Raw genomic sequence first — 112,050 nt, forward strand, 5'->3', positions numbered from 1 at the left:
AGTGCGGCCACGGACTCCTCGACGCCCATCTCGCGGGCGGTGCGGCGCAGCTCGCGCACGCCCAGCCCGCCGGAGCGCAGCACCGGCGGCGGGGTGCGGCCCCAGAAGTCGATGAGGAGGTCGATCTGGCGCAGCACCTCCAGGACCGCGCCGCCCGCGGTGCGGTCGACGACCTCCACGGACTGCTCGCGCTCGTCCAGCGGCGGCGGGGTGACGTCGAGGTTGCCCATCGGCCGGTCGCCGCGCAGGGCGAGCCCGACCTGGCGGGGCAGCTCCACCGTCTCGTCGTCGATGCGCAGCAGCAGGCCCTTGTCGACGAGCCGGGCGACGGGACCCTCCTTGCCGGCGCGGGAACGGCCGACGGGCGGCCCGGCGGCGAGCGCATCGAGCACGCGGCGCTCCTCGTCGTCGACGGCGGCGAGCAGCTCGGGCAGCTCCGGGGACGCGGCAGGTCCCTTCGCGACCCGGCCGAGCCCGCCGGGATGGCGCGGCACGACGTCCCGCGCGGAGGGCACGAGCTGCAGCTCGCTCTCCGGGCCCCACACCAGCAGCCGGTCCCGCAGGGCCGACAGCGCAGCCGTGAGCACGTCATCGGGCACGTCCGGGCCCAGGAGACGGGCGATCTCGCTCCGCGCCACGGGCGTCCGGTCGGCGTCGGCGAGGACCATAGCCTCGAGCACGGCCAGCGCCACCCGGTCAAGATCGTCGCAGGCGCGATGCACCGAAGCCCGCACGGCGGCCCGCGTGGCCAGCACGGTGAGGTCGGCGGGCGGCGGCACGCTCAGGTCGGGGCGCAGCCGCAGGACGGCGGCGAGCAGCTCGTCGTCCTGGGCACGAAGCCAGTCGACCAGGGTGGTGGGCATCGCCTCCACGGTAGCCGCTGCCGTAGGCGATACTTCTCGGTAGATCCGCAAGAGCAGGAGGACGTCGTGGCCAAGCACGTGAAGTCGGAGCGCATCGACCCGACCTGGCCGGTGCCGCCGGATGAGGGGCACGCCGTCACGGAGCTCGCCGCTTCGATGCAGGGGTCGCTGTCGCCGTTCGGCGACGTCCAGTTCCCGGTGGATGAGGTGCCGTACGAGCACCCCGTCACGGAGCTGAACCAGTAAGCGCGGGGCTGCTGCTCGCGGCGGGCGCGGGGCGGCGGATGGGCCGCCCCAAGGCGCTCGTCGAGCTCTCCGGCGAGCCGCTCGTCGTCCGTGCGGTGCGGGTGCTCGCCGACGGTGGAGCCGCGCCGATCCTCGTCGTGGTCGGCGCGGCCGCCGATGAGGTCCGTGCGGTGCTGCCGCCGGACGTGCACGTGGTGGAGGCCGCCGACTGGGCGGCCGGGATGGGTGCGTCGCTCAAGGCCGGGTTGGCCGCGCTCGAGGCGCTGGAGCCCGTGCCGGACGCGGTCGTGGTGCACCTGGTCGATCTGCCGGGCATGACGGCCGCTGCCGTGGCGCGGCTCGCCGACGGCGCAGGACCGGCGAGCCTGCGCCGGGCCGCCTACGCGGGACGCCCGGCGCACCCGGTCGTGCTGGGCCGGGAGCACTGGGCGGGCGTGGCGGCCCGGGCGCACGGTGACTCGGGGGCACGCGGCTACCTGGCCGGGCACCCGGCGCTGGAACTGGTGGAGTGCGGTGACGTCGCCGCACCGGACGACGTGGACACCCCCGAACAGCTCGAGCGCGTGCTCAGAGGGTGATGCGCATCCCCGGGAAGATTCGGTCCGGGGCGCCGGCGAGCGCGGGGTTCTTCGCCACGATCGCCTTCCAGCCTCCCTTGATCCCCTTGGCAGCGGCGATCTTGGCGAGGGTGTCACCCGGCTGCACGACGTAGTTGCCGGACGTGGGCGCGGCCGGGGCGGCCGAGATGTTCTTGGCGACGACCCGCTTGTTCGGTTCGGCCACACCCGAGGCGCCGATCTTCTTCGAGCAGGACGGCCAGGCCTTCCAGCCCTGGACCGCCAGCACCCGCTCAGCGACGGCGATCTGCTGCTCCCGGCTGGCCTGGTGCGGCATACCGGTGCCGCCGAAGGCCCGCCACGTGCTCAGGCTGAACTGGAGCCCGCCGTAGTACCCGTTACCGGTGTTGATGTTCCACCGACCGCCGCTCTCGCACTGGGCCAGACGGTCCCAGACCGAGTCGGGGGCGGCGAAGGCCGGGGTCGACATGCCGATGAACGGGGCACCGGCAACGGCGCCGGCCAGGGCGGTGCGGGCGATGGTGCGTCCGGTCGTGCTGGGTGCGCGATGACGTCCGCGGTACCGAGCCATCAGATGGACTCCGGGCGCTGCGCGTCGATCTCCCGACCGGCTCGTGCCGGTCATCGGCGGCCGGGGAGCGCCGCCTCGATCGCCCTGTCCCGCGCGAGGTTCGTGAGGCTACGGGGGTCCGCCGACCGCCGGACAGGGGAGCGCTGCGGTCGCCGGGGCACCACCGGTCCGGGGAGCTGACCGGGTGGCCGCGGAGCACGCTACGTCGATCCGGCCGACGCGTAAACACGGCGTGTCGTGATCACGGCCAGATCACGAATTCGTCCGAACAGCCCAATCGGGTGACGTCGTCGCTGGCAGTAGCGGTTGGGCCGACCGCCGCGAGCGACCGATCGGCGTTGCTCGATAGTGACGCAGATCACTCGCAGATCGTGACATCGGCCACGGGAACCCGGACATACGGCGCACCACGGCGGCCACGCGCCGCCTGAGCGCACACGGCGCGCCCGGCGGGCACTATGGTCCGGCGCGTGGAACTGACCCACGTCGATGCCGCGGGCGCCGCCCGGATGGTGGACGTGTCCGGCAAGGACGCCACCGTCCGCACGGCGGTCGCGACCGGCACGCTGCGCACGACCCCCGAGGTGATCGCGCTGCTGCGCCGCGACGGTCTGCCGAAGGGCGACGCGCTGGCCACGGCCCGCATCGCCGGGATCATGGGCGCGAAGCGCACCCCCGACCTCGTCCCGCTCTGCCACCCGATCGCGATCACCGGAGTGACCGTGGACCTGGAGCCGGGAGAGGCCGAGGTGCGGATCACCGCGACGGTCCGCACGACCGGCCCGACCGGCGTGGAGATGGAGGCACTGACCGCCGTCGCGGTGACCGGGCTCACGCTGCACGACATGGTGAAGGCCGTCGACCCGGCCGCCGTCCTCGATCACGTGCGGCTGGAGCGCAAGGAGGGCGGCAAGACCGGGGTGTGGACGCGACCGGAGGACCGGTCGTGAGGTCCGCAGCAGTGATCACGGCGTCCAACCGCGCCGCCGCCGGGGTGTACCCGGACCGCAGCGGCCCGGTGATCGTGGCGTGGCTGCGCGAGCGCGGCTTCGACTGCGCGGACCCGACCGTCGTGCCCGACGGCGATCCGGTCGGCGAGGCGATCCGGGCCGCGGTGGCCGCCGGCGCCGACCTGGTGATCACCACCGGCGGTACGGGGATCTCGCCGACGGACCGGACGCCCGAGGTGACCAAGGCCCTGCTCGACTACGAGGTGCCCGGCCTGGCCGACGCGATCCGCGCGGCCGGGGCGCCGATGGTGCCGACAGCGGTGCTCTCCCGCGGCGTGGCCGGGGTGATCGGCCGCACACTGGTGGTGAACCTGCCCGGTTCCACCGGCGGTGTCCGGGACGGGCTCGGCGTGCTCGACGGGGTGCTCGACCACGCCATCGACCAGCTGCGCGGAGGAGATCACCGATGACCGCCGAAGTCCTGCGGGCCACCGTCGTCGAGGAACCGCTCGACGTCGAGGAGCACGCCCGACTGGTCGACCACCCGGCCGCCGGCGCAGTCGTGACGTTCTCCGGCGTGGTGCGTGACCACGACGGCGGCAAGGCCGTGCGCGGGCTCAACTACAGCGCGCACCCGACTGCGGCGAAGGTCGTCGCGGAGATCGCGGCGGAGATCGCCGCGTCCGCGGAGGGGGTGCGAGCGATCGCGGTGAGCCACCGAGTGGGTGACCTCGCGATCGGCGACGTGGCGCTGGCCTGCGCGGTCGCCGCGGATCACCGCGCCGAGGCGTTCGCCACCTGCTCGCTGCTGGTGGAGGAGGTCAAGAAGCGGCTGCCGGTCTGGAAGCACCAGCTGTTCGCCGACGGCACCGACGAGTGGGTGAACTCGGCCTGACCCGGAACGCCCGGCAGCCGCCCGCACAGGAGTGCGAGCGGCTGCCGGGTCTTCGGAGGGGACGAAGCGAGGCCTGCCTACGGCGACCGTGCGAGCAGGGTCAACCACCGCGCTCGCGCAGCGCCGGAGGAACGACCATCGATCAGCGCAGGTCCAGCTGCTGACCCACCTTCAGCAGGTGCGGGCTCGAGAGCACGTCGCGGTTGCGCTCCCAGATGGCTTTCCAGCCACCGGGGACGTTCTGCTCGACCGCGATCTTGCTGAGGGTGTCGCCGGGGCGGACGATGTAGTCGGCTCCGTTCTTGGCCACCGGCTTGGCGGCAGCGGGCTTGGCGGCGGGCTTGGCGGCAGCGGGCTGGGTCGTCTTGGCGACCACGCGCTTGTTCGGCTCGGCGGCGCCCGAAGCGCCGATCTTCTTCGAGCAGGACGGCCAAGCCTTCCAGCCCTGGACCGCCAGCACCCGCTCAGCGACGGCGATCTGCTGCTCCCGGCTGGCCTGGTGCGGCATGCCGGAGCCGCCGAAGGCCCGCCACGTGCTCAGGCTGAACTGCAGGCCACCGTAGTAGCCGTTACCGGTGTTGATGTTCCACCGGCCGCCGCTCTCGCACTGGGCCAGACGGTCCCAGACCGAGTCGGGGGCGGCGTCGGCGGTACCCGCGAGAGCAACCGGAGTCCCGACCACCACCGCACCTGCGATTGCGAGCTGCAGCAGTTTCCGGCCGGCGTTTCCAGGTCGACGCGTCATGAGTGACTTCTCCAAACGCACCTGACGAGGAGGACTCGCACGTCGGGGCGGGGGTCATAGCCCACGTGCGATCCCGGTCGCCGCCGCGCGGCCGGGGTCCGGCCGGCGGCTGTATGCGCCTCGTGTCCTGCCCCGTCTTCTGGCTCGACGGACCGGAGCCGCGGGGCAGGACCACGGCGCGACGGCTCCGGATGGCATTTCCGACCGCTCGGGGGAACGGCCGACCGAGAACGCTACGGGCGGGTCCCCGCATTTCGTCAATCGCCGGCCAGGTGAGCGCGATCACGATTACGGAAGAATTACATCGTTGTTCTTAGCGTTTCTCCAGGTCATAAGGCTGAGATCACGACAAGATAACGTTCCGATAAACTACCTCCAACCCGGAAGTATTTCGGGATGGAGGCTTGTCTTGCCGCCCCGCCACCGCGTCACGTACGGTCCGACCTGACCGAGTGGCTCACACGAGGTGGCCGCCGGTCTGTGCGTCCGTCATGCTGGACTGGTGCAGGATCCGACCTCGTCCCCCACCGCGCTGGCCGCCGCACTGCGCGAGACCGGCTACCTCGCCGACGACGGCCTCGCGACCGCGGCGTTCCTCGCCATGCGGATGAACCGGCCGCTCTTCTGCGAGGGCGAGCCCGGCACCGGCAAGACCGCGCTCGCCCAGGCGCTGGCGCAGGTGCTGGGCGCTGAGCTCATCCGCCTGCAGTGCCACGAGGGCATCGACGCGTCCCAGGCCCTCTACGACTGGGACTTCCCCCGCCAGCTGCTCCACCTGCGGTCGCTGGAGGCCAGTGCGGCCGCGTCCGGGGAGAAGCTGGACGCCGAGGCGGTCGAGGCGTCCCTGTACGACCAGCGCTTCCTGCTCGCCCGGCCGATCCTGCGCGCCCTGCGGACGAGCCCGTCCGTCCTGCTGGTCGACGAGATCGACCGCGCCGACGACGAGTTCGAGGCGTTCCTGCTGGAGGTGCTCACCGAGCACGCTGTGACGATCCCCGAGCTCGGCGAGGTCAAGGCCGAGACGCCGCCCGTGGTCGTCCTCACCTCCAACCGCACCCGCGAGGTGCACGACGCGCTGAAGCGGCGCTGCCTCTACCTGTGGCTCGACCACCCGGACCTGGCCCGCGAGATCGAGATCCTCCGCTCGCGGATCCCGGGCATCCCGGAGCGGCTGGCCACCGAGGTCGCCACGGCCGTGCGCAAGATCCGCCAGACGGAGCTGCTCAAGCCGCCGGGTGTCGCAGAGTCCTTGGACTGGGCCCGCGCGCTGCAGCTCGTCGGTGCCCGCCACCTCGACATCGAGAGCGCTGCCGCCACCCTCGGGGCGGTCCTCAAGTACCGCGAGGACGCCGACCGGGTGCGCGCGCAGCTCGACACCCTCCTGGCCTCCTGAACCGTGCCCGCGCCGGTCACCGTCGACGAGGACCCGATCGCCGCGCTGGTCGGGTTCACCGTCGTGCTGCGCCACGCCGGGTTGAACATCACGACCGACCGGGTCACCGCGTTCCTGTCGGCCGTGGACCAGCTCGACGTGACCAGCCGAGTGCAGACGTACTGGGCCGGACGGCTCACGCTGTGCAGCGATCCGGACGACCTGCCGCGGTACGACCGGGCGTTCGCCGACTGGTTCACCCCACCCCGCGAGGGCAGCGGCGGCACCGAGCTGATCGACCAGCGCAAGCCGCCGCCGCCCAAACTGGCCGCGCTGACCTCACCGAACGGCCAGGGTGAATCGGACGACTCCGAGGGCGATGAGGAGGAGCAGTTCCTGGCCCGCGCATCGGGCAACGAGGTGCTGCGCCACCGCGATCTCGCCGAGCTCTCCCCCGCCGAGCGCGAACACCTGCGCAGGCTCCTGGCACTGCTGAAGCCCGACCCGCCGCAGCGGCCGTCGCGGCGGCTGCACCCGGCACGGCGCGGGTTCTCCGACGCGCACCGTACGCTGCGGGCCGCGCTGCGCAACGGCGGCGAGATCCGCGAGCTGCGCAAGCGCGACCACTCCGTCCGCCCGCGCAAGGTCGTGCTGCTCATCGACGTGTCCGGCTCGATGGAGCCGTACGCCGACGCGCTGCTGCGGTTCGCCCACGTCGTGGTGCGGCGCGCCCCCGCGTCGACGGAGGTGTTCACGATCGGCACCCGGCTCACCCGGGTCACCCGCGAGCTGCGGATGCGCGACCCCGAACGGGCGCTGGCGGCCACCGGCCGCGCCATCCCTGACTGGTCCGGCGGCACCCGCCTCGGCGAGGTGCTGCGCGCGTTCATCGATCGCTGGGGCCAGCGCGGTGCCGCGCGGCGGGCCGTGGTCGTCGTCTTCTCCGACGGCTGGGAGCGCGGTGACACCGAACTGCTCGGTTCGCAGTGCGCACGGCTGGCCCGGCTCGCCCACAAGGTCGTGTGGGTCAACCCGCACGCCGGCAAGGACGGCTACGCGCCGATCCAAGGGGGAATCGTCGCGGCGCTGCCACACTTGAACCAGTTACTGGCGGGCCACAGCTTGGCCACGCTGGAGAAGCTGCTCGAGGTGATGGCCTCGAGCGACGGAGGCCGAGTGACGAGGCGGTGACAGGGAATGCGTGACGTGCTCCCGAAGCTCGAGGAGTGGTGGTCCAAAGGTGAACCCGTCGCGCTCGCCACGGTCGTCGGCACCTATTCGTCGGCTCCTCGCCAACCCGGCGCGTCGATGCTCGTCGGCGCCAACGGCGAAGCCGTCGGTTCGGTGTCGGGCGGCTGCGTCGAGGGTGCGGTCTACGAGCTCGGCCAGCAGGTGCTCGCCGACGACCGGCCCGTGCTGCAGCGCTACGGCGTGTCCGACGACGACGCGTTCTCGGTCGGGCTGACCTGCGGCGGGATCATCGACATCTTCGTCGAGAAGGTCACGCCCGAGGCGTTCCCCGAGCTGGGCACCGTGGCCGAGGCCGTGCGCAACGAGGAGCCGATCGCGGTCGCCACCGTGACCTCCGGGCCGGCGGAGCGGCTCGGCAAGCGGCTGATCGTGCGTCCCGACTCGGTGCTGGGCAGCACCGGCTCGCCGCGGCTCGACGACGCGCTGCGCGACGACGTGCGCGGCCTGCTCGACGCCGGCCGCAACGCCACCCTCTCCTACGGGGTCGACGGGCAGCGTCGCGGCGAGGGCCTGACGGTGTTCGTCGAGTCGTTCGCCCCGCCGCCGCGCATGATCGTGTTCGGCGCGATCGACTTCGCCGCAGCCGTCGCGAAGATCGGCAACTTCCTCGGCTACCGGGTGACGGTCTGCGACGCCCGGCCCGTGTTCGCCACCGCGTCCCGGTTCCCGGGCGCCAACGAGGTCGTCGTCGAGTGGCCGCACCGGTACCTGAAGGCGGAGGCCGAGGCCGGACGGATCGACGGGCGCACCGCGCTGTGCGTGCTCACCCACGATCCGAAGTTCGACGTGCCGCTGCTGGAGGTCGCGCTGCGACTGCCCGAGGTCGGCTACATCGGGGCCATGGGCTCCCGCCGAACCCACAACGACCGCATCCAGCGGCTCAAGGAGCGCGGCATCACCGACGAGGAGATCGCCCGCATGTCCAGCCCGATCGGGCTGGACCTCGGAGCCCGCACGCCCGAGGAGACCGCGGTGTCGATCGCGGCCGAGATGATCGCCAAGCACTGGGGCGGCGCCGGGATCCGGCTCGCCGAGCGGGACGGCCCGATCCACGCCGCTCCCTGACCGGGGCGTGCGCAGACGGTCACTCCGCGTACTGTAGACACCCGCCATGCGCATCTACGCGGAGCGACCGTTTCGCATCCTCCGGCAGTTCCTGTCCGACGTGCTGGCCATCGGCTGGGTCGTCGTGGTGGTCCTCGCCGCGCTGGCCGTGCGCGAGGTGATCCTGCGCCTGCAGGGCCCGGCGACCGCGCTGGCCGACGCGGGCGAGTCGATACGGAACGTGTTCGACGGGGCGGCCCGCACCGCGGGCGGCGTGCCGTTCGTCGGCGGTGAACTGTCGTCGGCGCTGGGCGCCGGGGCCGGGGCCGGGGACCGCATCGCCGAGGCCGGGCGCGAGCAGGCCGAGACGATCGCGGCCGTGGCCACCGGCACCGCCGTGCTGGTGATCGTGATCGGGATCCTGCCGGTGCTGTTCGTGTGGCTGCCGCTGCGGGTCCGCTACGCCCGGCTGGCCAGCGCCGCGGTCGCCGTCCGCGGGCTCGACGACGACCTGCTGGCGCTGCGCGCGATCACCCGTCAGCCCGTGCGGCGGCTGCTCAAGGTGTCGGCCGATCCGGCAGCGGCGTGGCGCAAGGGCGATCCCGAGGTGGTGGCGGGCCTGGCGACGCTGGAGCTGCGCCGGCTCGGGCTGCGCAAGCCGTGACCTACTCGTCGAACGGCGGGGTCTTCGGCGGCGGAGCGGGCTCCTTCACCACCGGCCGCGGGACGCGCGGCAACTCCTCGTCGCACCCGCCGCTCCCGCCTACCCGGATGAACGCCGCGATCACCAGGCTGATCAACAGGGAGCCGAGGAGCACGGCGAGTACCCAGAAGATCACCCACAGCGCCGTGCTCACCGGTCCTGCCGCCCTTTCAGTCAGGCGAGCCTAACCCAGGATCAGCCGTCGCGGTGAGAGGTTTGGGGGATGCCGCTCTTCTCGTTCGAGGGCCGCGCGCCCACCGTGCACCCGTCGGCGTTCATCGCTCCGACGGCCACCCTCGTCGGCGACGTCCGGGTCGAGGCCGACGCGTCCATCTGGTACAACGCCGTGCTCCGCGCGGACTTCGGGCCGATCATCGTGCGAGCGGGCGCCAACGTGCAGGACGGCAGCGTGCTGCACGGCGGCGACGATCCGGTCACCGAGATCGGGCCCGGCGCCACCGTCGGCCACCTGTGCGTGGTCCACGGCTGCGTGGTCGGCGCCGAGGCGCTGATCGGCAACGGCGTCACCGTGCAGGACGGCGCGCGGATCGGCGCCCGCGCCCTCGTCGGTGCCGGCGCGACCGTCCCTCCCGGCACGGTCGTCCCCGACGGACAGCTCTACCTCGGCGGCCCCGGGCAGGTGAAGGGGCCGCTCACCCCGGGTGCGCGGTGGTGGGTCGACACCAACCCGGCGACCTACCGGGAGCTCGCGAGGCGGCACCGCGACGGCGTGCAGCCGGTGTGATGTCGCTGGTGTGATGTCGCTGGTGTGATGTCGAAGAGCGCGGGCCGGCTCCGACCGGAGGGTGCACACCTCAGGAAGGAGCATTCGATGACCCGCGTGACCTGTGACCTGGCCGTCTCCCTGGACGGGATCGTGGCGGGCCCGAACCAGCGCGCCGACGCCCCGTTCGGCGACGGGCTCGGCGCCGACGGGCACGACATGCACCGCTGGATGCTCGACGAGGCCGAGGAGCACGCCGCGGAGCTGGCCGCGATCACCGAGGCCGGCGCGTACATCATGGGCCGCAACATGTTCGGCCCCGGCCGCGGCGAGTGGGACCTGTCGTGGACCGGGTGGTGGGGCCCCAACCCGCCCTACCACGCCCCGGTGTTCGTGCTCACCCACTACGAGCGCGCGCCACTGGTGATGGAGGGCGGCACGACGTTCCACTTCGTCACCGAGGGACCGCAGGCCGCGCTGAAGCTCGCCCGCGAGGCGGCGGGCGAGCGCACCGTCGCGATCGCCGGCGGCGCTTCCACGGTGAACCAGTACCTGTCGATCGGTGCGATCGACGAGCTGCGCCTGCACGTCGTGCCGCTCGTCGTCGGGCAGGGGGAACGGTTGTTCGCCGGGGTCGGGCGGGTGCAGCTGCGGCTGGCGTCGGCCCGCTGCACGCCCTCGGTGAACCACCTCACCTACGAGCGCGTATGACCGCTACTCGTCCCGCTCCGGCGACGATGCCTGCGCCCAGTACCGCCGCGGGATGCGTCCCGCGTGGCGCGCCGCGTACCCCGCCTCGACAGCCAGCCGCATGGCGTGCGCCATCCGCTCCGGGTCCGCCGCGCGCGTGACCGCGGTGGCGAGCAGCACCGCGTCGCAGCCGAGCTCCATCGCCTGCGCGGCCTCCGAGGCGGTGCCGATGCCCGCGTCGAGCACCACCGGGACCCCGGCCTCAGCGACGATCATCTCGATGTTGTGCGGGTTGCGGACGCCCAGGCCGGTGCCGATCGGCGCACCCAGCGGCATCACCGCGGCACAGCCGACCTGCTCCAGCTTGCGGGCCAGCACCGGGTCGTCGTTGGTGTAGGGCAGCACGGTGAAGCCGTCGTCGACGAGCTGCTCGGCGGCGTCGAGCAGCTCGACCGGGTCGGGCAGCAGCGTGCGCTCGTCGGCGACGACCTCCAGCTTGACCAGGTCGGTCTCCAGCGCCTCACGGGCGAGCCGGGCCGTGAGCACCGCCTCGGCCGCGGTCCGGCAGCCCGCGGTGTTGGGCAGCACGGCGATCCCGAGCCTGCGCAGCAGATCGAGCACGCCGGTGCCGGTGGTGGCGTCGATGCGGCGCATCGCGACGGTCGTGAGCGTGGTGCCGGACGCGACCAGGGCGCGTTCGAGTATCTCCAGGTTCGCCGCCCCGCCGGTGCCCATGATCAGCCGCGAGCCGATCTTGTGGCCGCCGATGACGAGGTCCGTGCCGTACTCGTCCGCCATGTCAGCCCCCCTGCACCGCGGTGAGGACCTCGATCACCGCACCGTCGCCCAGCTTCGCCACCGCCCAGTCGACCCGCGGCACGACCTCTCCGTCGACCGCGACGGCCACGCCGGAGCGGGGCGCGCCGATGGCCGAGAGGGCGTCGTCGACGGTCGCGCCGGGCGCCAGCTCGTGGCGCTCGCCGTTGATCGTCACGTGCATTCGGACCTCCGGAATCGTCGGGGATCGGTGGGGGCTGGGACCGATCCGCCGCGTAGCACCTCGAGCACGGCGGCGGCGGTGACCGGGGCGAGGAGGATGCCGTTGCGGTGGTGCCCGGTGGCCACGAGCAGCCCCTCCGGCCCGATGGGGCCGATCAGGGGCAGGTTGTCGGGGCTGCCCGGACGCAGCCCGGCGGCCGTCTCCAGCAGCGCGTACTCGGCGATGCCGGGCAGGATCCGCTCGGCGTCGCGGAGCAGGTCGCGCACGCCGGCGACGGTGACCTCGGTGTCGAACCCGGCCTCGTACTGGGTCGCGCCGACCACGAGTCCGCCGTCGCGCGGCACGAGGTAGACCGGGCGGCCGTCGACGAGCGCCCGCACCGTGCGGGCAGGCGGCGGCAGCGCACCGGTCCGGTGGCCCAGCCGGACGATCTCGCCCTTGACCGGGCGGATCAGGCCGGCCAGCGCCGGGTGCAGCCCGGCGGAGTGCGCCCCCGCGCAGACGAGCACCTGCTCCGCACGCAGCTCGCCCTGATCGGTGCGCACCCCGGTCACGCGGGTGCCGTCGTCGAGGACTCCGCGGACGGTGGCGCCCACGAACGTCACCCCGGCCCGGCGCGCGGCGTGCTGCAGCGCGTTGAGCAGCGCCCGGTTGTCGACGGCGAGATCGCCCGGCACCGACAGCCCACCGCGCACGGCCGGGCCCAGGCCGGGCTCCAGGCGGCGCAGCTCGCGACCGGACAGCCGCTGCACCGTGCGGCCGAGCCGCGCCAGGTGCTCGGCGAGCGCATCCAGCTCGGCGCGGTCACCGGTGCCGGTAGCGGCCACCACCGTGCCCTCGGTGCGCAACCCGGCCGGCCGGTCCGCCGCCGCGGTCAGCTCCTCGGCGAACGACGGCCAGACCGCCACCGCCGACAGACCCAGCTCGAGCAGCGTCTCCTCCCCCGGCCAGGCCTCCGTGACGGGGGCGAGCATGCCGCCCGCCACCCACGAGGACCCGGACGCGGGGGCCGGATCCACCAGCGTGACGTCGAAGCCCTCGGCGGCCACCCGCCACGCGCACGTCAGGCCGATCACCCCGGCCCCGACGACCATCACTCGCACACTCAACTCCATCCGCTCCCTGCGCCGGCATGACCCGGATCAGGTTCGACGGTCGGGACCGGTCGGTCCCCTCTCAGCCCGCGCGCCGGGCTCCCGTGCGTCACCCGGCACCGAGCGTACGCTTCGACGGCGTGCCCGGATTCGACGCCGTCTCCCGACGCGAACGCCTCGCCGCCGCCCGCCTCTACCTCTGCACCGACGCCCGGCGGGACAGGGGCGATCTTGCCGAGTTCGTCGACGCCGCCCTCGCCGGCGGGGTCGACATCGTCCAGCTGCGGGACAAGGGCCCGGACGGACCGCTGGAGGCCAAGCACGAGCTGGCCGCGCTGGAGATCCTCGCCGAGGCGTGCGCCCGGCACGGGGCGCTGCTGGCCGTGAACGACCGGGCCGACGTGGCGCTCGCCGCCGAGGCCGACGTGCTGCACCTCGGCCAGGAGGACCTGCCCGTCGCCGTCGCACGGCGGATCGTCGGGGACGACGTGGTGATCGGGCGTTCGGCGCACTCGGCGGACGAGACCGCCGCGGCCGCCGTCGAGCCCGGCGTGGACTACTTCTGCGCAGGCCCGTGCTGGCCCACCCCGACCAAGCCGGGCCGCCCGGCGCCGGGCCTGGACCTCGTCCGCACCGTGGCCGAGCGCAGGCCGGCCCGCCCGTGGTTCGCGATCGGCGGCATCGACCAGCAGCGGCTGCCCGAGGTGCTGGCGGCCGGTGCGGAGCGGATCGTGGTCGTGCGGGCGATCACCGAGGCCGAGGACCCGAAGGCCGCGGCCCAGGCCCTGCGCGCCGCCCTCCCCGGCTGACGGTCCCCAGCCGCGCGAGTTTCCCCGTCCGACACCGCGAGTTGCCCCGCACAGCACCGCGAGTTGCCCCGCACAGCACCGCGAGTTGCCCCGTTCGACACCGCGAGTTGGCCGGACCGGACGTTCCGACCGCCCCGAACCGGACACCTCGCGCTTACCGACCGGGCAACTCGCCCCACCGCTGGGGGACAACTCGCACCACCGCTGAGGGCAACTCGCCCCACCGCTGAGGGCAACTCGCACCACCGCTGAGGGCAACTCGCACCACCGCTGAGGGCAACTCGCCCCACCGCTGAGGGCAACTCGCACCACCGCTGAGGGCAACTCGCGCCACCGCTGAGGGCAACTCGCGGTCAGTTGGTCACGTGCACGATGCCCGGCCACAGCTCGGCCCACGACGCGCGCGGGCCGCGGCAGACGTGCACGCGCTTGCCGTGCTCCTCGTCCGCGACGCCGTAGGGGTTGTCGAGCACCGCGACCTGCTCGCACCGGGTGAACGTCCGGGCGAGGACCGGATCGGGCATCCCGACGGCCAGGACCTCCTCCGTCCCGGCGGGCGGCGGCCCCCAGGTGCCGTACGCGTTGTGCCCGCTGTACGCCGGGATGCCGCTCAGCTCCACCGCGGCGGCCTCGCCGTAGTTGCCGGCGAGCACGGGTGCCCCTGCCGGCCGCACGGCCATGATCTGGACCAGGTGATCCGGCCAGCCGATCGGGTCGGACAGCACCGGGTTGATCGCCGCGAAGGGCAGGTGCCGGTGCGCCTCGATCGGCAGGACGGGCAGCGCGCTCGGCACGATCACGGCGGCCGCGGCGGTCAGCGCGGCCGCGATCGCGATCGGCCGGTCCCGCCACCGCTCCAGGACGATCCCGCCCGCGGCGAACAGCGGCAGGTACGCCGGCAGCAGGTAGTACGACCGGCCGCCGACGAGCGCGAGCAGCACCAGCAGCACCACCCAGATCATCGCCAGCGGGCGGTACGCGCGGGAGCGCCACAGCCACCACAGCCCGGCGATCCAGATCGGCGCGAGCAGCGGGTTCATCGTCAGCACCTGCATCGGCAGGAACGCGAGCGCCGCCGAGATCCCGCCGGTCTCCTCGCTGATCGAGCCGGCGACGCCCACCATCGGCCAGCCGTGTGCGGTCTGCCACACCAGGTACGGGCTCGCGATCACCAGCGCGAGCAGCGCCGCCGCCCACAGGTGCTTCGAGCGCAGCCGTGGAGCGAACGGGAGCACGCCGAGGACGCCGATCGCGAGCAGGGCGAGCGTGTTCTTGTTCAGCAGGCCGATCCCGGCGATCGCGCCGAACGCGTACCACCACCGCGGATCGGCGCCGCCCAGCAGCTTCACCAGCACCAGTAGGCAGCCGGCCCACGCGACCTGGTCGAACGCCGACGGTCCGAACAGGTGGAACAGCGACAGCGCGACGGTGGCGGTGCTCGTCGTGATCGCCGCGACGAGCTGGGCGCTCCCCCCACCGCCCAGCTCCCGCGCGACCAGCGACGCGAGCACCGCCACCGCTGCTCCGGCCAGCGCCGGCCACACCCGCAGCCCGACGAGCGTGGCCCCGAACAACTGGTCGGAGAGCCACGCGAGCGCCGGGGTGAACGGGGGCTCGCTCACGAACCCCCAGTCCATCCGCCGCGACTCGGCGTAGAAGTACATCTCGTCGCGGTGCCACCCGTACCCGGCGGCCACGGCGAGGTGCAGCAGCACCGTCGCCGCTGCGGCCAGCAGGACCGGCCGCGCGTGCCATACCCGGACCGGGGCGGGAGCGGCGATGACCATGCAGGCGATCCTCGGCTCCCGAGGGGTCCGCGCACATCGGTCCACGGGCGGGACCGCGCGCTCCTCCCGTGGGATGAGCTACACGAGCCCGTGGTCGTGGGCCATCACGATCGCGGCCGCCCGGTCTCGCGCGCCCAGCTTGGTGAAGATGCTCCTGACGTGCGACTTCACCGTCGCCTCCGACAGCACGAGCGCGGCGGCGATCTCGCCGTTGGTCGCACCCCGGGCCATCCGTGCGAGCACGTCGCGCTCGCGCTCGGTGAGCTCGGCGATCCGCCCCGCCGCCCGCCGGGCCGGAGCCTGGCGGCGGTAGGCGGCCAGCACCCGCGGGGCGACGGCCGGGTCGAACCACGCTCCTCCGGCGGCGACCGCGCGCGCGGCCGCGATGAGGTCGGCGGCGGAGGCGTCCTTGAGCACGAACCCGGAGACGCCGGCCCCCAACGCGCCCCACAGCACGTCGTCGTCGTCGAACGTGGTGAGCACGAGCACCGGCGGGGCGCTCGGGCGGGCCCGCAGCGCGCGGGTGGCCTCGATGCCGTTCATCTGCGGCATCCGCACGTCCATGAGCACGACGTCGGCGTCGAACTCGGCTGCGGCGACCTGGGCGCCGTCGGCGAACTCGGCGACCACCTCGAACCCGTCGGCGGGCGAGAGGATGCGGGCGATGCCGGTCCGCACGAGCGTCTGGTCATCGACCAGCACCACTCGGACCGTCATCGCGCACCTCCGCACGGCAGCTCGGCCCGCACCCGCCAGCCCTCGGGGCTCGGCCCGGCCTCCACGGTGCCGCCGACGATCTCGGCGCGCTCCCGCATGCCGACCAGACCGTAGCGGGGGCGGTCGTCGTCTGCGGGCGCGGTGGCACCGAGGCTGGTCACGTCGACGGTGACGAGCGCGTCGGTCACCGCGAGCCGCACGTGGGTGCGGGCCTGCGGGGCGTGCCGGCGGGCGTTGGTGAGCGCTTCGGCGACGATCCGGTATGCGACCAGGCCGACGGCCGGCTCCGGCCGGTCGACGTCGCCCTCGACCACCAGCTGCGCGCCGGAGCGTTCGGCGAGCGGGGCGACGTCGGCGAGGCCGGGCAGCGGGGCGTCGGTGCCGGAGTCGTCGCCGCCGCGCAGCAGCGCCATCACCGACCGCAGCTCGGCCATGCTGCGCCGGCCCGCGGTCTCCGCCTCGGCGAGCGCGGCGTCGGCGGCGTCGGGATCGCGGCGCAGCACGTGCCGCGCCCCGGTGAGGTGCAGCAGCACGGCGGCCAGGCCGTGCCCGACGAGGTCGTGGACGTCGCGGGCGATCCGCCGCCGTTCCTCGGCGATGGCGACGGCCGCCAGTTCCCGCTGCGCCTCCTGCAGCCGCTCGGACAGCTCCAGTTGGCGGCGCACCAGCCGGCCGGACACGACGGCGAACGCGACCCCGAGCACCCAGCTGAGCGCGCCGAAGTGCTCCCCGGGCGGCAGCAGCGCGTACGCGACCACCGGCGCGGCCACGCAGACCAGCCCGGCCGTGATCGCGCGCAGCTGCGCCGTCTCGAACCAGGCCACGACGAGCCCCAGCAGGGCGCACAGGAACAGCACCTGCTCCAGCTGCCCGCTGCGCGCGACGAGCACCACGGGCGCGGCGACCGCGAGGGCCAGCACCGGGGAGGGCAGCCACGGCACCCACACGCCGGCGGCCAGCACCACGACCGCCAGGGTCAGCCACCCGAGCTCAGCAGGCCGGCCGGGGTCGACGAGCGCGGTGAGCACCCCGACCACGGCCGCAGATGCCCCCAGGCCCACCCGTAGCCCGACCGGCTCCACGCGCATCACGGGAGCAGTGTGCCGCTCAGCTACCCGGCCGTGCTCCGCGACGCGGCTGCGGCGTCGTCCTGGCCGCCGTTGTTCGGGCCGCCGTTCGTGCCCCCGCCGCCGATCAGGTCGGGCAGGACCCCGCCGCTCGGCTGCGGCTCGGGCGTGGGGGTCGGCTGCGGCGTCGGCCGGGTGGTCGGTTCGGTCGCGTCATCGCTCGGCGGAACGTCCCAGTTGCGGTCGTGCTGCGTGCGGCGGGAGTCGCCGTCGTCCTGGTCGTCGTCGCTGGAGTCCGTGGAGTCCGCGTCGGACGGGTCGGCGGTGGGGGTGGCCGACTCCGGCGAGCCGCCCTGCAGCACCCGGCCGACCGAGGGCTCGCCGCCCCACAGCGTCGAGCCCTTCAGCGCCTCGACGCCGGTCACCGCGGCGAGTGCGAGGGCGAACCCGAGCACGGTGGCCACGAAGTAGCCGGCGGTCCGGCGCCGGGAAGTGCGCGGGACGTCGGCCGGAGCGATCAGCTCGGTCGCCTGGTCACCGGGCGGAGCGGGCGCAGCCATGACGACGGTGTCGAGCTCGTCGGGATCGCCGGGGCTCTGCGGGCGCAGCCGGGCGGTGACGACGCTGCGGGCCCGGTCGATGGAGCGCTGGTAGATCGAGGTCGCGACGGTGGTCGCCACGGCGCCGATCGCCGCGCCGAGCACCGTTCCCGCCACCCCGAACCACGAGCCGAGGAAGGCGCTGGTGGCGCCGGCTCCGGCGACCGCGAGAACCTTGCTGATCGTGAGGTCCGTCTTGGCGGGCGCCTGCGTCGGGGTCTCCGACGGCTGGGGCGCACGCTGATCGTGGTGGCGTGGCGGCATGACGGTGGTGGGTCCCATGGCTCCAGGTGGTCGATCGCAGGTCGTGCGTCACCATGTTCAGCGCTCGGGACGGCTTGATCGTTGCAGAACGATCACCGATGGTGAGGACTCTCACCCCGTCCCGCGGACCACTCCCGGGTCGACGGGATGGCGGATGCCGGGATGGCCGGGCGGCAGCGCCGAGCGCAGCAGCGGCCACGACACCGCGATGCAGACGGCGATCAGCGGCCAGGTCAGCGCGATCCGCGTGATCGCCAGCACGACGTCGGCGCCGAGGAGGTAGAGGGGGATGAACACGACGAGGCGCAGCAGGTACTGCCCGACCCACGCCCAGCTCGCCCGCTGGTAGCCGAGCAGCAGGTGGGGGTCCCGCCGCCAGCGGGTGCGCTGGCCGAGGATCCCGCCGACGATCAGGCCGAGGAACGGCCAGCGGATCACGATCGACACCGCCCAGGCCAGCGCACTGCCCGCGTTGAGGATGAGCTGGGGAAGGAAGAAGTCGACCGCCCGGCCGGTGTAGAAGGCGACGGCGGCGCCGACCGCCACGCCGAGCAGCCCCAGCAGCACCGAGCGCGGCTTGCGGCCCTGCGCCAGCCGTACCGCTGCGACGGCCGCGGCGACGACGAGGGCGACGCCGCCCGCCCAGTACACGGGCCCGGGCTGGGGCACGTCGACGAGCTGGGTGACGACGAGGGCGATCGCGAACGCCGCCACCGGCAGCGTGGCGTCGATCGCACCGCGCCGGCCGCCGAGGATCACGCGCAGCGACTCCGGCTCGGCGGGACGGGACTCCGGCATAAGGCAAGGGTGCCCTATCCAAACCCTGAGGGGCACGTCCCCTGGCGCGAATCCCCGGCTCTGAGTGATATTGGTGGAACCCAGGGGACAACGATGTGCAGCTAGTGAACGGAAAGGTGCGCGGAGTGGTTGGCCGGGCTGAGACACGGGGGGGCCAGCGTCGCTGGAACAGTTTCGTGGCGCTCGGAGACAGCTTCACCGAGGGCCTCGACGACTACTTGCCCGACGGCACACCGCGAGGCTGGGCGGACCGGGTCGCCGAACACCTCGCCATCGACAACCCCGAGCTCCGGTACGCCAACCTCGCGGTGCGCGGCAAACTCCTCGACGAGATCGTCGAGGAGCAGATACCGGTGGCCGAGCAGACGCGCCCCGACCTGATCACGTTCTGCGGCGGCGGCAACGACATCCTCCGTCCGACCTGCGACACGGACGACCTCGCCGCCCGGTTCGACGCGGCGCTTGCGCGGGTCTGCGCGACCGGCGCGACGGTGCTCACGTTCACCGGGTTCGACCTGGCCAGGATGCACCCGCTGCTGCGCAGGCTGCGCGGCCGCGTCGCCTGCTACAACGAGATGATCCGGGCCAGCGCCGAGCGGCACGGCGCGCTCGTCGTCGACCTGTGGGGCATGGCCCCGCTCGGCGACCCGCGCACGTGGGGTCCGGACCGCGTGCACCTGCGCGCCGACGGGCACCGCCGCGTCGCGCTGCGGGTGCTGGAGACCCTCGGCGAGCCGATCAACGACGACTGGCGCACGCCGCTGCCGGCCCCGGAGCCGGTGCCGTGGCTCGCCCGTCAGCAGGAGGACCTGCGCTGGCTCAAGGAGTCGGTGCTGCCGTTCATCAAGCGCCACCTGCTCGGGCTCGGCGGCCCGCGCAAGCACGTGGCGCCGAAGCGGCCCGAGCTGGCCCCGGTGAACCCGCTGGACCCGCTGCCGCACTGACCCTGCCGCTCCGGCCCTGCCGCACTGGCCCCGGAAAGCCACGAACGGCACTTCCGTCAGCAACGTCGCTGACGAAAGCGCCGTTCGTCTGCCGGGCCGATGCGGAAGCGGCTCCGCCGTACCGCGTCCGGCCGGACCCGGCCCACCCGAGCCCGGACCCCCACCGGGCCGGGTCGTCAGATCGGGTCGAAGGTGCGCGCGGCGATGTACTCCGGCCGCCGCCCAGGCGCCGCGAACGGCTCCACCAGCGCGTTCTCCACGCTGTTGAACACCAGGAAGATGTTCGACCGGGGATAGGGCGAGATGTTGTTCGGCGAGCCGTGCATGCAGTTGGAGTCGAAGAAGACCGCGGTGCCCGCCTCGCCGGTGAGCACGGCGATGCCGTGCCGGTCGGCGAGCGTGGTGAGGCTGTCCGGGTCGGGTGTGCCGATCTCCTGCTCGCGCAGCGACTGCCGGTAGTGTTCGGCCGGGGTCTCGCCCACGCACGAGACGAACGTGCGGTGCGACCCGGGCATGATCATCAGCGGGCCGTTGTGGGCGTGGTTGTCGGTCAGCAGGATCGAGCAGCTGACCGCGCGCGGGACCGGCATGCCGTCCTCGGCGTGCCACGTCTCGAAGTCGGAGTGCCAGTAGAACCCGCCGCCCCCGAAGCCGGGCTTGTAGTTGATCCGGCTCTGGTGCACGTACACGTCGGAGCCGAGGATCTGCCGGGCCCGCCCGCCGACGCGCTCGTCGGCGACCAGCGCCGCGATCAGCTCGCTGAGCTTGTGCACCTCGAAGACGGAGCGCACCTGCTGCGAGCTCTTCTCGACGATCGTGCGCTCGTCGGCCGTGACCGCCTCGTCGGTGGCCAGCCGGTCGAGCTCCGCCCGGTAGGCGGCGACCTCCTCGGGCGTGAGCAGCCCGGGCACCGTGTGGAACCCGTCGCGGTCGTGCGCGGCGAGCTCATCGGGCGTCGCCGGGCCGGGGATCGACGATGCCCAGACCGTCGGCTCGGCGCGCTCGATCAGCGCGGGCCGGTCGGCCACCCGGGTCGGGTAGGCGTCGGCGGTCCGGGCGTCCACGACTGTCATGAGGCCTCCTTCTCCGGCCCGGCCTCGGCCTCGAGGGTGATCAGCGGGTACACGCCGTTCTCGTCGTGCACCTCGCGCCCGGTGACGGGCGGGTTGAACACGCACACCGTCCGCATGCGGGTTCGCGGGCGCAGCTGGTGGCGCTCGTGGCCGTTCAGGACGTAGATCGATCCGGGGCCGAGCCGGTAGGTGCGGTCGTTGTCCTTGTCGTACAGCTCGCCCTCGCCCTCGACGACGAAGACGGCCTCGATGTGGTTGGCGTACCAGAAGTCGTTGACCGTGCCGGCGGCCAGCACGGTCTCGTGCAGGGAGAACCCGACGCCGTCGCCGGCGAGCACGATGCGCTTGCTGCGCCAGTTCGGGGTCTCGACGTCGCGCTCGGTGCCGGTGACCTCCTCCAGCGTGCGGACGATCATCGGCCGACCCCCTCCGTGACCGCGCGGACGGAGTCCGCCACGATCGCGAGCCCCTCGTCGAGCTCGGCGTCGGTCACGGTGAGCGGCGGCATGATCTTCATGACCTCGTCGGACGGGCCGGAGGTCTCCATCAGCAGGCCGCGCTCGAACGCCGCGGCGCACACCTTCGCGGCCAGCTCGGGCTGGCCGAACTGCAGCCCGCGGGCCAGCCCGCGGCCCTTCGGGGTCAGCTCGACGGCCGAGGAGGCCGCAGCCAGCTCGGTGAGCGCGGCCTCGACCTTCTCGCCCTTGGCGATCGTGGCGCGCTCGAGGGCGTCGTCGCGCCAGTACTCGTTCAGCGCGGCCGTCGCCGTCACGAACGCCGGGTTGTTGCCGCGGAACGTGCCGTTGTGCTCGCCGGGACCCCACTGGTCGTACTCCGGCTTGATCAGCGTCAGCGCCATGGGCAGGCCGTAGCCGGAGATCGACTTCGACAGGCAGACGATGTCCGGCTGGATGCCGGCGATCTCGAACGAGAAGAAGGGGCCGGTGCGCCCGACGCCCATCTGGACGTCGTCGACGATGAGCAGGATCTCGTGGCGGCGGCACAGGTCGGCCAGCGCCTGCAGCCACTCGACGCGGGCGGGGTTGATGCCGCCCTCCCCCTGCACGGTCTCGACGATGATCCCGGCCGGCTCGTTCAGACCGCTGCCGGAGTCGGCGAGCAGCTTCTCCAGCAGCAGGAAGTCCGGGACGGTTCCGTCGAAGTAGTTGTCGTACGGCATGGGCGTCGCGTGCACGAGGGGGACGCCGGCGCCACCGCGCTTCATCGAGTTGCCGGTGACCGACAGCGCGCCCAGCGTCATGCCGTGGAACGCGTTCGTGAAGTTGATCATCGCCTCGCGGCCGCTGATCTTGCGCGCCAGCTTGAGCGCAGCCTCCACGGTGTTGGCGCCGGTCGGGCCGGGGAACTGGACCTTGTAGTCCAGCCCGCGGGGCTCCAGCACGACCTCTCGGAAGGTGCGCAGGAACTCCTCCTTGGCGCTGGTGAACATGTCCAGGCCGTGCGTGATCCCGTCCCGGGCCAAGTACTCGATCAACGGTTTCTTCAGCGCGGGCGGGTTGTGCCCGTAGTTGAGGGCCCCCGCACCGGCGAAGAAGTCCAAGTAGGACTTTCCGTCGACATCGGTGATGCGGGAACCACGCGCGGTGTCGAAGACCACCGGCCAGGAGCGGCAGTAGCTGCGGACCTGGGATTCGACGTCTTCGAACACGGTCATTTCTGCATCATTCCTCGGTCGATCGGGGAGATCCGGTGGAGGATCTCGGACTCGTGTCGGGCGCCGAGCACGTCGGTGCCGAACAGCTCCGTGCGCTCGAGCCGGGCCCCGTGCCGGGCGGCGAACGCCGCGAACAGGGCGCGGGAGGCCGTGTTGCCGTCGGTGACCGTGGTCTCCAGGGCCGTGATGCCCGGGACGCGCGCGACCAGGGCGTCGAGCATGCGGCCGGCGATCCCGCGCCCCCGCGCAGCGGCGGCGACGGCCACCTGCCACACGAAGAGCACATGGGGGGCGTCCGGCCGGCGGTAACCGGTCACGAAGCCGACGACGGCCCCGTCGCTGCGCGCGACCACCGAGGTACCGGCGAAGTCGCGGCACCACAGCACGTACGCGTAGCGGGTGTTGACGTCCAGCACACCGGTTTCCGCCGCGATTCGGTGCAGCTCCACCCCGTCGGGGATGTCGGGGTGCGCGATCTCGACCGCCAGCTTCTCGGGTGCCGTCACGAGGCGACAACGTAACAAGAACATTGCGGGCCCGCCGGATGGAACGCGCATTCCCCGAGCCTCTCGGAGAAATACTGTGACTGCTATCACAGATGCGTTTGATCGGCGCCGGAAATGGTTACCGCCGCTTCGGCGCAGGTGAGGCGGCGATCACCCGGCCGGATGCACCGGGTCCGCCGGACCTGATCGTACGGCTGCGCGAGGCGGCTCACAGTACAGCGCCGCCGGGCTGGACAGGCTCCTCCGACACGGGCGAGGCTGGGCAGATCATGACCGAACCGACCGCCCGCGAACTGCTCGCCGATCTCACCGCCCACCGGGTCTCCGCCCGTGAGCTGCTCGACGCCGCCGTCGCCCGCGCCGAAGCCACCGAGGAGCTGACCGCGGTGGTCGCCACCGATCTCGACCGCGCCCGCGCGGCGGCGGCCGCCGTCGACGAGGCCCGCGCCGCCGGCGCCGAGGTCGGCAGGCTCGCCGGGCTGCCGATGACGATCAAGGATGGGTTCGACGTCACCGGGATGCCCGCGGTGTGCGGCAGCCCGTCGCTCGTCGGTCGCGACCCCGACGTGCCCGACGCCGACGTCGTCGCGATCGCGCGGGCCGCGGGGGCGGTGCTGTGGGGCAAGACGAACGTGCCGCTGATGCTCGGCGACGTCCAGACCTACAACGCCGTCTACGGCACCACCCGCAACCCGTACGACCCCGAGCGCACGTCCGGCGGCTCGTCGGGCGGGGCTGCGGTGGCGCTGGCCACCGGCGTGACCAGCCTGGAGATCGGCTCCGACCTGGGTGGCTCACTGCGGATCCCGGCCGGCTTCTGCGGAGTGCACGCGCTGAAGCCGACGTGGGGCCGGCTGCCGGGGCGAGGTCAGGTGCCACCGCTGCCCGGCACCCCGTACGTCGAGCAGGACCTGGGGGTCGTCGGGCCGATGGCGCGCACGGCCGGAGACCTGCGGTTGCTCTGGGAGGTGCTGGCCGGCCGCAGCACCACGCCCACCCCGGCATCCGGGCTGCGGGTGGCGCTGTGGCTGGACGCGCCGCTGCCGCTGGCGGGCGAGGTGCGCTCGATCGTCGAGAGCGCGGCGGAAGGGCTGCGCGCGCAGGGCGTGGCGGTGGAGCTCGCCGCCCCGCCGGTGGACGTCGACGAGCTGATCGAGACCTACTTCGGCCTGCTGTTCCCGGTGATCGCCGCCGGGCTGCCCGCGAAGGTGCTCGACCGCCTGCGCGCGCAGCGACCCGAGGCGGTGGCCGCCGTCGCCGCGGGCGCGTCGCGCTACCGGGAACAGGCCAACATCGCGTTCCTGACCGCCGACGACGACGCGATCCTCGCCGCGCGGGGACGGCGGGCGCGGATGCAGCGGGCCGTCGCGGCGTGGTTCGAGAGCTACGACGCGATCCTCGCCCCGGTCACCGCGGTGCCCGCGTTCCCGCACGACCACTCCGGCAGCCTGGCCGCGCGCGACGTCGAGGTGGACGGCGAGGCGGTGCCGTACCTGCACCTGTTCGACTGGATCGCGCTGGCGTCGGCGCTGCACCTGCCGGCGGTCTCCGCGCCAGCCGGGCGGACCGCCGCCGGGCTGCCGGTGGGGGTGCAGCTCATCGCCCCGCTGGACCGGGAGGACCGGCTGCTGGACCTGGCCGAGGCGCTGGAGCTGGCGGACGTCGGGGCGGCGCAGCGGTAGCGCACGCCTGTCGCGGTGCCCGCGAACGGCGCTCCGGAGCGCGCGAGCCGCGATCCGGCGACGAAGGAGCCGGGCGTAACCACCATTGACATGCAGCCGACAGGTTGCCTAATGTCTCGACATGCAGCCATTCGGTTGCATGACGTGGAGGGTGCCGTGGACGCCGTCTTCCGAGCCCTCGCCGATCCCGGCCGCCGCCGACTGCTCGACAGCCTGAACGCCCGCGGCGGCCAGACGCTGAGCGAGCTCTGCGGACAGCTGGACATGACCCGCCAGGCGGTGAGCAAGCACCTGGCGGTGCTGGAGGCCGCTCAGCTCGTCGTCTCCGTGCGCCGTGGCCGGGAGAAGCTGCACTACCTCAACGCCGCCCCGATCAACGCCGTCGCCGACCGGTGGATCGCCCGCTACCACCGGCGCCGCGCGCAGGCCCTCGCCGATCTCGCGACCGCCCTGGAGGCCACCGTGACCACCGATGCGACCACCGACGCGACCACCGACTTCGTCTACGTCAGCTACATCGCGACCACGCCCGAGGCGCTGTTCCGGGCGCTCGTGGAGCCGGAGTTCACCCGGCAGTACTGGGGCATCGCCCTGGAGTCGGAGTGGTCGGTCGGCGCGCCGGTCACCTGGGTCGAGGGCGAGGTCCGCATCGAGCACCCCGACCAGCGCGTGGTGGCCTACGACCCGCCGCGCCGACTGGCCTACACCTGGCACACGTTCACCCCCGAGTGGGGCGCCGCGACGGGGATGGGCACGGAGTTCGCCGAGCGCGCCGCAGCCGAACCGCGCACCACCGCCACGTTCGAGATCGAGGACGCCGGCGACGGCACCGTCAAGCTGACGGTGACCCACACGGGCTTCCCCGCGGGAAGCATCGTCCGCGAGGCGTGCAGCCAGGGCTGGCCGCACCTGGTGTCGGGCCTCAAGACCCTCCTGGAGACCGGCCGGACGCTGACGCCCGCCTGACCGGCTCCTCCGCGAACAACCGAGGCAGGAACCGCAGCATCAGCACCGACCACACGAGGTGCGTGATCGTGGAGGCCTGCACGCCGCCGGTCGCTCGCCGCTGCGCCGCGAACAGCGTGCCCATCAGCACCGAGGCGAAGACCAGCGCGGGGTTGCGGGTGGCGGTCGTCGCGAGCACGTACGCGGCGGTCGAGCCCAGGGCCGGGCGCCGCCCGCCGGCAGCCGCGTAGACCGCGCCCCGGAAGTACAGCTCCTCGGCTGCGCCGTTGACCAGCATGACGGCCAGGACCAGCGGATCGGCACCCCCGGCCGCGTAGCCGAGCACCCGCGAGATCGCCCGCCGGGCGACCGGGATCCGCCGTGCCACCAGCCCGCCGGCGTAGAAGACACCGAACGCACCGACGCCGAGCGCGGCGGGGCCGAGCACCTGGGTCGACCCCCGGCGGATCGGCCCGGACGCCAGCGCGCCCGCCGCGTACGCCGCGGCGGTGGCGAGCGTCAGCCCGTAGAAGCGGCGCGATCCGGCCGGCGCGGTGAGCCCCCCGCCCAGCAGCGCGGCCCCGACGAGCCCGGTCGCAGCGACGGCCCGACGCCGCCGGCGCAGGACCGCACCGGTCTCCGGCACCTCCGCCGTCACGCGACCGCCCTGCGGACGGCACAGGCCTGCTCCCCCGAAGGGGCCGGTATCGCTTGGTCGTGGTCCACGGGTTCGAACGGTACGAGATCACGGGCTGCGGCGTCGCCACCGCCTCGTCGGTCGTCGACTCGGCGGAGGAGCGGCCGGCGGTACCGGTCGAGAACACGGCGACGACAGCAACTGACATCACTGACCGGGACCTCATCCGTCGAGGCACGAAGCATGCAGGTCTTCACCAGCGACCCACCGGCCGGCTCGGCCCGGCGCGGACCTGCGCGCCGCTCACCGCCGGTCGCACGGCCACCACCCCGGCCCCACTCGAAGGCCGCCGACGCGGTCGCACGCATCCCCGCCGGCGCGCGACTGCCCGCGGCCACCGAGGAGGACCTCCCGACCCGGACCCCGAGGCGGCGATCAGCCGGGCGCTCGGCCCGCCGACCACCGCCGTCCCCATCGCGCAGCTCCAGGAGAGCTCCGGCCGGATCCGCACGTCCCGAAGCAGCACACCCGGACCACCACGGGCAAGGCGATCCACCGCCCGCTCCGGGCCGGGAACCGCCGACCCGACCCCGTTCGAGGCGTCCGGGCCGATGCGCACGCACTGAAGGAGCCCTGATCGCAACCCCCGCGCTGGACGATCGCACTGCTCACCCGGATCGGCATCCACCCGGTGATCACGCTGCTGCTGCGGGTGCTCCGCCCGATCGTGGCCGCACTCCCGCTGCCCCCGGTCACGTTGATGCTCACCATCGCGCCGGTCTCCCTGTCACCCGCGTGCTCCGCGACGCGCTGCGCCCGCCGTCCGCGACGCCGGACGGCCGACCGGACACCCGCGGCCGAGCGACCGTCCCGACCGGGAGCGAACCATCAGCACTCATCCCGGGCGGCGCCGTAGCGCGCCCGGCCGATGCACGGCACACCCGCGTCCGCGCACGGTGCGAACGCGGCAGCAGCCGCGGCGAAGCCGCGGCCGCCGAGGGAACGCACGGGGTGGCCCGCAGCAGCGCAGCCGACCGACGCCGCCGGCGATCCCGATCGCCCACGCGAGCAGCCCGCCGACTGCGCCGTCAACCCGAGGTTGACGGCATTGTCGGCGTCAACCTACGGTTGACGCATGGTTGAACCCTTCGTGATGCGGTCCCCCGTCCGGCTCGACGACCTGATCCACGCGGTGCGGGCCGCGCACGACGACCCGCTGGAGCAGCTGAAGGCCGCCGTGCTCGCCGCGGACCACCTCGGCGAGATCGCCGATCACCTCATCGGCCACTTCGTCGACAACGCCCGCCGCTCCGGTGCGTCCTGGACGGCGATCGGCACCGGCCTCGGCGTCACCAAGCAGGCGGCGCAGAAGCGGTTCACGCCCAAGCCCGACGCCGACCAGGGCTTCCACCGGTTCACCATGCACGCGCGCAACGCCGTGATGCGCGCGCAGGAGGCCGCGCGCACCGCCCGCAACGCCGAGATCGGCCTGGCCCACCTCGCGCTCGGTGTGCTCGCCGCGACCCCCGACATCCCCACCGGTGCGCCCGCCGACCGGCTGCGCAGCGCGCTCACCGCAGCCCTGCCCGCCCCCGCCGAGGAGCCGCCGGGCGTCGTCCCGTTCGACGCGGCCGCTCGCAAGGCCCTGGAGCTGACCTTCCGCGAGGCCCTGCGCACCGGCCACGAGCTGGTCGAACCCGCCCACCTGCTGCTCGCCGTGCTGGAGGAGGAGAACGACGGGGGACCGCTCACGTCGGCGGGGGTCACCCGAGCGGCGGTGGAGGCCGGTCTGGCCGCCTGACCTGCGGTAGGTTGCCCGGGTGCCGGCCGCTCGGGTGATCGCCTGCGACGAGTCCGGCTACGAGGGTGAGCGCCTCGTCGGCGGGGTAACCACGGTGTTCGCCCACGCCGGCACCGATCTCGACGTCGCAGCGGCCGAGGAGATCGTGGCGCTGCTGCGGGACCGGATCCGCTCCCCCGCGCTGGAGTACAAGGCAGGCCACCTGCTGCGGGCCAAGCACCGCGCGGCGCTGGAATGGCTGCTCGTCCGGCTCGCCGGTCGGGCGAGCGTCCACCTCGTCGACAAGGCGCACCTGCTGGCGAGGACGCTCGACGGGCTGGTGCCGGCGGGTGTCCCGCTCGCCGCGGTCGAGCCGGTGCTGCGGGCCCGCACCGCCGACGAGTTGGCGGAGACGACCGAGGCGCTGCGCGCGGTGGCGCCCCGGATCGCCGATGCCGTCGCCCGTCGCCGGGCCGCGGAGCTGGCCGATCCGCCCGTCTTCCCCGCGCTCGATCCGCTGCCCGCAGCGATCGGCGCGACCGTGGCGCACTGGAGCGCGGACGGGCCGGTCGCGCTCGTGCACGACCGGCAGACCACGCTCTCGCCCGAGCGGATCGCCGCGCTGCAGGCCGCGTACCCGGCGCTGGCCGGGCTCACCCTGGTGCCGTCCCGGTCGGACGCGCGGGTGCAGGTGGCCGACTTCGTCGCGGGGGTCGCCTTCCGCATCGCCGCGGACGCGCTCGCTGGGCACCCCGACGCCGAGCTGCTCGCCCTGCTGCGCCCGTACGTGCTGGCCGGCTCGGTGTGGTGCGATCCGGCCAGCGGTGCGGCCCTGGGCTTGTCCTGACCTACTTCGACGCCCCGAGCAGCTCGGCCACCTCCGCCCGGAACGCGGCCACGTTGGCCAACTTCACGTCCTCGTAGCCGCGGATCAGATCAGCCGCCTCGGCGACCGCCACCGCGTCGTCGACCGAGCCGTTCGCCAGCGCCGCGCGGACCGCCGACTGGTACTCCCCGATCAGCGCCCGCTCGACCACCCGGACCTGCGCCTTGCCGAAGACGTCCAGCGGGGTGCCGCGCAGCTTCCGGGCCGCGCGCAGCGCCCGGAACATCGGCGCGGCCAGCCGGCCGTCGATCTTGATCTTGCGCTGCAGGCCCATCGCGCGGAACACCGGCGGGTGCAGGAGCACCGACACCTTCGCGTCCGCCCCGAACTCGGCCTCGCGCCGGGTGACCTCGACGGGGTCGAGGTGCAGCCGCGCCACCTCGTACTCGTCCTTGTACGCCATGAGCTTGTGCAGCCCGCGGGCGTACGCGGCGGCGAGTCGCCGGCCGGCCTCAACCCCCTCGCGCTCGGTGGCGATCACCATCACGCGGCGGACCTCCTCGGCGTACCGCTCGGCGTAGCCGCGGTCCTGGTAGCCGGCGAGATCGGCGATGCGGGTGGCGAGCAGCTGCGCCAGCTCCCCGTCAGCCACCTCGGCGGCCCGCCGCGCCGAGGTCGCGTCGACCTCGACGACCGGCGGCAGCGGCCGGGCCAGCGCGGCCTTCACCGCGGCCGGGTCGAGCGCCGCGGCCCGACCCCAGCGGAACGCGAGCAGCGTGTTCTCCACGGCGGCGCCGTTGAGCCGGATCGCCTCCTCGATCGCCGCCGCCGACATCGGCAGCACCCCGTGCTGGTACGCGGCGCCGATCAGCACCATGTTGGTCGGCATGTGGTCGCCGAACAGGGTCTCCGCGATCCACTGCGCGTCGACGTGCAGCGGATCGCGCGTGACCTGCGCGATCCGCTCCAGCGCGTCCTCGACCGAGTTGGGCGGCACGACCCGGTTGGTGACCATGGCCGCGGTCGGCACCACCGCTGTGTTGAGCACGGCGACGGTGTGCCCGGGCCGGGCGACGGCGAGCGTGGCCGGCTGGGCGGTCCCGACGATGTCCATGCCGATCAGCACGTCGGCGGTGCCGCGGGAGGCGCGCAGGATGCCGCTGATCGGCTTGGAGGAGATGCGGACGTCGGAGATGACCGGGCCGCCCTTCTGCGCCAGCCCGACCTGCTCCAGACCAGCGGCGTGGAAGCCGTCGATGTGGGCGGCCATCTGCAGGATCTGCGAGACGGTGACGACGCCCGTGCCCCCGATGCCGGGCATCCGCAGCAGCGTGGAGGAGCCCTCGAACCGCCGCCGCGGCTCGACCAGCTCCACCGGCAGCTCCGGGATCTCCCGCCGCGCCCGCGTGCCCGGCTCCACCAGCAGGAACGACGGGCAGTCGCCCTTGAGGCAGGAGAAGTCCGAGTTGCACGACGACTGGTGGATGCGGGTCTTGCGGCCGAACTCGGTGGCCACCGGCTGCACCGACAGGCACGTGGACACGTCGCCGCAGTCGCCGCAACCCTCGCACACCCGCTCGTTCACCACGACCCGCTCGGCCGGGGTCGGCAGCTTGCCGCGCTTGCGCAGCCGCCGCTCCTCGGCGGCGCAGCGATCGTCGTGGATCAGCACGGTGACGCCGTCGACGGCGGCCAGCTCCTTCTCCGCCTCGGCGAGCCGGTCGCGGTGGCGGACGGACGCGATCGGGTCGAGCTCGACGCCGGCGTACTTGCCGGGATCGTCGGTGGTGACGATGATCCGCCGCACACCCTCCAGCGCGAGCACCCGGGTGAGCGCCGGGATGTCGAGCTTGCCCTCGACCCGCTGTCCGCCGGTCATGGCGACCGCGTCGTTGTAGAGCAGCTTGTAGGTCATCGTGACGCCGGCCGCCACGGCGGCGCGGATGGCGAGCGAGCCGGAGTGGTGGAACGTGCCGTCGCCGATGTTCTGCACGAAGGTGCGGTCGTCGGTGAACGGCGCCATGCCGAGCCACTGCGCACCCTCGCCGCCCATCTGGGTCAGCCCGATCTGGTGGCCGCGGTGCATGCCGTCCAGCGCCACCATCGCGTGGCAGCCGATCCCGACGCCGACGAGCGTGTCGTCGGCGGTGCGGGTCGAGGTGTTGTGCGGGCACCCGGAGCAGAAGTACGGCACCCGGGCACCCAGGTCACCGGCCATCGGCAGCGCGATCCGGGACGGCGGGGGCGGGGCGATCGCGGCCAGGTGGGCGCGGGCGCGCTCCGGCACGCGGTCGGCGCCGAGGACGGCCTCGATGCGCGCCACGATCGCACGGGCGACGTCCTCGCCGGACAGCTGCCCGCGGGCCGGGAGCAGCGGACGTCCGGAGGGGTCGCGGCGACCGACGACGACCGGTCCGGGCCCGCGGCCGTAGAGCGACTGCTTGAGGTGCCCCTCCAGGAACGGCACCTTGTCCTCGACGACGAGCACCTCGTCGAGCCCGGACGCGAGGCCGGCCAGCGCCTCCTCGTCGATCGGGTACGGCATGGCGAGGCGGATCAGCCGGATGCCCAGCGCGTCCAGCTCCGCCTCGCCGAGCCCCAGGTCGTCGAGGGCGCGCAGCACGGTGGCGTAGCCCGTGCCGGACGAGAGGATGCCCAGCCGGGCCCCGCGGGGATCGAACGTGATGCGGTTCAGGCCGGTCTCGCGCGCGTACTGGCGGGCCAGGTCGAGGCGCCGGGTGAGCAGGTCGGCCTCGGCCTCGACCGCGGCCGGTCCGACGAGCGCCCCGCCACGGGCGCGGGGCTGCGCGGGTGGCGCGGGCACGGCGAGCACGTCGTGGGCGAGCGCACCGAGGTCCACGGTGCTGGAGGCGTCGGCGATATCGGCGATGATCTTCAGCCCGGTCCACAGGCCGGACGCGCGGGACAGGGCCACGGCGTGCAGCCCGAACTCGATCACCTCGGCCACGGAGCCGGGCGCGAGCAGCGGCATCAGCAGGCTCTCCGCCATCGGCTCGCACGAGCTGGGCACCGACGACGACTTGCACGACGGGTCGTCGCCGATGAGCGCCACGGCCCCGCCGAGGTGCGCGGTGCCGGCCAGGTTGCCGTGCCGGATCGCGTCGGCCGCCCGGTCGAGGCCGGGGTTCTTGCCGTACCAGAACCCGACGACGCCGTCGTGCCGCTTGCCGGGCGCGCGATCGAGCATCTGGGTGCCGGCGACGGCGGTCGCGGCCAGCTCCTCGTTCAGCCCCGGCTGGAACACCACCCCGGCCTCGTCGAGGTGGCGCTGGGCCCGGCGCATCTCGCCGTCCAGGGTGCCCAGCGGCGAGCCCTGGTAGCCGGAGACGTAGACGCGGGTGTTCAGGCCGCGGGCAGCGTCGGCGCGCCGCTGGTCCAGCACCAGCCGCACCAGCGCCTGCACTCCGGACATCAGGGCCCGGCCCTGCGTTGCCACGTACTTGTCGTCGAGGGACACGGTTGCGGGCACGACGGCACTCCCTTCGCGTCGACGTGTCCCCCATGAGAGCGATGCGCGCCACATCGCCGCAACAAAATCGGCACCATCGGCCCGAAAGTTTCCAACAACTGTACGTTCATCTCGGGATACACGTCAGAAGTTTGCGAGGTGACATGGCCGTCATCGACCGGATCGACGAACGTCTGCTCCAGCTGCTCATCGAGGACGGCCGGCGCACGTTCTCCGACATGGCCGCGGACGTCGGCCTGTCCGTCGGCGCGGTGAAGCGCCGAGTCGACCGGCTGTGCGAAGAGGGGATCATCACCGGCTTCACCGCGCAGATCGACCACACGAAGCTCGGCTGGGGCGTGGAGGCGTTCACCGAGGTCCGCTTCGCCGGCCGCACCCGGATCGCCGACATCATCGACGTCTCGATGAACCTCGCGGAGGTACAGGCGGTCTACACCATCGCGGGTGATCCCGACGCGCTGGTCCACCTGCGGGTGCGCGACATGAACCACCTGCAGGACGTGATCGACGGGCTGCGCCGGACCGGCCAGGTCACCGGCACCAAGACGCTGATCGTGCTGGGCCGCTGGCTGCGGCCGTCACTGCCGCAGGCTCAGCGCCGCTCACATACCCCCTCCGGGTAACTCATTGCCCTTGATACCGGGCGGGGGTATATGTGGTGGTAGAGCCACCGACCCGAGGGAGTGCGCCATGCCCACCACCGTCTACAAGGTCACCGGGATGACCTGCGAGCACTGCGTCCGCTCGGTCACGGAGGAGATCCAGGAGATCGACGGGGTGACCGCGGTGCAGGTCGACCTGTCCACCGGCGGGGTCACGGTCACCAGCGAGCGTCCGCTCGACGAGGCGCAGGTGCGCGCCGCCGTCGAGGAAGCGGGATACGAGCTGGCCGGCTGACCATGCGGACCTCGACGAAGCTCGCCGTGTTCGTGGCCTGCCTCGTCGTGCTGGCTGCGGGCGCGTTCGCCCTCGGTCGGGCGATCGAGCCGCAGCGTCCCGCCACCGTCGCCGCCGACCACTCCGCGATGGGCGAGGCCGCACCGCCGGCGGTGGCGGCCCACGGCGCCGACGCCGCGCTGCCCGGGCTGGCGATGAGCGCCAACGGCTACACACTGGTGCCGGCGTCGCCGATCGTCTCCACCGGGCACGCCCACCCGTTCTCCTTCATGATCACCGGGCCGGACGGCCGCCCGGTCACCGCGTTCGACGTGACCCACGAGAAGCCCATGCACCTCGTGGTCGTGCGCCGCGACGGCGCCGGGTTCCAGCACGTCCACCCGGAGATGGCAGCCGACGGCACCTGGACGGTGCCGTTCTCGGTCCCGGCCGCGGGCTCGTACCGCGCGTTCGCCGACTTCCGCCCGACCGGCGGCCCGGCCACCACGCTCGGCGTGGACCTGGCGGCCGCCGGCGAGTTCACCCCGGTCACACCCGCCCCGAGCCGCGTCGCCGAGCTCGACGGCTACACCGTCGAGCTCTCCGGCGAGCTCGTCCCGGGCGCGGTCTCGCCGCTCACGCTGACCGTCCGCCGGGACGGGCGGGCCGTCACCGACCTGCAGCCCTACCTGGGTGCCTACGGCCACCTCGTCGCACTGCGCACCGGCGATCTCGCCTACCTGCACGTCCACCCCGACGGCTCCCCGACGGCCGGCCCCGAGATCCGGTTCGCCGCCGAGGTGCCCGGTGCGGGGACCTACCGGCTGTACCTGGACTTCCGCCACGGCGACGTCGTGCGCACCGCGGAGTTCACGGTCCCGACCACCGGCGCCGCGACGGCCGCACCCCGGCCCGCGCACGAGGACGACGGAGCGGGACACTGAACGGGAGGAGCGCCACATGACCACCGCACCGACCGACAGGGTCACCGAGATCGAGCTCTCGATCGGCGGCATGACCTGCGCGTCGTGCGCCAACCGGATCGAGCGCAAGCTCAACAAGCTCGACGGCGTCACGGCGTCGGTCAACTACGCCACCGAGAAGGCCCGGATCGCGGTGCCGGCGGGCTTCGATCCCCAGGTGCTGGTCGAGCAGGTCGAGGCCGCCGGCTACACCGCGGAGCTGCCCCGGCCGCCCGAGGAGCCCGAACCGGCCGCGCAGGTGCCGGCCGCCGATCCGCTCAAGCAGCGGCTGATCGGCAGCGCCGTGCTGGCCGTGCCGGTCGTCCTGCTCGCGATGGTGCCGGCGCTGCAGTTCACGTACTGGCAGTGGATCTCGCTCGTGCTCGCCGCGCCCGTCGCGACCTGGGGTGCGTGGCCGTTCCACCGGGCCGCGTGGGCCAACCTGCGCCACGGCGCCGCGACGATGGACACGCTCGTCTCGATGGGCGTGCTGGCCGCGTTCGGGTGGTCGCTGTACGCCCTGCTGTTCGGCACCGCGGGTGCGCCGGGGATGACCCACCCGTTCGAGCTGACGATCGCCCCCACCGACGGCGCGTCCACGATCTACCTGGAGGTCGCGGCAGGGGTCACGGTGTTCCTGCTGGCCGGGCGGTACTTCGAGAGCCGGGCCAAGCGGCGGGCCGGGGCCGCGCTGCGGGCGCTGCTCGACATGGGCGCCAAGGACGTCTCCGTGCTGCGCGACGGCCGCGAGGTGCGGGTGCCGATCGGCGAGCTGGCCGTCGGCACGGAGTTCGTCGTGCGGCCGGGCGAGAAGATCGCCACCGACGGCGTCGTGGTCGAGGGTTCGTCGGCGGTCGACGCGTCGATGCTGACCGGCGAGTCCGTGCCGGTCGAGGTCGGGCCGGGCGACGTCGTCACCGGCGCCACCGTCAACGCGGGCGGACGGCTGGTCGTGCGCGCCACCGGCGTCGGCGCCGACACTCGGCTCGCGCAGATGGCGAAGCTCGTCGAGGACGCGCAGAGCGGCAAGGCCGCCGCGCAGCGGCTCGCCGACCGGATCTCCGGCGTGTTCGTGCCGATCGTGATCGCGCTGTCCGTGGCGACGCTCGGGTTCTGGCTCGGCAACGGGGCCGGCACCGCTGCCGCGTTCACCGCCGCCGTCGCCGTGCTGATCATCGCGTGCCCGTGCGCGCTCGGCCTGGCGACGCCGACGGCGCTGCTGGTCGGCACCGGCCGCGGCGCCCAGCTGGGGATCCTGATCAAGGGCCCGGAGGTGCTGGAGTCCACCCGGCGCGTCGACACCGTGCTGCTCGACAAGACCGGCACGGTCACGACCGGGCAGATGGCGCTCGTCGCCGTCCACACCGCCGAGGGGATCGGCGAGGACGAGGCTCTGCGGCTGGCCGGCGCCGTCGAGGACGCCTCCGAGCACCCGGTCGCCCAGGCGATCGCGCGCGCCGCCCGCGAACGGGGCGAGCTGCCCACCGTCACCGACTTCCGCGCCGAGGCCGGCCTGGGCGTGCAGGGCGTCGCCGACTCGCACGCCGTGCTGGTCGGCCGCCCGGCGCTGATGGAGAAGTGGAGCCTGCAGCTGCCCGCCGAGCTGGCCGAGCGCAAGGCGGAGGCGGAGCGGCTGGGCCGCACGGCCGTCGTCGTCGCGTGGGACGGGGCGGTGCGAGCGGTGCTCGTCGTGGCCGATCGGGTGAAGCCGTCGTCGGCGGCGGCGGTCGCGCAGCTGCGCCGGCTCGGGCTGCGACCGATCCTGCTCACCGGCGACAACGCGGCCACCGCCCGGGCGGTGGCCGACGAGGTCGGCATCGACGAGGTGATCGCCGAGGTGCTGCCGGCCGACAAGCTCGCCACGGTGGCCCGGCTGCAGGAGGAGGGCCGGGTCGTGGCGATGGTCGGCGACGGCGTGAACGACGCCGCGGCGCTGACCAAGGCCGATCTCGGCATCGCGATGGGCACCGGCGCGGACGTGGCGATCGAGGCGGGCGACATCACGCTCGTCCGCGGCGACCTGCGGTCGGTGCCGGACGCGATCCGGCTCGCCCGCCGCACCCTGCGCACGATCCAGGGCAACCTGTTCTGGGCGTTCGCCTACAATGTGGCGGCGCTGCCGCTCGCGGCGGCCGGGCTGCTCAACCCGATGCTCGCCGGGCTCGCCATGGCCTGCAGCTCCTTCTTCGTCGTCGGCAACAGCCTGCGGCTGCGCCGGTTCAGCGTCGCCGAGGCGGCGCGGTCGTGACCGAGCACCACCACGGCACCGCACCGCTGGAGGGCCGCGCCCTCACCCGGGCTGCTGTGCAGGCCACCCTGCACTGCCTGACCGGCTGCGCGATCGGCGAGGTGCTCGGTATGGTCATCGGCACCGCGCTGGGCTGGCACGGCGCCGCCACCGTCGTGCTGTCGATCGCGCTCGCGTTCCTGTTCGGCTACACGCTCACGATCACGCCGGTGCTGCGCTCCGGGGTCGCGTTCCGCACCGCGCTGGGCGTGGCGCTGGCCGCGGACACCCTGTCGATCGCGGTCATGGAGATCGTCGACAACGCGGTCGTCCTGGCGATCCCCGGCGCGATGGCCGCCGGGCTGGGCTCGCTGCTGTTCTGGGGATCGCTGGCGTTCGCGCTGGCCGTGGCGTTCGTGATCACCGTCCCGGTGAACCGGGCGCTGATCCGGCGCGGGCGCGGGCACGCCGTCATGCACCAGTACCACTGACGCGGTAGGAAATGCCGCGTGACGACGGACAACCGAACCGTGAGCGGCAAGACGGAGCAGCAGCCGACCGGGAAGCCACCCCGAGGGCTGCGCGGCTGGGCGCTGCGCAACGGCGTGGAGCGCGCGCTGAAGGCCCAGCACCCGCTCGTCGCCGGGCACGTCGCGAACATCCGCCGCAAGAACCCCGACGCCACCCCTGCCGAGGTGATCCGCGCGCTCGGCAAGCAGTACCAGCTCGCGGTCGCCGTCACCGGTGGCGCGGGTGGCGCGCTCGCGATCATCCCGGCGTTCGGCACGATCGCGTCGCTGGCGACGGCCGGTGCCGAGGCCCTCGCCGCGCTGGACGCGTCCGTCCTCTACACGCTCGCCGTCGCCGAGGTGCACGCGCTGCCCACCGAGGATCCCGAGCGGCGCCGGGCGCTCGTGCTCGGCGTGGTCGTCGGTGCGGCCGGCGAGACGGTCATGCAGAAGGTGACCGGTAAGTCACGGGACTGGGCCCAGGTCGTGACCGACAGCCTGCCGCTGGCCAAGCTGGGCCCGCTCAACTCCGGGCTCGCTCGCTGGTTCGTCAAGCGCTTCCTGATCCGGCAGAGCGCGCTGGCGCTGGGCCGGGCGCTGCCGCTGGGCATCGGGCTCGTCGTCGGCGCGGTGGGGAACCTGGTGATGGCCAAGGCCGTGATCCGCGCGGCCGAGGCCGCGTTCGGCCCGCCGCCCGAGAGGTGGGTCTGAGCCTGCACTGCGTCGAGAACGAAGTCGCGGTGATCGAATCGCCCTGTTGATCACCACAGGTTCGTTCTCGACGCGGACCCGCGTTCAGGGGTGGACAGCCCGGGCCGCAGCAGGTCGAGCAGGCCCACCCCGGCGCCGACCGCGTCGAAGCCCGGGTCGTCGAGGAACTCGGCGAGCAACCCGTCGATCGCCCCGCCCAGCCCGACGGCGACGGCCCGCGCGTCGATCCCCTCCCGGTACTCCCCCGCCGCGACGGCCGCCTCGATCAGGTCGGCCAGCGGACGCCAGCGAGCGGGCCGGTCGGCGCGGTCGTCGATACCCGTGCCGGAGCTGTCGAGCGCCTCGGTGATCATGCGGATGCGGTCGGGCCGCGCGGTGAGGTGCTCGAGCATCCCCATCACGTACGCCTCGACGGCCGCGGCCGGCCCCTCCGCGGCCGCGACCCGTGCGCCGACGTGGTCGACCAGCTGCCCGATCACGTGGTCGTACGCCGCCTTGACCAGCGCGTTGCGCGTCGGGAAGTGGTAGATCACCGCCGCCTTGGTGATGCCCGCGGCGTCCGCGATGTGCTGCAGCGAGCACCGCGCGTAACCGACCTCGGCGATCGCCGCCACGGTGACCTCGATCAGCTGCTGACGGCGCGCCTGCTGGGTGAACGTGAGCGGTCGGTCCGCGGACGGGGGCACCCCCGCACGGTACCGTCGATAACCGACCGGTCACATCACTGACCGTTCGGTCAGTTCGAGGGGGGGATGATGTCCGCCGCACCGAGGTTCGCGCTGTTCGCGCTGCTGGCGCTCCTGCTCCCGATCGCCACAGCCTGTTCGGCACCACCGCTGGCCGAGGGCGACTGCGCCGTCCCGGACCCGGAGTACCCGGAGCACCGCTACCAGCGCGCCGACTGCGCCGATCCGGCCGCGCTGCGCGTGCTCACCATCGAGGAGGACGTCACCGAGGGCTGCTACGACGTACCCGGCGTGACCCGCTCGGTGTTCGAGGAGCAGTGGAACGGCCTCGTGTTCGTCTGCCTCGGGCCGCAGGACGTCGATCCGGCGACCGCGCCCAACGTCGCCGAGGCCGGGGACTGCTTCGCCGACGACGGCGCGGCGACCGAGACCAGGATGCGCCGCGTCGACTGCGCCGCCCCCGACGCCCGCTACCGCGTCCTCGCCGTCGACGACGGGGCCGACCTGCCGGGGGTGAGCCGGAACGAGTGCGTGGACGTGGCGGGCGCGACCACGTCGTACTCCTTCTCACTGCAGGGCGACGAACGCTCGCTGGGCGGCCTGGTGCACCGCAGGCTGTTCTGCCTCGCGCCGGTCTCCTGACCAGGCCGGGCGGCGAACGCGGCCGGTTCGTGCCATGTTGGGCAGTGATGACCGAACCGCGATGGGGAGACCGACCCGGCCCCGACCGCCAGGCCGAGGCGCCGACCGTCCGCCTGCCCGCGCCGCACCAGCCGACGGCGCGGTACGAGGCCGACCCGTACACCCGCTACTACGCCGACGACCCGGTGCCGGACGAGCGCTGGTCGGGCTACCAGGACGACCTCCAGCAGCCCGAGTACGAACCGGAGCGCCGGCCGCGCCGGCGCGGGCAGGGCTTCTCGCTGCTCGTGCTGGTGCTCGCCGCGGCCGAGTCGATCCTGCTGTGGCTGGTCACCTACCGGGCTCTGGCCTCCGTCGACTTCACCTCGGCCGAGCCGTTCGGCCGACTCGGCGGGCACCTGGGCACGTTCGGGCTGCTGGTGCTGGCCACGCTGGTGGTGTTCGTGCTCGCCCTGCTCGCGATGGTCGTCGCGCGACCCAAGGCGCTCGCCGGGCTCGCGCTGCTCGCCTCGGTCCTGCTGCCGATCGCCGGCGTCGGCATGGGCGTCTGGTACGGCGGGGACGCGCTGCGGCGCGGCATCGAGGAGTCGGTGAGCGCGACCGGACCGGCCATCGACACCGCCGTCGACCGGGTCGTCGACGAGATCGAGCGACGGATCGCGGACCTCGATCCCCTGCGCGATCTGCTGCCCGGGTGACCCCGGTCCCCGACGTAGCATTTGTGGAGCGAACGCTCAACAAATGGAGGACCGGGGATGTGGTTCTGGCTAGCGCTGGCGATCGCCGCCGAGGTCACCGCCACGATCTCGCTGCGGCTCTCGGAGGGGTTCACCAAGCTCCTGCCGTCGGCGCTGGTCGTGGTCGGGTACGTGGTGGCGTTCGGCGCGCTGTCGCAGGCCCTGGTCCGCGGGATGCCGGTCGGGGTCGCGTACGGCGTGTGGTCCGCGATCGGCGTCGCGCTCGTCGCGCTGATCGGAGCCGCGTTCCTCGGCGAGTCGCTGACCTGGGTGCAGATCGGCGGCATCGGCCTGGTGATCGCCGGCGTGCTGGCGCTGGAGCTGGGCCGGACGGCGCCGCATGGCTGAGCCGGCCACCGATCCCACCGCCGAGACGGACGGCCGGCGCCGCCGCGGCCGGCAGCGCCGCCAGGCCCTCGTCGAGGCGACCCGGCGACTGATCGGCCGCGAGGGCCTCTCGGCGGTGAGCCAGCGCGCGGTCGCCGCCGAGGCCGGGCTGCCGCCCAGCTCGGTCTACTACTACTTCGCGACGATCGACGATCTCGTGCGCGCGGTCCTCGTCGACTGCAACGACCGCTTCCTCGCCGCCCTGGACGCCCTGCCGACCGGCCCGGACGCCGTGCGCGCGATCGCCGAGGCCACCGTCGGGCTCGTCCGGGGCAGTCGCGAGGACGTGCTCGCCGAACTGGAGCTGTGGATGCAGGGCGCCCGCCACCCGGCGCTGCGCGGCGAGATCGACCGCTGGAACGCCGCCGTCCGCCGGGCGGCGACCGCGCTCACCGACGACCCGGTCGCGATCGACGCCGTCGTCGCAGCGATCAACGGCTGGTACTGGCTGGCCACGACCACCGACGACCACCCGGCCGAGCACCTGGAGGCCGTGCTGCGCCACATCGTCGCCGGCGGGCCAGCACCCGCCTGATCCGCGACCAACCCTCACGCGCATCGCCCGGATGGACTATTGCCTCCCTGGACATGTATGTCCATAGTTCGACATCATTGTCGAACACGGAGGCGACATGACGAAGGTGTCGACGAACCGGACCACGCTCTCCACGACCCGCGCGGTGCCCCGATGAGCGGCCACCCGCGCGCCGCCGCCGCGGTCGCGCTCTGCTTCGGCGCGATCGTCTTCGACGGCTACGACCTGATCATCTACGGCTCGGCCGTGCCCGCGCTGCTCCAGTACGAGCCGTGGGGGCTCACCCCGGCGCAGGCCGGCGCGATCGGCAGCTACGCGCTGCTCGGCATGTTCGTCGGCGCGATCGCGGCGGGCACGCTCACCGACCTCGTGGGCCGCCGCCGGCTGTTCATCGCCTCGCTGGCCTGGTTCTCGCTGATGATGGCGCTGGTCGCCGCCGCACCGGACCCGACGACGCTGGGCCTGTTCCGGTTCCTCGCCGGACTGGGCTTCGGCGGCATCCCGCCGACGGCGATCGCACTGGTCGTCGAGGTGGCCCCGGCGGCGCGCAAGCACCTGGTGAACGGCCTGATGCTGTGCGGGTTCCCGGTCGGCGGGGTGGTCGCGTCGCTGCTGGCGATCGCGCTGCTCGAACCCGCCGGGTTCCGCGCGCTGTTCGCGATCGGTGCGCTCCCGCTGATCACTCTCGTGCCGCTGGCGGTCTGGCTGCTGCCTGAGTCGCCCAGCTTCTCCGGCCGGACCCGCACGCAGCGCGGTGAGCTCGCCCGGCTGCTGCGCGGTCGGTCCTCGATCGCGACACTGCTGTTCGTCGTCGCGAACTTCTGCGGGTTCCTGCTGGTGTTCGGCCTCAACACGTGGCTGCCGCAGCTCATGCGCGGCGCAGGCTACGAGCTGGGCTCTGCGCTGGCGTTCCTGCTCGTGCTGAACGTCGGGGCCATCGCGGGCGGGATCGGCGGATCGGCGCTGGCCGACGGGGTCGGCAGCCGCTGGGTCGCGACGGCCCTGTTCGCGGCGGCCGTCGCAGCGCTGGCGCTGATCGCGGTGCCGCTGCCGACGGTGGTGCTGCACCTGCTGGTGTTCGTGGCGGGTGCGGCCACGACCGGCAACCAGATCGTCGTCTACGGCTACGTGGCAGCCCACTACCCGCCGACGAACCGGGCGACGGCGCTGGGCCTGTCCAGCGGTATCGGCCGGCTCGGCGCGGTCACCGGCCCAGCGTTGGGCGGGGCGCTGGTGGCAGCCGGGATCGGCCTGGCGGGGAACGTCGGCGTCTTCGCGATCGTCGCCGTGGCCGGCGCGCTGGCCTGCGCGCTCGTGCCCCGTCCCGCCGCGACGGGGGCGATGGCCGACACCCCGGCCACGGCGCGCACCACGTCGTGAGCCGCGGCGGACCGGTGCGGCAGGATGACCCGATGGCCCGGCAGCAGAACCGACGGCGGCTCGTGTCGAACGAGCTGCTCGAGCACGCCGCCCGACTGTTCGCCACCCAGGGCTACGCCAACACCTCCTTCCAGGACATCGCCGACGCGATGGGCATCAGCCGCCCGGCGCTGTACCACTACGTGTCCAACAAGGAGGAGATCCTCGCCGCACTGGTCCGCGACGTCCTCGAACGCGTCGTGGAGATCCTCGAGGAGGCGCGGGCCCGCGAGGACCTCTCCGCGGATGCCCGCGTGGCGGAGGCCCTGCGCCGCATCGTGATCAACAACGCCCGCAACACCACTCGTTTCCGGCTGCTCGACCGCAGCGAGCCGGACCTGCCCGCCGAGATCGCCGACCTGCACCGACAGGCCCGCCGCCGTGTGCTGGAGCTGCTCACCGGCATGATCGAGGACGCGACGCACGCCGGCCGCTTCCGCCCGCTCCCGGCCCGCACGGTCGCGCTCGGGATGCTCGGCATGGCCAACTGGGTGGCCTGGTGGTACCGCCCGGGCAGGGACGAGGACGCCGAGTCGATCGCCGACGCGCTCGTCGAGCTCGCGATGTCAGGCGTCCGCCGCGACGACGACCGCCAGGTCGCCCCCGGCCCGTGGGCCGCGCTCGCGCTGGTCAAGGAGGATCTGGCACATCTGGAGAAGACGCTGTCCGCTGTGCTGGACACGCGGCCCGACCAGCAGTAGTCCGTTCCCGACGAAGCTCCCCGGGCTGCACACACCCATCGGATTGACATAAACGTCGATTGTTCTACACTATCGTCATACCTTCTGGAGGTCCCCGTGCCCGACGATGCGGACTCCGCCCCACCGTTCCCACCCGACCGCGTCGCGCAGTACCGCCGGGCCGGTCTCTGGACCGGCGAGCCGCTCGGGGACGTGCTGCGCCGCGCCGCCCGCGCGCACGCCGAACGGCCGGCCCTGGTCACCGTCGAGACCCGACTGACCCACGCCGAGCTCGACGCACTGACCGACGACTTCGCCGCCGGGTTGCTCGCCGCCACGCCGCTGCGACCCGGCGACCGCGTGGTGTTCCAGAGCGGCAACGAGGCCGAGACCGTGATCGCCTACTACGGCTGCGTCAAGGCGGGCGTCGTCCCGGTCGCCACGCTGCCCCAGCACGGGGAACGCGAGATCGCGCACCTCGCGGCGCACACCGGCGCCCGCGGCCACCTCGTGCAGGCCGACTTCCGCAACCGCGACCTCGTCGCGCTCGGCGCCCGGCTCGGCATCGACACGCTGATCGTCGCGCGCGCCGCCGCACCGGACGGCGCGATCGGGTTCGCCGACGTCCTCGCCGCGGGTCGCGATCCGCGGGCCCGCACTGCGCTCGCCGCCGTCGAGATCGACCCGTTGGGCCTGGTCGCGCTGCAGCTGTCCGGCGGCACGACGGGACTGCCGAAGGTGGCTCCGCGCCGCCACGAGGAGTACGTCTACAACTCCCGGGTCTGGGCGGAGGCGCTGGAGCTGACCGCGGAGTCGGTGATCCTGCACCCACTGCCGATCATGCACAACGCGGGGATCTCCGCCGCGCTGCAACCGGCCCACCTGGTCGGCGGGACGTGCGTGGTCGCGCCCGTCGGCGATCCCGGTCCGACGCTCGAACTGATCGCGAAGGAGCAGGTCACCGTCCTGCCGGTGGTCCCGCCGGCCGTGGCGATCCGCCTGCTGGAGCACCCGCAGGCCCGCCACGCCGACCTGTCCAGCCTGCGGCGGTTCGTGATCGGCGGGCAGCGCCCGAGCGCGGAGCTGATCGAACGGCTCGAACGCGAGCTGGGGATCCGCGCACTGCAGATGTTCGGGATGGCCGAGGGCATGTTCCTCTACGTCCCGCCCGATGCTCCCGAGTGGGCGCGGCTGCACACCGTCGGCGCCACGATCTCGCCGGCCGACGAGGTCCGCGTGCTCGAGGTGGGCGGCGACGAAGAGGTGCCCGACGGGACCCTCGGGGAGCTGTCCTGCCGCGGCCCGTACACGATCCCCGGCTACTACCGCGCCGCGCAGCACAACGCCGCGACGTTCACCGCCGACGGCTTCTACCGCACCGGCGACCTCGTCACCCGCCACGTGGTCGACGGGCGTGCGTACTACGCGATCGACGGTCGGATCAAGGACGTCATCAACCGCGGCGCCGAGAAGATCCACGCCGAGGAGGTCGAGGAGCTGCTCGTGCGGCATCCCGACGTCCGCAGCGCGGCGCTCGTCGGCATGCCCGACCCGGTGCTCGGCGAGCGCATCTGCGCCTACCTCGTGCTCGCCGACGGCGCCGCGGCGCCGACGGTCGCCTCGATGGCCGAGTTCCTGCTCGGTGAGGGGCTGGCGAAGTTCAAACTCCCCGAGCGGATCGAGGTCGTCCCGGCCTTCCCGCTCACCGACGTCGGCAAGGTCTCCAAGAAGGACCTGCGCGCCGACATCCAGCTCAAGCTCGCGAAGGAGAAGGAGGGGATCGGCGCATGAGGCTCGACAAGATCGCCGTCCTCGGCGGCGGACCCGGCGGTCTCTACGCCGCCCGCCTGTTCAAGCTGGCCCACCCCGACGCGGTCGTCGAGGTGCACGAGCAGGGCGCCCCGGACACGACGTTCGGGTTCGGCGTCGCGCTCGCCGGGCGCACCCAGCGCAACCTGGAGGAGGCCGATCCCGCCACCCAGGCCGACATCCGCGCCGCGGGGCGCGCCTACGACATGCGGCTGCTCGTCGGCGGCGCGGAGTCCCGGGTGCACAACGGCCCGCTGATCGGCATCGGGCGCACCGCGCTGCTGACCGTGCTCGACCGGCACGCCCGCGAAGCCGGGGTGCAGCTGCACTACGGGCGGCGCACGCGGCTGGCGGACCTCGACGCCGATCTCGTGATCGTCGCCGACGGGGTGAGCAGCCGCACCCGTACCGAGCACGCCGCCGACTTCGGCGCCGAGGTCGAGGTCGCCGGCGGACTGTACCTGTGGGCGGGCACCGACTTCGCGCTGGAGACGGCGATCTTCGCGCCGGTCACCACCGCGCACGGCACGTTCGTCACGCACGCCTACCCGTACTCGGCCGACCGCAGCACGTTCCTCGTCGAGACCGACGAGGACACCTGGCGGGCCGCCGGGTTCGACGCCACCACCGACGCGACCCCGCTGGACGCCTCCGACGCCGCGTCGCTGGCGTACCTGCAGGAGGCGTTCGCCGAGCACCTGCAGGGGCACCGGCTGATCGGCAACCGCACCCGCTGGCTGCGGTTCCGGACCGTGACCTGTGCGCGCTGGACCCGCGGCAACGCCGTGCTGCTCGGCGACGCCGCGCACACCGCGCACTACTCGGTCGGTTCCGGCACGAAGCTCGCGATGGAGGACGCGATCGCGCTGCGCGACGCGGTCGCCGCCGCCCCGGACCTGCCCACCGCGTTCGCGGTCTACGAGCAGCAGCGCCGCCCGCAGGTGGAGCGGCTGCAGGAGTTGGCCCGGCGCAGCCGCCGCTGGTGGGACTCGTTCCCGCGGCGCACCGATCTGCCGGTCGACCAACTCATGCTCGCCTACATGACCCGTACCGGGAACGTCGGCCTGCAGCGGTTCGCCGGCACCAACCCGGAGACCGTGCGGCGCGGGCTCGCGCAGTTCGCCGACGTCCTGCCGGAGCAGGTGGACCTCGACGACACGGTCGGCTGGGTGCTGGCCCGCCCGTTCGGCGACCGCCCGAACCGGATCGTGGCGCCCGAGGAGCGCGATGCGTTCAGCGCCGACCTCGTCCGCGTCCCCGTCGCGCTCGACGCCCCGTGGGGCGAGGCGGGCGACCTGCTCGTCAAGCAGCTGCACGACCTGGCCGCCACCGGCAGGCGCGGGTTCTGGCTCACCGGCCCGGCCGACCGCGGCAGCCTGCTCGACCGACTCGATCTGGGTGAACGGCTCCGGTCCGAGACCGCCGGGATCGTCGTCGTCGAGGGCCCCGCCGCGCACCTGGCCGATCTCGCCGCGGGCGTCGCCTCCGGGCGCGCCGACCTCGTCTGCCCCACCACCCAGGAGAACCCGTCATGACCCAGCACCGCGGGCGCGGTGGCGACCTGACCGTCCACCGCATCGGGCTGGTCGTGCCCAGCTCGAACGTCACCGTGGAGACGGAGCTGCCGCAGCTCCTTGAGCGGCACCCCACGGCGCGGTTCTCCTTCCACTCCACGCGGATGCGCATGCACACGGTGTCGCCCGAGGAGCTGCGGGCGATGAACGCCCAGCGCGAGCGCTGCGTCGACGAGATCGGCGACGCCGGGGTCGACGCGGTGCTCTACGCCTGCCTGGTCGCGCTCATGGCGCAGGGCCACGTCGACGGCGAGGGCGAGCACGAGCGCACCGAACGGGCCGTCGCCGAGCAGCTCGCCGCCCGCGGGCTCGCCCCGCAGGTGACCTCCAGCGCGGGCGCGCTCCTGCACGCGCTGCGCGCCGCCGGCGCCGATCGAGTCGCGCTGGTCATGCCGTACCTGCGGCCGGTCGCCGAGCTGGTCGTCGCCTACCTGGAGGCGGAGGGCGTCACCGTGACGGATTGGCGGGCGCTGGAGGTGGCCGACAACGCCGAGGTCGGTTGCATCCCGGGGGATCGCGTGCTGGGCGCGGCCCGCGCGCTCGACCTCTCCGACGCCGCCGCGCTGGTGATCTCCGCCTGCGTGCAGATGCCGTCGCTGCCGCTCGTGCAGCAGGCGGAGGACGAGTTCGGGCTACTGGTGCTCTCGGCCGCGACGGCGGGTGCGTTCACGCTGCTCGACCGGCTCGGGCTGCCCGTCGACCTGCCCGGCGCGGGCCGGCTGCTCATCCGCGACGCGCCGGTCGGTGTGTAGCGACCGACGGCGTCTCGGGGATGGTGCGGGCCGGGTCGAGGCGCCAAGGTGGACGGGCACCGCCGATACCGAGGAGCCCGCATGTCCGTTCTGCCCGCCGTGCTCGCCGCGCTGGACTCGGGCGCGGTCGAGGTCGTCGACCTCACCACGCCGCTGCAGGAGTCGACGCCGATCCTGCAGCTGCCGCCGCCGCTGGCGAACACCAGCCCGTTCCGGCTGGAGGAGCTCTCCCGCTACGACGACCGCGGGCCCGCCTGGTACTGGAACGACATCCACACCGGCGAGCACACCGGCACCCACCTCGACGCCCCGATCCACTGGGTGACCGGCAAGGACGGACTCGACGTGTCGCAGGCGCCGCTGCGCACGCTCGTCGCGCCCGCGGCCGTCATCGACGTGACCGCCGAGGTGGCGGCGGATCCCGACTTCCTGCTGCAGATCGACCACGTCCGGGCGTGGGAGGCCGAGCACGGCCCGCTGCCCGACGGCGGCTGGCTGCTCATGCGGTCGGGCTGGTCGGCGCGCGGCGACGATCCGGTGGCCTTCGCCAACGCCGACGAGGACGGCCCGCACACCCCCGGCGTGGCACCGGAGTGCGCGCGCTGGCTCGCGCAGGAGTCGCCGATCACCGGGTTCGGCACCGAGACGGTCGGCACGGACGCAGGCGCGGCGCACGGCTTCGATCCGCCGTTCTCGTGCCACAACTACCTGATGGGCGCGAACAAGTGGGGCCTGACGAGCCTGCGCAACCTCGACCGCCTGCCCGCGACGGGTGCGCTGCTGATCGTGTCGCCGCTGCCGATCGTCGGCGGCTCGGGCAGCCCGGCGCGCGTGCTGGCGCTGGTGGAACGGTGACGACCGTCGCCGAGGTCGTCGGCTCGGTGCTCGCCGAGCTCGGCGTCGGGCACGCGTTCGGCGTGGTGGGCAGCGGGAACTTCCACGTCACCAACGCCCTCCGCGCGCACGGCGTGCCGTTCACTCCGGCGCGGCACGAGTGCGGGGCAGCGGTGATGGCCGACGCGTTCGCGCGCACGTCCGGCGAGGTCGCGGTGGTCACCCTGCACCAGGGCTGCGGGCTCACCAACGCGCTGACCGGGATCACCGAGGCCGCGAAGAGCCGTACCCCGGTGCTGGTGCTGGCCGCCGACACCGGCGGGTCCGCGGTGCGCTCCAACTTCCGCATCGACCAGGACCAGGTGTCGGCCGCCGTGGGCGCGGTGCCGGAACGGGTGCACTCGCCCGCGTCAGCGGTCAGGGACGTTCTGCGCGCGTACACGACCTGCCGCGGCGAGCGCCGCACGGTGGTGCTCAACGTGCCCCTCGACGTGCAGGCGGCACCCGGTGAGCCGGCCCCGGTGCGGTTCACGCCGCCGCAGCCGCCCCGCCCGAACGCCGCCGCGGTCGCCGAGTTGGCCGGGCTGCTCGACCGTGCCGAGCGCCCGGTGTTCATCGCCGGCCGCGGCGCCCGGGACGCCGGTCCCGAGCTGGCCGTGCTCGCCGACGCCTGCGGTGCGCTGCTGGCCACGTCGGCCGTCGCGAACGGGTTGTTCACGGGCCATGTGTGGAACCTGGGGATCGCCGGCGGGTTCGCGACCGACCTGGCCGCGGAGCTGATCACCGGCGCGGATCTCGTGGTGGCCTGGGGCGCGTCGCTGACCATGTGGACCACGCGGCACGGCGCGCTCATCGGCGAGGACACCACCGTCGTGCAGGTCGACGACACCCCGGCGGCGCTCGGCGCGCAGCGGCCGGTCGACCTGGCCGTCCTCGGCGACGTTGCCGAGACCGTGCGCGACGTGTCGGCCGCCGTCTCCGGCGGGCCCGGCTACCGCACGCCGGAGATCGGCGCGCGGATCGCCGTCGAGGGCCGCTGGGCCCAGGTCCCGGTGCCGGACCGGCCGGACGATCCCGAGCGGATCGATCCGCGCGCGCTCTCCGTCGCGCTCGACGCGCTGCTGCCCGCCGAGCGCACGGTCGCCGTCGACTCCGGCAACTTCATGGGCTACCCGAGCGCCTACCTCGCGGTGCCGGACGCGGCCGGGTTCTGCTTCACGCAGAGCTTCCAGTCGATCGGGCTCGGCCTGGCGACGGCGATCGGCGCCGCGCTGGCCCGGCCCGATCGACTGCCCGTCGCGGCGCTGGGCGACGGCGGGTTCCTCATGGGGATCGCCGAGCTGGAGACCGTCGTGCGGCTCGGGATCGGCATGCTGATCGTGGTGTACGACGACGCCGGCTACGGCGCCGAGTTCCACCACTTCACCGGCGCCGACCACACGGCGGTCCGCTTCCCCGACGCCGACCTCGCCGCGATCGCGGCAGGCTACGGGGCTCACGGGGTCCCCGTGCGGCGGGTGAGCGATCTCGACGCGGTGCGGGAGTGGCTCGCCGGCCCGCGGACCGCGCCGATGCTCGTCGACGCGAAGGTGCGCGCCGACGAGCCGTCGTGGTGGCTGGCGGAGGCGTTCCGCGGGCACTGAGCGGGTCAGCTGCCCGGCTTCGGGAACGCGGCCGCGGTCCGCCCGGCCGTGCGCAGCACCTCGACCATCCGGTCGGGGTCGATCACCTCGACCGTCTCCACCGACGCGAACGAGCCCGTGCTCGCGACGATCACCGAGCACGCCGCGGAGTCCGGCGCTCGACGACCGCGAAGCCGTCCGGCTCACCGAAGGAGAAGTAGAGGCACTCGAGCTTTCCGCCGACGGCTCGAGGATCGAGTGGATGGCGTCCCGGCGGTCGCCCGGGTTCGCCATCATCGCCGCCCAGACCTCGGGGGCGTAGCTGAACTTGGCGTAGCTGAACTTGTAGCAGTACAGGGGCACGGTGCTTTCCTCTCCGTCGGCCAGGTGCTCGGTTCCGGAACGCGTCCGCGGTCCGCCCGGCCGTGCGCTGCACCTCGGCCGTGCACTCGGCCGCGCGCACGTCGGTGGGATCGACCCGGCCGCGTCGAGGCGCTCGATCGCGGCGGATCGCCGGCCGGCAGCGGCGGCGGTCTCGGGGAGCAGCAGCCGCGCCCGCGCCCGGTGTGGCGGATCGGTGTCGTCCCCCGGCAGCGGGGCCGCGGCGCTCGACCGACACGACTCCCCCTCAGACATTTACACCGTACGCTACTGGTCGTGCACACCGTGAACTCCTGCCCGGACACCGGCAACCGGGGAGGGCCCGTGACCGACGATCCGCCGCCCGTGATCTGGGCCCGCCTGTCGGGTCAGGGACGGGGCCCGGCCCGCGTGCTCGACCACCGGGCGATCACCGCGGCCGCGATCGCCATCGCCGACGAGCACGGGATCGACGCGGTCTCGATGCGCAGCGTCGCCGGCCGGATGGGGCACAGCGCGATGGCGCTCTACCGGCACGTCGGCAGCAAGGACGATCTCACCGAGCTGATGTACGACGCGGTGCTCGGCGAGCTGGACCTGAGCGGGATGCCGTCCGGGGACTGGCTGACCGATCTCGCCCGGCTGGCCCGCGAGACGCGCCGCCTGCACCACGCGCACCCGTGGATCGCGCGGTTCGGCCACCGCCCGACGCTCGGCCCGAACGCGCAGCGGCTCCGCGAGATCGGCCTGGCCTGCGTGGACGGCCTCGGCCTCGACATCGACGCGATGATGGACGCGGTGTCGACGGTCCTGCACTTCACCCGCGGCTACGTCGGGCAGGAGCTGGGCGAGCGGGAGACGCAGGAGCGCACCGGCCTGGACCTCGCGGCCTACCAGCTCCAGGTCGGGCCGTACCTGTCGCAGCTGCTGCAGGACGCTGATCTGCCCTACCTGGAGCGGGTGGTGCGCGAGGCCGAGGACCACCCCGATCCCGACGCGGTGTTCGAGCGGCGCCTGGCGATGGTGCTCGACGGCGTGGCGGCCCGGATCGACCGCGGCTGACTCGGCCGCACCCTCACTGCACCGGCTGCCAACCCCGTTCCTGTGCGGGCTCCCACACCCGCAGTGCATCGATGAGGCTCACCGGGTCCTCCCCCGCGATCACCAGTCCACGATCGGCGGGTCGCAGGAACCCCTCGGCGACGGCGTGGTCGAGGAAGGACAGGAAGTGCCGGTAGTAGCCACCGGTGTTCAGCAGCCCGGTCGGGCAGGCGTGGATGCCCAGCTGCGACCACGTGAGGACCTCGGCGAACTCCTCCAGGGTCCCGAGCCCGCCGGGGAGCGCGACGAACCCGTCGGCCAGCTCGACCATCGTCGCCTTCCGCTCGTGCATCGACTCGACGACGCGCAGCTCGGTCAGGCCCTGGTGGGCGATCTCCTGACCGGTCTGCTGACGCGGGATGACGCCGACGACCGTGCCGCCTGCGGCGAGGGCCGCATCGGCGAGCGTCCCCATCGTGCCGACGCTCGCCCCGCCGTAGACGAGCGTGATGCCCTCCTCCGCGAGGTGGCGGCCGAGCCTGCGGGCGGCGTCGACGTAAGCCGGGTCGCGGCCGGGGTTGGATCCGCAGAACACGCACAAGCTGGTGATGGTCGCCATCGCGTCCTCCCGGGCGCTAGCGGGCCGCGGCCGCGGACCGCAGGTAGACGGTGGTGGTGGCGGTGAAGAACTCCCGTGCCGCGCGCCCCTGCTCCTTCGGGCCGAACCCGCTGGCCTTCCCGCCGCCGAACGGCACGTGCGGATCGGCTCCGGCGGTCTCCGAGTTGACGTGCAGCACGCCCACGTCGATCAGCTGCGCGGCTTCCTCGACGGCGTCGAGCCGGTTGGTGAAGACCGCGGCCGACAGGCCGTACGCGCTGTCGTCGACGAGGTCCAGCGCCGCGCGGTCGGTCGGCGCCCGGCGCACCGCGAGCACCGGACCGAACACCTCGGAGCGCCACAGCTCGTCGTCGCCGTCGAGTTCCAGGACCGTCGGCGGCACGAACGCGCCCTTCCCGCGGTCGTCCTCGAACGGGTGGCCGCCGCACAGCAAGCGCACTCCGGGCCGCTTCAGTGCCTCGGCCACGCTCGCGAGCACGCGGTCGCGGGCGGCGACGGACACCAGCGGGCCCATCCACGTCGCGTCGTCGAGCGGATCGCCGACGGTGATCGCGTCCGCGCGCCGCACCAGCTCCGCGACGAACGCGTCCGCGACGGTCTCGGTGACCGCGACCCGCGACGTGGCGGTGCACTTCTGCCCGGTCGACCGGAACGCTCCGGCCAGCACCTCACCGACGGCGAGACCGAGCTCGGCATCGGCCAGCACGGCAGCCGCGTTCTTGCCGCCCATCTCGGCCTGCACGGGCCGGGCGAGCGCCCCGCACGCGGCGATCACCCGGCGGCCGACGGCCGTCGACCCGGTGAAGGTGACCCGCGCGATGCCGGGGTGCTCCACCAGCGCCCCCGCGGTGCCGTCGTCGGTGAGCAGCAGCGACAGCACACCCTCCGGCAGGCCGGCCCCGACCAGCGCCTCGGTCAAACGCATCGCCAGCAGGGGCACGTCGAGCGACGGCTTCCACACGACCGGGTTGCCGTACGCGAGCGCGGGCGCGATCTTCCACGCCGGGATCGCGATCGGGAAGTTGAACGGGGTGATCACGCCGATGGTGCCGACCGGTTTGTGCAGCACGTGGATCTGCTCGCCGGGCCGCGGCGACGCGTACACCTCGCCCACCGGCCGCTGCGCCTCGGCGGCGTAGAACCGCAGGACGTCCGCCGCGCGCCGGACCTCGCCCACGCCCTCGGCGCGGGTCTTGCCCTCCTCGCGGGCGAGCTCGGCGCCCCAGGCCTCGGCGTGCTCGTCGACGATCGCGGCCGCGCGGGCGAGGATCGCACCGCGGGCCGGGAACGGGGTCGCGGCCCAGCCCGGGGCCGCCGCGGCGGCAGCCGCCACCGCGTCGTCCAGGGCGGCGCGGCCGACCAGGCGGCCGTGCGCGACCACCTCGTCGGGCCGGGCAGGGTTGCGGTCGACCAGGTCCGCGCCGTCGCCGTCCACCCACGCACCGCCGATGCGGCTGCGCAGCGGAACCGGTTCCGCGCTGGTCGGACTCGACGTCATCGTGCGAGCTCCCGGGGTTCAGAACAGGTGGTTGTTGCCGCCGAAGACCTCGCTGACCGAGTCGTCGGTGAAGATGCGCCGGATCGAGTCGGCCAGCAGCGGCGCGCACGAGATCACGTCGACGTTGGCCGGCACACCGGGCCGCAGCGGGATCGTGTCGGTGACGACGATCCGCTCGAACGGCGCGGCGGCGAGGTTCTCGTGCGCCGGCCCGCTCAGCACGGGGTGCGTCGCCGCCGCGAACACGCGCCGCGCGCCCGCCTTCACGACGGCCTCGCCGGCGGCCCGCAGCGTGCCGGCGGTGTCGATGATGTCGTCGACGATGATCGCCGTCTTGTCGCGGACGTCGCCGATCACGGTGCCGATCTGGGCGACCTGCTGGCGGGGCCGCTCCTTGTCCAGGATCGCCAACCCCGCGCCGATGCGGGTGGCGAACTGCTTGTTGAGCTTGACCCGGCCGGCGTCGGGAGCGACGACGACCAGCTCGGCGGGTTCGGCGAGACCGCCGAAGTGGTCGGCGAGCATCATCAGCGCGGTCATGTGGTCGACCGGGCGGGAGAAGAACCCCTGCAGCTGACCGGCGTGCAGGTCCATGGTCAGCACCCGGTCCACGCCGGCCGACTCCAGCATCCGCGCCACCAGCCGGGCCGAGACCGGTTCGCGCGGCGCGGACTTCTTGTCCTGCCGGGAGTAGCCGTACCAGGGCGTCACCGCGATCACGCGGTGCGCGCTGGCCCCCACCGCCGCATCGATCATGACCAGCAGCTCGAGCAGCGCGTCGTTCGAGTTCAGCCCGGTGGCGGGGTTGCCGCACATCGGCTGGACGATGAACACGTCCGCGCCGCGGATCGACTCGGTGTAGCGGCAGTACACCTCGTCGTTGGAGAACGTCTTGAGCACCACCGACCCCAGCTCGACGCCGAGCTCCGCGGCGATCGCGGCGGCGAGCGCGGGGTTGGCGCGGCCGGAGAAGACCATGAGCCGCTTGTGGTAGCCCAGCGGCATGCTGGTCGGCCGCGTCGCGACGGCCCCGGTCACGTCGGGCACCGCACGGCCGGCGCGCCCTCCAGCAGCTGCCGGCCGAGCTCGTACGCGCCGCGGATGTCGTCGCCGTCGAAGCACACGGTCGCGGTCTCCCGCAGCAGCGGACTGCAGTTGACCCCGACCGAGTACGGCAACCGCTCGAACAACAGCGTGTCCGACGTCGAGTCGCCGTAGGCCACGCACTCCTTCTCGGTGATGCCCAGTTCCTCGATGAGCGTCATCGTGATGTCGACCTTGTGCTGGCGGGTCAGCATCCGTACCTCCCGCTGCGGCTCGTGGGGCACCACGTCGGTGCCGTACGTGCGGTGGGCGCCCCATCCCTCCAGGCGCCGGACGAAGAAGTGCGGCGACTGCGAGATGACGGCGATGTGCTCACCGCGGCGGCGGATGTCGGAGAACACCTCGCGGACGCCGTCGATCCAGGCCGCCGCCGCGAACGCCGCGTCGATGTCCGCCTCGGTCATACCGGCCCACAGCGGCAGCATCCGCTCCCAGAAGCCGGCGTCGGTGATCTCGCCGCGCAGCCAGGCCTGTTCGATCCGGTCGGCCTCCTCGTAGGTGCCGAGGTGCCGGGCGATCTCGACCGATGCCGCACCGCGCAGCAGAGTGCCGTCCATGTCGAAGACGTGAAGGTGCGTCCGGGCCATCGAGCGGACTCCAGAGGTGTCGGGCGGGGCGGCGCCGCCGCGGCTGCGTGGGGGACGGGCCGCGGCGGCGCCGCAGATCGGGGTTCAGGCCGACGCGGCGACCGGGACCTCGCGGGTCACGGTGCGCATCTCCTTGATGTGGTCGATGTAGTAGGACTCGGGGACCTCCCGCTCGGCGTTGGCGATCAGCTCGGTGAAGTCCCACTTCTTGAGCAGCTTGCCGTTGCGGAACACCGGCTTGAGGACGTTCTCCGACTCGGGGATCGAGCCCTTCGGCACGGTGACGTAGGTGCCGTTCTCGTACTTGAGGGCGAGCCGGCCCTTCTTCGAGGCCTTGAACGACGCGCCGGTGGGCGCCTTGGCGATGTCCCGCCATTCCCCGTTGACGCAGACGGCCGAGGCCTTCTGGCCGAAGTTCATGGTGTCGCGGTTCCAGTGCTGCAGCAGGCCGCCGCCCATGCCGAACACCGCGTTGTCGGCGGCGAAGCCGCGCCGCTCCATCTCCATGAAGACCTTGGGCAGGCTGTGGAACGTCACGCCGTCGCCCTGCACGACCCGGATGAACGGCGGAAGGACCTTGAAGCCCTTGGAGTTGACCTCGTAGCCGAAGGCGTCCATCAGCCAGCCGATGGTGTCGGCGGTGACCTGGACGACGTCGCCGGAGTCGGGACGCACGCCCACCAGCCCGGGGAAGTTGCGGATCTGCTCCTTCAGCTCTCCGCCGATGATGTTCTTGACGCAGTTCTCGTGGTCGTAGGTGTCGCTGAGCAGGAGCGCGCAGCCCTCGGGCGCGAAGACCTCGAGCATGTTGCGCAGCGCGTCGGCCTCGTGCTCGCGGCCCCACGCGCAGAACCCGGCGTGCTCGGAGTTCGGGCCGGAGTTCGAGACCTTGCCGGCGTTGTAGAAGTGCTTCGCCGCGAGGATGCCGGGCACCGTGTCGGACTGGTCGAAGTTGACCAGGTGCGCGAGGCCGCCGAGCGCGGCGGACTGCTGGGAGCTGACGCCGCGGGCACCGTAGTCGTGCAGGACGTTGCGGATCAGGTGCGGGTTGTCGGAGGTGCGGGCGTAGGCCTCCTTGATGGCCATCTTCGACAGCCAGCTGACCGTGCCGATCGTGGTCGGGTACCACACCGCGCGCAGCAGGGCGGTCTCGAAGAAGCTCGTGGCCCAGAAGTACTTCGGGTCGGTGTTGATGACCTGGACGAGCACGTTGCGGGCCGGGAGGACGAGGCCCTCGGGTACGGCCTCGATCTCGACGGGCAGGAAGCCGCCGTGGTCGTTGAGGATGCCGAGCCAGTTGTCGCGGTTGAAGTGCATGCCCTGCTCGCGGACGACGAACTCGGCCTCGTCGATGTCCTCGAGCGTGATCGGGCGCATCAGGTACTCGCGCAGGAAGGCCTGCAGCCCGACGAACTGGACGACCGGGAACTCACCACCGCGCGACTCGATGTAGCTGGAGACGTACTCCGTACCCGGCGGGTAGAGCGGGTAGTGGCAGTGCTTGTAGTTGTCCGTGTTGATGATCAGGTTGTCGAGGTAGCCCATCGGCTCGTCCACCCTTCACGAGAGTCGTTTCTACCGACATCCGCGCCGACCGTTGATGGCACGACAGACTTTGGTGCGCGGACCTGCACTTCCAGGAGTTCACTCAGCTTTGCGCACGACTGCGGCCGACGACTAGACCTCACGCCGCTCAGCAACAGCATTTTAACGTTTCTAGTGTGATCGTCAACGCACTCTTCCTCCGCCGCGCCGGCACGAGCATGGCGCACGACGAGGCGACCAGACGCTCACCCGATCGAGTATTTCCGCAGATCGACAATGCTGAACCGATCCACGGCAGAGCTGAGGAACACCCGATCCCGGCGAGCCGCCGTGCGACCGGCTCGCGCGTGATCGAGAAATTGTCGAATCGGTTCTACCTCGGGTGTGTGCTCACCCGTTCCAGAGCGCCTTCGCCGCGGGTTCCGCGGCGACCAGCTCGTCCGCGGTGGGCATTCCGCCGCGGGCTCCCTCCCCTGCGACGGACAACGCCGCCGCCGCGTTCGCGATGCGGACGGCGTCGTCGAGGCCGACGCCGCGGGCCAGCGCCAGCGCCAGCACGCCGCTGAACGTGTCGCCCGCCCCAGTGGTGTCGCGGACCGTCGCCGGCCGGGGCGGCACGTGCTCGCTCGTCCCGCCGGGACGGACCACGAGAACACCGTCCGCCCCGAGCGTCACGACCACCTCGGCCCCGGTCACCGCGACCAGCGCGTGCGCCGCGTCGAGGACCTGGTCCCGCTTCGGCTCCGCGCCGTCGGCCGGTGGTCGACCGGCGAGCGCGAGGCACTCCCCCGCGTTCGGGGTGAGGACCGGGCCGAGCCCGAGCAACTCGGCCACGACCGGCACGACCGGTGCCGGGTTGAGGATGCAGCGCACCCCCGCGCCGTGCGCCGCGCGCACGGCCGCCGCCACCGCCTCCTCCGGGATCTCCGTGCTGACCAGCACCCCGCCCGCACCGGGCAGGACCCGGGCGAGCTCGGCCGTCACCAGCTCGGCCGACACGTCGCCGTTCGCGCCGGCGCCGACGGCGATCTGGTTCTCGCCGCCCGGGCCGACCACGATCAACGCCACCCCCGTCGGCGACGCGGTGCTGACCAGCACCCCGGAGGTGTCGACCCCGTCGTCCTGCAGCTCGCGCAGAGCCTGCCGGCCGATGTCGTCGTCGCCGACGGCACCGATGTAGCGCACCCGGCCACCGGCCCGGGCCGCCGCGACGGCCGCGTTCGCGCCCTTGCCCCCGCCGAACCTCTCCATCCCGGGCCCGACGACGGTCTCGCCGGGAGCCGGCAGGCGCGGGGCCCGCACCACCATGTCGACGTTGACCGCGCCGAGGACCACGAGGTCGACGGCCGGTGCGTCAGCGGCCGGGCGGGACGACGCTGTCGCGGATCTGGACGACTGCGGGGAGCTGGTCGGCGGCCTCGACATCCTTGCCCTCCATCAGGTCGAACAGCGCTTTCGCGGCGCGGTAGCCCATGTCGCGGGCCGGCTGGCGCACACTGGTGAGCCGAGGGGTGAGCAGGGCGGAGATCGGCAGGTCGTCGAATCCGACGATGCTCACGTCCTCGGGGACCCGCAGCCCGTTGGTGCGGAGGTGCTCGATGGCGCCGATGGCCATCAGGTCGTTCGCGCACAGCAGCGCCGTCGGACGTTCGTCCTCGGGCAGCTGGAGGATCTTCGCGGCGGCCTCACCGCCCGACTCCTGCCGGTAGTCGCCGTTGAACACCGGGACCGAGTCGGGATCGAGCCCGGCCCCGGCGAACGCCTCGCGGTACCCGGCGAGCCGCTGCTGCGCGGTCCAGAGCGCCGGCGGCCCGCCGATCACCGCGAGCCGTCGGTGGCCCTGGTCGAGCACGTGCGTGGCCACCTCCCGCGCGCCGCGCCGCGAGTCGCAGACCACCGACGGGAGGTCCCGGCCGGGGATCTGCTCGTCGACCAGCACGACGGGCCCGGAGCGGGCCATCTCGTAGATCGTCTCGGGCATCGACCCGGTGCCGGACAGGTAGATCACGCCGTCGACCCGCTGGCTGCGGAGGAGCTTGGCGTAGTGCTCCTCCGGCGTCTCGATGGCGTCCGGCACCACGAGCACGACCAGCACGTTCACCGCCGACGCCGCCTTCTGGACGCCCTCGGTGACCATCGCGAAGAACTGGTTGGTCAGGTCGGGAACGACCATCGCGATGGTGGACGCCGACCGCCGCTTCAGGCTGCGCGCCGACTCGTTCGGCGAGTAGTTCAGCACGCGGATGGCGTCGAGCACGCGGTTGCGCCGCTCGGGAGCGACGGGGCCGCTGTCGTTGAGCACGTAGCTGACGGTGCTGATGGAGACGTTCGCGTGTTCAGCGACGTCCTTCATGGTGGGTCGACGGCGTGCAACCACGGACGAGACCTTCCCCCTATGTGGCCCGGGCCGCCCATCGCAGGATGGACGCCCACAACTGCTGGTAGTGCGGCCATCCGACGAATTCCGGCGGAGCCCAGTGTGGGGCGAGGTCCGATGTGAACGCCACCGCACGACCGGCACCGGCGGGTCCGACGACCAACAGCGGATCATCGCCTGCGCGGGCGACCACCGTGGCGTCCGCCTTGGCGACGACTCGGTTGTACCCCAGCAGCGGCGGCCACTCGGCGGGAGTACCGCCGAGCACCGCGTGGCCGGGCTCGTCGAAGTCGGCCTTGACGCCCTCCGGCTCCTCGACGCGGTCGTCGTGGTCGAGCATCGTGACCGGCAGAACCTCAGCGAGCGGGGTCATCCCGTAGCGGGCCTTGCCCTCGATGCCGGTGAACGACATGTAGCCACCGATCATCACCAACCCACCGCCCGCGCGCGTCCAGTCCCGCAGCACGGCCAGGCGGTTCGCGCTGCGCTCGGAGCGCAGGAACGTCTCGTCGGGGAGCAGGAAGGAGTTCGACCCGATGTCGGAGATCACGACGACGTCGAACGCGTCGAGCTCGGCGGTGCTGCGGGGGAACTGCGAGGACACCTCGTGCCCGCGGATGTAGGTGACCGCGAACCCCTCCCGGTCGAGCGCGGCCAGGAACTCCCCGGCGCCCTCCTCGTACTCGGTGGTGTGGAACTGGTCGAAGCCCTTCATGTGGATGACGTGCTTCATCCACGACTCGCCCGCGAACAGGACCCGCAGTCCCTGCCCGTCCCCGCTCACAGGAGCCGGTCCCCGACGTGGGCCGGGAGCACCCGCGCCTCCGGCATGGCGATCACGTTGATCTCCCGCATGTCCCAGCCGATCATCTTGGTCGGCACGAGCTCGTAGTACGTGCGCCCGGCCGCCTCACCGAACTCCAGGTACTGCTCGACGTAGGGGTGGTCGACGTGGAAGTACTTGTCGAAGACCAGCTGGGCGAGCTCGTCGAGCAGCGCCTGGTCCTCGACCTCGCGCAGCGAGCCCACGATGCGCACGCCGGAGACGGTGGCGTACTCGTCACCCTGGTCGACCAGGGCCGAGAGCTGGCGACCGGCCTTGACGTTGGCGGCGTGCCGGGAGCCGGCGTCGATCGGGAGGTAGATCTTCTTGTCCTTGACGACCAGCCACAGCGGGGTCAGGTAGATCGACCCGTCCTCGTCGATGCTGGCCACGCGGATGGTCTTGGCCCGGGCGAGGTACGCCCAGCGCTTGTCCCCCTTGAGGGGCTGCCAGGTGCTCGCGGTGACCGCCATGCTCAGCTCCCCTCCGCGGCGCGCAGCGCCTTCAGTTCCTTGCTGTACTCGGGCGCGTCGGCGACCCCGACCTTCGGCGACGGGCCGGACGTCCAGAAGAACTTCCACTTCACGCCGCTGGCCTCGAGCGTGTACTTGTAGCCCGCCGGCAGGTAGACGTGCTCGCCCTCCTTGGCCTCGAGGACGACCTTGCGGCCGGCCGCGTCCTCGACCACCAGCCGCGTGCGGCCCTCGAGGATGAAGTGCGACTCGTCGAAGTCCTTCTGGTCCCAGTGGTAGGGCAGGTGGTCGGGCTCGCCGTAGCAGTAGCCGTGGCGGAAGTAGCGGGCGTCGTCGCGCTCGCGCGACAGGAAGATGTTGGTGACGATGCCCTTGTTGAAGGTGAGCACGGGCATCTTCTCGATCTCGTCGGGCTCGATCACCCGGGGATAGCGACGTGCGTTGCGGGCGGTGGGATCGTATTCCGGCACGGCAACGCCTCCTCTCAGATTGGCCGAGTGGGAAGTAGGCTCGAGAAACCTTTCGCACGCGGTCCGACCACGGCGTGCGTCATTATCGTTAGACCGGGACTTGATCGTTTCTAGCGTATCGGTCGCTACGGGGATGCGGTCAAGCCCTCCGTTCGGGGTTCCCACAGTCGTACGCATCGCGACCGCGTCCGGTAAATCCACTGTGAACTGGCGTTTCGGACAGATGGCTGACCCTCGGCCGAATCGGCTCGGCTACGCTCACCGGCAATGCGATTACCGATAGAACGGTTTCAACTCAGCTGGGGGTGTACCCGAAGACGGTCTTGATCTCCAGGTACTCGCGCAGGCCGAAGTCGGCGTATTCCCGACCGTTGCCGCTCTGCTTGTACCCGCCGAACGCGCCGGCGAAGTCGAGCCCAGCGCCGTTGACGTGCACCATGCCGGTGCGCAGCCGCCGCGCCACCGCGCGGGCCTTGTCCAGATCGGCGGAGGAGACGAACCCGGCCAGGCCGTAGACGGTGTCGTTGGCGATCGCGACCGCCTCGTCCACGTCGGAGTAGGTCGTCACGGTGATGACCGGCCCGAAGATCTCCTCGCGGGCGATCTGCATGTCGTTGGTGACGCCGGAGATCACCGTGGGGCGCACGAAGTAGCCCCTGTCCAGGCCCTCGGGGCGGCCGAGGCCGCCGGTGACGACCGTGGCGCCTGCGTCGACCGCGCTCCGGATCAGCCGCTGGACCTTGTCGTACGCGGCCTGGGAGACGAGCGGGCCGAGCTGCACACCCTCCTGCTCGGGGTGGCCGACGACGAACGACTCCGCCGCGGCCCTGGCCAGCTCGAGCACCTCGGCCAGCCTGGCCTCGGGCACCAGCCAGCGCGTGCCCGCGTTGCACGACTGACCCGAGTTCGCGAAGACGTCGCCCATGTCGCGCGGCACGACGGTGGCGAAGTCGGCGTCGTCGAGCATGATGTTGGCCGACTTGCCGCCCAGCTCCTGCGCCACCCGCTTGACGGTCGGTGCCGCGTTGCGGGCCACCTCCACCCCGGCCCGGGTCGAGCCGGTGAACGAGACCATGTCGACGTCCGGGTGGGAGGTGAGCGCGGTGCCGACACCCGGGCCATCGCCGTGGACGAGGTTGAACACGCCGGCCGGCACCCCGGCCTCGTGCAGGATCTCGGCGATGATCACCGCGTTGATCGGCGCGAGCTCGGAGGGCTTGAGGACCATCGTGCAGCCGGCCGCGAGCGCGGGCGCCACCTTCGCGGCGATGAGCAGCGGCGGCCAGTTCCACGGCGTGATGAGCCCGCAGACCCCGATCGGTTCGTGGATGATCTGCGTGCTGCCCCGCTGCTCCTCGAACCGGAAGTTCTTCAGCGCGTCGATCGCGTAGACGAACTGACCGAGTCCGGCCCCGACCTGCGCGGTCCGCGCGAGGGACGCGGGCGCCCCCATCTCGGCCATCAGCGCGGCCGCGATCTCCTCCTGCCGGGCCTGGTAGACCTCGACGATCCGCTCGAGCAGCTGCACGCGCTCCGCGACCGAGGTCTGCGAGTAGCTGGGGAACGCCGCCCGGGCCGCCGCCACCGCGCGGTCGACGTCCTCCGCGCCGCCCAGCGCCACCGTCGCGATCGGCTGCTCGGTCGACGGATCCAGGACCTCCGCCGTCGCCGTCGACGCCGGGTTGACCCACTCGCCGCCGATATAGAAACGATCCGCGTCCTTCATCCTCATCCCTCGGTGGAGCCGCTCGACGGTCACGCTCGCCCAGGTCGCCAGGAAGCCCTGTGAACTGGATGTTTCATGGACTTTTCGGCCGCGCACGCATGCTGGCGGCGGCGCGTTCTGTCGATCGAGCGAGCGTGTAGAAACGATTCCAGCGCAGGTTAGGGGAGGCAGCCGGGCGGGTCAAGGGCGGAGTCGGGTGACAGGACCGCCGGCACGCGTCGCGAACGACGTTGCAGCGATTCGAATCGATTCAAGCCGCGGCAGCGCCGCTCCCGACGCGGCCGGCACCGTCGCTAGAACCTTGACGACGCTCGCCGTCGCTGTGGACACTGCCGACGCTCCCTCCGACGACGAAGGAAGGTCCCGTGGCTCGTCTGTACGCCGTTCCCCCGCAGGACTTCGCCCCCGAGCTGCGCGAGAAGCTCGGCGCCGCCCTCGATGATCCGCAGGGCCTCGGCCTGCTGCGGGTGTTCGCCCAGCGACCCGACCTCACCTCGGCGTTCCTCGACTTCCGCAGCGCGCTCGCCGCGCGCTCCACACTGCCGCCGCGACTGGTCGAGCTGGTGCGGCTGCGCATCGCGTTCCACAACCAGTGCCGCAGCTGCATGGCCCTGCGCACCGCGAGCGGGGCGGAGGACGGCGTCACCGAGGAGCTGGTCTGCTCGCTGGAGAAGCCCCAGGAGGCCCCGGACCTCACCGCCGCCGAGAAGGCCGCCCTCCGCTACGCCGACCTGTTCGCCACCGACCACCTGGCCGCCGACGAGTCGGTCTTCGACCTGCTGCGCGAGCACTTCACCGAGCCCGAGATCGTCGAGCTGGGCGTGCACATCGCGATCTTCGTCGGGTTCGGCAGGCTCTCGGCGACCTGGGACATCGTCGACGACCTGCCCGAGCGCTTCCACGACCGGGAGAACGTCGTCACGCCGTGGGGTTCCGGCGCGGTGGTGGCCGACCACCGCTGACACCGGAGGCCGCCCTCCTCCATCGAGAACGACGCTGCCGTGAGCAACAGGGTGTGTTGATCACGGCAGCGTCGTTCTCGTCGTGCTCCTCAAACGTTGACTCTTTTTCTCGCTCGTCGAATAATCGCCGACCAAGTCAATCCGTCTGGATGAACCCCGAGCTCGTGCACGATCCCGCTGCGCAAAGGAGCGTGTGGTGGTCAGTTCCGAGCACCTCAGCACCGAAGCGACACCCTTCGACCCGTTCGCCGACGCCCCGTCCGACGAGGTCCGACGGGAACTCTTCCGGGTGCGCGCCGCCGGATGCCCGTTCACCCCGGTCGGCCCCGGCATCGCCTTCGTCGCGCACCACGACGTCGCCCGCCAGGCACTGCTCTCGCACGAGGCGCTGAGCAACACGGGGAACTTCGTGCTGGACGCGGGCGACGGCCCTGCACCGCCCAGCCTGATCACCCAGAGCGACCCGCCCGCGCACACCGCCCTGCGAGCCCTACTGCGGCCGGGATTCACCCGGGCGACGATCGTCCAGGCGGCTCCGTGGATTCGTGAGCACGTCGAGGCGCTGATCGACGCCCTGCCGCCCGGCGGCCCGGCCGACCTCGTCGGCCAGGTCGCGCTGCCGCTGACCGCGAGCGTGATCGCCCGGCTGGTCGGGGTGCCGCCGGAGCACGCCGAGGCGCTCAGCCGCGACTCCCTCGCCATCACCGCGATCCTGCCCGCCCCCTTCACCGGCACCGATGCCTGGCAGCGGCTGGAGCGCTACTTCACCGAGGCGGCCCGGCAGCGCCGCACCGCCCTCGATCCGCCCGATGACCTGCTCACCACGCTCGCCCTCGGCGAGGTCGACGGGCATCGGCTCACCGAGCAGGAGGTCGCCTTCCACGCCTGGCAGCTGTTCGTCGCCGGCCTGGAGAGCACCGCCTACACGATCGGGTCCACGGTCCACCAGCTCCTCGTCGACCGGCGCCGCTGGGAGGCCCTGCTGGCCGACCGATCGCTGCTCGACAACGCTCGCGAGGAGGGTCTGCGCCACGGTTCCGCGATCCGCTGGGTGCTGCGCACCGTCACCAGCCCCGTCGACATCGGTGGCGAGCCGCCGGCGGTGGGCGGCCGGGTCGTCGTCGGACTGGAATCGGCGAACTTCGACGAGTCCGTCTTCGGCCCCACCGCCGCCGCGTTCGACCTGCGACGGCCGACGGCCCGCCGGCACCTGTCCTTCGGCCACGGCATCCACCTCTGCCCGGGCGCGGAACTCTCCCGCACCGAGATCACGGTCGCGCTCCAGACGCTGATGGACCGGCTCCCAGCCCTCCGCCTCGCCCCGGGCACGGCCTACGAGAAGGTCGAGAGCCCGATGATCTGCGGGCCGAAGCGGCTCGACGTCGTCTGGTGAACCGCCGTCCCGCCCGCGTTTGATCTTCCAGCGGCTGGAAGGTCCGGACTCGCACCGTGGACGACGGCCGCCTGCTCGCCATCGGGCAGCTGGCCCGGCGCGCCGGTGTGTCGGCGCGGACGGTCCGGTTCCAGTCCGACCATGTCTTGATCCCGCCGACCCGCCGGTCGGGCAGCGGCTATCGCCTGTACGACGAGGCCTGCGTCGCGCGCCTGTGCCTCGTGCGCACACTGCGCGAGCTGGGCCGCCTCGATCTGGAGACGGATCCTGCAGCGCGAGGTCGACACCGCGGACGTCGCCGCCGCGGCGGTGCGCGCGCTGGACGCGCAGGTCCGCGCCTTGCAGCTCAACCGTGCCGTGCTCGCCCGGGTGGCCGGCCAGCGGGCCGGAACCGAGGAGGTGGAGCGGTGAACGATGCCGCACGGCTCTCCGCAGAGCAGCCAGCTCGATCCACGCGTCCACCTGCTGCACGGCGGCCATCGGCGGTGCGCGTCAGCACACGCCTCGGATCGTCCGGCAGCTCGGCCGGGACGTCGCGCAGCCGGTCTCGTAGCTGCGGATTGGCGTCGAGCCCGTCGAACACCTCGCGCGTGAAGTCGTCGACGATCGCGTGCCGCGGGCCCCGGCCGGCGACCCGGCGCCTCGCGTTCTTCACGAAGGAGATCGCCTGCTCGTGGCACCGGCCCGGGAAGAACGGCGTCGATCCGGCCTCCGCCGAGGCGGCCACGCTGCTCGGCGACCTGCTCGGCACCGGTCCGACCGCGCCCCGCCGCACCGATGTGCTGGCCCGGATCGAGGCGGGTCTCGACGTGCGGGTCGAGCGGTACCGGCAGCTCCTCGCGATCGTCCGTGGCGAGGAACCGCCCGCGTCGACGATTCCCGACCACGAGTGGCTGGCCGCAGCGCTGCGCGCCCACCCGTGATCACACGCCCGGCCCGTACAGCCCGAACCGCAGGTCGGGGTCTCCCGGGACCCACGTGTTGGTGACCTGGGACCGCGTGCCCATCGCCACCACCCGGTCCACCAGCTGGTTGCCGAGCGCGAGCTGACCGGGCTCCCACGCCCGCAGGGCCGCGACGATGTCGTCGGTCTTCGCGAGGTGCTCGTAGAGCATCCAGGCGTCCGCGGCGGCCTTCGCGCTGCCCGCGGCGGCGTGCGGGCGGGCGGCGAACGCGGCGTCGCCGATGAGCGCGACCCGCCCGACGGCCATGCGCGGCACCCGGATGTCGCACACGACCTGGACGTACGGGTGCTCGGTGCGCTGGATGACCTCGGCGAAGGCCGGGGCGAGCTCGCGCTCGGCGGCGGCGCGCACCTCGTCGACGTAGCGCTGCTGGACCGTGCCCGGGTGGACCGACACCGGGCATTCGAAGCCGCGGACGTCCGTGGTCAGCTCCGCCAGCTCGGGACCCTCTGCGACGTTGCGGTACCAGACGTAGTTGAGCAGCCGCCTGCCCTCGTCGAGCTCGCCGTCCATGCCGGGGATCAGGTACAGCACGCAGTGGGTGCGGTCGCCGACGCTGTAGTTGAGCGCATCGGCCAGCAGGGCGTGCGTCCGGTCCGACACCTGGTCCTCGCGCACCGTGCCGCGCCACCCGACGTACCCGGCGTAGGTGCGCTGCAGGTCGGGGAACAGCCGCTTGCGGCCGGTGGAGCTGATCCCGTCGGCGAACACGGCGAGATCGGCGCGCTCGACCCGGCCGGACACGAACCGCAGCTCCACTCCGTCCGCGTCCTGGCTGAGGCCGGCGCAGAACTCGCCGAGGTGGTAGCGCTCGGTCCCGAAGTCGCCGAGCAGCGCCCGGTAGACGGTGCCCCACGACGTGTAGCGCCACTCCGCGTGCTCCTCGAAGACGATCTCGTTCCCGGGTCCGAGGTAGCGCAGCTTGCTGCTGCTGGTGGACAGCTCGGTGATGGCCTTCGCGCTGTGCCCCTCGAACCACCGCATGGTGATCGGCTGCAGGACGATGCCGCCGCCGCGGTTCTCCAGCTGTTCGGGATTGCGCTCGAAGACCTCGACGTCGAAGCCGAGCTTGCGCAGCAGGAGCGCGGCGGTCAGGCCGCCGATGGAACCGCCGACGACGACGGCGCGCGATCCTTCGTGTTGCACCACGACCCGGTCCTTCCCAGCTCGGTCCGACCGGCACAGCATCGACGCCGCCGCCCTTCGGCAGCACTGTGCAGACACACAGCCGTCCGACGGTCCGATGGGTAGATCACCATCAGGACGGCCCGCCGGTCGAGCCGAGGACGTCCTCGGCCATCAGCGCGAACGTCAGCCGGAGCAGGGACTCCGGCTGCGCGATCGACACGTCGATCAGCTCCTCGATCCGCTTGAGCCGCAGCCCGACCGTGTTCGGGTGCACGTAAAGCGCTTCCGCGGTGCGGGCGACGCTCATCCCGCTGTCGAGGTACGCCCGCAGCGTCGCGACCAGCGACGAGCCCTTGCGGGCGTCGTGCTCGCGCAGCGGGGCGAGGGTGCGTTCGGTGAAGCGGACCAGCTCACGCGGATCGTTCGTCTGCAGCAGCAGGCCGTACACGCCGAGATCGGGCAGGGTGACGACGCGGTCGCCGGCGTGCAGCCGGGCGAGCTCGATCGCTCCGCGCGCGGTCTGCACGGCCGAGCGGTACTCAGCGGGCTCGGCGCACCGGCGGCCGACGACGACGGTGACGGTGGCCCCGGACAGCACGTTCCGCGCAGCCGTGCGGATCGCCGCGGCCGCCTCCGGCGCCGGCGCGCCGTGCGCCGTCTCCGGCCACATCACGATCACGTGGTCTCCGCTGCGGGTGACGAGCGGGCGGGGATCGACCCGGTCCGCGGTGGTCTGGGTGACGCCCAGGAGCGTGCGGGTCGCGGTGGTGTCGGCCGTCCCGTCGACGGCGGCCACGAGCACCGTGTGCGGCCGGCCGAGGTCGTGGCCGAGCGGCCGGGCGCGGGCGGCGACCGAAGGTGGCGGCGAGTCGCTCAGCAGATCGGTGAGCAGGTCGCCGCGGACCCGCCACTCGACGTCCAGCGCGGTCCGCTGGCGCAGCCGCTCCAGCGCGCAGACGACCGCGGCGTGCTCGATCGCGCGCCGCTCCAACTCGGTCAGCGCCGCGAGCGGCCCGGGCACCCAGAGGCGGGCGACGACGTCCCGGCCGAGCAGAACGGGTGCGGTGACCCGCTGCAGCCGCGGCACGTCCACGATGCCGGACGCCGGCAGCTCCTCGGTCACCTCCTCCGGCGCGAGGAGCACCCCGCCTCGGCGGGCGGACGCGGTGACCGAGCCGTCCTGCTCGGTCACCAGCACCGGCCGGTCGAGCAGCCGCGCGAGGGCTTCGGCCACCCCCTGCACCCCGCCGGCGCGCAGCGCGACCGCAGTCAGCTCGGTGTGGATGGACTCGGCCTGCTCGAGCATGCGCCGCTGCTCGGTCAGGGACGCGATGAGGCGGGCGCTCTGCAGCGCGGTCCCGGCCTGGTTGGCCAGCGTCGTGAGCAGGGCCAGTTCGTCGGGGCCGAACTCGTGCACCTGCGTGCGGTAGCAGTTCAGGGTGCCGACAACCTCGTCCTGGACGATGAGCGGCACGGCGACGATCGCCCGGTAGCCGTGGCTGCTCGTCAGGCGCGCCCAGGGCTCGAACGTGGGATCGGCGAGGATGTCGGAGATCGGCACCGGCTCGGCGGTGCGGAACGCCCGGGTCGACGGGCCCGCCGCGAACGGTCCCCGGTCGAGCTGGATCGTGTGCCGGTCGTTGACCTCGGCCACGTACTCCGGCGGCAGGCCGGCCGCTCCGGTGATCCGCAGCGAGCGCCGCTCCCGATCGACGAGCAGCACCCCGCTCGCCTCGTACCCGGTGAGGGCGCACGCGGTGCCGGCGACGAGGTCGAGCAGCTCGGGCAGCTCCGTGGTGCGGTTGACCGCGGCCGCGATCTCGCCCACACCGGCGAGCCACCGGCGGACCTCGTCTCGCGTGTAGGACGCCACAGCCGATGCTAGCTCCGCTGTGGCCGTCCACAGCGCACGTCCGGCCGTCCCGAGAGAGCATCGGAGCCGGCCACCCCGTCGCGAACGATCTCAGCGACCACTGGAGCGCTGGGGAGTTCCACAGCCTTGGCGACGCACACTGGAGACCTCCACAGCAGCAGCGGTCGTGATTCGGGTTACGTTCGCTTGCGCGCGAGACCTCGCCCACCGGCTGCCGGCGGGCGCGGCCGCGCCCGTCCTGCTTTCCCGACACGACGAGGGGACTGGCGATGAAGCCGCCTCGGTTTCTGTACTGCGACCCCGACACGCTGGACGCCGCCGTGGCCCTGAAGGCCCAGCACGGGTTCGACGCGCTGATGCTCGCCGGCGGGCAGAGCCTCATGCCGATGTTGAACATGCGGCTGGCCAGCCCCGGCGTCCTGATCGACATCAACGGGATCACCGACCTGCAGCGGGTCGTGCGCACCGACGACGTGCTGGAGATCGGCGCCGGTGTGCGCCAGTCGGCGATCGAGTCCGACGAGCAGGTGCACGCAGCCGTACCGCTGCTCGCCCGCGCCGTGCCCCACATCGGGCACGTCGAGAACCGCCACCGCGGAACGGTCGGCGGGAGCATCGCGCACGCCGACGGCGCGGCCGAGCTGCCCTGCATCGCGGTGACCCTGGACGCGGTGATCGTGGTGCGCGGCGCGTCCGGCGAACGGGAGATCCCGGCCAAGGATTTCTTCCAGGGCTTCCTCAGCAACGCCTGTGCCCCGGACGAGCTGGTGGTGGCGGTCCGCTTCCCGGTCACCCCCGCCGCGGCGGGCACGGGGTTCGTCGAGGTCGCGCGCCGCGAGGGCGACTTCGCGCTCGCCGCGGCCGCGGTCCAGGCGGAGCTCGATGAGCAGGGTCGGATCAGCCGGATCGCCGTCGGCCTCGCCGGCGTGGCAGCCACCCCCGTCCGCGCGACCGCCGTCGAAGACCGCCTCACCGGCGCCGCCGCCGATCCCGACACCGTGGCGGCGGCCGCGCAGCTCGCCGCCGACGTGGTCACCACGGGCGACGACCTGCACGCCACGGCCGCCTACCGCAAGCACCTCGCGACGACGGTCGTCATGCGCGCCGTCCTCGCCGCCGTCGCCGACGCCGAGCAGCGCACGCAGAACGGGAGCGCCTCGTGACCACCACCGAGAACCCGGCCGCCACCGACACGCGCACCATCACGCTGCGCGTCAACGGCCGCGAGATCACCCGCACCGTCTCGACCCGCACGACGCTGGCCGACTTCCTGCGCGACGACCTGGACCTCGTGAGCGTCCACCTCGGTTGCGAGCACGGGGTCTGCGGCTGCTGCACCGTGCTGCTCGACGGGCAGTCGGTGCGGTCCTGCCTGATGCTGGCCGTGCAGGCCCGCGGCCACGAGGTGGAGACCGTCGAGAGCCTGTCGGCCGATCAGACGAACCTGCACCCGATCCAGGAGGCGTTCGCCGAGGAGCACGCCCTGCAGTGCGGGTTCTGCACCCCGGCCATGGTGCTGCGCTGCAAGGAGATCATCGCGGACGGGCGCACCCGCACCGACGAGGAGGTGCGCCGCGAGATCTCCGGGATCCTCTGCCGCTGCACGGGCTACCAGAACATCGTCAACGCCGTGCAGAACGCGAGCCGCCGCTGCGCGTCGACCGGACAGGAGGCCTGAGCGATGACCGCCACCCAGGACCCCGCCCGCACCACGGAGGAGGGCCCGGACCGCCCGGCCTTCACCTACATCGGCAAGGACCGCAGGCGGGTCGAGGACCCCCGCCTGCTGGTCGGCCGCGGCGGCTACATCGCCGACATGAAGCTGCCGGGCATGCTGCACGCCGCGATCCTGCGCAGCCCGGTCCCGCACGCGCGCATCGCGTCGATCGACGTCTCGGCGGCGCTGGAGATCCCCGGCGTCGTCGCCGTGTTCACCGGCGAGGACGTCAAGGCGCACATGGACCCGTGCATGAACTTCGGCCCGGCGACGATCACGCAGTACCCGATCGCCGTGGACAAGGTCCGCTACGTCGGCGAGGCGGTCGCCGCGGTCGTCGCCGAGAACCGCTACATCGCCGAGGACGGCGTCGACGCGATCGTCGTCGAGTACGAGGAGCTGCCGGTCGTCTCCGATCCCCGCGCCGCGCTGGAGCCCGATGCCCCGGTCCTGCACGAGGAGCACGGCAGCAACCTCGGCTACGAGCGCACCTTCGAGTTCGGTGACATCACCGCCGCGCTCGAAAGCGCCGATCTCGTCGTCGAGGACGAGCTGCACTGGGGCCGCTCGGCCGGCATGCCGATGGAGACCACCGGCGCCATCGCCCGCCCCGGCCACAACGGCGTGCTGGAGATCTACTGCAACTCGCTGAACTTCAGCTACCTGCAGTTCCTGCTCGCCGCCGCGCTGCGCATCCCGTCGAACAAGCTGAAGATGCAGCCGGTGCCCGCGGGCGGCAGCTTCGGCAGCAAGTTCACCGCGCACAAGGTGCCGACGCTCGCCGGGTTCCTCGCGCTGCGGACCGGGCGCCCGGTGTGCTACCTCGAGGACCGCCTCGACCACCTGATGAACTCCGACCACCACGGTTCGGACCGCTACTACAAGGTGCGGATGGGCTTCACGAAGGACGGGCTGATCACCGGCCTGGACGTGGACGTGGTGGACGACTACGGGGCCTACATGCAGTTCGGCGTGGGCACCCACGGCAACGCGCTGTCGCAGGCGGTCGGCCCGTACCGGTTCCGCGACCTGCGCTACCGGCTGCGCGCCGCGGTCACGAACAAGTGCCAGCAGGGCGCCTACCGCGGCTTCGGCTCCGAGGTGCACAACTGGGTCCTGGAGCGGCTCGTCGAGCAGGGCGCGGCGAAGCTCGGCATCGCCCCGGAAGAGATCCGCAAACGAAACTTCGTGCTCCCCGAGGAGTTCCCGTACAAGATCCCCGGCGGGAACGTCTACGACAGCGGCAACTACCCCGGGGTGCTCGAGAAGGCCCTGTCGATGATCGACCTCGAGCACTGGCGCAAGGAGAAGGAGCGGCTGCGCCGGGAGGAGAACCGCTACATCGGCATCGGCATCGCCACCACCCAGGAGCGGTCGGTGTTCTCCTCGACCGAGTTCTGGTTCTGGTTCGACGAGCCACCGTTCCCGATCACCTCCAGCCCGGAGAGCGCGACGATCACGATCGACCCGACGGGCGCCTTCCAGCTGCTGCTGCACTGCCAGGCGATGTGGGGCAACAGCCCCGAGACGGTGGCGACGACGATCCTCGCGGAGGAGTTCGGCATCGAGCCGGAGTCGGTGAACGTCTCCTACGCCGACACGTCCCGGGCCCTGCCCGGCACGGGCCCCGGCGGCAGCCGGTTCACGGTGATGGTCGCGGGCGCCGTCCGCGGTGCGGCCCGCAAGCTGAAGAAGAAGCTGATCGACATCGCGGCGCACACCCTGGAGGTCGCACCGGAGGACCTGGAGCTGGTCGCCGCCCGGGTCCAGGTGCGCGGGGCCCCCGAGCGCTCGCTGGGGCTGCCCGAGCTGGCGGCATCGGCGTACTTCTTCGCGCTCAACCTGCCCCCGGGCATGCAGAGCGGGCTGGAGGAGAGCTACACCTACGACCACCCGTACACGACGCTGCCCTCGCCGGACCGCTCCGACCTGGGTGTCTTCTACCCGATCATGGGGCACGCCTGCCACATCGCGGTCATGGAGGTCGACCCGGACACCGGGATGACGAAGTTCCTCGACTACGTGGCCGTGCACGACGCGGGCACGGTGGTCAACCCGAAGAGCCTCGGCGGCCACGTCACCGGCGGCGCCGCGCAGGGCCTCGGCTCGACGCTGTACGAGGAACTGGCCTACGACGCCGACGGCCAGTTCCGGTCGTCGACGTTCCTCGACTACCTGGTGCCGACAGCCAACGAAGTGCCGCCGTTCCGCATCGGGCACGTCGAGACCCCGTCGCCCTACACCGAGTACGGGATCAAGGGCGGTGGTGAAGGCGGCCGGATGGTCACGCCGTCGGCAGTCTCAGCCGCGATCGACGACGCCCTGCGCGAGTACGGCATGCACGTGCGGGAGCTGCCGATCAAGCCGGCGGACATCGTCGCGACCGTCCAGGCGGCGCGCGCGAAGGGCTGACGCGGCGAACCTCGGCCCGGCTCCGTCGGCGGTGGCGGAGCCGGGCCGGTTCCACGCAGTGCCGGTTCCACGCAGTGCCGGTTCCACGCAGTGAGGATGTGGTCATGCAGCACACGTTCGGCTCGCCGCGCGAACTCGCCGACGGCCTCGCCACCGTCGGCTACCTCGCCGACGAGGCCCTCTCCATGGCGGTGTTCCTCGCGCTGCGCCTCAACCGGCCGCTGCTGCTGGAGGGCGCGAACGGGGTGGGGAAGACCGAGATCGCCAAGGCGCTCGCGGACCTGCTCGGACGCGATCTGGTCCGCCTGCAGTGCTACGAGGGGATCGACGCCTCCCAGGCGCTCTACGACTGGCACTACGCGCGCCAGCTGCTCGACATGCGGGCCTCGGACCGCACGTCGTCGGCTGACGTGTTCACGCGCGAGTACCTGCTTCCCCGGCCGCTGCTGACCGCGCTCGAAACCGGCGACCGGACGGTCCTGCTGATCGACGAGATCGACCGCGCGGACGACGAGTTCGAGGCGTTCCTGCTGGAGCTGCTGAGCGACTTCGCCGTCACGATCCCCGAGATCGGCCGGGTGGTCGCCAGCAGCCCGCCGCTGGTGGTGCTCACCTCCAACCGCACCCGCGACCTGCACACGGCGCTGCGGCGACGCTGCCTCTACCACTGGGTCGGGCACCCGGACGCCGAGCGCGAGTTCCGCATCCTGCAGGTGCGCGCCCCGCAGGTGCCGGCCGCGCTCGCGCGCCGGGTGGCCCAGGCGGTGCAGCGGATCCGGGCGCTCGGGCTCGGGAACCCGCCCGGCGTCGGCGAGACCATCGACTGGGCCAACGCCCTGCACGTGACCGGGTCGGCGACGCTGACCCCCGACGAGGCGGCCGCGACGCTGGGAGCGCTCGTCAAGGACGTCGACGACCAGCAGCTCGTCGCGGAACGGATCACCGAGCTGGTCCCGACGACGCCGTGACCACCCCGTTCGAGATCAGCGCGCGGCTCTGCGCCGGGTTCGCCGACCAGCTGCGCCGCCACGGGGTGGAGACGAGCCCGGAGCAGACCACGGCGCTGTACGCGGCGCTGCACCAGCTGGACCGGGTCCGGCTGCGCGATCTCTACCTCGCCGGCCGGGTGACGATGGTCGGCGCCCGCGAGCAGTTCACCGCCTACGACGCGGCGTTCCGCGCGTACTTCCTCGGCGCGGACGGAACCGGCGCGACCGCGGTCGCCGTGTCCCGCCCGGTGGCGGTCGCCGAGAGCCGGTCACCGGAACCCACCGCCGGGACGCCGAGCGCGCGGCCCGCGGAGGATGCCGACGACGAGGTCGACCACGCCCGGCTCACGCCCTCCGACATCCAGGTGCTCAAGGAGAAGTCGTTCGCCGCGATGGACGCCGACGAGCGGCGGCGCGCGGCGGCGCTGGTGCGCACCCTCGACGCGGACCTGCCGCGGCGGCGCTCCCGCCGCCGCGTGCGCGCCCACCGGGGACGCCACCTCGACACCCGCCGGTCGCTGCGCGCCGCGCTGCGCACCGACGGTGAGCCGATCCGCCTCGCGCGCCGGCGCAACCCGACCCGGGAGCGCCCGATCACGTTCGTGGTGGACGTCTCCGGGTCGATGGCGCCCTACGCGCTGGCCGTCCTGCGGTTCGCGCACGCGCTGGCGCACGCCGGGCACCGCGTCGAGGTCTTCACCGTCGGGGTGCGGGCCACGCGGATCACCGAGCAGCTGCGCCGCACCTGCGTCGACGCCGCGCTCAGCCGCATCGCCGCCGCCGTGCGGGACTGGGACGGCGGTACCCGCCTCGGCACCTCGCTGGCCACCGTCCTCGACCGGTACGGCGGCCACCGCGCCGTGCGCGGGGCGGTGGTCGTCGTGTGCTCCGACGGGCTGGACCGCGACGATCCTGCGATCCTGGCAACCGCGATGCAGCACCTGCACCGGATCGCCCACCGGGTGATGTGGTTGAACCCGCTCAAGGGCGATCCGCGCTACCGCCCGCTGCAGCGCGGCATGGCGGCCGCGCTGCCGCACGTCGACGTCTTCCTGCCCGGGCACAACCTGACCAGTCTCGAACAACTCTGCGCGGCGCTCGCCGCCGTGCGCAGGAGGTCCGCATGACCGACAGCACCGTCGACCGCATGGTGAGGGCCGCAACGGCACTCCTGGACAGCCTCGACGACGACCAGCGCGCCGCCGCGCACTTCCCGTGGCCGTCCGAGGAGGAGCGCCAGCGCTGGTTCTACACCCCGACCGACCACGGCGGCCTGCCGCTGACCCGCATGCGCCCGGTCCAGCAGCAGCGCACGATGCAGTTGCTGGCCACCGGGCTCTCCCGCGCCGGGTACGTCACCGCCGCCACGATCATGGGCCTGGAGAACGTCCTCGACGAGCTGGAGGGCTGGGACGTCGACTGGGGCCGCGAGCGCGGCCGCGATCCGCAGCTGTACTGGGTGGCGGTGTTCGGCGAGCCCAGCCACGCCGGGCCGTGGTCGTGGCGGTTCGGCGGGCACCACGTGTCGGTGCACCACCTGGTCGTCGACGGCCGGGTGCAGGCGAGCACCCCGTGCTTCTTCGGCGCCGACCCGGCCGAGTCCCCGCTCCTGGGCGGGCATCTGCTGCGCCCGCTCGGTGCGGCCGAGGACCTCGCTCGCGACCTCGTCCGGTCGCTCGACGAGGAGCGCCTGGCCCGGGCTCTGCTGACGCCGCGGGCGCCCGTCGACATCGTGAGCGCCAACCGCTCGCGCCTCTCCGACGGTGATCACCTGCTGCCGCTGGCCGACACCTGGCGCGGCCGGTTCACCGAGCAGCGCCTCATCGACCGCGTGCAGACCATGCACGAGACCGCTGAGGCGCGGGCCGGGACGTGCCCCGAGGACCGCGACGCCGTCCGCTACACCACGGTCCCGAAGGGGCTGGCCGCCCGCGACATGACGGCGGAGCAGCGCGACCAGCTGCGCGCCCTGCTGGACGTCTACCTCCGCCGCGTCCCGGACGAGATCGCCGAGCGCGAGGCCGCGAAGTTCGCCGGCGACGCCCTGCTCGACGTGCACCTGGCGTGGGCGGGCGGCACCGAACGCGGCGAGCCGCACTACTACCGGGTGCAGGGCCCGCGGCTGCTCGTCGAGTACGACAACACGCAGCGGGACGTGAACCACATCCACTCGGTGTGGCGCGACCCGGAGGGCGACTTCGGCTTCGACGTCCTCGCCCGCCACCTCGCCGCCCACCACGCGGGCTAGCGGGGCGCGGTCACCGGCGGCAGCCGCTTCTCGTCGATGCCGAGCATCCGCATCTTGCGGTAGAGGGTCGAGCGGGCGACGCCGAGCCGGTCCGCGGCGGCGGCCTTGTTGCCGTTGCACTCGGCCAGCGCCTGCACGACGATGTCGCGCTCGGCCCGTCGCAACGAACGGCCGCCGGTGCGGTCGCCGCCGGAGCGGTACTCCGGCGGTAGGTGCTCGAGCGCGATGTCGCTGCCCATCGAGCGCACGACGGCGCTGGCCAGCACAGCCTCCAGCTCCCGGACGTTGCCCGGCCAGTCCAGCGCGGTCAGCGTGCGCAGGGTGGTGGGCAACAGCCGCGGGATCGGGCGCCGGGTGCTGTGCGCGGCGATCAGCACGGGCGCCAGGTCGGCGATGTCGTCGCGGCGGTAGCGCAGCGGCGGCACCGTGATCGACACCGGGAAGTGGTCCAGGACGCGCGCGGCCGGGGTGGCGCTCCCGCGGGCGCGGGCGGTGGCGATGAGCCGGCCGGGCGGTGCGTCGTCGACGATCACCTCGATGCGCGGCGCGATCTCGTCGGGTACCTCGTCGAGGTGCCGCAGGACGACCGTGTCACCGCGGTCGAGGCTGGTGGTGATGCGCGCGATCCAGCCCTTCGGGTCGTCGTGCGCGCTCAGCGCGTCCAGCACGGTCAGCGCGTCCCGGCCCGCGCGGCGGCGGTGCACGACGGTCGCGACGTGCAGCTTCCCGGTCCCCGGCTCCCCGCAGACGAGCAGCGGTTGCGGCACCGCGAGCGCCACCTCGACGTCGCTGCGCAGCCGGTTCGCCGCGACGCTGCGGCCGACCAGCCCGTCGAGGCCGGTGCTCTTCCGGGGCCGGCTGCTGCGGGCCGGGCGCGGCCCGGGTCCCGGTCGCGCGTCGGGGCGGTTCGGCGTGCGCATCTCGACCAGCACCCCGGCGGTGTCGCCGCGGTCACCGACCCGCGTCGCTCGCGCCTGCACGACGAGGTCGCGCGACAGCCGCAGCTCGCCGACGGCCTCGTCGCGGCTGCTGAGCACGGTGCACGCCCAGTCCCAGAGCATCGCCTGGTCGGACGCGTCCAGCAGCTGCGACGCCGCGGTGTTCGCCATGACGACGTCCTCGTTGAGCGAGATGACGGCGTGCGTGTTCCGCCTGCCCGCCCGCACGAACCGCTCGAGCAGCATCCGCTCGCGCTTGGAGGCATCGGCGAGGATGTTCGACTCGATCTCCCGCACGGCCGCGAGCACCAGCGGCTTGAGCGCCTCGTGCGTGTCGCCGACGCGGCAGGTGACGTCGAGGACGCCCTCGACCGCGCCGGTGATCGGGTGCACGACCGGTGAACCGATGCAGGTGAACTCCTGAAGGATCTCGCGGAAGTGCTCGGCACCGGAGACCATGAACGGCCGGCGTTCCTCCAGCGCCGACCCGACCCCGTTGGTGCCGGTGAACTCCTCGGCGTAGACGAACCCCGGGCAGACCAGCGCCCGATCCAGCAGCTTCTCCAGCTCCCGCCCGCCCGGACGCCGGTCGATGATCTGCGCCTCGGAGTCGGCGAGCAGGATCGAGACGGGGCCGTCCGCCATCTGCTCGGCGAGCCGGTCGATCACCGGCAGGGCGGCGCGCAGCAGCCGGTTGGGCCGCTCGAACTCGGCCCGGTAGGGCACGTCCTCGCTGGTCGGTGTCATGCCGATCTGCTGGCAGCGGCGCCACGACGACAGGATCTCGCGGCGCAGGGCGACCCGGGCGACTTCGGGCGGGACCTCGTCGGGGATCTCGGCGTCGAGAACGCGCTCCCGCTCCTCCCGGAGCCTGAACTCGTGCTCGTCGCGGCGCACGCTCGCCCCCCTCCTCGTTGACGAAGGCCCAGGTCTGGATTCCAGCCGAGTGAACCAGGTCACTGCGCCGCGGTGGTGTCCGAAAACGCAACACAGCCGGGCCACCCGATGGTGACCCGGCCGGTTGCGCTCGGTCAATCGGTCACGTACTCACGGTATCCGTTCTTGCGCACCTCGTCCCACTTGCCGAAGTAGGCGGTCAGGCCACCCGAGTAGTTCAGCATCTGGGCGGGCTTGCCCGGCACGTTCGCGCCCCAGTACCAGGACCGGGCCCTGGGGAACAGGGAGTTCTCGAACAGCTCGTCGACGTGCGCGGTCCAGGCCTGCTCCGACTCGGGCGTGGACTCGAAGCGGGTGACGCCCTCCTCGCGCAGGTGCTGGAGCAGCTCGACGACGATGTCGCCCTGGTACTCCGCCGACGTCGGGCCGTTGCAGAACCCGGACGGGCTCTGCGGCCCGTACAGGAACAGCATGTTCGGGAAGCCCGCGGTCGACAGGCCCATGAACGTGTCGATGCGGTTCGCCCACTTCTCCTGCAGGCGGACCCCGCCGACGCCGCGGATGTCGATCGCCATGATCCCGCCGCGGTTGTTGTCGAACCCGGTGGCGAGCACCAGGACGTCGCACTCGATCAGCTCGTTCGCGGTGCGCACGCCCTCCGGCACGACCTCGGTGATCGGCTCGGCGTTCAGGTCGATCAACCGGACGTTGTCCTGGTTGAACACGTCGAAGTAGTCCTGCTCCAGGGCCGGCCGCTTCACGCCGAACGGGTGCGGCGGGGTGGCCGGGGCGAGCAGCTCGGCCGTCTTCGGGTCGTGCACGCGCTCGTGGACCTTCTCCCGCCAGAACTCGTAGAAGGTCCGGTTGGCCTCCTCGTCGGCGAGGATGTCGTGGTACATCCCGAGCCAGATCTTGAAGCCGCCCTCCTGCCAGAACTTCTCGTAGGTGGCGCGGCGCTCCTCCGGGCTGACCTCCTTCGCCGACTGGGGGATGAAGTCGAAGTCGAAACCGGCGAACGCGGTGTAGCGGATCTGGAAGCGCTCCGGCAGGGTGGCGCGCTCCTGCTCGTTCTCCTCGCGACCGTAGAGGGCCTGGCGCATCGGCAGCGCGAGGTTGGGCGTGCGCTGGAAGACGGTGAGCTGCGAGGCGACCTTCGCCGCCTCCTGCACGACCTGCACGCCGCTCGCGCCGGTGCCGATGACCACGACGCGCTTGCCGGTCATGTCCAGCCCGTCCTGCGGCCAGCGCGCGGTGTGGTGGCACTCACCGGAGAACGTGTCGAGCCCGGGGATGTTCGGGTACAGCGGCTTCGCGCCGAACCCGGTCGCGACGATCACGGCGCGCGCCCGCTGCTCCTTGCCGTCGGACGACCGGACGATCCACTCGCGCTGGTCCTCGTCCCAGTCCGCCCGGGAGACGAACGTGTTGAACTCGACGTCCTTGCGCAGGTCCAGCTTCTCGTCGACGTACTCGAAGTACCGGCGCACCTCCGCGTAGCCGGGGTACTTCTCGCGGAAGTCGAAGTCCTTCCACAGGTCCTTGTGGGCGAACTGGTAGATGTGGCCCTGGGTGTCGGTGCGCGCCCCCGGGTAGCAGTTCCACCACCAGATGCCGCCGAAGTCACCGGCGGCATCCCACACCTTGACCTTGAAGCCCAGGTCACGCAGGCGGTCGAGCTGGTAGAGACCCGAGAACCCGCCGCCGACGACCAGCACGTCGAGCACGTCGCTGCGCTCGTCGTCGGTACGGGCCTCGGTGGGCGACTCCACTGTCGTCATTGCACACTCCTCGGTCGGGCACGAAGGAAGGGGAGATCGAGAGGTCGGCCGGGGACCGGTCGCCGCGGGGTGCGAGGAGAAACCACGGCGACCGGCCACCTGTGTCGCGGACCGGCGGGCCGGTTCCGGTCCGGGACGTCCTGGATCAGTTCACGGGGTCCCGGCGTGCGGGACGTCGACGCGGACGGCGTGCATCTGGGCCTCGCGGTTGGCGCTGCGGGCCTTCTCGTCGAAGTCGGGCGCGACGCACATGAACAGCGTCCGGCCGTCGTCGCCGCCGAGGGCGACCGCGAACACGCCGTTGGGGGCGGTGCTCACCTCGTCGAGGATCTTGCCGCCGGGAGCGATGCGCAGGGCGCGGCTGTGCGCGCAGTCGGCGATCCAGATGGCGCCCTCGGCGTCCATGGTCAGCCCGTCCGGCGTGATCGTGGACTGCTCGACGCGCTTCTGCCAGCTCTTCTCGTCGCCGAGGTCGCCGAAGTTCGCGAAGTCCCGGCGCGGGCCGAGCGTGCCGTCGGGGTTGATGTCGAAGGCGGACACGCGGTTGCCGAACAGCTCGTTGACGATCAGCGTGCGCTCGTCCGGGGTGATCACCATGCCGTTCGGGAACGACAGGTCCTCGGCGACGACCTCGGCCGACCCGTCCGGGCGCACCAGCACCACGTTGGTGAACTCGTGCTCGGCGTCGCCCATGACGTCGAACCCGAAGTTGCCGACGTAGGCGTTGCCGTTGGGGGCCACGACCATGTCGTTGGTGTGCCAGGGGCACAGCTTCGACAGGTCGGCGTGCTCGACCAGCGTCCCGTCCGGTTCCTGGCGCAGCACCCGGCGATCCTTCATCGACACCACGAGCATGCGCCCGTCGGGCAGCCAGCCGAGGCCGGACGGCTGCTGGTCGACCACGGCGATCTGCTCGACCGGCCCACCATCAGCGGCGACCGCGTTCACCGTGTGCGTGTAGAAGTCCACGAAGTACAGGCGCCCGTCATGCCAGCGCGGTCCCTCGAGATAGGTGAATCCCTCGGCCACCACCGTGACCGGCCTCGTCGTCGTCATGTGCGCGTTGACCCTTCGTCGCGACTCTGCGGACGGGTGGCAACTGTGGGCCACCGCACAGTCACGGATCTGTCCGAATTCGCAACGCCGCGCATGTAGCGAATTCGGACACCTGCGCCGCGACGCGACCGACGAACCTGGGGCGCCACCGACGACGGAGGGAGCGCCCATGCTCGGCACGATGATGGACCGCCCGCTGCTCGTCAGCTCCCTGCTGCAGCACGCGGAACGCGTCCACGGCGATCGGGTGAACCTCAGCTGCGAGGCCGGGGAGGTGCGCCGCGCCTTCACCTACCGCGAGCTCGGGTCGGACGCGCGCCGGCTCGCAGCTGCCCTGAGCGAGCTGGGCGTGCAGCACGGCACCCGCGTCGGCTCGCTCGCCTGGAACAGCGACCGCCACCTGGCGGCCTACTTCGGCGTGCCCGGCATCGGCGCCGTCCTGCACACGATCAACCAGCGCATGCCTGCCGAGCACATCGCCTACGCGGTGAACCAGGCCGAGGACCGGGTGCTGCTCGTCGACGCCGACCTGCTGCCCGTCGCCCGCCAGATCGTGCCCGCGACCCCGTCGGTGCAGCACGTCGTCGTGCTCGGCGACGGCGAGGCGGACATCCCCGGGGTGCGGTCGTGGTCGTTCGACGACCTGATCGCAGAAGCCGCGGAGCTGGCCACCTTCCCCGAGCTCGACGAGCGCACCGCCGCGTCCATCTGCTTCACCTCAGGCACGACGGGGCTGCCGAAGGGCGTCGTCTACACCCACCGCAGCACGGTCCTGCACGCACTGGCGATCTCGCTGTCCGGCGGCGTGGCGATCTCGCCGGAGCGGTCCTACCTCGTCGCCTGCCAGATGTCGCACGTCAACAGTTGGGGCGTGCCGCACGCGGCGACGATGCAGGGCGCGCGGCTGGTGCTGCCCGGCCCGCACCCCAGCCCGCTGGACTACCTGAAGATCATCACCCGGCACCGCCCGGACATGCTCATCGGCGCGCCCGCCGTCATGGGGCTGATCCGCCACGAGTACCTGGCCAGGCGCGGCGAGTTCGATCTCTCCTCGATCCGCACGGTGTGGATGGGCGGGCAGACCCCGCCGCCCGCGCTGGTCGAGTGGTGGGCGGGCCACGGCGCGAACACCGTCAACGGCTGGGGCATGACCGAGACCCACCCGATGGCGACGTTCTCGCAGGGCCACACCGACCAAGGCCGCCCGCTCCCCCTCGTCGAGCTGCGGGTGGTGGACGAGGAGGGCGTCGAGCTGCCGTGGGACGGGCGGTCGGCGGGCGAGCTGGAGGCCCGCTCCCCCTGGGTGACCGGCAGCTACCTGGGCCAGACCGGCCCGTCGGAGTCGTTCCACGACGGCTGGCTGCGCACCGGAGACGTCGCCGTCATCGAACCGGACGGCACGCTGCGGATCAAGGACCGCTTCAAGGACCTGGTCAAGAGCGGCGGCGAGTGGATCTCGTCCGTCGAGCTGGAGAACCACCTCATGGAGCACCCCGCGATCACCGAGGCAGCGGTCGTCGCCGTGCCGCACGAGAAGTGGCAGGAACGTCCGGTCGCCTGGCTCGTGACCGCCACCGACGTCACCGACGACGAGCTGCGCGACTTCGTCCGATCGAAGTTCCCGAGTTACTGGGTGCCGGACGCGTTCGTCCGCGTCGACGCGATCCCGAAGACCTCCGTCGGCAAGGTCGACAAGGCGACGATCCGCAAGCAGCAGACCACCTCGTCGCTGGCCCCGAGCGCGGGCTGATCAGCGCCTGTGGTGGGCGAGCGCGTCGTGGTGCGCCGCCCCCTCCGGCCCCGCCGGACTCGTGTGCACCAGCGCGTCGACCAGCTTCGGGACGTGGTGGAGCAGCTGGTGGTGCGCCTCGCTCGCGATGGCGTGCGCCTCCACCACACTCAGGCCGGGATCGACCACGATCCCGGCCTCCGCGCGCACCCGGTGCCCCACCCAGCGCAGTCGCAGCGCCTCGACGTCGAGGACCCCGGGCACCGCGCGCAGCGTCCGCTCCGCCGTGTCCACCAGGCCCGGGTCGACGGCGTCCATCAGCCGCCGGTACACCTCCCGCGCCGCTCCGCGCAGCACGGCCAGGATCGCGATCGTGATCAGCAGGCCCACGATCGGGTCGGCCAGCGGGAACCCGAGCGCCACCCCGATGGCCCCCAGCACCACCGCGAGCGAGGTGAACCCGTCCGTCCGCGCGTGCAACCCGTCCGCGACCAGCGCCGCAGACCCGATCCGCCGCCCCACCCGGATCCGGTAGTGCGCCACCCACTCGTTGCCCACGAACCCGATCAACCCGGCCACGACCAGCGCACCGATGTGCTCGATCGGCTCCGGCTCGAACAACCGCCGCACCGACTCGTACCCCGCGACGCCCGCCGACAGCGCGATCATCGCGACGATGAACACCCCGGCCAGGTCCTCGGCCCGCCCGAACCCGTACGTGTAGCGCCGCGTCGGCGCCCGCCGCCCCAGCACGAACGCGATCCACAGCGGCACCGCCGTCAGCGCGTCCGACACGTTGTGCACCGTGTCGGCCAAGAGCGCCACCGACCCGGTCAGCATCACCACGGCCATCTGCGCGAGCGCCGTGACCCCCAGCACGACCAGGCTGATCCGCACCGCCCGGATCCCGTCGGCACTCGCCTCCAGCGCCGAGTCGACCGAATCCGCCGCGTCGTGGCTGTGCGGGGCGAAGATCGACGCGATGAACCCGCGCACGCCCGACCGCTCGTGGCCGTGTCCATGCCCGTGGCCGTGACCGTGGCCGTGTCCGTGTGTTCCGGCGTTCACGGGAAAAGAATGTACGACATTCCGCGAACACAGCGATCATTCCCCGCCTTGCTGCACGTCATGTGCAACTGACAAGCCGGCCCGAATACACAGAGCTCGCCGTTGCCACGTCTTCACGACGGCCGAGGCGCTCCGGCGCGGATCCCGAATTCCGCCACGCCATTCCGAGGCAAGCAGAACTACCGACGATTTCGGATCCGCGCGGAAGCGGTGATGCCAGGTTGCCGGAAATTCGCTTCCCTGCCGTCTCGTAGCAGGAGAGGAGCTCCGCTAGGCGTGATCCACCTCCACGCCACCCGGGGGCTCGGGCTCCGAACTGCGCCTCGCCGCGCGGTCCGAGCACTACCGGAGGTGGCCACCGTGCTCGCGCGCGTCGACGACGGCGGAGGAGGCGCGCAGCGCCCGAGGGACGAGGGCGCGAGCACCGGAGGAGCCGCCGTCGACGTGAGGAGCGCGCGAGCCGCGCTCTGCGACGAAGGAGCAGAGCGCAATCCCACACAGCCCACCGAAAAGCCAACAGGGCCGGTGAGTCTGCAAGCACGCTTTCCGCTTGCGGACCCACCGGCCCTGCGGCATCGCGACGGCGAGCGACCGACGGTGGAGCCGCCCGCCAGAGCACCACCCGAGGCAGGATCAGGGCCCCGGAACCCGTTCCGGGGCGGGACCCGGGCGATGCACCGATCAGAGCCTCACCGCCCCACGGCCACCGGCTTCGGCTCCGGCTGCGCCTCGCTCACCGATCCGCGTCCCGACATCATCAACGCGGGCACCAGCGCCACGACGCTCAGCCCGATGCTCCACAGGAACGCCTCGTGGAAGGCGATCCCCAGGGGCGACGACCCGGCGACGAACGCCAGCACCGACGCCAGCACCGCGGTCCCCGCGGCGCCGCCGAACTGCTGCAGCAGCCGCACGATGGCCGAACCGGCCGGCACGTCCTGCCGCGGCAGGTGCGTGAAGGCGTCGGCAGAGATGGCGACGGTCGCGGCACCGAGGGCGCCACCTCGCACGACCAGCGCGAGGGCGAGGGTCGCGTAGCTGGTCGTCTCGTCGGCCATCGCGAACGGCACCGTCGCGGCGGCGACGAGGACGAGGCTCACGACGGTGATCGTCCGGGCACCGACGCGGTCGACGATCCCGCCGACCCAGCGGGTCAGCAGGGTCCCCACGCCCTGCACCGCGAGGATCATGCCGGCGGCGAAGGCGCCGGCTCCCCGCTCCTGCTGGAAGTACAGCGGGATCAGGAAGAGCGCCCCGTAGAGGGCGGCCCCGGCGAGGAACAGCGCGATCGACGGCGCGGCGAACGAGCGGTCGGCGAAGAGCCGCACCGGGATCAGCGCGCTGCTCCCCTTGCGCAGGCTCCACACCACGAACCCGATCAGCAGCACGACGCCCAGCACCAGCGGCAGACCGATGGCCATCGGGTCGGCCCCGGATCCGGCGCTGGTCAGCCCGAACGTCAACGCGACCACGGCCGGGCCGAGCAGCAGCAGGCCGGGCACGTCGAGCTTGCGCGTCGGGTCGGCCGCGTCCCGCGGGACGTACTTGACCGCGAGCGCGATGGCGGCCACGACCAGCGGGATGTTCACGGCGAAGATCCACCGCCAGCTCCCGCCGTCCACGATGGCGCCGCCGGCGAGCGGTCCGGCGATCGGTGCGATCACGCTGACCAGCATCACGATCGTCAGCACGCGGGCGGTCTTGGCCGGGCCCGCAGCGCGGACCAGGATCGTCTGCACCACCGGCAGGATGACGCCGGCACCCAGGCCCTGGACCACGCGGAAGGCGATCAGGCTGCCGAGGTCCCACGCGAACGCGGACAACACCGAGCCGGCGAGGAAGACGCTCAGCCCGACGAGCCACAACCGGGATGCGCCGAGCCGAGCCGTTGCCCACGACGTGAGCGGCACCGCCACGCCGAGGGCCAGCAGGTAGCCGGTGATCACCCACTGGACCGAACTCATACCGACGTCGAGGTCCGTCGCGAGCGCGGGCAGGGCGACGTTGACGATCGTCGTGTTGACCAGCGGCGCGAGTGCACCGAGGACGAGCACCAGGGACAGCCGCACCAACGGACGGCCGAGCGGCTCACTCATGATCTCTCCTTGAGATACGCGTGTCTCTTACCTCTCGTAAGATACACCTGTATCCTTGGATGTGTGAGTGATGTAGGACAACCGCAGCGCCGGCGGGGCGCCGCGCTGGAGCAGGCGCTCGTCGACGCGGCATGGGCCGAGCTGCAGCGCGCGGGCTACGACGGCTTCACCATCGACGCCGTCGCCAAGTCGGCCGGCACCAGCCGCGCCGTCGTCTACCGCCGCTGGCCGAACCGGGCCGCGCTCGTCCTGACGCTGGTGCAGGAGCACTTCGGGTCGATCGCCGACGAGGTACCCGACACCGGCGACCTGCGCGACGACGTGCTGGAGAAGCTGCGCGGCGCGATCGCCCGCATCGAGGCGGTCGGCGTCGACGTCATGACCGGCCTGCTCAGCGAGCTGGACGACGTGCCCGATGCCCTCATGTCCGCCGCCCCGGACGTGTTCCGCCGGATCATCGAACGCGCCCGGGAGCGCGGCGAGATCGGACCCGGCCCGATTCCCGAGTCCGTCGTCACCGTGCCGATCGTCATGGCCCGCTACGCGATGATGGCCACCCGCGAGCCGCCGAGCGAGGAACGCCTGCGCGCGATCGTGGACGAGCTGTTCATGCCGCTCGTGCGGTACTACGCCGGAACGGCGGCGGACTGATCCACCCCGCGGAAGAGCTCGGCCCAGCCGACCACCCGGGAGGCCACCGCGTCGAGCAGAGCGCGATCGTGTGAGATCGCGAGGACCCCGATGCGCTCCGACCGGGCCCGGTCGAGCAGCAGGTACCAGATGCGGGCCTGCGTGAGCGCATCGAGGCTGGCGCTGATCTCGTCGGCGACGAGGTAGCGCGGACGGGCGAGGAGAGCACGCGCGAGGTTCACGCGCTGCAGCTCGCCACCGCTGACCTCGTGCGGGTACCGGTCGAGCCAGTGCTCGCCCACGAGCTCCGGATCTGGTGCGGCGTTCCGGTCAGCCTCCGCCAGCACCTCCCTGATGGTCCACCGGGGATCGACCGCGTGCTGGGGGTGTTGGAGCACGAGCTGGACCGGGTGCGGCCGGCCTGGGGCCGGTCGCGGCGGCCGACCGTCGACCTCGATGCGGCCGGCTTCGGGGGTCAGCAGCCCGGCGGCGAGCCGGCCGAGGGTGCTCTTGCCGACCCCACTGGGACCGTGCAACCCGACGATCTCCCCGGGTTCCACGGCCAGCCGGGCACCAGCGACGACCCAAGGCGATCGGGGGCCGTAGCGGAAGCGGACACCGTCGAGCAGCAGCATCAAGCCACCTCCCCGACGGCGGGCAGGCGCAGCCCGTTCGCCGGAAGGGCCCGCCAGAGGGCCCGTGTGTAGGGGTGGCGCAACCGTTCCCCATCCCCGGTGAAGTCCTGCGGTGCGGCCACGTCCACCGTCCGGCCCTCCTCGCAGATGACGATCCGGTCGCTCACCGGGAGGGCGGCCACCAGGTCGTGGGTGATCAGGACGACGCCGCAACCGTCGTCCGCGCGGGCCCGCAGCTCGTCGAGCACCGCTTCGGCGCTCTCCTGCTGGAGCCCGGGTGTCGGCTCGTCGGCGATGATGATCCGCGGCCTGCCCAGCAACGCCATCGCCACGAGGACCCGCCGGGCCATGCCCCCGGACAGCTCGTGGGGGTAGCGACCGAGCACCTCGGCGCCGAGGCCGCGCCGGTGCAGGGCGCTGGCCGCGGCCGCGGCCGGATCCGCCAACCCGGCGAGCCGAGCGGCCCGGCGGATCTGGCGACCGACCGGGGCGACCGGATCGAGGTAGGTCACGGACTGCGGGAGCAGGACGACGTCCCGCCCGGCGAACCGCCTGCGGTCCGCCGGGGCCGCCTCGAACCCGTCGACCACGACGCGGCCGCTCTCCACGGCGTTGGGCGGTAGCAGGCCGAGCACGGCGTGGGCGAGCAGGCTCTTGCCCGCCCCGCTGGCACCGACGAGGGCGACGACCTCGCCCGGGGCGACGTCGAGATCCATGCCGGCCAGGCCTGGGACGACCCGGCGCCGCAGTCCTCGTTCGTACTGGACGAACGAGACGGTGAGGTCCTCGATCTGCAGTCGGGTCATAGGTGGACGCTCCTCGGGTCGACCAGCGCACGGGCGTTCTCCCCGATCGTGTCGACGAGCTTGACGACGATCAGCAGGCAGAGCCCGGGCAACAGCGCCAGCCACCACGCGCCGGCGGTGAGGTACCGCATGGACTCGGCAAGCAGGACGCCGATCGAGGGCTCGGCCGGGTCGACGCCGAGGCCGAGGAACGACAGCGCGGCCTCGTGGAGGATGGCGTGCGGGAACAGCAGGACCGTGCCGACCACGACGTGCCCGAGCAGGTGCCGGGCGAGGTGGCCGGCCGCGATCGCCGGCGCGCTGCTGCCGAGGCCGCGCGCGATCGCGACGTAGTCCGAGCCGACCACCTGCCGGGCCTGGCCGCGCAGCACCCGGGTCAGGGTCGGCCAGTGGGTCAGCGCCACGGCGACCACCACCGCGTGGGTGCCACCGCCGAGCGCGAAGGCCAGCAGGATGAGCAGCACCAGGTGCGGCAGGGCCAGGAAGGCGTCCACCAGCCAGCAGACGATCCGGTCGACGATCCCGCCGAACACCGCCGCAGCGCAGGCGAGCACCACCGCGATCGCGGCGGAGACCAGCGCAGCGAGCGTGCCGACCACCAGGGACAGCCGCAGGCCGGCCAGCGTGCGGGCCAGCACGTCGCGGCCCAGCCGGTCGGTGCCGAACGGGTGCCCCCACGATGGGGCCAGGTTGCGCTCGGTCAGCGAGGTCGCCTGGGCAGTGTCGACCGCTGCCGTGCCCGCGACGACCACGGCCGCCACCACGACGAGCGCGGAGGCGATCCACCAGAGCGTCCGTCGTCTGCGGTCAGGCAGCCGCAGCGCCGCCCCGGACACGACCGTCTCTGCGGTGGTCATGCCGCCTCCTCGGCGAGCGCGCGGGCGCGGACACCCCGCCCTGCCGTGAGCCGCGGCCTGCGCACCCGCGGATCGACCCAGGCGTGGACGAGGTCACCCAGCTGATTGCCCACGAACACGAACACGGTGGTGAAGAGGGCGATCCCGAGCAGCAGCGGCACGTCCTGCGCGAGCGCCGCCTGCGTCGTGGCGGCCCCGAGCCCCGGATAGGAGAAGACCTGCTCGGCCAACACCGAGCCGCCGAAGAGCTCCCCCCAGGAGCTGAACTGAAGCAGCAGTGCCGGCGCCGCGGCGTTGCGCAGCACCCGGTGCAGCACCAGCCCGGACGTCGACTCGCCCTGCGCGCGGGCGAACGCGACGAAGTCGCTCTCCATCGCCTCGACGACGGCCTGCCGGGTATGCAGCACGACCGGCGCGACCCCGACGATCGACAGCGTCACCGCGGGCAGGAGGAGGTGGTGGATCCGGTCGAGCAGGTCGACCTCGTCGGCGACGACGCCCACCGGCACCGCGCAGCACAGCGGGGTCCAGCCCAGCCACACCGAGAACACGTAGAGCAGGAGCAGACCCACCCAGAACGTCGGCGCGGACGCCAGCGTGTACGCCCACCAGGTCACGACCCGGTCGAGCGTCCGCCCGCGGTGCACGCCGGCCAGCAGACCGAGGCCGAACCCGATCACCCCGGAGAGCAGCCACGCGACCGCCATCAGGGCGAGGCTGGTGAGGAAGCGCTGCGCGATCACCTCGCCGACCGGTTGGTTGAACGTCAGCGAGTAGCCGAGGTCGCCCTGCAGCAGGTTGCCCAGCCAGGCGCCGAACCGCTCCAACGGCGGATCGTCGAACCCCCACCGTTCGGCGATCAGCGCACGCTGCTGCGGTCCGATCGCGGCGATGTCCGCCCCCACGTAGACGCTGATCGGATCGACCGGCGAGTTCACCATGAGGACGAACGACGCCACCGCCACGGCGGCCAGGAGCAGCACCAGGCGCAGGATCCGGCGCGCGATCTCGGCCAGCAGCGAAGCCAGCACAGTGGTCAGCACGTCCAGCGCCAGCTCGTGATGCCCGCCGTGATCGGCCAGCCGTGGCCGTGCGGCTCGATCTGCGGGCGGCCGATGTCGAGGCACTCGTCGACGTAGTACGTGTGCTGCAGGTTGACCAGCCACGCCCACGCCGCGTCACCGGTCGGCCCGAACCCGGCACCGGTCTCGTCGGCCTGCGCGGCGCGCCAGTGCTCGATCGCCGCTTCCGGGTCGGTCGCGGCCATCGCGGCATCGAGGTGCGCGTCCACGACCGGGTTCGCGTAGAACCCCGGGTTCCAGTACTCGATGCCCGCCTGCCGGGACGAGTAGAGGTTGTACATCTCGGTCGGGTCGTGGCTGCCCCACCCGAACAGCACCGCATCGGCGTGCATGCGGGTGTCGATGACGTCCCAGCTCACCCCCTTGGCGTCGATCCGCACACCGATCGGGCGGACCATGTCCGCGACGGCGAGCGCCAGGCCCTGGCGCAGCGTGTCCGAAGCCGGGTAGAGCAGGGTGAACTCGGCGCGCAGCCCGTTCCGCTCGCGCACGCCGTCGCCGTCGGAGTCGATCCAGCCGGCAGCGTCCAGGATCGTGGCCGCGCGGGCCGGGTCGTTGCCGGCGATCGCCGAGCGGGACTCGTACCAGGGCAGACCGTCGACCGGGCCGGTGGCGGGCGAACCGAAGCCTTCGAGCACGCCGTCGACGAGTGCCTGCCGGTCCACCGCCCAGTTCACCGCCTGCCGGATGGCCAGGTCGGACGTGACGTCGTTGCCGATGGGGAGCCCATCGGCGGTGGTCCGGCCGGTCGCGGGGACGTAGGGGAACATGATCCCCCGGTTGTCGACCGACGTGACCGGGACGAGCCGCATGCCGGGGACGGTGGCCTTCGCCAGCGACGACGGGACGGCGGCCATCGCCACCTGCCCGGCGGCGGCTGCGGCCATCGTGGCGTCCTCGTCGGTGAACAGGAACACCACGCGCCGGAACGGCGGCCGCGGACCGTAGTAGTCGTCGTTGCGCTCGACGATCAGCTGCTGGCCCGGGTCCCACTGCACGAGGCGGAACGGCCCCGACCCGATCGGGTTGCGGGCGTAGTCCGGCCCGTGCGCGTGCTCGGGCACGATCCCCAGCGACACCAGCCGGTTGACGAACGTGCTCTGCGGCCTGGTCAACCGCAGCTCCACGGTGTCGTCGTCGACCGCCACCGCCTCCCGCAGTGCGGTGACGTCGGTGCGCCCGCCGCTGCGGCTCGCCGTGGTGAACGTGTAGGCGACGTCGCGAGCGGTGACCGGCGTGCCGTCGGTGAACCGGGCGTCGGTGCGGATGTCGACGGTCCACACGAGCCCGTCGTCGCTGACCGACCAGCTCGTCGCGAGGTCGGGGACGATGTTCAGGTCGGCGTCGCGGGTCAACAGCGTCGAGTGGAACAGCGGCGACCCGTAGCGACCCCAGCCCAGGGTCGGGTCGTAGCCCTCGTCGGACTCCCCGCCGATCGCCAGCCGCACCTCGTCGGGCGTTCCCTCAGCCGGAGCCGGCGCCGGCGTGCCGCAGCCGGCGACCACCACCGCCGCGGCGGCGGCCGAGGCCAGCCACCGCCCGGCGCGCACTGCACCTATTGCCATCGAACCTCCGTGATCCGCAGCGCCGCGATCTCGACCTCGAGGCATTGAAGATGCAGTTGCAAGATATTTGCAAGAGCCATCTGATGGCGCACTCTGCCATAGGACAGGTGCGCAGCAGCTACCTGCCCCGGGCCGCTCGTAGGCTGGCGCTCCGCACCCGTGTCCCGTGGAGGAAGCGATGAACCGTCCGTTGGCCGGCCTGCAGGTCGTCGAGTGCGCCAGCTTCGTGGCGGGCCCGACGGGCGGGATGACGCTGGCCCAGCTGGGCGCGAACGTGATCCGCATCGACCCGATCGGCGGCAACACCGACTTCCACCGCTGGCCGGTGGTGGGCAGCGGTTCCGGCCCGGCCGACGCAGAGTCCTACTACTGGGCCTCGCTGAACAAGGGCAAGCGCTCGGTCACGATCGACATGCGCTCCGACGAGGGCCGGGAGCTGGTCCTCGCCCTGATCACCGCCCCCGGCGACGATCGCGGGGTGCTGGTGGACAACGTCGTGGGCCGCCGCTGGATGGCCAACGACGTGCTGGTCGGGCGCCGCCCCGACCTGATCCACCTGCGGGTGCAGGGCTACCCCGACGGCCGCCCCGCCGTCGACTACACCGTCAACGCCGAGGTCGGCATCCCGCAGATCACCGGCTCGGAAGAGGGCGGCGCCCCGGTCAACCACGTGCTGCCCGCCTGGGACCTGGTCACCGGGCTGACCGTGTCCACCGGGGTGCTCGCCGCGCTCTACGACCGCGCCCGCACCGGGAACGGCGCCTACATCGAGCTCGCGCTGGCCGACGTCGCCCTGGCCGGGGTGGCCAACCTCGGTTGGCTGTCCGAGGCCGTCGACCGCGGCGCCGACCGGCCCCGGCACGGCAACCACGTCTACGGCTCGTTCGGCGTCGACTTCGCCTGCTCCGACGGCGCCCGCGTCATGGTCGTGGCGCTGACCGAGGGCCAGTGGGCGGCGCTGCGCACGGTCACCGGCACCGAACAGGTCTTCGCCGCTCTCGAACGTGCCCTCGACGCCGACCTGACCAAGGAGTCCGAGCGCTACCGGCTGCGCGAGACCATCGCCGCGGTCCTGCGCCCGTGGTTCGCCGCTCGCGACCTCAAGCCGTCTCCGACGAACTCGACGCCGCCCGCGTGCTGTGGAGCCGCTACCGCGGCATGAGCGAGGTCGTCGAGGCGCACCGCGGCGGCCACCACCCCGTCCTGGCCGACGTGCCCATGCCCGGCGGCCACGACCTCATCACCGCCCGCTCACCCCTGCGCTTCGGCGGCGACCACGGCCCCGCCGGCGACGTCCCCGCCCTCGGCCAGCACACCGACGAGGTCCTCGCCGAGGTCCTGGGGCTGAGCGACCCGGAGATCGGCGGCCTGCACGACCGGGGCGTGGTCGGCTGACGCGCCGGCCTCACCCGGACTTCGCCCGAGCCGGCTCGACCAACGCGCTCCGGTCGATCTCCCGCTTGAGGATCTTCCCCGACGGCCCCTTCGGCAAGGCGTCGAGCAGCGCGAGCCGGCGCGGGTACTTGTACGGCGCCACGCGCTCGCGGATCCACGCCTGCAGCTCGGCGAGATCGATCGTCGCGCCCTCCTTCGCGACGACGGCGGCGGCGACCTCCTCGCCGAGCCGCTCGTCGGGCACGCCGAACACCGCGGCCTCCAGGACGTCGGGGTGGGCGTAGACGACCTCCTCGACCTCGCGCGGATAGACGTTGTAGCCGCCGCGGATGATCAGGTCCTTCTTGCGGTCGACGATGAAGAAGTAGCCGTCCTCGTCCATGCGGGCGAGGTCGCCGGTGCGCAACCAGCCGTCCGGGTCGATCGCGGCCGCCGTCGCGTCCGGGCGGTTCCAGTACCCGGCCATGACGTGGTGACCGCGGATGAGGATCTCGCCCACCTCGCCGACGGGGAGGGTGCGGCCGGCGTCGTCGGCGATCCGCATCTCGGTGCCCCACACGGCCGTGCCGATCGAGCCCGGCTGGCTGGGCCGGTCCATGTGGTTGAACGAGGCGACGGGCGAGGTCTCCGACAGGCCGTACCCCTCCAGCACGCGGGCGCCGAACTTCTCCTCGAACGCCCGCAGCACCTCGACGGGCAGCGCCGCGCCGCCGGACACGCACAGCCGCAGCGTCGCGAGCGCCTCGGCCCGGTCCTGCGCCGCCGCGAGCAGGGCGACGTACATCGTGGGCACCCCGAGGAAGACGGTGACCGACTCCCGCTGGACCAGGTCGAGCACCTCGGCCGCGTCGAATCGGGGCACGAGCGCGACCGCGGCTCCGCGGCGCAGCGCGGCGTTGAGCGCGCAGGTCTGGCCGAACGCGTGGAACAGCGGCAGCGCGCCGAGCAGCACGTCGGTCCGTTGGAGGGCGAACAGGTCGGCCGCCACCTGGGCGTTCCACATCAGGTTGGAGTGGGTGAGCTGCGCGCCCTTCGGCCGCCCTGTGGTGCCGGAGGTGTAGAGGATCACCGCGGTGTCGGTGGGTTCCCGCTGGGCGACGTCGAGGCCGTCCACGGGCAGCGCGTCATCGGCGAGCGCCACCACCGCGCCGACGCCGGCCTGCCGCGCCCCGTCGACAGCGGCGCTGTCGGCCGCCCGCAGCACGACGAGCGCTGCGGCGCCGCTGTCGTGCAGGTGGTACTCGACCTCGCGGGCGGTCAGCAGCGGGTTCATCGGGACGACGACCGCGCCCGCGCGCAGCACCCCGTAGTAGGCGACCGCGAACTCGACGACGTTCGGCAGCAGCACGCCCACCCGGTCGCCCGGTTCGACCCCGCAGGCCCGCAGCTGGGCGGCGAGGCGGGCGGCCCGGTCGTCGAGCTCCCGGTAGGTCACCCGGGCGCCGCCGGCGATCAGCGCGACCGCGTCGGGTGCGCGTCGAGCACCGTCCGAGAGCAGGACCGCCAGGTTCGTCCCCATCGATGCTCCGTTCTCGAAAGACGTTCCGTTCCTCGGTCAGCGGCGGGTGGTCAGGCCGAACAGGCGCCCTAGCCCGAACCACCGCTCGACGGCCACCGCCGCCACGACCGGCACGACGATCAGCACCGCGCCCAGCGCCGCGATGAACGGCGCGAAGTGGTACTCGACGTAGTGGAAGATCCGCACCGGCAGCGTCTGGGTGTCGGCGTTGGCCAGGAACAGCGCGATCCCGACGTCGTCGAACGAGACCGTGGCCGTGATGAACAGCGACGCGACGATCGCCGGGCGCGCGTGCGGCAGCGTCACGTGCCGCACCACGTACCAGGGCGACGCCCCGAGCACGGCCGCCGCCCGCTCGGCGTTGGGATCGATCGTCGCCAGCGCGGCGATCACCAGCCGCGTGGCGTACGGCAGGCAGATCACCAGGTGCCCCGCGACCAGCACCGGCAGCGACACCCCGAGCCCGAGCAGGCCGATCACCTGCAGGATCGCGACGCCGAGCACGAGGTGCGGCACGGCCAGCGGGGCGAGGAACAGCGCTTCCAGGCGCAGCGCGGCACGGGTGCGCAGTATCCGCAACCCGAGCGCCGCCAGCGTGCCCAGCGCCGTGGACACGACCGCCACGAGCACCGCGAGCTGCAGGCTGAGCACGAGCGAGTCACGGAACTCGGTGTGGTCGAGCGCATCGGCGTAGGCGTGCAGCGACCAGCCCTGCGGCGGGAACGCCACGTAGTCGGTAGCCCCGAACGACGCCAGGACCACCACGGCGAGCGGCAGCAGCAGGAACAGCAGGCCGACCCCGGCCAGCACCTGCGTCGTCCGTCCGGTGCCCATCGCGTTCACCCCGTCCCCGCGCCGACGGGCCGCCGCTGCCGCGTGCGCCGCGGCCACCGGGCGAACCGGCCGATCACCACGCCGGACAGCACGACGACGGCCAGCAGCACGACGGAGAGCGCGGCGCCGGTGTTCCAGTCGAACGCCACGAAGTTGCGCTCGTAGACCAGCGCGGCGAACACCGGGTTCGCCTGCCCGCCGAGCAGCGCGGGCGTCACGTACGCGGTGCAGCCGAGCGCGAAGCCGATCATCGCGCCGGCGACCAGCCCGGGCCGCGACAGCGGCACGACGACCCGCCAGAAGATCCGCACCCGGGACGCGCCGAGCGTGTCGGCCGCGCGCAGGACGTTGGGATCGATCCGGTCGAGCGCCGGCAGCAGCCCGAGCAGAACGAACGGCACGAGCATGTGGGTCAGCCCGATGACCGTCGCGACGTCGGTGCCGATCAGCCCGAGCAGCCGACGCGGTCCGTACAGCGCGGTCAGCACAGCGGCGACCGGACCGCCCGCACCGAGCAGCACCTGCCAGCCGAACGTCCGCAGCACGACGCTGACCAGCAACGGGGTGAGCGCGGCGATCGTGCAGAACGCGCGCACCGCCCGCGACCGCGCGGTCACGATCACCATCGCGATCGGGTAGGCGACCAGCACGGCGCACGCGGTGGCGATCGCGGCGATCACGAGGGTGCGGCCGAGCACGGCGAGCACCCGGGGATCGCCGAGCACGTCGGCGTAGACCGCGAGCGTGGGCGGCCAGCCGCCGACCACTCCGGGTGCGCCGTGCACCAGCGAGTTCGCCACGATCACCAGCAGCGGCACGACCAGCATCGCGCCCAGCACGGCGACGGGCGCGGCGAGCAGGCCGACGGCCCCGGACCGCCGTGGTTCCGGCGCGCTCACGACGGCACCGCCACGGCCGCGGCGCCGGGCCGCCCTGCGGCCCGGCGGGTGGCGGACTCCGGTGAGTCGCCCGGCGGCAGCGCGACCGCGTCGTCGTCGGCCCAGTCCAGCGTGACCGCCCCGCCGACCGGGACGGGCACGGGGTCCAGCTCGGCGAGGACGTCGCAGCCGCCTGCCTCCGCGACGACGTGCGTGCTGTCGCCCATGAACTGGGAGAAGCGGATCCGGGCCGGGACCCGGCCGCCGGTGCCGACACGCACGGCGCGGGGCCGGACGGCCACCAGCACGGGCGCGTCGGACGGCAGGCCGTGCGGGTTGCGGCACCCCACGACCGCCCCCTCCGGCGCCGGCGCGGTGAGCACGACCGTGCAGCCGTCCGGCCCGGTCTCGCGGACCCGGCCGGGCAGCAGGTTCGCGTCGGTGAGGAAGCTCGCCACGAACGGGTCCCGCGGCTCGCGGCAGACCTGCTCCGGCGGGCCGAGCTGCACCAGTTTCCCCCGATTCATCACCCCGACCAGGTCGCCGAGGGCGAACGCCTCGTCCTTGTCGTGGGTGACGTAGACCATCGTCACGCCCGTGGCCGCCTGCAGCTCGCGCAGCTCGATGCGCATCTCGGCGCGCAGCTTCGCGTCGAGGCTGCTCAGCGGCTCGTCGAGCAGCAGCACCGCGGGCTGCACCACCAGCGCCCTGGCCAGCGCCACCCGCTGGCGCTGCCCGCCGGACAGCTCCTCCGGGTAGCGGTCGCGGTACTCGGTCAGGCGCACCAGCGCGAGCGCGGCCGCCGCGGCCTGCCGGTCGGCCGGGGTGAGCCGGCCGCGCCTGCGCCGGGCCCGCAGCCCGAACAGCACGTTCTCCAGCACGGACAGGTGGGGGAACAGGGCGTGGGTCTGGAACACCATCGACAGCCCGCGCTTGCGCACGGGCAGGTCCGCGACGTCCCGCCCGCCGAGCGCGATCGTCCCCGACTCGATGCCCACGAACCCGGCGATGCTGCCGAGCAGCGTGGACTTTCCGCAGCCGGACGGGCCGAGCAGTGCGAGGGTGGTGCCGCTGGCCAGGTGGAAGCTCACGCCGTCGACGGCGAGGACGTCGCCGTAGCGCACGCGGACGTCGGTGACGGTCAGCTCGGCCATCGGCGGTTCACCCCGACACGATCGCCGCGAAGCGCTCGGCGACCCGGTCGTGCACGGCGAGCAGCGCGGCGTTGTCCGGCGTGACGAGCCGGCCGAGATCGGCAGGCACGAGCGCGGCGACCTCCGGCGGGAGCTGCGTGCCGGGGTGCACGGGCGCGTAGAACTGGGTCTCGGCCTGCAGCCGCTGCTGCTCGGGCTGCAGCAGGAAGTCGATGAACTTCGCCGCACCGTCCGGGTTCGGCGCGCCCTGCGGGATCGCCGCCTGGATGCGGAACGCCGGGGTGCCCTCGCGCGGGTAGACGGCCGCGAGCGGCAGGCCCGACTTCTGCGCGATGCCGATGCGGGTGGCGGCCCTCCTGGAGCAGGTCGCCTACTCCCCGTACGGCCAGCCCATCACCGCGACCTACCTCGACTACCTGCTGCCCCTGTCCGAGGACGTGCCTGACGTCGCGCAGGAGCACCTCGAGACGCCGAGCGAGCTGATCCCGGGCGGGTTCCAGGGGCTCGGCGAGAGCGGCATCATCCCGCCCCCGGCGGCCATCGCCAACGCCGTGGCCGCAGCCGTCCCGGAGATCGCCGACCGCCTGACCGCGCTGCCGATGTCGCCGTCGGCCGTGTGGACGCTGCTCGACGAGGCGGGCCTCACCCGCTGATCGCGGCACCGCACCTGGGCGGGGTGGGAGCCGATTCCCCGGCCCACCCCGCCGGGGCGTTCCCGGCAGTCGAGGGATCGAGCACGCGCCTGGCGCGATGTAGGCGGGCCCAGCCACCACAGCGCCGAGAGGCCCCCATCCCGCGACCACGACTCGTCGCACCAGCCCGTCCGGTCGAGTCTCCGAGCTCACGACAACTTGTGCTTGGTGACCTTCCCGGAGGCGTTGCGGGGCAGCTGGGCGACGTACTCGATCACTCTCGGGATCTTGAACCCGGCGATCCGCCCTCGGCAGAAGTCCTTGAGCTCGTCGATGTCCGGCCGCCTGCCGGGGGCCACGAGGTACGCCTTCACCCTCTGTCCCCACCGTTCGTCGACGACACCGACGACCGCGGCGTCGACGATGTCGGGATGAGCGCACAGGGCGCGTTCGACCTCCAGCGGGTAGACGTTCTCGCCGCCGGAGATGATCAGGGCGCTCTTCCGGTCCACCAGGTAGAGGAAGCCGTCGCCGTCCCAGCGGCCGATGTCACCGGTGTGCAGCCAGCCGTCGGCGAGCGTCTCCGCCGTGGCGTCCGGCCGCCGCCAGTACTCACGCATGACGGAGTCGGAACGCACGAGTATCTCGCCGACGCCGTCACCGTTGACCTCGCCCAGGCGGACTTCGTACCCGAGCAGCGGGCGCCCGCACGACCGCAGCAGTTCCTCGTTCCGGTCGACGACCGCGCGCCGGTGCGCCTCCGCCCCGAGCACCGTCACGATGACCCCAGCCTCGGTCTGCCCGTACGTCTGCACGTAGTCGGCCGGACAGCGGTCCATCATCCGGATCAGCACGCCCGGGTCGATCGGCGAGCCGCCGTACATGACCCGGCGGACCCCGGGGAACGTGCTGCCCGCGTCGTTCAGCGCGTGCATCATCGTCGGCACGACCCCGAGCGCGGTCGCCCGATGCCGTTCCGCCAGCTGTTCCACCGTGTCCGGGTCGAACCGCGGCGGGAGCACCACGGTGGCGCCGGCGAGCAGGTGCGCGAACTGGTAGATGGCGCCCCCTGCATGGAACTGCGGCACGCACTGCAGGATCCGCTCGTCCGCGGTGATGCCGATGCCGCACATCAGGTAGTACGTTCCGGCGAGGAACTGACGGTGCGTGAGGGCGGCGCCTTTGGGCCTGCCCGTCGTGCCGTCAGGGTAACGACAGGTACGAGCGAGGCGCCGGCTGAGCAGAAGCGCGTACTCGGCACGGGCGCCTCAGCACCTCACGAGAGACGGATCGTCACCGACCCCGAGTCGGTACCCAGCCCGTCGACGGACTCGACGGGCTGGGTACCACGGGTCGTGTTGCGGGGTCCGCGTCGAATGCGCTCCCCGATGCTGGAGTCCAGTGCGGCTGCTGCCGCTCCGCCGCTAGAGAGTCGGCCGGTGCTGGCGCCAGGGCGCTGCTCCCTCGTAGGCCGCGGCTGCCGTGAACACCGAGAGATCGTCGAAGGCGGGCCCGATGATCTGCATCCCGGTCGGCACCCCGCTCGTCGGGGAGAACCCGGTCGGCACCGAGGCGACCGGCAGCGGACTGACCAGGTTGAACGGGTAGGTCAGCACCCAACCGAGGTAGGGATCGACGTGCTTGCCGTTGATCGTGAAGGTCTTGTCCTCGTTGTCGTGGCAGGCCGCGACCGAGGGCACGGCCAACGTGGGGCACAGGACCAGGTCGTAGTCCTCGAAGACCTTCCCGATCTTCTGGTACATCTGGTACCGGACGCGGTGGACTCCGTAGAAGCGGTCCACAGTGTGGGTGGATCCGCGTTCGATGAGCTTGACGACGAACGGGTCCATCTCGAAGCGCCACCGCGGGAGCTGATCGCCGGCGAGCGCCCAGAACAGGCCCTCCCAGTTGACCAGCCAGGCATCCAGCACGCCGTAGTCCCAGCCCAGGTCGACCTCGTCAACGGTGCAGCCGAGCGTCTCGAAGACCGCGGCGGCTCGCCGGGTGTTCTGCTGGACTTCCTCGGAGATCTCGACGTATCCGAGGTCCATGGACAACGCGATCCGGCGACCGGAGAGCGGTTCGAACTCGGTCGGCAGAGTGATCTTGTCCCGCAGCGAGTGGATGTCGGCGGGGTGCTGGCCGGACATGACGTTCTGCATCAGGGCCGCGTCCGCGACGCTGCGGGTCATGGGTCCGTAGTGGAGCACCATCTCACTCGGGTGCTCGCGGTCGAGCGGGTTGCGACCGAACGGCGGCTTGTAGCCGAAGATGCCGCACGCGGAGGCCGGGATCCTGATCGAGCCACCACCGTCCGTGCCGTCCGCGATCGTCGTCATCCCGGCTGCGAGCGCCGCCCCCGCGCCGCCGGAGGACCCACCCGGACTGAACTCGGTGTTCCACGGATTGCGCGTGATCCCCCACAGCAGGCTCCGGGTGACCGCGGCGTGCCCGTGCTCCGGGGTGGTCGTCCGGCAGTGGATGATCGCGCCTGCCTCGGACAACCGCTCGACCGTCGGTGCAGATCGTTCGGGGCGGAAGTCCGCGAACGCCTTCGAACCGTAGGTCGTGATCTCACCCGCGACCGGGTGGTAGTCCTTGATGGCGCAGGGCACGCCCTCGAGCGGACGAGTCTCGTCCGGGTTCCGCGCGTACACCGATTCGGCCTCTCGGGCCTGCTCGAGCGCGCGCTCGAAGTAGTTGTAGGTCAAGCAGTTCAGCCGCTCGCCCACTTCCTCCGTGCGCTTGATCAACGCCTGCATCAGCTCGACCGGCGACAGAGTGCGCGCACGGAATGCGGAGAGCGCTTCCGTCGCGGTGATGTAGCAGAGGTCGGAATCTGTGTACTCCATCGCGTTTCCATCCTTGTGGAGGCGGAGATCTCGGGCCTGGTGGCGAGGACCGTAGCCAGCGGCTGCCCGCCCCGGCATCGGTCGATCGACCCACCCCGAAAGGGGGCCGCCGCGTGGCCACGGGCAGCGGCCGATCGCCGCGGCCCGGGCATCGGGCGGTGCGTCCGACGCTCTCTCCGCAGCTCCCAGGAGGGGCCCTTGAAGATGCCTGCGAGGACCCCCACCATGCACTCGGTGCACCCCAGGCCCCTGGAGCTCTGCACCAGCGAGGACGCGACCCTGATCAGCTGCGGAACAGGCCACGGGAGGTGCTGGTGAAGGCGTCGACGGTCGCCGCGATCGCCGAGGTGGGATCGATCGTCGCGGACGCGGTGCGGCAGGCGGCCGACCCGGCGAGCATCTGGGAACCGCTGCGTCGAATCGCATCCTTCGACGCGGCGATGATCTCGATCCGCGATCCCTTGACCGGACAGCACCAGCCACTGACCAACAAGGGGTACGAAGAACCGTTGCTCCGGTTCATCAATCGCGAGTACCTCTCCTGCCACAGCTACGACGTCGCCCGGGCCCGGCGCAAACCGATTCGGATGCAGGACGTCGGCCCCAGCTTCTACCAGACCCGGGTTTATCGGGAGTTCCTCGCCGACGCAGGTTATCGCGAAGGTTTCACCCTCGTCCTCCGCTCCGGCGGCGAACGCGGACGCATCACCGGACTGATGACCATGAGCTTCGGCGAAGCGCGCGCCGCGGACTGCCTCGCCCGGCGCGGACTGGAGCTCGTTGCGCCCGTACTGGGCAGACTGGTGGACGTCAGCCGCAACTCGACCTGGCTGACCAGGATGCTCGAATCCAACGCGGCGGCCTACATGGTCGACAGCAACGGGAACGTCATTCCTGCCGGGCCGGGCGACACCCCGATCGAACCGTCCGCCGTCACGATCTCGGCATGCCGCAGACTCCTGGCGAGCAGCAATTCATCGCTGGTCGGATACGGCGCTCGCCGCGAAGGCGAGACCTGGGAGCGCGTGCACATCGTCCGCCTGCCGGACATCCCGCCGATGAACAGCTCACACGTGGTGCTGATGATCCGCCACGCGGCGCTCCCGCACGGCATCACCGAACGCGAGCTCGAGGTCCTCACCCTGATCTCGCGCGGCATGTCCAACCGGGAGATCGGCGCGAGGTTGCACATCAGCCCGCGGACGATCGGCCGGCACGTCGAGCACCTCCTGCTCAAGACCGGCCGAGCGAACCGCTCAGCCCTGGCGTCGTACGCCGTGGAAGAGGGAGTGATCAAGCTCGGCTTGTAGATGCGAAGCGCACGAGCGCGCACCACGCTGCACCGTACGCACCGGGTTCGACGAGTACGCGCTCGTTCCGCGTGCCGCGTCGGAATCCTCACCGACCCCGACGAGCGGCTCGCGCTGCACCTCGCCTGCCGCAGCGTCCTGTTCCACAGCTGAGACCGACCACACAGGACGAAGGTCCCTGGACGAGCCGTCGATCAGCGCAGAACGATGGTCCGTGGCGACGAGAGGAGGGACGACGAGGTGGACGCCACCGTGGACGCCGACGTGGGCGACTACATCTACGTCCCGGGCCCCGTCTACGCCGCAGGCTCCGCCATCCACGCCCACAGCCGGCAGGCGAAGGTCCTCGAGGTCATCGAGGACGGGGGGCGCAAGCACTACCGCGTCCGCTGGCAGGAAGGGCAGGAAACCCTGTACTTCCCCGGCCCTGACGCCCAGGTGGAGCGCGCCTCCGACGGAGGCTGACCCAGGCCCCGTCCATCACGCCGCGGTCACCGGGATGGTGACCGGCTCGGACGGCTGCGGCGCGGGCGCCACCGGCACGCGGATCTCGAGGATCCCGTGCTTGTAGGACGCCGAGATGTCGTCCTCGGCGACGTTCTCCGGCAGCCGCAGCGCACGCATCATGCTCCCGTAGCGCAGCTCGCGGCGGGTGTAACCGGCGCGCTCCCGGTTCGACTCCAGCCTGCGCTCCGCCTTGATGCGCAGGATCCCGTCCGCCACGGTGATCCGGACGTCCTTCGCAGGATCGATCCCGGGGATCTCCGCCTTGATCACCAGGGCGTCGCCGTCGCGGAACTCGTCCACGCGGATGAGCCAGTCCCTCAGGGAGCCCGTCGGCCGCCGCCGGCGCAGGCGATCCAGCAGGCGACGACCACGCCCGGTGGTGACCGGAACGGTCCGTTCGCGGCGCGAGATGGGGATCATCCGTCCTCCTCGGATCGCAGTTTCCGCTGTCGAGGCTGCACCGGGCCCGGGTCGGCGGGCAGGGTCTTCCGTCCCCCGGCAATCGCCCGGAGAGCCCACCGACCAGGCAGGACAACGACCCGCCCGCGAGGTGAGGGACCTCCGACGGCCCTGAGCCGGGACTTGCGCTCGTACCCGTCGCGCCGCGAGCCGGAGATGGTTCCGGCATGCACCCGTCGTCGCCGCAGAAGCCGATCCTCGTCGCCTACGACGGCTCCCGGTCGGCCCGGACGGCAGCATCCTGGGCCGCCACGGAGGCCGCACTCAGCCGTCGACCACTGCGCCTGGTCCACGTGCTGCGGTGGCCCCTTCCCGAACTGGACGGGCTGAACCTCCCCGCAGCGCTTCGGGACGGCGACCGGGCACGGGAAGCGGCAGCGCAGCTCGTCTCGACCGGGATCGAGCAGATCCGCCGGTCGATGCCCGGCGTCGACGTGGGCGGGGACGTCCTGACGGGGAGTGCGGTCGACCTGCTGGCCGGCTCCGCCGAGGGAGCCTCTCTGCTCGTCCTCGGCGCCTCGGGGCAGACCGCCAGCCGGCGCGTGCTGCTTGGCTCCAGCGCCGCCGAGCTCACCCGCCGGGTCACCACGCCGGTCGCCGTGATCCGCAACCTCGACCCGGCGGAGACTCCCCGCGACGTCGTCATCGGGATCGACGGCTCGGCGGTCGGCCGCCGCGTCATCGACGTCGGCTTCCGCTACGCGGCCCGGCGCGGCAAGCGCGTCGTCGCGGTCCACGCGTGGTGCGACCTTCCGCTGGCGGCGCTCGGCGACGGCGCGGACCCGGACGCGGCGCGCCGGGAAGCCCGGGCGGTGCTCGCCGAGCAGCTCGCGGACGCGCGGGTCCGCAACCCGCACGTGCCGGTCGAGGAGGTCGTCACCGTCGATCGCCCGGCGAGCGCGCTGCTGGACCGGGCGGAAGACGCAGCGCTGCTGGTGGTCGGCCGGCACGGCCGCGGAAAGACCGCGGACATGCCGCTGGGATCGGTCTGCCACGCCGTTCTGTACTACGCGCCCTGCCCCGTTCTGCTCGTCGTCTGAAACCCTCTGGAGACCCAAGTGCGCAAATCGAGCGCGGCACCTGCACCGATCGACGTGCACGTGTCCGGAGACTGCCCCGCCGATGTCGAGGAATACGCCAAGGAACGGATCGGCGCAGCCCTCCGCTTCGCCCGCGGCCCGGTGCTGCACGCCCGGGTCCGCATCACGCACCACGACGACCCGGCCGTCGACCTCCCGGTCGTCGCCCAGGCCAACCTGGACGTCAACGGCCGGCCCGTCCGATCTCAGGTGCGTGCCCGGACCGACCGCGAGGCCCTCGACCTCCTCAAGGACCGCCTCCGCAACCAGCTGCAGCACCGCCTGCGCCGCGCCGTCGGACACTGGGAGGACCGCCGGGGCCGCGGCGCCCTGCCCGCAGGCGGTCGTCCGCCCGGCGAGGTGCACGAATGGCGCCACGGCGACCCGCCGACCCGACGCCCGCCGTACTTCCCCCGTCCGCCCGAGGAGCGCCGGATCATCCGCCGCAAGACGTTCACGCTCGACACGTGCACCGTCGACGAGGCCGTGTTCGACATGGAAGCCATGGACTACGACTTCCACCTGTTCACGGAGCTGGGGACCGAGCAGGACAGCGTGCTCTACCGAACCGGATCCGGCGACTACCGCCTCGCCCAGGTGCAGCCTCGCCCCGACGCCCTGGCCACGCACGCCGCACCGGTGACCGTCAGCGAGACACCGGCTCCGGTGCTGTCGGCGGACGAAGCCGTCCAGCGGATGGCGGCGTTCGATTACCCGTTCCTCTTCTACGTCGACCGCGAGCGCGGCCGGGGCGCGGTGCTCTACCACCGCTACGACGGCCACTACGGGCTGATCACGCCCGCGGACGACGGAGGATGAGCAGCCCTACTGGACGCCCTTCACCGAGCGCCAGTCGCCGTTCGGCGGCGGGACCTTCTCGGGATCGTGCACGTCGAACGGGCCCATGCTGACGATGTAGAACTCGCAGCCGTCCGGCCCGGCCGACTCCGAGCCGTAGGCGGTGCCGCCCTTCACCCACCGGACGTCGCCGGGGCGGTAGGTGCCTTCGCCCTCCACGGAGAACTCGCCCTGGGTGATGATGTAGATGGTGTCCGACGGGTGCCAGTGCGAGGGCGCTCGGTAGTTGGGCGCGAACCGGGTGAGCATGAACGTGTGCCCGGTCTCCGGGTCGATCAGCGGCTTCACCGCCGCCCCCTGCGGGATGAACCCGGTCTCGTCCTCGTAGTCGACCCACGGTTGGTCGTCGACGTGGATCACCTGCATCTGTCCCAGCGGGTTCTCGGCCACGAGCCCTCCTCATGGTGCACGGCACTGTGCCGCCGCCGCGTCCGGTGGCAGCTATGGTCTGGATCACGACGACAAGGCATATTGTTATCAGCGATTCGACCGAGCGGCAACAGCTCCCGGCCCCGCCGCAGCGGGGCGGACAGGCGAGGAGGGCACAGAACGTGCAGGACAACCCGCTGATCATCGAGGTCCGGTGCAACGAGTCGACGATGCGGGGAGCCAACCCGCACCTGCCGTACTCGGCCGAGGAGATCGTCCGGGAAGCCGAGCGCAGCCACGACGCCGGAGCCGCGATGATCCACTGGCACGGCCGCGACGCCGTGACGGGGGCGCCGGACAACTCGGTCGAGCTCTACCGCGAGACCCACGCGGGGATCCGCGCGGCCACCGATCTCATCACCAAGCCCACGCTGGGCTACATCAGCCAGAGCGGCGTCGAGGACCGGGTCAAGCACGTGCGCGCACTGGCCGACGATCCCCGGCTGCGCTTCGACGCCGTGCCCGTCGACTTCGGCTCGATGAACATCGACACGTGGCTGCCCGCGGAGAAGCGGTTCGAGCCCGGCGACGGCGTCTACGTCAACACCCGCAACGACATCGCCGCGGTGCTCGGGGTGTTCCGCGAACTCGACACCTTCGTGACGACCGTCTGCTGGGACGTCGGCCAGATCCGCACCGCGCTCTGCTACCGGGAGATGGGCCTCGCCCCCACCACGACGCTGTGGGAGTTCGTCTTCACCGGCGACAGCCGGCCGTCGAGCGCGGGCACGAACGTGCACGCCCTCAACGCCATGATCGCCGAGATCCCACCGGGTGAGCCGTGGCAGCTCATGTGCTACGGCGGCGACGTGCTGCCGCTCGCGGCACTGGCGATCGTGCTGGGCGGGCACGTCTCGATCGGCCTGGGCGATCACGACTACGCCCGCTTCGGCACCCCGCACAACGGTGAACTGGTGGAGCGGGTCGTGCAGCTCGCGGACACCCTGGGACGTCCGGTGGCGAGCCCCGCGCAGGCGCGCGAGCTGCTCGGCATGCCCGCGCTGCCCCCTGCCTGAGGCCGCGAACGACCACTTCCACGGAGAACCGAACTCGATGACCCTCCCGCTGCACGACCTCGCCCGGGTGACGAGCTACGCCGAGGCCGACGAGATCCTCTGCTCGCGCCGCTTCGCACAGGAGTCGAAGCACGAGAGCGCCCCGCTGATCGGCGACACCGTCCTCGTCCTCGACGGACCACCGCACCTGCAGCGCAGACGCCTGCTCGCACCGCTCGTCGCGCGGGGCGCGCTCGCCGACTACCACGCGGTGATCAGCCGGACGCTGGACCGGTGCATCGACGCGATGGTCGAGCCGGCGGGCGATGAGTGGGCCGCGGACCTCGTAGCGCTGGGCAGGTCGGTGTTCCTCCAGTTCGCGGCCGCCGTCATCGGGTTCGACGACGTCACCGACCCGGACGCGACCGCAGAGCTGCTCCGCCACCTGGGGCCGATCCTGGAAGCGGTGACCGTCGAGTGGTCCACACGGGACCACGCCACCGTGCTCGCGGAGGGCGAGGCGGCCCGCGACGCGGTCATCGCCCGCTTCTACACCCCCGCCGCGCGGCGGCGGGCCGAGCTCGTGGAGCGCGGTGAGGCACCGACCGACCTGCTCTCCCTCCTCGCCGCCCACGGCGAGGAGTGGGACGAGGACGCCGCTGTCCGCGAGGTCGTGCTGTTCCTCGCCGCGTCGACGCTCAACAACGTCGCCCTGCTGGTGCACACCGCGCACGAGCTGCACGCCATGGGCAGCTCGATCGAGGACATGACCGACGAGCAGCTCCACGAGGCCGTGTACGAGGCACTGCGCCTGTACCCGCCGACGGTCGCGCTGCTGCGCCGCGCGCTGACCGACGTGACGCTGCGCGACGGCCGGGTGATCCGGGAGGGCGAGTACGTGGCCGTCGACCTCGCCGCGGCGAACCGCGATCCGGCCGTGTTCGGCCCCGACGCCGACGTGTTCCGGCCGGGCCGCCCACTGCCCAATCGGGTTCGCCCGTGGGGCCTGACCTTCGGCAGCGGTCCGCATCTGTGCCTGGGACGCGCCGTGGTCACCGGGAGCCCCGCCGCACCCGGTGTCCACGTGCAGATCCTGCGCACCCTCGCCGCGCTCGGCTTGCGACCGGACCCCACCCGGGAGCCGGTCCTCGCCGCCAGCGCACAGCGGCGCCACGACAGCTACCCGGTGCTGCTGCGGCACCGGCCGGGCCGGTGACCGACACCCGCTCCGGGACCGTCACGATCGGGTGTCGGGCCATCGATCCCGACGGCGAGCCGCGTCGGCGCGTGAGTCCCGGATGAGTACCGCGCCGCTTCCCACCGGTCAGTGAGCCGCCGACGCAGCCCGATCGCACGTCCGTGACCCCGCCGGCCTCGACCACGATCACGCCGTTCACGAGAGGCCGCCCGACACCTGCGGATCGGACCGCCACCCGATCCGGACGCACGTGATCGGCGTGGGCATCCGCGCACCCGCCTGTGCCGTCGCCGCTGGTGCACGCGTCTTCCGCGATGCCCCGCTCGAGCGTCGCCGGGATGTGCGGGGCACGGGTCCGCACGGTCGCTCACCAGGCCCTGCCCGAGGAGTGCACGGCTCGCCGGCCCGGCGGACTCCGGGGTGCAGCCACACTTGCCACGCACCACCGGGGGAGGCCGTCGACGCACCCGTTTCCGGTCTGCACGAAGTGGCCGATTGTGGTTGGCACCGGCCCGCTCACCAGCAACGGAGCAGCCCGGACGCGATCGAGCCCCGGGGTGCGCCGGCGTCGACCGGTGGTCGCTCGGCCGCTGCGAGGCAACGGTTGGAACACGTCTCTTTCCGCGCCGCCGTGCCGCTGCTAACGTGATAACTATATTCACGATCTCTGTCACGTAGAGGTGAGTGTCAATGACGATGCGCACACGCGGCGCTGGAACCCGCAGTGGATGGGCGCGCCGGCTCCGGCTCGCGGCCGTGGCGACGGCCCTCGCGCTCAGTGCCGCCGCGTGCGGCGGTTCCGCCGGCGAGGGCGGCTCGGGCGACGAGGTCGTCCAGCTGCAGATGGCGAGCTTCCTCAGCCCGTCCACCGCACAGGGCCAGGCGATCTCGTGGTGGATCGACGAGCTGGAGAAGCGGACGCAGGGCCGGGTCAAGGTCGAGACGTTCTGGGACGCCTCCCTGCTGGGCGCCCAGGAGGTCCGGGACGGCGTGCGCGACGGGCGGGTCGAGCTCGGCAACGTCAGCTACGCCTACACCCCGAGCGACTTCCCGCTCACCTCGATCGTCGAGGTGCCCTTCCTGGGCGACAACATCGGCGCGCAGATGGAGGCCCTCAACTCCCTCTACGCCAACGACGAGGCCTTCCGCTCGGAGTGGGAGAACCAGGGCCTGAAGGTCCTGTCGTTCATCGGGGTGCCGCCCGCGCTCACCGGCGCGAAGGAGCGGGTCACCACCGTGGACTGGTACCGCGGCAAGACGGTGCGGGCCAGCGGCTACTTCGTCAAGGCGCTGGAAGCGGTCGGGGGCAACCCGGCGGCCATCCCGGTGCCCGAGACGTACGAGGCGATGCGCACCGGCACCGTCCAGGCCTACGGCGGCCTGATCCTCGACGTGATCACGCCGTTGAGCCTGCACGAGGTGGGCGGGCACATCCACGACCCGGGTCTGGGCCACTACGCCAACTCGACGTGGGTCATCTCGACCGAGACCTGGAACTCCCTCTCCCCCGAGCTGCAGAAGATCATCAACGAGCTCAACGCCGAGTTCCCCGACCAGCTCATCAAGGCGGCCGAGCGCACCGAGGACGAGGCGTGCACGAAGATCCTGGAGTCGGGCGGCTCGGCGTCGATCTTCTCCCCCGAGCAGACGCAGATCTGGCGCGAGGCCATCGGTGACACCCCGATGAAGGAGTGGGTGGAGAAGGCCCGCAAGGCCGGCGTCGCCGACCCGGAGGCGATGTACGCGCAGTTCAAGAACACCTACGACGCGGCCAAGACGGGCAAGTACGCCGACTACAAGTCCGGGATCGCGCGCTGCGCGGCCCGCAGCCAGTGATGATCGCGGTCGTACGCCACGCCCTCGACGCGGTGTGCCGGTTCCTGTCGTGGATCTCCGGCGCACTCACGCTGGTCCTCCTGCTGATGCTGGTGGCCGAGGTCGCGGCCCGCGAGCTGCTCGGCCGGTCACTGCTCGGCACGATCGAGCTCAGCGAGGTCCTGCTCGTCTTCATCGTGGCCCTCGGCGCTGCGCACGCGCAGCGCACGGGGGCGCACGTGAGCACCGACCTGGTCACGTCGAAGTTCCCGCCGGTCCCGGCGGCCCTGATCCGGGTCGCCGGGATGCTGGTGGCGGCGGGCTTCCTGCTCTGGACGGCGTGGGCGGGTCTGCGCCGCGGCTTGACCTCGTTCGAGTCCGGGGAGAGCCGGTTCGGGATCACCGACGTCCCGGTGTGGCCCGCCCGCCTCATCCTGCCCGTCGGGCTCACCCTCCTCGCGCTGCAGTGCCTGTTCACGGCCTGGGACGCGTGGCAGCGGCGCCACGGCGACCCGGAGCATGCGGTGCCGTCCGGTGCAGCGGGCGAGGCCGGGACCGGCGGCGCGCCGGGGGCTGGCGCGCCGGCCACCGCGCCCGCAGCGGGTGACGGCACCGAGCCTGGCCCCACCGAGTCCGACCCCACCGAGAGCGACGACACCGAAGCACGGCGGAAGAAGGCGGCCGATGTCTCCTGAACTGCTGATCGGCCTGGTCATCGCACTGCTGGTGATCCTCATCGCGGCCGAGGTGCCGGTGGCCTTCGCGCTGCTCACCAGCGGCGCGATCGGGTTGGTGCTGCTCAAGTCGGCCGGCTACGCCACGAACACCCTCGCCAACCAGCCCTTCTCGGACACGGCCGCGTTCAGCCTCGTGCTGATACCGATGTTCGTGATCATGGGCATGTTCGTGGTCGCGGCGGGCATCGCGCAGGACGTGTACGGAGCGGCCGCCCGGGTGTTCCGCCGGCTGCCCGGCGGCCTCGGCATCGCCACCGTCGCGGCTTGCGCGGGCTTCGCCGCCGTCACCGGATCGAGCGCCGCCACGGTGGCCACGATCGGCCGGATCTCGATCAACGAGATGCGCCAGCACGGCTACCGCTCGTCGTTCGCGGCGGGCATCGTGGCGGCGAGCGGCACGCTGGGGATCCTCATCCCGCCCAGCCTCGTGCTGGTCATCTACGGCACGCTCACCGGCGAGTCGATCGAGAAGCTGCTGCTCGCCGGCATCATCCCGGGCATCCTCACCGCGATCATGTACGCCGTGGTCGTGTTCGTCCGGGCACGCACGCAGATCTCGGCCGAGTTCGCCGTGTCGGCGCCGGTCCGCGCCGCCGTGGGCGGCGGTGGTGCCGGCACCGGCGGCGGGGCGGTGGCCACCGGCTCGGACGACGCTCCGATGACCAGCGCCGACGTGTCGGGCCGCAGCGCTGCCAGCGCGTTCGCGAAGGTCACGCTGCTGTTCCTCATCGTCGTGGTGGGCATCTACACCGGTCTGTTCACCGCCACCGAGTCCGGCGCCGTCGCCGCCTTCGCGGCCCTGCTCATGCTCATCTGGACGGCGGTGCGCCGGCGCGGGATGCGCCTGTGGCCGCTGCTGCGGCAGGCGTTCGAGGAGACCACCGAAGTCAGCACGATGATCTTCCTGCTGCTCATCGGCGGCGGGGTCTTCTCGTTCTTCATCGTCTCCGGTGGCTACGCGCGGGACTTCGCCGCATGGATCACCGAGCTGCCGGTGAGCCCGCACGTGGTCGTGGCGGCGCTGCTGCTCGCGCTGATCCCGCTGGGCATGATCCTCGACGGGATGTCGATCCTGCTGATCACCGTGCCCCTGACCTACCCCGTCATCACCGAACTCGGGTTCGACGGCATCTGGTACGGCATCCTGGTGGTCAAGCTGATCGAGATCGGACTGGTCACCCCGCCGGTCGGCATCAACTGCTACGTGGTCGCCGGTGCGGCACCGGGGCTGCGCGCGGAGGACGCCTTCCGCGGTGTCACACCGTTCATCGCGATCGACATGGTCACCACGGCGATCCTGTTCGCGGTGCCCGCCATCACCCTGTGGCTACCGTCGATCGCCTCGACGACCGGCTGACGCTCTGCGCGGGTCGGCGCTCCCCCTCGAGACACCGACCAGCAGGCCCCCGATGCTCCCGTCGCGCCCGCCGACCAGCGAGCACGACGGGTGAGGGCACGAAACAGCGGGTTTCCGCGATCGCGCATCGCGGGACCCGCTGTTCGCGTCTGCACCGTCAGTGAGCTGCAGCGACCGGCCCGAACGCCGAGAGCGCCACGTCCTGCCGGCGCGCCCCACTCGGCGATCCGCGCCATGTGCTCCGCGCGCACCGGCTCGAAGGACGTGCCGGAGAAGACCCGCAGCGGCGGCTCGTCCGCGTCGACGACGGCGAACAGCGCCGGCACCGTGGCTGCGGGATCCCCGACCTCGAAGGCGTCGGTGTCGGCCCGGAACCGGTCGTAGGCGGCGACGGGCGCGCTCCGCCGGGAGCCGATCTCCAGCCAACCCGTGGCGTACGGGCCGGGCTCGATGTTCGTCACCCGGTTCCCCAGGTCGCGCACCTCCTCGGCCGGCGACTCGCTCAGGCCCTCCAGCGCCCATGTCGCCGGGATAGGCCCGGACACCGCCCTCGCTCGTGACGTTCACCAGGTGCCCGTGGCCCTGCTCGCGCACGACCAGCAGCGCGGCCTGCAGGACCCAGAGCGCGCCGAAGAATTTGGTCTCCATCTGGGCGCGGACCTCCGCCTCGGTGAGCTCCTCGACGGCACCGAAGTGCCCGTAGCCCGCGTTGTTGACCACGACGTCCAACCGGCCGGACCGGTCGGTGGCCCGGCGCACCGCGTGGAACACCGCGTCCCGATCGCCGGAGCGGGAACAGCGCGTCGCCGTGGATCGCGACGAGGTCGTCGAGGGAGTGCGGATCGCGTGCGGAGGCGACGACCAGGTCGCCGCGCCCAAGAGCTGCCTGGGTCCAGATGCGGCCGAAGCCCCGCGACGCACCGGTGATGAGCCCAGACCTTCGCGTTCATTCCCATGGCTCCGCGCTGCGCCCGCCCGAGGTGTGCGACGAGCGAATCTTTGCACGTTTGCCATGACTGAATCGCAGACCGCTGTGGTGATGGCCGAGATGACGCTCGCCGGGCTCCGCGTCGTGCACGAGGTCGTGCGGTGATGTACACGGCGACGAGCCGGCGGTCACGGGCGCGGATACGGTCGATCAGCCGCTCGTCCTGGTCGGTCGTCGTGAAGATGTCGACGAGCACGGCCTCCTCGTCGCCCCGGACGAGCGCCGCGGCGTTCGCCACCAGCCCTGGTCGGCGCGGCCGGTGGGGAAGTCACGGACGACACCTCACGGCGCTCGATCCATGTGTCGGCCTGCAGTGTGCT

109 protein-coding genes, 2 pseudogenes and 1 riboswitch (1 of these 112 only partly in view) are annotated in these 112,050 nt (G+C 72.6%); of the genes and pseudogenes, 58 read left to right on the forward strand and 53 right to left on the reverse strand.

Annotated features, from left to right (window positions below; all coding sequences use genetic code 11):
- Positions 1–863 carry the start of a helicase-associated domain-containing protein gene (locus tag BUE41_RS08610; RefSeq protein WP_073456605.1) on the reverse strand. It extends 1,357 nt beyond the left edge of the window, so only the first 863 of its 2,220 coding nucleotides appear in the window; its start codon is at positions 861–863; its stop codon lies beyond the left edge, outside the window.
- Between the two features lie 66 nt (positions 864–929).
- Between BUE41_RS08610 and BUE41_RS08615 the strand changes: the two genes are divergently transcribed.
- Together BUE41_RS08615 and BUE41_RS08620 are read left to right on the forward strand one after the other, a co-directional pair.
- Entirely contained in the window at positions 930–1,109 is a 180-nt protein-coding gene (locus BUE41_RS08615; protein ID WP_073456472.1) for a hypothetical protein, read from the forward strand.
- 8 nt (positions 1,110–1,117) lie between these two features.
- The gene (locus BUE41_RS08620) at positions 1,118–1,687 is read left to right on the forward strand and encodes a nucleotidyltransferase family protein (RefSeq protein ID WP_268794455.1); all 570 of its coding nucleotides are present in this window, start codon (positions 1,118–1,120) and stop codon (positions 1,685–1,687) included.
- On the opposite strand, the gene BUE41_RS08625 is transcribed toward BUE41_RS08620, so the two are convergent.
- Positions 1,677–2,258 (reverse strand): LysM peptidoglycan-binding domain-containing protein, encoded by a 582-nt coding sequence (locus tag BUE41_RS08625; protein WP_073456474.1) that lies wholly within the window; start codon positions 2,256–2,258, stop codon positions 1,677–1,679. The genes BUE41_RS08620 and BUE41_RS08625 overlap by 11 nt on opposite strands.
- Before the next feature lie 458 nt (positions 2,259–2,716).
- On the opposite strand from BUE41_RS08625, the gene moaC reads away from it, so the two are divergent.
- Positions 2,717–3,208, forward strand: a complete 492-nt coding sequence (gene moaC, locus BUE41_RS08630) for a cyclic pyranopterin monophosphate synthase MoaC (protein ID WP_073456475.1) — start codon at positions 2,717–2,719, stop codon at positions 3,206–3,208.
- A gap of 11 nt (positions 3,209–3,219) precedes the next feature.
- Positions 3,220–4,103, forward strand: a pseudogene (locus BUE41_RS32850) (molybdenum cofactor biosynthesis protein MoaE).
- 142 nt (positions 4,104–4,245) lie between these two features.
- Here the strand turns inward: BUE41_RS32850 and BUE41_RS08645 are convergent.
- Positions 4,246–4,785, reverse strand: coding sequence for a transglycosylase family protein (locus tag BUE41_RS08645; RefSeq protein ID WP_327194751.1), 540 nt, complete (start codon positions 4,783–4,785; stop codon positions 4,246–4,248).
- Between the two features lie 565 nt (positions 4,786–5,350).
- Here BUE41_RS08645 and BUE41_RS08650 point away from each other — a divergent pair.
- Genes BUE41_RS08650 through BUE41_RS08665 form a run of 4 tightly spaced genes read left to right on the forward strand, consistent with a single transcriptional unit; the run spans position 5,351 to position 9,179 of the window.
- Complete coding sequence (locus BUE41_RS08650; RefSeq protein ID WP_073456479.1) at positions 5,351–6,241, forward strand: AAA family ATPase; 891 nt, start codon at positions 5,351–5,353, stop codon at positions 6,239–6,241.
- Between the two features lie 3 nt (positions 6,242–6,244).
- A complete protein-coding gene (locus BUE41_RS08655; protein ID WP_073456480.1) occupies positions 6,245–7,411 on the forward strand; it encodes a vWA domain-containing protein in 1,167 nt (388 codons plus the stop codon).
- A gap of 6 nt (positions 7,412–7,417) precedes the next feature.
- Positions 7,418–8,536 carry an XdhC family protein gene (locus BUE41_RS08660; RefSeq protein ID WP_073456481.1) on the forward strand — a complete coding sequence of 373 codons (1,119 nt, stop codon included), beginning with the start codon at positions 7,418–7,420 and terminating at the stop codon, positions 8,534–8,536.
- A 46-nt stretch (positions 8,537–8,582) separates the two neighbouring features.
- Positions 8,583–9,179, forward strand: coding sequence for a hypothetical protein (locus BUE41_RS08665; protein WP_073456482.1), 597 nt, complete (start codon positions 8,583–8,585; stop codon positions 9,177–9,179).
- A gap of 1 nt (position 9,180) precedes the next feature.
- On the opposite strand, the gene BUE41_RS08670 is transcribed toward BUE41_RS08665, so the two are convergent.
- On the reverse strand, positions 9,181–9,372 hold the full coding sequence (locus BUE41_RS08670; RefSeq protein ID WP_073456483.1) for a hypothetical protein: 192 nt from the start codon (positions 9,370–9,372) through the stop codon (positions 9,181–9,183).
- A gap of 69 nt (positions 9,373–9,441) precedes the next feature.
- Between BUE41_RS08670 and BUE41_RS08675 the strand changes: the two genes are divergently transcribed.
- Together BUE41_RS08675 and BUE41_RS08680 are read left to right on the forward strand one after the other, a co-directional pair.
- A complete protein-coding gene (locus BUE41_RS08675) occupies positions 9,442–9,963 on the forward strand; it encodes a gamma carbonic anhydrase family protein (RefSeq protein ID WP_073456484.1) in 522 nt (173 codons plus the stop codon).
- Between the two features lie 87 nt (positions 9,964–10,050).
- Complete coding sequence (locus tag BUE41_RS08680) at positions 10,051–10,653, forward strand: dihydrofolate reductase family protein (protein WP_073456485.1); 603 nt, start codon at positions 10,051–10,053, stop codon at positions 10,651–10,653.
- A gap of 3 nt (positions 10,654–10,656) precedes the next feature.
- Here the strand turns inward: BUE41_RS08680 and thiG are convergent, their stop codons facing one another.
- From thiG to thiO, 3 genes are all read right to left on the reverse strand, one after another.
- Complete coding sequence (gene thiG, locus BUE41_RS08685; protein WP_073456486.1) at positions 10,657–11,430, reverse strand: thiazole synthase; 774 nt, start codon at positions 11,428–11,430, stop codon at positions 10,657–10,659.
- A gap of 1 nt (position 11,431) precedes the next feature.
- The gene (gene thiS, locus BUE41_RS08690) at positions 11,432–11,632 is read right to left on the reverse strand and encodes a sulfur carrier protein ThiS (RefSeq protein ID WP_073456487.1); all 201 of its coding nucleotides are present in this window, start codon (positions 11,630–11,632) and stop codon (positions 11,432–11,434) included.
- Positions 11,623–12,747 (reverse strand): glycine oxidase ThiO, encoded by a 1,125-nt coding sequence (gene thiO / locus BUE41_RS08695; protein ID WP_073456488.1) that lies wholly within the window; start codon positions 12,745–12,747, stop codon positions 11,623–11,625. Before thiO ends, thiS begins: the two co-directional genes overlap by 10 nt.
- Positions 12,735–12,842: riboswitch (TPP riboswitch) on the reverse strand. (Overlaps the previous gene by 13 nt.)
- 24 nt (positions 12,843–12,866) lie before the next feature.
- Here thiO and thiE point away from each other — a divergent pair.
- Entirely contained in the window at positions 12,867–13,535 is a 669-nt protein-coding gene (gene thiE / locus BUE41_RS08700) for a thiamine phosphate synthase (RefSeq protein WP_073456606.1), read from the forward strand.
- Positions 13,536–13,888: 353 nt separating this feature from the next.
- On the opposite strand, the gene BUE41_RS08705 is transcribed toward thiE, so the two are convergent.
- The 5 genes from BUE41_RS08705 to BUE41_RS08725 form a co-directional block, all read right to left on the reverse strand.
- Positions 13,889–15,322: a glycosyltransferase family 39 protein gene (locus tag BUE41_RS08705; RefSeq protein WP_073456489.1), complete on the reverse strand. Its 1,434-nt coding sequence runs from the start codon at positions 15,320–15,322 to the stop codon at positions 13,889–13,891.
- Between the two features lie 78 nt (positions 15,323–15,400).
- A complete protein-coding gene (locus BUE41_RS08710) occupies positions 15,401–16,039 on the reverse strand; it encodes a response regulator transcription factor (RefSeq protein ID WP_073456490.1) in 639 nt (212 codons plus the stop codon).
- Entirely contained in the window at positions 16,036–17,127 is a 1,092-nt protein-coding gene (locus BUE41_RS08715; protein ID WP_234997107.1) for a sensor histidine kinase, read from the reverse strand. Before BUE41_RS08715 ends, BUE41_RS08710 begins: the two co-directional genes overlap by 4 nt.
- Positions 17,128–17,150: 23 nt before the next feature.
- Positions 17,151–17,987 (reverse strand): hypothetical protein, encoded by an 837-nt coding sequence (locus tag BUE41_RS08720; RefSeq protein WP_073456492.1) that lies wholly within the window; start codon positions 17,985–17,987, stop codon positions 17,151–17,153.
- Positions 17,988–18,080: 93 nt separating this feature from the next.
- Positions 18,081–18,767: a DUF3159 domain-containing protein gene (locus BUE41_RS08725; RefSeq protein ID WP_073456493.1), complete on the reverse strand. Its 687-nt coding sequence runs from the start codon at positions 18,765–18,767 to the stop codon at positions 18,081–18,083.
- Between the two features lie 176 nt (positions 18,768–18,943).
- On the opposite strand from BUE41_RS08725, the gene BUE41_RS08730 reads away from it, so the two are divergent.
- Positions 18,944–19,711 (forward strand): SGNH/GDSL hydrolase family protein, encoded by a 768-nt coding sequence (locus tag BUE41_RS08730; RefSeq protein ID WP_234997078.1) that lies wholly within the window; start codon positions 18,944–18,946, stop codon positions 19,709–19,711.
- A gap of 176 nt (positions 19,712–19,887) precedes the next feature.
- On the opposite strand, the gene thpD is transcribed toward BUE41_RS08730, so the two are convergent.
- Genes thpD through ectA form a run of 4 tightly spaced genes read right to left on the reverse strand, consistent with a single transcriptional unit; the run spans position 19,888 to position 22,965 of the window.
- A complete protein-coding gene (gene thpD, locus BUE41_RS08735) occupies positions 19,888–20,784 on the reverse strand; it encodes an ectoine hydroxylase (RefSeq protein ID WP_073456495.1) in 897 nt (298 codons plus the stop codon).
- A complete protein-coding gene (locus tag BUE41_RS08740; protein ID WP_073456496.1) occupies positions 20,781–21,200 on the reverse strand; it encodes an ectoine synthase in 420 nt (139 codons plus the stop codon). Before BUE41_RS08740 ends, thpD begins: the two co-directional genes overlap by 4 nt.
- On the reverse strand, positions 21,197–22,459 hold the full coding sequence (gene ectB, locus BUE41_RS08745) for a diaminobutyrate--2-oxoglutarate transaminase (RefSeq protein WP_073456497.1): 1,263 nt from the start codon (positions 22,457–22,459) through the stop codon (positions 21,197–21,199). Before ectB ends, BUE41_RS08740 begins: the two co-directional genes overlap by 4 nt.
- The gene (gene ectA, locus BUE41_RS08750; RefSeq protein WP_234997079.1) at positions 22,456–22,965 is read right to left on the reverse strand and encodes a diaminobutyrate acetyltransferase; all 510 of its coding nucleotides are present in this window, start codon (positions 22,963–22,965) and stop codon (positions 22,456–22,458) included. The genes ectB and ectA overlap by 4 nt, the downstream gene beginning before the upstream one ends.
- A 269-nt stretch (positions 22,966–23,234) precedes the next feature.
- On the opposite strand from ectA, the gene BUE41_RS08755 reads away from it, so the two are divergent.
- Positions 23,235–24,647 carry an amidase family protein gene (locus BUE41_RS08755; RefSeq protein WP_073456499.1) on the forward strand — a complete coding sequence of 471 codons (1,413 nt, stop codon included), beginning with the start codon at positions 23,235–23,237 and terminating at the stop codon, positions 24,645–24,647.
- A 156-nt stretch (positions 24,648–24,803) separates the two neighbouring features.
- Positions 24,804–25,613, forward strand: a complete 810-nt coding sequence (locus tag BUE41_RS08760) for an ArsR/SmtB family transcription factor (RefSeq protein WP_073456607.1) — start codon at positions 24,804–24,806, stop codon at positions 25,611–25,613.
- On the opposite strand, the gene BUE41_RS08765 is transcribed toward BUE41_RS08760, so the two are convergent.
- On the reverse strand, positions 25,570–26,250 hold the full coding sequence (locus tag BUE41_RS08765) for a CPBP family intramembrane glutamic endopeptidase (RefSeq protein ID WP_234997080.1): 681 nt from the start codon (positions 26,248–26,250) through the stop codon (positions 25,570–25,572). The genes BUE41_RS08760 and BUE41_RS08765 overlap by 44 nt on opposite strands.
- 1,114 nt (positions 26,251–27,364) lie before the next feature.
- On the opposite strand from BUE41_RS08765, the gene BUE41_RS08775 reads away from it, so the two are divergent.
- Together BUE41_RS08775 and BUE41_RS08780 are read left to right on the forward strand one after the other, a co-directional pair.
- On the forward strand, positions 27,365–28,030 hold the full coding sequence (locus BUE41_RS08775; RefSeq protein WP_073456501.1) for a Clp protease N-terminal domain-containing protein: 666 nt from the start codon (positions 27,365–27,367) through the stop codon (positions 28,028–28,030).
- 19 nt (positions 28,031–28,049) lie between these two features.
- Positions 28,050–28,856: a hypothetical protein gene (locus BUE41_RS08780; protein ID WP_073456502.1), complete on the forward strand. Its 807-nt coding sequence runs from the start codon at positions 28,050–28,052 to the stop codon at positions 28,854–28,856.
- Position 28,857: 1 nt separating this feature from the next.
- Here BUE41_RS08780 and BUE41_RS08785 read toward each other — a convergent pair whose 3' ends face one another.
- Positions 28,858–32,268: an indolepyruvate ferredoxin oxidoreductase family protein gene (locus BUE41_RS08785; RefSeq protein ID WP_234997109.1), complete on the reverse strand. Its 3,411-nt coding sequence runs from the start codon at positions 32,266–32,268 to the stop codon at positions 28,858–28,860.
- A 200-nt stretch (positions 32,269–32,468) separates the two neighbouring features.
- Between BUE41_RS08785 and BUE41_RS08790 the strand changes: the two genes are divergently transcribed.
- From BUE41_RS08790 to BUE41_RS08815, 6 genes are all read left to right on the forward strand, one after another.
- A complete protein-coding gene (locus BUE41_RS08790; RefSeq protein ID WP_073456504.1) occupies positions 32,469–32,948 on the forward strand; it encodes an Lrp/AsnC family transcriptional regulator in 480 nt (159 codons plus the stop codon).
- A gap of 67 nt (positions 32,949–33,015) precedes the next feature.
- A complete protein-coding gene (locus BUE41_RS08795) occupies positions 33,016–33,222 on the forward strand; it encodes a heavy-metal-associated domain-containing protein (protein ID WP_073456505.1) in 207 nt (68 codons plus the stop codon).
- Positions 33,223–33,224: 2 nt separating this feature from the next.
- On the forward strand, positions 33,225–34,145 hold the full coding sequence (locus BUE41_RS08800) for a hypothetical protein (RefSeq protein ID WP_073456506.1): 921 nt from the start codon (positions 33,225–33,227) through the stop codon (positions 34,143–34,145).
- A gap of 16 nt (positions 34,146–34,161) precedes the next feature.
- Positions 34,162–36,411 carry a heavy metal translocating P-type ATPase gene (locus BUE41_RS08805; protein WP_073456507.1) on the forward strand — a complete coding sequence of 750 codons (2,250 nt, stop codon included), beginning with the start codon at positions 34,162–34,164 and terminating at the stop codon, positions 36,409–36,411.
- Complete coding sequence (locus BUE41_RS08810; protein WP_073456508.1) at positions 36,408–36,881, forward strand: DUF4396 domain-containing protein; 474 nt, start codon at positions 36,408–36,410, stop codon at positions 36,879–36,881. Before BUE41_RS08805 ends, BUE41_RS08810 begins: the two co-directional genes overlap by 4 nt.
- A gap of 39 nt (positions 36,882–36,920) precedes the next feature.
- Positions 36,921–37,610: a hypothetical protein gene (locus BUE41_RS08815; RefSeq protein ID WP_073456609.1), complete on the forward strand. Its 690-nt coding sequence runs from the start codon at positions 36,921–36,923 to the stop codon at positions 37,608–37,610.
- Between the two features lie 50 nt (positions 37,611–37,660).
- Here the strand turns inward: BUE41_RS08815 and BUE41_RS08820 are convergent, their stop codons facing one another.
- Positions 37,661–38,296: a TetR/AcrR family transcriptional regulator gene (locus BUE41_RS08820; protein WP_073456509.1), complete on the reverse strand. Its 636-nt coding sequence runs from the start codon at positions 38,294–38,296 to the stop codon at positions 37,661–37,663.
- Positions 38,297–38,365: 69 nt separating this feature from the next.
- Here BUE41_RS08820 and BUE41_RS08825 point away from each other — a divergent pair, with 69 nt between their 5' ends.
- The 11 genes from BUE41_RS08825 to BUE41_RS08875 all read left to right on the forward strand — a co-directional run bounded on the left by BUE41_RS08825 (position 38,366) and on the right by BUE41_RS08875 (position 49,308).
- Complete coding sequence (locus BUE41_RS08825) at positions 38,366–38,938, forward strand: LppU/SCO3897 family protein (RefSeq protein WP_143172047.1); 573 nt, start codon at positions 38,366–38,368, stop codon at positions 38,936–38,938.
- Between the two features lie 47 nt (positions 38,939–38,985).
- Positions 38,986–39,636, forward strand: coding sequence for a hypothetical protein (locus BUE41_RS08830; protein WP_073456511.1), 651 nt, complete (start codon positions 38,986–38,988; stop codon positions 39,634–39,636).
- A 57-nt stretch (positions 39,637–39,693) separates the two neighbouring features.
- Positions 39,694–40,023 carry a DMT family transporter gene (locus BUE41_RS08835; protein ID WP_073456512.1) on the forward strand — a complete coding sequence of 110 codons (330 nt, stop codon included), beginning with the start codon at positions 39,694–39,696 and terminating at the stop codon, positions 40,021–40,023.
- Positions 40,016–40,597: a TetR/AcrR family transcriptional regulator gene (locus tag BUE41_RS08840; RefSeq protein WP_073456513.1), complete on the forward strand. Its 582-nt coding sequence runs from the start codon at positions 40,016–40,018 to the stop codon at positions 40,595–40,597. The genes BUE41_RS08835 and BUE41_RS08840 overlap by 8 nt, the downstream gene beginning before the upstream one ends.
- Positions 40,598–40,750: 153 nt before the next feature.
- A complete protein-coding gene (locus BUE41_RS08845; protein ID WP_073456514.1) occupies positions 40,751–41,977 on the forward strand; it encodes an MFS transporter in 1,227 nt (408 codons plus the stop codon).
- A gap of 32 nt (positions 41,978–42,009) precedes the next feature.
- Entirely contained in the window at positions 42,010–42,717 is a 708-nt protein-coding gene (locus BUE41_RS08850) for a TetR/AcrR family transcriptional regulator (RefSeq protein WP_073456515.1), read from the forward strand.
- A 96-nt stretch (positions 42,718–42,813) separates the two neighbouring features.
- On the forward strand, positions 42,814–44,487 hold the full coding sequence (locus tag BUE41_RS08855; protein WP_073456516.1) for a (2,3-dihydroxybenzoyl)adenylate synthase: 1,674 nt from the start codon (positions 42,814–42,816) through the stop codon (positions 44,485–44,487).
- Entirely contained in the window at positions 44,484–46,040 is a 1,557-nt protein-coding gene (locus tag BUE41_RS08860) for an FAD-dependent monooxygenase (protein WP_073456517.1), read from the forward strand. The genes BUE41_RS08855 and BUE41_RS08860 overlap by 4 nt, the downstream gene beginning before the upstream one ends.
- A 26-nt stretch (positions 46,041–46,066) precedes the next feature.
- On the forward strand, positions 46,067–46,831 hold the full coding sequence (locus BUE41_RS08865) for a maleate cis-trans isomerase family protein (RefSeq protein WP_073456610.1): 765 nt from the start codon (positions 46,067–46,069) through the stop codon (positions 46,829–46,831).
- A gap of 81 nt (positions 46,832–46,912) precedes the next feature.
- Complete coding sequence (locus BUE41_RS08870) at positions 46,913–47,686, forward strand: cyclase family protein (RefSeq protein ID WP_073456518.1); 774 nt, start codon at positions 46,913–46,915, stop codon at positions 47,684–47,686.
- Positions 47,683–49,308, forward strand: coding sequence for a thiamine pyrophosphate-binding protein (locus BUE41_RS08875; RefSeq protein ID WP_073456519.1), 1,626 nt, complete (start codon positions 47,683–47,685; stop codon positions 49,306–49,308). Before BUE41_RS08870 ends, BUE41_RS08875 begins: the two co-directional genes overlap by 4 nt.
- Positions 49,309–49,313: 5 nt before the next feature.
- On the opposite strand, the gene BUE41_RS32385 is transcribed toward BUE41_RS08875, so the two are convergent.
- Positions 49,314–49,442 carry a hypothetical protein gene (locus tag BUE41_RS32385; protein ID WP_268794450.1) on the reverse strand — a complete coding sequence of 43 codons (129 nt, stop codon included), beginning with the start codon at positions 49,440–49,442 and terminating at the stop codon, positions 49,314–49,316.
- 550 nt (positions 49,443–49,992) lie between these two features.
- On the opposite strand from BUE41_RS32385, the gene BUE41_RS30095 reads away from it, so the two are divergent.
- A complete protein-coding gene (locus BUE41_RS30095; RefSeq protein WP_073456611.1) occupies positions 49,993–50,709 on the forward strand; it encodes a TetR/AcrR family transcriptional regulator in 717 nt (238 codons plus the stop codon).
- 13 nt (positions 50,710–50,722) lie between these two features.
- Here BUE41_RS30095 and BUE41_RS08885 read toward each other — a convergent pair whose 3' ends face one another.
- From BUE41_RS08885 to BUE41_RS08935, 11 genes are all read right to left on the reverse strand, one after another.
- Entirely contained in the window at positions 50,723–51,307 is a 585-nt protein-coding gene (locus BUE41_RS08885; RefSeq protein WP_073456520.1) for an LOG family protein, read from the reverse strand.
- A gap of 16 nt (positions 51,308–51,323) precedes the next feature.
- Positions 51,324–52,805 carry an aldehyde dehydrogenase family protein gene (locus BUE41_RS08890; protein WP_073456521.1) on the reverse strand — a complete coding sequence of 494 codons (1,482 nt, stop codon included), beginning with the start codon at positions 52,803–52,805 and terminating at the stop codon, positions 51,324–51,326.
- An 18-nt stretch (positions 52,806–52,823) separates the two neighbouring features.
- Positions 52,824–53,843 (reverse strand): ribose-phosphate diphosphokinase, encoded by a 1,020-nt coding sequence (locus tag BUE41_RS08895; protein ID WP_234997082.1) that lies wholly within the window; start codon positions 53,841–53,843, stop codon positions 52,824–52,826.
- Positions 53,840–54,466 (reverse strand): HAD family hydrolase, encoded by a 627-nt coding sequence (locus BUE41_RS08900; protein WP_073456522.1) that lies wholly within the window; start codon positions 54,464–54,466, stop codon positions 53,840–53,842. Before BUE41_RS08900 ends, BUE41_RS08895 begins: the two co-directional genes overlap by 4 nt.
- A gap of 114 nt (positions 54,467–54,580) precedes the next feature.
- Positions 54,581–56,053, reverse strand: a complete 1,473-nt coding sequence (locus BUE41_RS08905) for a nicotinate phosphoribosyltransferase (RefSeq protein ID WP_234997083.1) — start codon at positions 56,051–56,053, stop codon at positions 54,581–54,583.
- 378 nt (positions 56,054–56,431) lie between these two features.
- Positions 56,432–57,466 carry a ribokinase gene (locus BUE41_RS08910; RefSeq protein WP_084754601.1) on the reverse strand — a complete coding sequence of 345 codons (1,035 nt, stop codon included), beginning with the start codon at positions 57,464–57,466 and terminating at the stop codon, positions 56,432–56,434.
- Positions 57,396–58,394 carry a LacI family DNA-binding transcriptional regulator gene (locus BUE41_RS08915; RefSeq protein ID WP_073456524.1) on the reverse strand — a complete coding sequence of 333 codons (999 nt, stop codon included), beginning with the start codon at positions 58,392–58,394 and terminating at the stop codon, positions 57,396–57,398. The genes BUE41_RS08910 and BUE41_RS08915 overlap by 71 nt, the downstream gene beginning before the upstream one ends.
- Positions 58,395–58,434: 40 nt before the next feature.
- Positions 58,435–59,202: a glutamine amidotransferase gene (locus BUE41_RS08920; RefSeq protein WP_073456525.1), complete on the reverse strand. Its 768-nt coding sequence runs from the start codon at positions 59,200–59,202 to the stop codon at positions 58,435–58,437.
- Complete coding sequence (locus tag BUE41_RS08925) at positions 59,199–59,714, reverse strand: pyridoxamine 5'-phosphate oxidase family protein (protein WP_073456526.1); 516 nt, start codon at positions 59,712–59,714, stop codon at positions 59,199–59,201. The genes BUE41_RS08920 and BUE41_RS08925 overlap by 4 nt, the downstream gene beginning before the upstream one ends.
- Before the next feature lie 2 nt (positions 59,715–59,716).
- Positions 59,717–60,184, reverse strand: a complete 468-nt coding sequence (locus tag BUE41_RS08930) for a cupin domain-containing protein (protein ID WP_073456527.1) — start codon at positions 60,182–60,184, stop codon at positions 59,717–59,719.
- 295 nt (positions 60,185–60,479) lie between these two features.
- Positions 60,480–61,910 (reverse strand): aldehyde dehydrogenase family protein, encoded by a 1,431-nt coding sequence (locus BUE41_RS08935; protein WP_073456528.1) that lies wholly within the window; start codon positions 61,908–61,910, stop codon positions 60,480–60,482.
- Positions 61,911–62,275: 365 nt separating this feature from the next.
- On the opposite strand from BUE41_RS08935, the gene BUE41_RS08940 reads away from it, so the two are divergent.
- From BUE41_RS08940 to BUE41_RS31770, 4 genes and pseudogenes are all read left to right on the forward strand, one after another.
- A complete protein-coding gene (locus BUE41_RS08940) occupies positions 62,276–62,872 on the forward strand; it encodes a carboxymuconolactone decarboxylase family protein (protein ID WP_073456529.1) in 597 nt (198 codons plus the stop codon).
- 196 nt (positions 62,873–63,068) lie between these two features.
- Positions 63,069–64,265, forward strand: coding sequence for a cytochrome P450 (locus tag BUE41_RS08945; protein WP_159444878.1), 1,197 nt, complete (start codon positions 63,069–63,071; stop codon positions 64,263–64,265).
- Between the two features lie 56 nt (positions 64,266–64,321).
- Positions 64,322–64,498: pseudogene (locus tag BUE41_RS32855) on the forward strand (MerR family transcriptional regulator); the annotation flags it as partial.
- A 357-nt stretch (positions 64,499–64,855) separates the two neighbouring features.
- Positions 64,856–65,188, forward strand: a complete 333-nt coding sequence (locus BUE41_RS31770) for a hypothetical protein (protein ID WP_234997085.1) — start codon at positions 64,856–64,858, stop codon at positions 65,186–65,188.
- Here BUE41_RS31770 and BUE41_RS08955 read toward each other — a convergent pair whose 3' ends face one another.
- Complete coding sequence (locus BUE41_RS08955) at positions 65,189–66,379, reverse strand: FAD binding domain-containing protein (RefSeq protein ID WP_143172049.1); 1,191 nt, start codon at positions 66,377–66,379, stop codon at positions 65,189–65,191.
- A gap of 109 nt (positions 66,380–66,488) precedes the next feature.
- Positions 66,489–68,231, reverse strand: coding sequence for a helix-turn-helix domain-containing protein (locus tag BUE41_RS08960; RefSeq protein WP_200803821.1), 1,743 nt, complete (start codon positions 68,229–68,231; stop codon positions 66,489–66,491).
- 269 nt (positions 68,232–68,500) lie between these two features.
- Between BUE41_RS08960 and BUE41_RS08965 the strand changes: the two genes are divergently transcribed.
- The 6 genes from BUE41_RS08965 to BUE41_RS08990 all read left to right on the forward strand — a co-directional run bounded on the left by BUE41_RS08965 (position 68,501) and on the right by BUE41_RS08990 (position 75,597).
- The gene (locus tag BUE41_RS08965) at positions 68,501–69,394 is read left to right on the forward strand and encodes an FAD binding domain-containing protein (protein ID WP_073456534.1); all 894 of its coding nucleotides are present in this window, start codon (positions 68,501–68,503) and stop codon (positions 69,392–69,394) included.
- A complete protein-coding gene (locus BUE41_RS08970; RefSeq protein WP_073456535.1) occupies positions 69,391–69,909 on the forward strand; it encodes a (2Fe-2S)-binding protein in 519 nt (172 codons plus the stop codon). Before BUE41_RS08965 ends, BUE41_RS08970 begins: the two co-directional genes overlap by 4 nt.
- 3 nt (positions 69,910–69,912) lie before the next feature.
- Positions 69,913–72,360 (forward strand): xanthine dehydrogenase family protein molybdopterin-binding subunit, encoded by a 2,448-nt coding sequence (locus tag BUE41_RS08975; RefSeq protein ID WP_073456536.1) that lies wholly within the window; start codon positions 69,913–69,915, stop codon positions 72,358–72,360.
- A 104-nt stretch (positions 72,361–72,464) separates the two neighbouring features.
- Positions 72,465–73,328 (forward strand): AAA family ATPase, encoded by an 864-nt coding sequence (locus BUE41_RS08980; RefSeq protein ID WP_073456537.1) that lies wholly within the window; start codon positions 72,465–72,467, stop codon positions 73,326–73,328.
- Positions 73,325–74,476, forward strand: coding sequence for a vWA domain-containing protein (locus BUE41_RS08985; protein ID WP_143172050.1), 1,152 nt, complete (start codon positions 73,325–73,327; stop codon positions 74,474–74,476). Before BUE41_RS08980 ends, BUE41_RS08985 begins: the two co-directional genes overlap by 4 nt.
- Entirely contained in the window at positions 74,473–75,597 is a 1,125-nt protein-coding gene (locus tag BUE41_RS08990; RefSeq protein ID WP_073456538.1) for a DUF3500 domain-containing protein, read from the forward strand. Before BUE41_RS08985 ends, BUE41_RS08990 begins: the two co-directional genes overlap by 4 nt.
- On the opposite strand, the gene BUE41_RS08995 is transcribed toward BUE41_RS08990, so the two are convergent.
- The 3 genes from BUE41_RS08995 to BUE41_RS09005 form a co-directional block, all read right to left on the reverse strand.
- Entirely contained in the window at positions 75,594–77,432 is a 1,839-nt protein-coding gene (locus tag BUE41_RS08995; protein ID WP_084754603.1) for a sigma-54-dependent Fis family transcriptional regulator, read from the reverse strand. The genes BUE41_RS08990 and BUE41_RS08995 overlap by 4 nt on opposite strands.
- 134 nt (positions 77,433–77,566) lie before the next feature.
- Positions 77,567–79,210: a flavin-containing monooxygenase gene (locus BUE41_RS09000; protein WP_073456539.1), complete on the reverse strand. Its 1,644-nt coding sequence runs from the start codon at positions 79,208–79,210 to the stop codon at positions 77,567–77,569.
- 150 nt (positions 79,211–79,360) lie between these two features.
- Entirely contained in the window at positions 79,361–80,266 is a 906-nt protein-coding gene (locus BUE41_RS09005; protein WP_073456540.1) for an SMP-30/gluconolactonase/LRE family protein, read from the reverse strand.
- A 169-nt stretch (positions 80,267–80,435) separates the two neighbouring features.
- On the opposite strand from BUE41_RS09005, the gene BUE41_RS09010 reads away from it, so the two are divergent.
- On the forward strand, positions 80,436–82,016 hold the full coding sequence (locus BUE41_RS09010; RefSeq protein ID WP_073456541.1) for a long-chain fatty acid--CoA ligase: 1,581 nt from the start codon (positions 80,436–80,438) through the stop codon (positions 82,014–82,016).
- Here BUE41_RS09010 and BUE41_RS09015 read toward each other — a convergent pair whose 3' ends face one another.
- Together BUE41_RS09015 and BUE41_RS09020 are read right to left on the reverse strand one after the other, a co-directional pair.
- Positions 82,017–82,991 carry a cation diffusion facilitator family transporter gene (locus tag BUE41_RS09015; protein WP_234997087.1) on the reverse strand — a complete coding sequence of 325 codons (975 nt, stop codon included), beginning with the start codon at positions 82,989–82,991 and terminating at the stop codon, positions 82,017–82,019.
- Between the two features lie 761 nt (positions 82,992–83,752).
- Positions 83,753–85,159 (reverse strand): DHA2 family efflux MFS transporter permease subunit, encoded by a 1,407-nt coding sequence (locus tag BUE41_RS09020; RefSeq protein WP_073456543.1) that lies wholly within the window; start codon positions 85,157–85,159, stop codon positions 83,753–83,755.
- 63 nt (positions 85,160–85,222) lie between these two features.
- Between BUE41_RS09020 and BUE41_RS09025 the strand changes: the two genes are divergently transcribed.
- Positions 85,223–85,810, forward strand: a complete 588-nt coding sequence (locus BUE41_RS09025; protein ID WP_073456544.1) for a TetR/AcrR family transcriptional regulator — start codon at positions 85,223–85,225, stop codon at positions 85,808–85,810.
- On the opposite strand, the gene BUE41_RS09030 is transcribed toward BUE41_RS09025, so the two are convergent.
- From BUE41_RS09030 to BUE41_RS09050, 5 genes are read right to left on the reverse strand one after another with little or no spacing between them, the layout of a single operon-like run.
- Complete coding sequence (locus tag BUE41_RS09030; protein ID WP_073456545.1) at positions 85,786–86,424, reverse strand: ABC transporter ATP-binding protein; 639 nt, start codon at positions 86,422–86,424, stop codon at positions 85,786–85,788. The two genes, BUE41_RS09025 and BUE41_RS09030, sit on opposite strands and share 25 nt — an antisense overlap.
- On the reverse strand, positions 86,424–87,230 hold the full coding sequence (locus tag BUE41_RS09035) for an ATP-binding cassette domain-containing protein (protein WP_073456546.1): 807 nt from the start codon (positions 87,228–87,230) through the stop codon (positions 86,424–86,426). Before BUE41_RS09035 ends, BUE41_RS09030 begins: the two co-directional genes overlap by 1 nt.
- Complete coding sequence (locus tag BUE41_RS09040; protein ID WP_073456547.1) at positions 87,227–88,087, reverse strand: ABC transporter permease; 861 nt, start codon at positions 88,085–88,087, stop codon at positions 87,227–87,229. The genes BUE41_RS09035 and BUE41_RS09040 overlap by 4 nt, the downstream gene beginning before the upstream one ends.
- On the reverse strand, positions 88,084–89,130 hold the full coding sequence (locus BUE41_RS09045) for an ABC transporter permease (protein WP_234997088.1): 1,047 nt from the start codon (positions 89,128–89,130) through the stop codon (positions 88,084–88,086). The genes BUE41_RS09040 and BUE41_RS09045 overlap by 4 nt, the downstream gene beginning before the upstream one ends.
- Positions 89,124–90,734 (reverse strand): ABC transporter substrate-binding protein, encoded by a 1,611-nt coding sequence (locus BUE41_RS09050; protein WP_073456548.1) that lies wholly within the window; start codon positions 90,732–90,734, stop codon positions 89,124–89,126. Before BUE41_RS09050 ends, BUE41_RS09045 begins: the two co-directional genes overlap by 7 nt.
- Positions 90,735–90,912: 178 nt before the next feature.
- On the opposite strand from BUE41_RS09050, the gene BUE41_RS09055 reads away from it, so the two are divergent.
- Both BUE41_RS09055 and BUE41_RS31775 read left to right on the forward strand, forming a co-directional pair.
- Positions 90,913–91,896, forward strand: a complete 984-nt coding sequence (locus BUE41_RS09055; RefSeq protein WP_234997090.1) for a CoA transferase — start codon at positions 90,913–90,915, stop codon at positions 91,894–91,896.
- Entirely contained in the window at positions 91,893–92,129 is a 237-nt protein-coding gene (locus tag BUE41_RS31775) for a hypothetical protein (protein ID WP_234997092.1), read from the forward strand. The genes BUE41_RS09055 and BUE41_RS31775 overlap by 4 nt, the downstream gene beginning before the upstream one ends.
- 10 nt (positions 92,130–92,139) lie before the next feature.
- Here BUE41_RS31775 and BUE41_RS09060 read toward each other — a convergent pair whose 3' ends face one another.
- Genes BUE41_RS09060 through BUE41_RS32860 form a run of 5 tightly spaced genes read right to left on the reverse strand, consistent with a single transcriptional unit; the run spans position 92,140 to position 96,854 of the window.
- Positions 92,140–93,648 (reverse strand): long-chain-fatty-acid--CoA ligase, encoded by a 1,509-nt coding sequence (locus BUE41_RS09060; protein ID WP_073456549.1) that lies wholly within the window; start codon positions 93,646–93,648, stop codon positions 92,140–92,142.
- Between the two features lie 36 nt (positions 93,649–93,684).
- Entirely contained in the window at positions 93,685–94,482 is a 798-nt protein-coding gene (locus BUE41_RS09065) for an ABC transporter permease (protein ID WP_143172051.1), read from the reverse strand.
- Between the two features lie 5 nt (positions 94,483–94,487).
- On the reverse strand, positions 94,488–95,381 hold the full coding sequence (locus tag BUE41_RS09070) for an ABC transporter permease (RefSeq protein ID WP_073456551.1): 894 nt from the start codon (positions 95,379–95,381) through the stop codon (positions 94,488–94,490).
- Positions 95,378–96,514 carry an ABC transporter ATP-binding protein gene (locus BUE41_RS09075; protein WP_073456552.1) on the reverse strand — a complete coding sequence of 379 codons (1,137 nt, stop codon included), beginning with the start codon at positions 96,512–96,514 and terminating at the stop codon, positions 95,378–95,380. Before BUE41_RS09075 ends, BUE41_RS09070 begins: the two co-directional genes overlap by 4 nt.
- Before the next feature lie 7 nt (positions 96,515–96,521).
- A complete protein-coding gene (locus tag BUE41_RS32860) occupies positions 96,522–96,854 on the reverse strand; it encodes an extracellular solute-binding protein (RefSeq protein WP_084754607.1) in 333 nt (110 codons plus the stop codon).
- On the opposite strand from BUE41_RS32860, the gene BUE41_RS09085 reads away from it, so the two are divergent.
- Positions 96,847–97,167 carry a hypothetical protein gene (locus tag BUE41_RS09085; protein WP_073456553.1) on the forward strand — a complete coding sequence of 107 codons (321 nt, stop codon included), beginning with the start codon at positions 96,847–96,849 and terminating at the stop codon, positions 97,165–97,167. The genes BUE41_RS32860 and BUE41_RS09085 overlap by 8 nt on opposite strands.
- A gap of 188 nt (positions 97,168–97,355) precedes the next feature.
- Here BUE41_RS09085 and BUE41_RS09090 read toward each other — a convergent pair whose 3' ends face one another.
- The gene (locus BUE41_RS09090; protein ID WP_234997113.1) at positions 97,356–98,390 is read right to left on the reverse strand and encodes a class I adenylate-forming enzyme family protein; all 1,035 of its coding nucleotides are present in this window, start codon (positions 98,388–98,390) and stop codon (positions 97,356–97,358) included.
- A 180-nt stretch (positions 98,391–98,570) separates the two neighbouring features.
- Positions 98,571–99,998, reverse strand: a complete 1,428-nt coding sequence (locus tag BUE41_RS09095) for an amidase (RefSeq protein ID WP_073456555.1) — start codon at positions 99,996–99,998, stop codon at positions 98,571–98,573.
- A 314-nt stretch (positions 99,999–100,312) separates the two neighbouring features.
- On the opposite strand from BUE41_RS09095, the gene BUE41_RS31785 reads away from it, so the two are divergent.
- Positions 100,313–101,308, forward strand: coding sequence for a response regulator transcription factor (locus tag BUE41_RS31785; RefSeq protein ID WP_159444879.1), 996 nt, complete (start codon positions 100,313–100,315; stop codon positions 101,306–101,308).
- Between the two features lie 240 nt (positions 101,309–101,548).
- The gene (locus BUE41_RS09105; protein WP_159444880.1) at positions 101,549–101,773 is read left to right on the forward strand and encodes a DUF1918 domain-containing protein; all 225 of its coding nucleotides are present in this window, start codon (positions 101,549–101,551) and stop codon (positions 101,771–101,773) included.
- 15 nt (positions 101,774–101,788) lie between these two features.
- Here the strand turns inward: BUE41_RS09105 and BUE41_RS30700 are convergent, their stop codons facing one another.
- Positions 101,789–102,235 (reverse strand): Hsp20/alpha crystallin family protein, encoded by a 447-nt coding sequence (locus tag BUE41_RS30700; RefSeq protein WP_073456557.1) that lies wholly within the window; start codon positions 102,233–102,235, stop codon positions 101,789–101,791.
- Positions 102,236–102,441: 206 nt separating this feature from the next.
- Between BUE41_RS30700 and BUE41_RS09115 the strand changes: the two genes are divergently transcribed.
- Positions 102,442–103,314 carry a universal stress protein gene (locus tag BUE41_RS09115; protein WP_073456558.1) on the forward strand — a complete coding sequence of 291 codons (873 nt, stop codon included), beginning with the start codon at positions 102,442–102,444 and terminating at the stop codon, positions 103,312–103,314.
- 54 nt (positions 103,315–103,368) lie between these two features.
- Positions 103,369–104,172: a sigma 54 modulation/S30EA ribosomal C-terminal domain-containing protein gene (locus tag BUE41_RS09120; protein ID WP_084754612.1), complete on the forward strand. Its 804-nt coding sequence runs from the start codon at positions 103,369–103,371 to the stop codon at positions 104,170–104,172.
- Between the two features lie 6 nt (positions 104,173–104,178).
- Here the strand turns inward: BUE41_RS09120 and BUE41_RS09125 are convergent, their stop codons facing one another.
- A complete protein-coding gene (locus BUE41_RS09125; protein ID WP_073456560.1) occupies positions 104,179–104,601 on the reverse strand; it encodes a cupin domain-containing protein in 423 nt (140 codons plus the stop codon).
- A gap of 161 nt (positions 104,602–104,762) precedes the next feature.
- Between BUE41_RS09125 and BUE41_RS09130 the strand changes: the two genes are divergently transcribed.
- The 5 genes from BUE41_RS09130 (at position 104,763) to BUE41_RS09150 (ending at position 110,742) form a co-directional block, all read left to right on the forward strand.
- Complete coding sequence (locus BUE41_RS09130) at positions 104,763–105,656, forward strand: beta-keto acid cleavage family enzyme (RefSeq protein WP_234997096.1); 894 nt, start codon at positions 104,763–104,765, stop codon at positions 105,654–105,656.
- 37 nt (positions 105,657–105,693) lie between these two features.
- Positions 105,694–106,851, forward strand: coding sequence for a cytochrome P450 (locus BUE41_RS09135; RefSeq protein ID WP_073456561.1), 1,158 nt, complete (start codon positions 105,694–105,696; stop codon positions 106,849–106,851).
- Positions 106,852–107,523: 672 nt separating this feature from the next.
- Positions 107,524–108,669 carry a TRAP transporter substrate-binding protein DctP gene (gene dctP / locus BUE41_RS09140; protein WP_143172054.1) on the forward strand — a complete coding sequence of 382 codons (1,146 nt, stop codon included), beginning with the start codon at positions 107,524–107,526 and terminating at the stop codon, positions 108,667–108,669.
- Positions 108,669–109,343 carry a TRAP transporter small permease subunit gene (locus tag BUE41_RS09145; protein WP_084754644.1) on the forward strand — a complete coding sequence of 225 codons (675 nt, stop codon included), beginning with the start codon at positions 108,669–108,671 and terminating at the stop codon, positions 109,341–109,343. Before dctP ends, BUE41_RS09145 begins: the two co-directional genes overlap by 1 nt.
- Positions 109,333–110,742 carry a TRAP transporter large permease gene (locus BUE41_RS09150; RefSeq protein ID WP_073456564.1) on the forward strand — a complete coding sequence of 470 codons (1,410 nt, stop codon included), beginning with the start codon at positions 109,333–109,335 and terminating at the stop codon, positions 110,740–110,742. The genes BUE41_RS09145 and BUE41_RS09150 overlap by 11 nt, the downstream gene beginning before the upstream one ends.
- Here BUE41_RS09150 and BUE41_RS09155 read toward each other — a convergent pair.
- On the reverse strand, positions 110,713–111,756 hold the full coding sequence (locus BUE41_RS09155; protein WP_234997097.1) for an SDR family NAD(P)-dependent oxidoreductase: 1,044 nt from the start codon (positions 111,754–111,756) through the stop codon (positions 110,713–110,715). The two genes, BUE41_RS09150 and BUE41_RS09155, sit on opposite strands and share 30 nt — an antisense overlap.
- Between the last annotated feature and the right edge of the window lie 294 nt (positions 111,757–112,050).

The organism is Pseudonocardia thermophila, assembly GCF_900142365.1.
In the GTDB taxonomy this organism is placed as follows: domain Bacteria; phylum Actinomycetota; class Actinomycetes; order Mycobacteriales; family Pseudonocardiaceae; genus Pseudonocardia; species Pseudonocardia thermophila.

Excerpts from the sequence above, each read along its gene's own strand:
- BUE41_RS09050 (WP_073456548.1), bottom strand. The coding sequence starts at position 90,734 with ATGGCAATAGGTGCAGTGCGCGCCGGGCGGTGGCTGGCCTCGGCCGCC.
- BUE41_RS09085 (WP_073456553.1), top strand. The coding sequence starts at position 96,847 with ATGCCGATGCGGGTGGCGGCCCTCCTGGAGCAGGTCGCCTACTCCCCG.
- BUE41_RS08775 (WP_073456501.1), top strand. The coding sequence starts at position 27,365 with ATGGTTGAACCCTTCGTGATGCGGTCCCCCGTCCGGCTCGACGACCTG.
- BUE41_RS08825 (WP_143172047.1), top strand. The coding sequence starts at position 38,366 with ATGTCCGCCGCACCGAGGTTCGCGCTGTTCGCGCTGCTGGCGCTCCTG.
- BUE41_RS08675 (WP_073456484.1), top strand. The coding sequence starts at position 9,442 with ATGCCGCTCTTCTCGTTCGAGGGCCGCGCGCCCACCGTGCACCCGTCG.
- BUE41_RS09095 (WP_073456555.1), bottom strand. The coding sequence starts at position 99,998 with ATGGAGTACACAGATTCCGACCTCTGCTACATCACCGCGACGGAAGCG.
- BUE41_RS08785 (WP_234997109.1), bottom strand. The coding sequence starts at position 32,268 with ATGTCCGGAGTGCAGGCGCTGGTGCGGCTGGTGCTGGACCAGCGGCGC.
- BUE41_RS08925 (WP_073456526.1), bottom strand. The coding sequence starts at position 59,714 with ATGGCGGTCACCGCGAGCACCTGGCAGCCCCTCAAGGGGGACAAGCGC.
- BUE41_RS09010 (WP_073456541.1), top strand. The coding sequence starts at position 80,436 with ATGCTCGGCACGATGATGGACCGCCCGCTGCTCGTCAGCTCCCTGCTG.
- dctP (WP_143172054.1), top strand. The coding sequence starts at position 107,524 with ATGACGATGCGCACACGCGGCGCTGGAACCCGCAGTGGATGGGCGCGC.
- BUE41_RS09020 (WP_073456543.1), bottom strand. The coding sequence starts at position 85,159 with ATGAGTGAGCCGCTCGGCCGTCCGTTGGTGCGGCTGTCCCTGGTGCTC.
- BUE41_RS08890 (WP_073456521.1), bottom strand. The coding sequence starts at position 52,805 with ATGACGTCGAGTCCGACCAGCGCGGAACCGGTTCCGCTGCGCAGCCGC.
- BUE41_RS09035 (WP_073456546.1), bottom strand. The coding sequence starts at position 87,230 with ATGACCCGACTGCAGATCGAGGACCTCACCGTCTCGTTCGTCCAGTAC.
- BUE41_RS09060 (WP_073456549.1), bottom strand. The coding sequence starts at position 93,648 with ATGGGGACGAACCTGGCGGTCCTGCTCTCGGACGGTGCTCGACGCGCA.
- BUE41_RS08790 (WP_073456504.1), top strand. The coding sequence starts at position 32,469 with ATGGCCGTCATCGACCGGATCGACGAACGTCTGCTCCAGCTGCTCATC.
- BUE41_RS08710 (WP_073456490.1), bottom strand. The coding sequence starts at position 16,039 with ATGACGGTCCGAGTGGTGCTGGTCGATGACCAGACGCTCGTGCGGACC.
- BUE41_RS09155 (WP_234997097.1), bottom strand. The coding sequence starts at position 111,756 with ATGGCAAACGTGCAAAGATTCGCTCGTCGCACACCTCGGGCGGGCGCA.
- BUE41_RS08910 (WP_084754601.1), bottom strand. The coding sequence starts at position 57,466 with ATGTCGAGGCCGCCGACCAGCTCCCCGCAGTCGTCCAGATCCGCGACA.
- BUE41_RS08850 (WP_073456515.1), top strand. The coding sequence starts at position 42,010 with ATGGCCCGGCAGCAGAACCGACGGCGGCTCGTGTCGAACGAGCTGCTC.
- ectB (WP_073456497.1), bottom strand. The coding sequence starts at position 22,459 with ATGACCGTGTTCGAAGACGTCGAATCCCAGGTCCGCAGCTACTGCCGC.
- BUE41_RS08965 (WP_073456534.1), top strand. The coding sequence starts at position 68,501 with ATGAAGCCGCCTCGGTTTCTGTACTGCGACCCCGACACGCTGGACGCC.
- BUE41_RS08860 (WP_073456517.1), top strand. The coding sequence starts at position 44,484 with ATGAGGCTCGACAAGATCGCCGTCCTCGGCGGCGGACCCGGCGGTCTC.
- BUE41_RS08885 (WP_073456520.1), bottom strand. The coding sequence starts at position 51,307 with ATGGCGACCATCACCAGCTTGTGCGTGTTCTGCGGATCCAACCCCGGC.
- BUE41_RS08915 (WP_073456524.1), bottom strand. The coding sequence starts at position 58,394 with ATGAAGGACGTCGCTGAACACGCGAACGTCTCCATCAGCACCGTCAGC.
- BUE41_RS08705 (WP_073456489.1), bottom strand. The coding sequence starts at position 15,322 with ATGGTCATCGCCGCTCCCGCCCCGGTCCGGGTATGGCACGCGCGGCCG.
- BUE41_RS08795 (WP_073456505.1), top strand. The coding sequence starts at position 33,016 with ATGCCCACCACCGTCTACAAGGTCACCGGGATGACCTGCGAGCACTGC.
- BUE41_RS08975 (WP_073456536.1), top strand. The coding sequence starts at position 69,913 with ATGACCGCCACCCAGGACCCCGCCCGCACCACGGAGGAGGGCCCGGAC.
- BUE41_RS09005 (WP_073456540.1), bottom strand. The coding sequence starts at position 80,266 with ATGACGACGACGAGGCCGGTCACGGTGGTGGCCGAGGGATTCACCTAT.
- BUE41_RS09030 (WP_073456545.1), bottom strand. The coding sequence starts at position 86,424 with ATGCTGCTGCTCGACGGTGTCCGCTTCCGCTACGGCCCCCGATCGCCT.
- BUE41_RS08720 (WP_073456492.1), bottom strand. The coding sequence starts at position 17,987 with ATGGGACCCACCACCGTCATGCCGCCACGCCACCACGATCAGCGTGCG.
- thpD (WP_073456495.1), bottom strand. The coding sequence starts at position 20,784 with ATGACAGTCGTGGACGCCCGGACCGCCGACGCCTACCCGACCCGGGTG.
- BUE41_RS09055 (WP_234997090.1), top strand. The coding sequence starts at position 90,913 with ATGAACCGTCCGTTGGCCGGCCTGCAGGTCGTCGAGTGCGCCAGCTTC.
- BUE41_RS08900 (WP_073456522.1), bottom strand. The coding sequence starts at position 54,466 with ATGGACGGCACTCTGCTGCGCGGTGCGGCATCGGTCGAGATCGCCCGG.
- thiG (WP_073456486.1), bottom strand. The coding sequence starts at position 11,430 with ATGGCGGACGAGTACGGCACGGACCTCGTCATCGGCGGCCACAAGATC.
- BUE41_RS08665 (WP_073456482.1), top strand. The coding sequence starts at position 8,583 with ATGCGCATCTACGCGGAGCGACCGTTTCGCATCCTCCGGCAGTTCCTG.
- BUE41_RS08740 (WP_073456496.1), bottom strand. The coding sequence starts at position 21,200 with ATGATCGTCCGCACGCTGGAGGAGGTCACCGGCACCGAGCGCGACGTC.
- BUE41_RS09135 (WP_073456561.1), top strand. The coding sequence starts at position 105,694 with ATGACCCTCCCGCTGCACGACCTCGCCCGGGTGACGAGCTACGCCGAG.
- BUE41_RS08980 (WP_073456537.1), top strand. The coding sequence starts at position 72,465 with ATGCAGCACACGTTCGGCTCGCCGCGCGAACTCGCCGACGGCCTCGCC.
- thiO (WP_073456488.1), bottom strand. The coding sequence starts at position 12,747 with ATGGAGTTGAGTGTGCGAGTGATGGTCGTCGGGGCCGGGGTGATCGGC.
- thiS (WP_073456487.1), bottom strand. The coding sequence starts at position 11,632 with ATGCACGTGACGATCAACGGCGAGCGCCACGAGCTGGCGCCCGGCGCG.
- BUE41_RS08845 (WP_073456514.1), top strand. The coding sequence starts at position 40,751 with ATGAGCGGCCACCCGCGCGCCGCCGCCGCGGTCGCGCTCTGCTTCGGC.
- BUE41_RS08725 (WP_073456493.1), bottom strand. The coding sequence starts at position 18,767 with ATGCCGGAGTCCCGTCCCGCCGAGCCGGAGTCGCTGCGCGTGATCCTC.
- BUE41_RS30700 (WP_073456557.1), bottom strand. The coding sequence starts at position 102,235 with ATGATCCCCATCTCGCGCCGCGAACGGACCGTTCCGGTCACCACCGGG.
- BUE41_RS08935 (WP_073456528.1), bottom strand. The coding sequence starts at position 61,910 with ATGAAGGACGCGGATCGTTTCTATATCGGCGGCGAGTGGGTCAACCCG.
- BUE41_RS09075 (WP_073456552.1), bottom strand. The coding sequence starts at position 96,514 with ATGGCCGAGCTGACCGTCACCGACGTCCGCGTGCGCTACGGCGACGTC.
- BUE41_RS08835 (WP_073456512.1), top strand. The coding sequence starts at position 39,694 with ATGTGGTTCTGGCTAGCGCTGGCGATCGCCGCCGAGGTCACCGCCACG.
- BUE41_RS09000 (WP_073456539.1), bottom strand. The coding sequence starts at position 79,210 with ATGACGACAGTGGAGTCGCCCACCGAGGCCCGTACCGACGACGAGCGC.
- BUE41_RS09115 (WP_073456558.1), top strand. The coding sequence starts at position 102,442 with ATGCACCCGTCGTCGCCGCAGAAGCCGATCCTCGTCGCCTACGACGGC.
- BUE41_RS09145 (WP_084754644.1), top strand. The coding sequence starts at position 108,669 with ATGATCGCGGTCGTACGCCACGCCCTCGACGCGGTGTGCCGGTTCCTG.
- BUE41_RS09065 (WP_143172051.1), bottom strand. The coding sequence starts at position 94,482 with ATGGGCACCGGACGGACGACGCAGGTGCTGGCCGGGGTCGGCCTGCTG.
- BUE41_RS08755 (WP_073456499.1), top strand. The coding sequence starts at position 23,235 with ATGACCGAACCGACCGCCCGCGAACTGCTCGCCGATCTCACCGCCCAC.
- BUE41_RS09040 (WP_073456547.1), bottom strand. The coding sequence starts at position 88,087 with ATGACCACCGCAGAGACGGTCGTGTCCGGGGCGGCGCTGCGGCTGCCT.
- BUE41_RS08625 (WP_073456474.1), bottom strand. The coding sequence starts at position 2,258 with ATGGCTCGGTACCGCGGACGTCATCGCGCACCCAGCACGACCGGACGC.
- BUE41_RS31775 (WP_234997092.1), top strand. The coding sequence starts at position 91,893 with ATGAGCGAGGTCGTCGAGGCGCACCGCGGCGGCCACCACCCCGTCCTG.
- BUE41_RS08660 (WP_073456481.1), top strand. The coding sequence starts at position 7,418 with ATGCGTGACGTGCTCCCGAAGCTCGAGGAGTGGTGGTCCAAAGGTGAA.
- BUE41_RS08800 (WP_073456506.1), top strand. The coding sequence starts at position 33,225 with ATGCGGACCTCGACGAAGCTCGCCGTGTTCGTGGCCTGCCTCGTCGTG.
- BUE41_RS08830 (WP_073456511.1), top strand. The coding sequence starts at position 38,986 with ATGACCGAACCGCGATGGGGAGACCGACCCGGCCCCGACCGCCAGGCC.
- moaC (WP_073456475.1), top strand. The coding sequence starts at position 2,717 with ATGGTCCGGCGCGTGGAACTGACCCACGTCGATGCCGCGGGCGCCGCC.
- BUE41_RS08715 (WP_234997107.1), bottom strand. The coding sequence starts at position 17,127 with ATGCGCGTGGAGCCGGTCGGGCTACGGGTGGGCCTGGGGGCATCTGCG.
- BUE41_RS08680 (WP_073456485.1), top strand. The coding sequence starts at position 10,051 with ATGACCCGCGTGACCTGTGACCTGGCCGTCTCCCTGGACGGGATCGTG.
- BUE41_RS09150 (WP_073456564.1), top strand. The coding sequence starts at position 109,333 with ATGTCTCCTGAACTGCTGATCGGCCTGGTCATCGCACTGCTGGTGATC.
- BUE41_RS08805 (WP_073456507.1), top strand. The coding sequence starts at position 34,162 with ATGACCACCGCACCGACCGACAGGGTCACCGAGATCGAGCTCTCGATC.
- BUE41_RS08840 (WP_073456513.1), top strand. The coding sequence starts at position 40,016 with ATGGCTGAGCCGGCCACCGATCCCACCGCCGAGACGGACGGCCGGCGC.
- BUE41_RS08870 (WP_073456518.1), top strand. The coding sequence starts at position 46,913 with ATGTCCGTTCTGCCCGCCGTGCTCGCCGCGCTGGACTCGGGCGCGGTC.
- BUE41_RS08990 (WP_073456538.1), top strand. The coding sequence starts at position 74,473 with ATGACCGACAGCACCGTCGACCGCATGGTGAGGGCCGCAACGGCACTC.